The sequence below is a fragment of the Pseudomonas chlororaphis subsp. piscium genome, from assembly GCF_003850345.1.
In the GTDB taxonomy this organism is placed as follows: Bacteria; Pseudomonadota; Gammaproteobacteria; order Pseudomonadales; family Pseudomonadaceae; genus Aquipseudomonas; species Aquipseudomonas piscium.
Genome location: NZ_CP027707.1, coordinates 3884448 through 3998591, shown reverse-complemented (window position 1 = coordinate 3998591; position 114144 = coordinate 3884448). Strand labels below are relative to the sequence as shown.

Annotated in this window: 99 protein-coding genes and 5 pseudogenes (1 of these 104 cut by a window edge); 70 read left to right on the top strand and 34 right to left on the bottom strand. The window is 63.8% G+C overall.

Annotated elements, in window-relative coordinates; all coding sequences use genetic code 11:
• A protein-coding gene (locus C4K38_RS18410; protein WP_053279642.1) for a GlxA family transcriptional regulator crosses the window boundary here: on the top strand, window positions 1-862 show its 3' portion. It extends 155 nt beyond the left edge of the window; the window shows 862 of its 1017 coding nt (coding positions 156-1017); the start codon falls outside the window, past its left edge; the stop codon is at window positions 860-862.
• A gap of 19 nt (window positions 863-881) precedes the next feature.
• Here C4K38_RS18410 and C4K38_RS18405 read toward each other — a convergent pair whose 3' ends face one another.
• From C4K38_RS18405 to C4K38_RS18385, 5 genes are all read right to left on the bottom strand, one after another.
• A complete protein-coding gene (locus tag C4K38_RS18405; protein WP_053279641.1) occupies window positions 882-1364 on the bottom strand; it encodes a DUF4265 domain-containing protein in 483 nt (160 codons plus the stop codon).
• A 96-nt stretch (window positions 1365-1460) separates the two neighbouring features.
• Window positions 1461-1841, bottom strand: coding sequence for a c-type cytochrome (locus C4K38_RS18400; protein WP_172833174.1), 381 nt, complete (start codon window positions 1839-1841; stop codon window positions 1461-1463).
• A gap of 175 nt (window positions 1842-2016) precedes the next feature.
• Window positions 2017-2325: an immunity protein Imm33 domain-containing protein gene (locus C4K38_RS18395; protein WP_053279640.1), complete on the bottom strand. Its 309-nt coding sequence runs from the start codon at window positions 2323-2325 to the stop codon at window positions 2017-2019.
• A gap of 341 nt (window positions 2326-2666) precedes the next feature.
• Entirely contained in the window at window positions 2667-3878 is a 1212-nt protein-coding gene (locus C4K38_RS18390; RefSeq protein WP_053279639.1) for an MFS transporter, read from the bottom strand.
• 278 nt (window positions 3879-4156) lie between these two features.
• Window positions 4157-5206 carry an NAD(P)-dependent alcohol dehydrogenase gene (locus C4K38_RS18385; protein WP_053279638.1) on the bottom strand — a complete coding sequence of 350 codons (1050 nt, stop codon included), beginning with the start codon at window positions 5204-5206 and terminating at the stop codon, window positions 4157-4159.
• Window positions 5207-5373: 167 nt separating this feature from the next.
• On the opposite strand from C4K38_RS18385, the gene C4K38_RS18380 reads away from it, so the two are divergent.
• Window positions 5374-6297, top strand: a complete 924-nt coding sequence (locus tag C4K38_RS18380) for an AraC family transcriptional regulator (protein ID WP_053279637.1) — start codon at window positions 5374-5376, stop codon at window positions 6295-6297.
• Window positions 6298-6799: 502 nt separating this feature from the next.
• Here C4K38_RS18380 and C4K38_RS18375 read toward each other — a convergent pair.
• Window positions 6800-7420 carry a hypothetical protein gene (locus C4K38_RS18375; protein ID WP_124345298.1) on the bottom strand — a complete coding sequence of 207 codons (621 nt, stop codon included), beginning with the start codon at window positions 7418-7420 and terminating at the stop codon, window positions 6800-6802.
• A gap of 265 nt (window positions 7421-7685) precedes the next feature.
• Here C4K38_RS18375 and C4K38_RS18370 point away from each other — a divergent pair.
• Window positions 7686-8055: pseudogene (locus C4K38_RS18370) on the top strand (tyrosine-type recombinase/integrase); the annotation flags it as partial.
• 134 nt (window positions 8056-8189) lie between these two features.
• Here the strand turns inward: C4K38_RS18370 and C4K38_RS18365 are convergent.
• Together C4K38_RS18365 and C4K38_RS18355 are read right to left on the bottom strand one after the other, a co-directional pair.
• Entirely contained in the window at window positions 8190-10019 is a 1830-nt protein-coding gene (locus C4K38_RS18365; protein ID WP_081001535.1) for an AIPR family protein, read from the bottom strand.
• Window positions 10020-10796: 777 nt separating this feature from the next.
• Window positions 10797-10983, bottom strand: a pseudogene (locus C4K38_RS18355) (tRNA (adenine-N(1))-methyltransferase); the annotation flags it as partial.
• Window positions 10984-11094: 111 nt separating this feature from the next.
• On the opposite strand from C4K38_RS18355, the gene C4K38_RS18350 reads away from it, so the two are divergent.
• The gene (locus tag C4K38_RS18350) at window positions 11095-11382 is read left to right on the top strand and encodes a hypothetical protein (RefSeq protein WP_053279634.1); all 288 of its coding nucleotides are present in this window, start codon (window positions 11095-11097) and stop codon (window positions 11380-11382) included.
• An 86-nt stretch (window positions 11383-11468) separates the two neighbouring features.
• Here C4K38_RS18350 and C4K38_RS32600 read toward each other — a convergent pair.
• The 5 genes and pseudogenes from C4K38_RS32600 to C4K38_RS18325 all read right to left on the bottom strand — a co-directional run.
• Window positions 11469-11946: pseudogene (locus C4K38_RS32600) on the bottom strand (histidine phosphatase family protein); the annotation flags it as partial.
• A gap of 178 nt (window positions 11947-12124) precedes the next feature.
• Entirely contained in the window at window positions 12125-12475 is a 351-nt protein-coding gene (locus tag C4K38_RS18340) for a hypothetical protein (protein WP_124345297.1), read from the bottom strand.
• A gap of 566 nt (window positions 12476-13041) precedes the next feature.
• Window positions 13042-13128 (bottom strand): annotated as a pseudogene (locus tag C4K38_RS32775) (histidine phosphatase family protein); the annotation flags it as partial.
• A gap of 152 nt (window positions 13129-13280) precedes the next feature.
• Window positions 13281-14333 (bottom strand): SDR family oxidoreductase, encoded by a 1053-nt coding sequence (locus C4K38_RS18330; RefSeq protein ID WP_053279633.1) that lies wholly within the window; start codon window positions 14331-14333, stop codon window positions 13281-13283.
• Window positions 14334-14336: 3 nt separating this feature from the next.
• Window positions 14337-14756 carry an ester cyclase gene (locus tag C4K38_RS18325; RefSeq protein ID WP_053279632.1) on the bottom strand — a complete coding sequence of 140 codons (420 nt, stop codon included), beginning with the start codon at window positions 14754-14756 and terminating at the stop codon, window positions 14337-14339.
• Between the two features lie 116 nt (window positions 14757-14872).
• Here C4K38_RS18325 and C4K38_RS18320 point away from each other — a divergent pair, with 116 nt between their 5' ends.
• Window positions 14873-15775: a LysR family transcriptional regulator gene (locus C4K38_RS18320; RefSeq protein WP_053279631.1), complete on the top strand. Its 903-nt coding sequence runs from the start codon at window positions 14873-14875 to the stop codon at window positions 15773-15775.
• A gap of 74 nt (window positions 15776-15849) precedes the next feature.
• Here the strand turns inward: C4K38_RS18320 and C4K38_RS18315 are convergent, their stop codons facing one another.
• On the bottom strand, window positions 15850-16614 hold the full coding sequence (locus C4K38_RS18315) for a tetratricopeptide repeat protein (RefSeq protein ID WP_053279694.1): 765 nt from the start codon (window positions 16612-16614) through the stop codon (window positions 15850-15852).
• Between the two features lie 201 nt (window positions 16615-16815).
• On the opposite strand from C4K38_RS18315, the gene C4K38_RS18310 reads away from it, so the two are divergent.
• The 4 genes from C4K38_RS18310 to C4K38_RS18295 all read left to right on the top strand — a co-directional run bounded on the left by C4K38_RS18310 (window position 16816) and on the right by C4K38_RS18295 (window position 20561).
• A complete protein-coding gene (locus tag C4K38_RS18310) occupies window positions 16816-17316 on the top strand; it encodes a GNAT family N-acetyltransferase (RefSeq protein WP_053279630.1) in 501 nt (166 codons plus the stop codon).
• A 228-nt stretch (window positions 17317-17544) separates the two neighbouring features.
• Window positions 17545-18276 carry a GntR family transcriptional regulator gene (locus tag C4K38_RS18305; RefSeq protein WP_053279629.1) on the top strand — a complete coding sequence of 244 codons (732 nt, stop codon included), beginning with the start codon at window positions 17545-17547 and terminating at the stop codon, window positions 18274-18276.
• A 136-nt stretch (window positions 18277-18412) separates the two neighbouring features.
• The gene (locus C4K38_RS18300) at window positions 18413-19702 is read left to right on the top strand and encodes an MFS transporter (RefSeq protein WP_053279628.1); all 1290 of its coding nucleotides are present in this window, start codon (window positions 18413-18415) and stop codon (window positions 19700-19702) included.
• 28 nt (window positions 19703-19730) lie between these two features.
• Window positions 19731-20561: an amidohydrolase family protein gene (locus tag C4K38_RS18295; protein ID WP_053279627.1), complete on the top strand. Its 831-nt coding sequence runs from the start codon at window positions 19731-19733 to the stop codon at window positions 20559-20561.
• Between the two features lie 30 nt (window positions 20562-20591).
• On the opposite strand, the gene C4K38_RS18290 is transcribed toward C4K38_RS18295, so the two are convergent.
• Window positions 20592-21263: a class I SAM-dependent methyltransferase gene (locus C4K38_RS18290; protein WP_053279626.1), complete on the bottom strand. Its 672-nt coding sequence runs from the start codon at window positions 21261-21263 to the stop codon at window positions 20592-20594.
• A 499-nt stretch (window positions 21264-21762) separates the two neighbouring features.
• Between C4K38_RS18290 and estP the strand changes: the two genes are divergently transcribed.
• A complete protein-coding gene (gene estP, locus C4K38_RS18285) occupies window positions 21763-23667 on the top strand; it encodes an esterase EstP (RefSeq protein ID WP_081364281.1) in 1905 nt (634 codons plus the stop codon).
• Window positions 23668-23913: 246 nt separating this feature from the next.
• On the opposite strand, the gene C4K38_RS18280 is transcribed toward estP, so the two are convergent.
• Entirely contained in the window at window positions 23914-24897 is a 984-nt protein-coding gene (locus C4K38_RS18280) for a TerC family protein (protein WP_053279595.1), read from the bottom strand.
• A gap of 311 nt (window positions 24898-25208) precedes the next feature.
• Here C4K38_RS18280 and C4K38_RS18275 point away from each other — a divergent pair, with 311 nt between their 5' ends.
• The gene (locus C4K38_RS18275) at window positions 25209-27605 is read left to right on the top strand and encodes a TonB-dependent receptor plug domain-containing protein (protein WP_053279594.1); all 2397 of its coding nucleotides are present in this window, start codon (window positions 25209-25211) and stop codon (window positions 27603-27605) included.
• A 180-nt stretch (window positions 27606-27785) separates the two neighbouring features.
• Window positions 27786-29111 (top strand): LLM class flavin-dependent oxidoreductase, encoded by a 1326-nt coding sequence (locus tag C4K38_RS18270; protein WP_053279593.1) that lies wholly within the window; start codon window positions 27786-27788, stop codon window positions 29109-29111.
• Between the two features lie 14 nt (window positions 29112-29125).
• On the opposite strand, the gene C4K38_RS18265 is transcribed toward C4K38_RS18270, so the two are convergent.
• Complete coding sequence (locus tag C4K38_RS18265; protein ID WP_053279592.1) at window positions 29126-30025, bottom strand: LysR substrate-binding domain-containing protein; 900 nt, start codon at window positions 30023-30025, stop codon at window positions 29126-29128.
• Window positions 30026-30232: 207 nt separating this feature from the next.
• On the opposite strand from C4K38_RS18265, the gene C4K38_RS18260 reads away from it, so the two are divergent.
• The 11 genes from C4K38_RS18260 to C4K38_RS18210 all read left to right on the top strand — a co-directional run bounded on the left by C4K38_RS18260 (window position 30233) and on the right by C4K38_RS18210 (window position 41685).
• A complete protein-coding gene (locus C4K38_RS18260; RefSeq protein WP_053279591.1) occupies window positions 30233-31180 on the top strand; it encodes a branched-chain amino acid ABC transporter permease in 948 nt (315 codons plus the stop codon).
• Complete coding sequence (locus C4K38_RS18255) at window positions 31177-32280, top strand: ABC transporter permease subunit (RefSeq protein ID WP_053279590.1); 1104 nt, start codon at window positions 31177-31179, stop codon at window positions 32278-32280. Before C4K38_RS18260 ends, C4K38_RS18255 begins: the two co-directional genes overlap by 4 nt.
• Window positions 32277-33050, top strand: a complete 774-nt coding sequence (locus C4K38_RS18250) for an ABC transporter ATP-binding protein (RefSeq protein WP_053279589.1) — start codon at window positions 32277-32279, stop codon at window positions 33048-33050. The genes C4K38_RS18255 and C4K38_RS18250 overlap by 4 nt, the downstream gene beginning before the upstream one ends.
• On the top strand, window positions 33043-33759 hold the full coding sequence (locus C4K38_RS18245) for an ABC transporter ATP-binding protein (protein WP_053279588.1): 717 nt from the start codon (window positions 33043-33045) through the stop codon (window positions 33757-33759). Before C4K38_RS18250 ends, C4K38_RS18245 begins: the two co-directional genes overlap by 8 nt.
• Before the next feature lie 86 nt (window positions 33760-33845).
• The gene (locus C4K38_RS18240) at window positions 33846-35003 is read left to right on the top strand and encodes a branched-chain amino acid ABC transporter substrate-binding protein (RefSeq protein ID WP_053279587.1); all 1158 of its coding nucleotides are present in this window, start codon (window positions 33846-33848) and stop codon (window positions 35001-35003) included.
• A 67-nt stretch (window positions 35004-35070) separates the two neighbouring features.
• Window positions 35071-35562 (top strand): L-2-amino-thiazoline-4-carboxylic acid hydrolase, encoded by a 492-nt coding sequence (locus C4K38_RS18235; RefSeq protein WP_053279586.1) that lies wholly within the window; start codon window positions 35071-35073, stop codon window positions 35560-35562.
• Window positions 35559-36794 (top strand): M20 family metallo-hydrolase, encoded by a 1236-nt coding sequence (locus tag C4K38_RS18230; protein ID WP_053279585.1) that lies wholly within the window; start codon window positions 35559-35561, stop codon window positions 36792-36794. The genes C4K38_RS18235 and C4K38_RS18230 overlap by 4 nt, the downstream gene beginning before the upstream one ends.
• Window positions 36795-36953: 159 nt before the next feature.
• A complete protein-coding gene (locus C4K38_RS18225; RefSeq protein WP_053279584.1) occupies window positions 36954-37475 on the top strand; it encodes a sigma-70 family RNA polymerase sigma factor in 522 nt (173 codons plus the stop codon).
• The gene (locus C4K38_RS18220; RefSeq protein WP_053279583.1) at window positions 37472-38431 is read left to right on the top strand and encodes a FecR domain-containing protein; all 960 of its coding nucleotides are present in this window, start codon (window positions 37472-37474) and stop codon (window positions 38429-38431) included. Before C4K38_RS18225 ends, C4K38_RS18220 begins: the two co-directional genes overlap by 4 nt.
• A gap of 102 nt (window positions 38432-38533) precedes the next feature.
• Window positions 38534-41014, top strand: coding sequence for a TonB-dependent siderophore receptor (locus C4K38_RS18215; protein ID WP_053279582.1), 2481 nt, complete (start codon window positions 38534-38536; stop codon window positions 41012-41014).
• A 365-nt stretch (window positions 41015-41379) separates the two neighbouring features.
• Window positions 41380-41685, top strand: coding sequence for a hypothetical protein (locus C4K38_RS18210; protein WP_053279581.1), 306 nt, complete (start codon window positions 41380-41382; stop codon window positions 41683-41685).
• A gap of 165 nt (window positions 41686-41850) precedes the next feature.
• Here C4K38_RS18210 and C4K38_RS18205 read toward each other — a convergent pair whose 3' ends face one another.
• Entirely contained in the window at window positions 41851-43503 is a 1653-nt protein-coding gene (locus tag C4K38_RS18205) for a hypothetical protein (protein ID WP_053279580.1), read from the bottom strand.
• Window positions 43504-43559: 56 nt separating this feature from the next.
• Between C4K38_RS18205 and C4K38_RS18200 the strand changes: the two genes are divergently transcribed.
• From C4K38_RS18200 to C4K38_RS18150, 11 genes are all read left to right on the top strand, one after another.
• Window positions 43560-44912 (top strand): hypothetical protein, encoded by a 1353-nt coding sequence (locus tag C4K38_RS18200; RefSeq protein WP_053279579.1) that lies wholly within the window; start codon window positions 43560-43562, stop codon window positions 44910-44912.
• Window positions 44913-45153: 241 nt separating this feature from the next.
• A complete protein-coding gene (gene moaC, locus C4K38_RS18195) occupies window positions 45154-45639 on the top strand; it encodes a cyclic pyranopterin monophosphate synthase MoaC (RefSeq protein WP_053279578.1) in 486 nt (161 codons plus the stop codon).
• Complete coding sequence (locus C4K38_RS18190) at window positions 45636-45881, top strand: MoaD/ThiS family protein (RefSeq protein WP_016702481.1); 246 nt, start codon at window positions 45636-45638, stop codon at window positions 45879-45881. Before moaC ends, C4K38_RS18190 begins: the two co-directional genes overlap by 4 nt.
• A 4-nt stretch (window positions 45882-45885) precedes the next feature.
• Window positions 45886-46329, top strand: coding sequence for a CopD family copper resistance protein (locus tag C4K38_RS18185; RefSeq protein ID WP_053279577.1), 444 nt, complete (start codon window positions 45886-45888; stop codon window positions 46327-46329).
• 92 nt (window positions 46330-46421) lie between these two features.
• Entirely contained in the window at window positions 46422-47780 is a 1359-nt protein-coding gene (locus tag C4K38_RS18180; RefSeq protein WP_053279576.1) for an oxygen-independent coproporphyrinogen III oxidase, read from the top strand.
• Between the two features lie 156 nt (window positions 47781-47936).
• Window positions 47937-48728 (top strand): CbbQ/NirQ/NorQ/GpvN family protein, encoded by a 792-nt coding sequence (locus tag C4K38_RS18175; RefSeq protein WP_053279575.1) that lies wholly within the window; start codon window positions 47937-47939, stop codon window positions 48726-48728.
• Window positions 48712-49311 carry a cytochrome c oxidase subunit 3 gene (locus tag C4K38_RS18170; protein ID WP_053279574.1) on the top strand — a complete coding sequence of 200 codons (600 nt, stop codon included), beginning with the start codon at window positions 48712-48714 and terminating at the stop codon, window positions 49309-49311. Before C4K38_RS18175 ends, C4K38_RS18170 begins: the two co-directional genes overlap by 17 nt.
• 10 nt (window positions 49312-49321) lie before the next feature.
• On the top strand, window positions 49322-49582 hold the full coding sequence (locus C4K38_RS18165) for a cytochrome C oxidase subunit IV family protein (protein ID WP_053279573.1): 261 nt from the start codon (window positions 49322-49324) through the stop codon (window positions 49580-49582).
• Window positions 49583-49680: 98 nt separating this feature from the next.
• Window positions 49681-50121, top strand: coding sequence for a c-type cytochrome (locus C4K38_RS18160; protein WP_016702476.1), 441 nt, complete (start codon window positions 49681-49683; stop codon window positions 50119-50121).
• A 3-nt stretch (window positions 50122-50124) separates the two neighbouring features.
• Window positions 50125-51552, top strand: a complete 1428-nt coding sequence (locus C4K38_RS18155) for a cbb3-type cytochrome c oxidase subunit I (RefSeq protein ID WP_025810383.1) — start codon at window positions 50125-50127, stop codon at window positions 51550-51552.
• 258 nt (window positions 51553-51810) lie between these two features.
• Window positions 51811-53646: a nitric oxide reductase activation protein NorD gene (locus C4K38_RS18150; RefSeq protein WP_053279572.1), complete on the top strand. Its 1836-nt coding sequence runs from the start codon at window positions 51811-51813 to the stop codon at window positions 53644-53646.
• 379 nt (window positions 53647-54025) lie between these two features.
• Here the strand turns inward: C4K38_RS18150 and C4K38_RS32590 are convergent, their stop codons facing one another.
• On the bottom strand, window positions 54026-54220 hold the full coding sequence (locus tag C4K38_RS32590) for a hypothetical protein (RefSeq protein ID WP_053279571.1): 195 nt from the start codon (window positions 54218-54220) through the stop codon (window positions 54026-54028).
• The gene (locus C4K38_RS18140; RefSeq protein WP_053279570.1) at window positions 54217-54900 is read right to left on the bottom strand and encodes a Crp/Fnr family transcriptional regulator; all 684 of its coding nucleotides are present in this window, start codon (window positions 54898-54900) and stop codon (window positions 54217-54219) included. The genes C4K38_RS32590 and C4K38_RS18140 overlap by 4 nt, the downstream gene beginning before the upstream one ends.
• A gap of 568 nt (window positions 54901-55468) precedes the next feature.
• Here C4K38_RS18140 and C4K38_RS18135 point away from each other — a divergent pair.
• Window positions 55469-56659: an NnrS family protein gene (locus C4K38_RS18135; protein WP_053279568.1), complete on the top strand. Its 1191-nt coding sequence runs from the start codon at window positions 55469-55471 to the stop codon at window positions 56657-56659.
• A 29-nt stretch (window positions 56660-56688) separates the two neighbouring features.
• Window positions 56689-57129: a CopD family copper resistance protein gene (locus C4K38_RS18130; protein WP_053279567.1), complete on the top strand. Its 441-nt coding sequence runs from the start codon at window positions 56689-56691 to the stop codon at window positions 57127-57129.
• Window positions 57130-57170: 41 nt separating this feature from the next.
• On the opposite strand, the gene ytfE is transcribed toward C4K38_RS18130, so the two are convergent.
• Window positions 57171-57887 carry an iron-sulfur cluster repair protein YtfE gene (gene ytfE / locus C4K38_RS18125; RefSeq protein WP_053279566.1) on the bottom strand — a complete coding sequence of 239 codons (717 nt, stop codon included), beginning with the start codon at window positions 57885-57887 and terminating at the stop codon, window positions 57171-57173.
• Window positions 57888-58037: 150 nt separating this feature from the next.
• Here ytfE and norR point away from each other — a divergent pair, with 150 nt between their 5' ends.
• From norR to ubiT, 7 genes are all read left to right on the top strand, one after another.
• A complete protein-coding gene (gene norR / locus C4K38_RS18120; protein ID WP_053279624.1) occupies window positions 58038-59564 on the top strand; it encodes a nitric oxide reductase transcriptional regulator NorR in 1527 nt (508 codons plus the stop codon).
• 563 nt (window positions 59565-60127) lie between these two features.
• Window positions 60128-60775 (top strand): pyridoxamine 5'-phosphate oxidase, encoded by a 648-nt coding sequence (gene pdxH / locus C4K38_RS18110; protein ID WP_053279565.1) that lies wholly within the window; start codon window positions 60128-60130, stop codon window positions 60773-60775.
• 97 nt (window positions 60776-60872) lie between these two features.
• Window positions 60873-61439: a molybdenum cofactor biosynthesis protein B gene (gene moaB, locus C4K38_RS18105; RefSeq protein WP_053279564.1), complete on the top strand. Its 567-nt coding sequence runs from the start codon at window positions 60873-60875 to the stop codon at window positions 61437-61439.
• Complete coding sequence (locus tag C4K38_RS18100; RefSeq protein WP_053279563.1) at window positions 61436-62671, top strand: molybdopterin molybdotransferase MoeA; 1236 nt, start codon at window positions 61436-61438, stop codon at window positions 62669-62671. Before moaB ends, C4K38_RS18100 begins: the two co-directional genes overlap by 4 nt.
• 110 nt (window positions 62672-62781) lie before the next feature.
• Window positions 62782-63777, top strand: a complete 996-nt coding sequence (gene ubiU, locus C4K38_RS18095; RefSeq protein WP_053279562.1) for a ubiquinone anaerobic biosynthesis protein UbiU — start codon at window positions 62782-62784, stop codon at window positions 63775-63777.
• 10 nt (window positions 63778-63787) lie between these two features.
• On the top strand, window positions 63788-64678 hold the full coding sequence (locus C4K38_RS18090) for a U32 family peptidase (RefSeq protein WP_053279561.1): 891 nt from the start codon (window positions 63788-63790) through the stop codon (window positions 64676-64678).
• Entirely contained in the window at window positions 64672-65154 is a 483-nt protein-coding gene (gene ubiT / locus C4K38_RS18085; RefSeq protein WP_053279560.1) for a ubiquinone anaerobic biosynthesis accessory factor UbiT, read from the top strand. The genes C4K38_RS18090 and ubiT overlap by 7 nt, the downstream gene beginning before the upstream one ends.
• A gap of 301 nt (window positions 65155-65455) precedes the next feature.
• Here the strand turns inward: ubiT and C4K38_RS18080 are convergent, their stop codons facing one another.
• From C4K38_RS18080 to C4K38_RS18070, 3 genes are all read right to left on the bottom strand, one after another.
• Window positions 65456-66133 (bottom strand): Crp/Fnr family transcriptional regulator, encoded by a 678-nt coding sequence (locus C4K38_RS18080; protein WP_053279559.1) that lies wholly within the window; start codon window positions 66131-66133, stop codon window positions 65456-65458.
• Window positions 66134-66242: 109 nt separating this feature from the next.
• The gene (gene narL, locus C4K38_RS18075; protein ID WP_053279558.1) at window positions 66243-66890 is read right to left on the bottom strand and encodes a two-component system response regulator NarL; all 648 of its coding nucleotides are present in this window, start codon (window positions 66888-66890) and stop codon (window positions 66243-66245) included.
• Window positions 66887-68701, bottom strand: a complete 1815-nt coding sequence (locus tag C4K38_RS18070) for a HAMP domain-containing protein (RefSeq protein WP_053279557.1) — start codon at window positions 68699-68701, stop codon at window positions 66887-66889. Before C4K38_RS18070 ends, narL begins: the two co-directional genes overlap by 4 nt.
• Window positions 68702-69029: 328 nt before the next feature.
• Here C4K38_RS18070 and C4K38_RS18065 point away from each other — a divergent pair, with 328 nt between their 5' ends.
• The 16 genes from C4K38_RS18065 to C4K38_RS17985 all read left to right on the top strand — a co-directional run bounded on the left by C4K38_RS18065 (window position 69030) and on the right by C4K38_RS17985 (window position 91444).
• Window positions 69030-70325 (top strand): MFS transporter, encoded by a 1296-nt coding sequence (locus C4K38_RS18065; RefSeq protein ID WP_053279556.1) that lies wholly within the window; start codon window positions 69030-69032, stop codon window positions 70323-70325.
• Entirely contained in the window at window positions 70312-71709 is a 1398-nt protein-coding gene (locus tag C4K38_RS18060) for a NarK family nitrate/nitrite MFS transporter (protein ID WP_053279555.1), read from the top strand. The genes C4K38_RS18065 and C4K38_RS18060 overlap by 14 nt, the downstream gene beginning before the upstream one ends.
• 67 nt (window positions 71710-71776) lie before the next feature.
• Window positions 71777-75544 (top strand): nitrate reductase subunit alpha, encoded by a 3768-nt coding sequence (locus tag C4K38_RS18055; RefSeq protein ID WP_053279554.1) that lies wholly within the window; start codon window positions 71777-71779, stop codon window positions 75542-75544.
• 9 nt (window positions 75545-75553) lie between these two features.
• Window positions 75554-77092 (top strand): nitrate reductase subunit beta, encoded by a 1539-nt coding sequence (gene narH / locus C4K38_RS18050; RefSeq protein WP_053279553.1) that lies wholly within the window; start codon window positions 75554-75556, stop codon window positions 77090-77092.
• A 2-nt stretch (window positions 77093-77094) separates the two neighbouring features.
• Window positions 77095-77850, top strand: a complete 756-nt coding sequence (gene narJ, locus C4K38_RS18045; RefSeq protein WP_053279552.1) for a nitrate reductase molybdenum cofactor assembly chaperone — start codon at window positions 77095-77097, stop codon at window positions 77848-77850.
• Window positions 77843-78523 (top strand): respiratory nitrate reductase subunit gamma, encoded by a 681-nt coding sequence (gene narI, locus C4K38_RS18040; RefSeq protein ID WP_009049445.1) that lies wholly within the window; start codon window positions 77843-77845, stop codon window positions 78521-78523. The genes narJ and narI overlap by 8 nt, the downstream gene beginning before the upstream one ends.
• Window positions 78524-78533: 10 nt before the next feature.
• Complete coding sequence (locus C4K38_RS18035; protein ID WP_053279551.1) at window positions 78534-79496, top strand: peptidylprolyl isomerase; 963 nt, start codon at window positions 78534-78536, stop codon at window positions 79494-79496.
• Between the two features lie 10 nt (window positions 79497-79506).
• Window positions 79507-80499 (top strand): GTP 3',8-cyclase MoaA, encoded by a 993-nt coding sequence (gene moaA / locus C4K38_RS18030; protein ID WP_053279550.1) that lies wholly within the window; start codon window positions 79507-79509, stop codon window positions 80497-80499.
• A gap of 946 nt (window positions 80500-81445) precedes the next feature.
• Complete coding sequence (locus tag C4K38_RS18020) at window positions 81446-83458, top strand: ribonucleoside triphosphate reductase (protein ID WP_053279549.1); 2013 nt, start codon at window positions 81446-81448, stop codon at window positions 83456-83458.
• Window positions 83459-83490: 32 nt separating this feature from the next.
• The gene (gene nrdD / locus C4K38_RS18015) at window positions 83491-83658 is read left to right on the top strand and encodes an anaerobic ribonucleoside-triphosphate reductase (protein ID WP_025810414.1); all 168 of its coding nucleotides are present in this window, start codon (window positions 83491-83493) and stop codon (window positions 83656-83658) included.
• On the top strand, window positions 83655-84350 hold the full coding sequence (locus C4K38_RS18010) for an anaerobic ribonucleoside-triphosphate reductase activating protein (protein WP_172833175.1): 696 nt from the start codon (window positions 83655-83657) through the stop codon (window positions 84348-84350). The genes nrdD and C4K38_RS18010 overlap by 4 nt, the downstream gene beginning before the upstream one ends.
• Before the next feature lie 288 nt (window positions 84351-84638).
• A complete protein-coding gene (locus C4K38_RS18005) occupies window positions 84639-86714 on the top strand; it encodes a type VI secretion system Vgr family protein (RefSeq protein WP_053279547.1) in 2076 nt (691 codons plus the stop codon).
• Window positions 86711-87559, top strand: a complete 849-nt coding sequence (locus tag C4K38_RS18000) for a DUF4123 domain-containing protein (RefSeq protein WP_053279546.1) — start codon at window positions 86711-86713, stop codon at window positions 87557-87559. Before C4K38_RS18005 ends, C4K38_RS18000 begins: the two co-directional genes overlap by 4 nt.
• Window positions 87556-88350 (top strand): hypothetical protein, encoded by a 795-nt coding sequence (locus C4K38_RS17995; protein WP_053279545.1) that lies wholly within the window; start codon window positions 87556-87558, stop codon window positions 88348-88350. The genes C4K38_RS18000 and C4K38_RS17995 overlap by 4 nt, the downstream gene beginning before the upstream one ends.
• Before the next feature lie 95 nt (window positions 88351-88445).
• On the top strand, window positions 88446-89234 hold the full coding sequence (locus tag C4K38_RS17990; protein WP_025810419.1) for a hypothetical protein: 789 nt from the start codon (window positions 88446-88448) through the stop codon (window positions 89232-89234).
• Complete coding sequence (locus C4K38_RS17985; RefSeq protein ID WP_053279544.1) at window positions 89231-91444, top strand: lipase family protein; 2214 nt, start codon at window positions 89231-89233, stop codon at window positions 91442-91444. Before C4K38_RS17990 ends, C4K38_RS17985 begins: the two co-directional genes overlap by 4 nt.
• Window positions 91445-91480: 36 nt before the next feature.
• On the opposite strand, the gene soxR is transcribed toward C4K38_RS17985, so the two are convergent.
• Entirely contained in the window at window positions 91481-91966 is a 486-nt protein-coding gene (soxR, locus tag C4K38_RS17980) for a redox-sensitive transcriptional activator SoxR (RefSeq protein ID WP_053279543.1), read from the bottom strand.
• Between the two features lie 95 nt (window positions 91967-92061).
• Between soxR and C4K38_RS17975 the strand changes: the two genes are divergently transcribed.
• From C4K38_RS17975 to C4K38_RS17965, 3 genes are all read left to right on the top strand, one after another.
• Window positions 92062-93258 carry an efflux RND transporter periplasmic adaptor subunit gene (locus tag C4K38_RS17975; protein WP_053279542.1) on the top strand — a complete coding sequence of 399 codons (1197 nt, stop codon included), beginning with the start codon at window positions 92062-92064 and terminating at the stop codon, window positions 93256-93258.
• Window positions 93259-93270: 12 nt separating this feature from the next.
• On the top strand, window positions 93271-96414 hold the full coding sequence (locus C4K38_RS17970; protein ID WP_053279541.1) for an efflux RND transporter permease subunit: 3144 nt from the start codon (window positions 93271-93273) through the stop codon (window positions 96412-96414).
• A gap of 121 nt (window positions 96415-96535) precedes the next feature.
• Window positions 96536-96751 carry a DUF3079 domain-containing protein gene (locus C4K38_RS17965; protein WP_053279540.1) on the top strand — a complete coding sequence of 72 codons (216 nt, stop codon included), beginning with the start codon at window positions 96536-96538 and terminating at the stop codon, window positions 96749-96751.
• 20 nt (window positions 96752-96771) lie between these two features.
• Here the strand turns inward: C4K38_RS17965 and C4K38_RS17960 are convergent, their stop codons facing one another.
• Complete coding sequence (locus tag C4K38_RS17960; protein ID WP_053279539.1) at window positions 96772-97734, bottom strand: LysR substrate-binding domain-containing protein; 963 nt, start codon at window positions 97732-97734, stop codon at window positions 96772-96774.
• Between the two features lie 116 nt (window positions 97735-97850).
• On the opposite strand from C4K38_RS17960, the gene C4K38_RS17955 reads away from it, so the two are divergent.
• The 6 genes from C4K38_RS17955 to C4K38_RS17930 all read left to right on the top strand — a co-directional run bounded on the left by C4K38_RS17955 (window position 97851) and on the right by C4K38_RS17930 (window position 104411).
• Window positions 97851-99176, top strand: coding sequence for an OprD family porin (locus tag C4K38_RS17955; RefSeq protein WP_053279538.1), 1326 nt, complete (start codon window positions 97851-97853; stop codon window positions 99174-99176).
• Window positions 99177-99275: 99 nt separating this feature from the next.
• A complete protein-coding gene (gtdA, locus tag C4K38_RS17950) occupies window positions 99276-100325 on the top strand; it encodes a gentisate 1,2-dioxygenase (RefSeq protein WP_053279537.1) in 1050 nt (349 codons plus the stop codon).
• A gap of 28 nt (window positions 100326-100353) precedes the next feature.
• Window positions 100354-101052, top strand: coding sequence for a fumarylacetoacetate hydrolase family protein (locus C4K38_RS17945; protein WP_053279536.1), 699 nt, complete (start codon window positions 100354-100356; stop codon window positions 101050-101052).
• Window positions 101053-101111: 59 nt separating this feature from the next.
• The gene (locus C4K38_RS17940) at window positions 101112-102494 is read left to right on the top strand and encodes an MFS transporter (RefSeq protein WP_053279535.1); all 1383 of its coding nucleotides are present in this window, start codon (window positions 101112-101114) and stop codon (window positions 102492-102494) included.
• 30 nt (window positions 102495-102524) lie between these two features.
• The gene (gene maiA, locus C4K38_RS17935; RefSeq protein ID WP_053279534.1) at window positions 102525-103166 is read left to right on the top strand and encodes a maleylacetoacetate isomerase; all 642 of its coding nucleotides are present in this window, start codon (window positions 102525-102527) and stop codon (window positions 103164-103166) included.
• A gap of 27 nt (window positions 103167-103193) precedes the next feature.
• Window positions 103194-104411: a 3-hydroxybenzoate 6-monooxygenase gene (locus tag C4K38_RS17930; protein ID WP_053279533.1), complete on the top strand. Its 1218-nt coding sequence runs from the start codon at window positions 103194-103196 to the stop codon at window positions 104409-104411.
• Between the two features lie 51 nt (window positions 104412-104462).
• Here C4K38_RS17930 and C4K38_RS32465 read toward each other — a convergent pair.
• Window positions 104463-104606 (bottom strand): annotated as a pseudogene (locus C4K38_RS32465) (enoyl-CoA hydratase); the annotation flags it as partial.
• Window positions 104607-104950: 344 nt separating this feature from the next.
• Between C4K38_RS32465 and C4K38_RS17920 the strand changes: the two are divergent.
• Window positions 104951-106537, top strand: coding sequence for a serine/threonine-protein kinase (locus tag C4K38_RS17920; RefSeq protein WP_053279623.1), 1587 nt, complete (start codon window positions 104951-104953; stop codon window positions 106535-106537).
• A 313-nt stretch (window positions 106538-106850) separates the two neighbouring features.
• Here the strand turns inward: C4K38_RS17920 and C4K38_RS17915 are convergent, their stop codons facing one another.
• The 6 genes from C4K38_RS17915 to C4K38_RS17890 all read right to left on the bottom strand — a co-directional run bounded on the left by C4K38_RS17915 (window position 106851) and on the right by C4K38_RS17890 (window position 112326).
• Window positions 106851-107684, bottom strand: a complete 834-nt coding sequence (locus C4K38_RS17915) for an enoyl-CoA hydratase/isomerase family protein (protein ID WP_053279532.1) — start codon at window positions 107682-107684, stop codon at window positions 106851-106853.
• A gap of 124 nt (window positions 107685-107808) precedes the next feature.
• A complete protein-coding gene (locus C4K38_RS17910; RefSeq protein ID WP_053279531.1) occupies window positions 107809-109092 on the bottom strand; it encodes a cation:proton antiporter in 1284 nt (427 codons plus the stop codon).
• Between the two features lie 12 nt (window positions 109093-109104).
• The gene (locus C4K38_RS17905) at window positions 109105-109548 is read right to left on the bottom strand and encodes an acyl-CoA thioesterase (RefSeq protein ID WP_053279530.1); all 444 of its coding nucleotides are present in this window, start codon (window positions 109546-109548) and stop codon (window positions 109105-109107) included.
• Window positions 109538-110326 carry a glutathione S-transferase family protein gene (locus C4K38_RS17900; protein WP_053279529.1) on the bottom strand — a complete coding sequence of 263 codons (789 nt, stop codon included), beginning with the start codon at window positions 110324-110326 and terminating at the stop codon, window positions 109538-109540. The genes C4K38_RS17905 and C4K38_RS17900 overlap by 11 nt, the downstream gene beginning before the upstream one ends.
• A complete protein-coding gene (locus C4K38_RS17895) occupies window positions 110323-111267 on the bottom strand; it encodes a DMT family transporter (RefSeq protein ID WP_053279528.1) in 945 nt (314 codons plus the stop codon). The genes C4K38_RS17900 and C4K38_RS17895 overlap by 4 nt, the downstream gene beginning before the upstream one ends.
• A gap of 30 nt (window positions 111268-111297) precedes the next feature.
• Complete coding sequence (locus C4K38_RS17890; protein WP_053279527.1) at window positions 111298-112326, bottom strand: cupin domain-containing protein; 1029 nt, start codon at window positions 112324-112326, stop codon at window positions 111298-111300.
• Between the two features lie 276 nt (window positions 112327-112602).
• On the opposite strand from C4K38_RS17890, the gene C4K38_RS17885 reads away from it, so the two are divergent.
• A complete protein-coding gene (locus C4K38_RS17885) occupies window positions 112603-113163 on the top strand; it encodes a TetR/AcrR family transcriptional regulator (protein WP_231998528.1) in 561 nt (186 codons plus the stop codon).
• Window positions 113164-113176: 13 nt separating this feature from the next.
• Here C4K38_RS17885 and C4K38_RS17880 read toward each other — a convergent pair whose 3' ends face one another.
• A complete protein-coding gene (locus C4K38_RS17880; RefSeq protein WP_053279525.1) occupies window positions 113177-114100 on the bottom strand; it encodes a LysR family transcriptional regulator in 924 nt (307 codons plus the stop codon).
• Between the last annotated feature and the right edge of the window lie 44 nt (window positions 114101-114144).

Below are 114144 nucleotides of genomic sequence, written 5' to 3'. Positions count from 1 at the left end.
CATCATTACCGCCAACCTGCTGCGGCCCGCCTTGTTCTCCACCAAGACCTTTGGCTTGCAGGACGGCGAGGTCACCAGCGACCTGGGGCTGGTGATCCGCCCCGATGCGCGCCTGAGCGCTCCAGCGCTCAAGGAGCTGGACCTGCTGGTGATCTGCGGCGGCTACCGTACGGAACTCAAGGTCAATCACGAGCTGATCAGCCTGCTGAAGGCCGCCGCCGAGCTGGGCATCACCCTGGCCGGGCTATGGAATGGGGCCTGGTTCCTTGGCGTCTCGGGGTTGCTGGAGGGTTACCGCTGCGCCATCCACCCGGAACATCGACCCGCGCTGGCGGAGATTTCCAAGGTCACCCATGTCACCAGCGAGGCCTTTATGGTGGACCGCGACCGGCTCACCGCCTCCAGTCCCGCCGGGGCCTTCCATATGGCCCTGGAGTGGATCAAGGGGCTGCACGGCAAGGCGCTGGTCGAGGGCATCGAGGATATCCTGTCGTTCGAGGAATCCCGCTACCGGCGCATCAAACCGACCCTGCATGTCTCGCTGAGCGCGCCCTTGCGCGAGGTGGTCAAGCTGATGGACGCCAACCTGGAAGAGCCGCTGCAGATGGAGCAACTGGCGGAGTACGCCGGGCGTTCCCGGCGGCAGATCGAGCGCCTGTTCAAGGAGCAACTGGGCACCACCCCGCAGCGCTATTACCTGGAGTTGCGCATCACCGAAGCGCGCCGACTGCTGCAGCACACCGAGCTGTCCCAGGTCGAGGTGCTGGTGGCCTGCGGCTTCGTGTCGCCGAGCCATTTCAGCAAGTGCTACAGCTCGTACTTCGGCTACCGGCCTTCGAAGGAAAAGCGCCTGGTGAAATGACCGTGGACATCAGCATCTATCAGTGTTCGAGCCACCAATATAAAAGTGTCTCATCCTCGTCATCATCCAGGTTTTTATAGATATTGGAGTAGTACCACTGAATCGCTGTCCTATCTCGAAACCTGTTAAAGAGGTCGTTGATCTTCTCCAACCCATTGCGCGCCGGAACCGCCAATGACAGGTTTCCCTCAAATACACCGTCCAGGGTTCCACCCAGCTCACAGGCCACGGCGTTTTCCAGCCAGGCTATTTCTTCTTGAGGAATAGCGTCCGCATAGATCTGGATGCAGAAATTCCCGCCTCGTTTCAAGACGACGGCAGGTGCTTCTCTGTCTTTGATTGAAACAATATCTCCCCGTGCCAGATTCAGCGCGATACCAGGAGAGGAGAGCAGCTGGTAAGTGTCCTGATCGATCTTGCGAGCAGGCAGTTCTTCAAAAAACGGGCCGTCATCATCTGCTACATAAACTTGAATCAGAACGGCTGCTTCTTTGTCGTTCATGCACTGCTCCGTAGCTGTAGCTCTTCGCTGAATAACTTGCTTGTAACCAACTCTGAAATGGCTCTTGGATTTCTGTGCCCATATCTCGTCTCAAGATCATCGATTTTTTGAAATCACGCCACTCATGTATTGATGTAGATCGCGCAGATCCTTAATGCTCCAAGCGTGCGGTGGTATCTTTACACCATTCTCTCGCAAGGTTCTTGGAATCAAGTCTCCATTCGGGCGAAGTATGATCGATGAAACAATAACGCCCGGATAATCATTGAGTCGTTTCTTGAAGGCGGATGTCGTAAGGTCAGGTGTTGGAGGATTGCTTTTATTAGCCAATGGCCCGGTTCCTTTGATATCCGCTCCGTGGCACACGGCACACCTCTGTGAATAGAGGTTTTTTCCATTGTCGTCCGCGAAGGACAGTGATGTTTGAATGAGCGATAGAGTTCCTAGCGAAGCGATGAATAATGTTTTTATTTTCACTTTCCATGTGGCCTTGTTGTATGAATCAGATATGAAGCGAGGGCAAATCCTGAAGGTGCCACTGCAACATGAGGGTTATTAGAAGCCCGTTATTCTCCTTCGGGACGCCCTTGCTGGCAAGGATCGCCCAGAGGGGCTAATGAACAATCTCGGTTAAATGATTTTCACTCGTTTGTCAGCCTTCCATCCAGACATCTTCGTAGCCTTCGTTGTCGATGATGAACTTGGCGCCAGCGGGTAGGCAGAGGTAATTCATCACCTGTGGCAGCATTTCACTGAGATGCTCAGTGTGAACCGCTTGATAAAAATCATCAGCGCTCGAGTGTTCTCCACAGTGAATAAACCAACTGACAGTACCACCCTCCGGCAGCGAAATTCGTGTGCCATAAATAGGTGACTTGCCCAGAGTGGCAATCGCAATGGCGACCATTTCGTCTGGAGGAAGTATAGGTAGCCCGTATTTTTCACAGATATCTTTCTGCATATTAGGCAGTGCCTCGGAATACTTGGATCTTGTATGAGCAAGCGTTTAAGGGGTTCGTAACTTTCGAAAGTGCTCAAAAAACGCTTGTGTCGCATCCGGATCTAGGTTCTTCAAATAAAAATAAAATAGCGGAGTTTCTCCACCCGAACCATACGCGCATATCTCGTGCTTGAAGACGCGCTATCAGTGAAGAATTCTCGTATTGAGCATTCACAATCTGCCTCCAGCGTCAGTAACTCCTGGCAACATCGAGGTCGAATTGTGGGCCATGGCGAACGGTGCATCCATCCCGAAATCGCCTTTCAGCCAGCGCTGCATGATCCTGGCCCGTTGCAGCCAACTCACACCGCCATGTTCGATACCCTGAAAGGCGTGCGCGTGGTGGCGCGGGCCGCCAGTACCGCCAGCACGGCGGCAACCACCAGCACTGCCGCGCTCAGTTCGAAGGTCGCCTGATAACCGCTCTGGTCGAAGGCCAGGCCGCCTACCGTGGCGCCCGCGGTTATGGCCAGCTGGATGATCGCCACCATCAAGCCGCCGCCGGCTTCCGCATCGTCCGGCAGGGCGCGGGTTAGCCAGGTCCACCAGGCGACCGGCGCCGCGGTCGCCACCAGGCCCCAGAGGCCGAGCAGGACAGTGGTGATCGACACCGAAGCGCCAAACGCCACCAGGGCCATGGCGATCGCCGCCATCATCAGCGGAATGATGATCAGCGTGCGATACAGGGCGTTTTTCAGGAAGGCTTCGATCAGGAAGGTGCCGACCAGACCGGCCAGGCCTATCACCAACAGCATCAGCGACAGCGTCGACACCTGGACCTGGGTGACCGTTTCCAGGAAGGGCCGCAGGTAGGTGAACAGCATGAACTGGCCCATGAAAAACAGGCTGACCGCCAGCATGCCCAGGGCCACCGGGATTCTTTTCATCAGGCTGAAGACATTGCCGCTTCCGGCGGCAGGCTGCGCTTTCAGCGGCGGCAGGCTGACCAGCAGCCAGACGGCGGCGATGGCGGCCACCGGCACGACGCAGAAGAACGCCCCGCGCCAGCCGATGAGGGCGCCAAGGAAGCTGCCCAGGGGTGCGGCGATCACGGTCGCCAGGGCATTGCCGCCGTTGACGATGGCCAGGGCGCGCGGCACCTGGTTCTCGGGTACCAGGCGCAGGGTGGTGGCCGCCGACAGCGACCAGAAACCGCCGATCGCCACGCCGATCAGCGCGCGGCCGGCCATGAAACTCAGGTAGCCCGGAGCGAACGCCACCAGGGTTCCGGAGAGGATCATCAACAGAGTCAGGGACAACAGCAGCCGCTTGCGGTCGACCCGGGCCGCCACCGAGGCGATCAGCAGGCTGGTGAACAGGGCAAACAGCCCGGAGACGGAAATGCCCTGGCCAGCTTGCCCCTCGCTGACCTGGAGGTCCGCGGCGATAGGCGTCAGCAGGCTGACCGGCATGAACTCGGAGGCCACCAGGGCAAAGGCGGCGAGGGCCATGGCCAGCACGGCGCCCCAGGTGTGCCGGCCCTCGGGCGATTTGGCGTGGAAGGTAGCGGTCATGGAGACAGGTTTCCTGTGTGGCTGGAAACGCCTGCGCAGACCGATGAGTTTTGCGGGCCGGGTCTTGCGGGCGCTTCGGTTTATAAGTGGGTGCACGGCGCTGAGGGCCGCGCAGGCGCGTGAGTGACGACCGACAGTCTTGCCTGTCAGCCGCCCCGGTGCTGGAGAAGATCTGGAGAAAAACGTGGCACCGGACGCGGTGCCGCGAAGCAAAGGGTGCCCAACCTGGGCACCCACCGAACTACCTAAGGTGGCTCGGGATCAGGCGCTTGCCGCGCTCAGCCCGCCAGGGTGGCGTTGTCGATAACGAAGCGGTACTTGACGTCGCCCTTGAGCATGCGCTCGTAGGACTCGTTGATCTGGTCCGCGCGCACCAGTTCGATGTCGGCGACGATGCCGTGCTCGGCGCAGAAGTCGAGCATCTCCTGGGTCTCGGCAATGCCGCCGATCATCGAGCCGGCGAGGGTCCGGCGTTTCATGATCAGGTTGAACACATTGGGCGAGGCATGCGGAGTCGCCGGGGCACCCACCAGGGTCATGTTGCCGTCGCGCTTGAGCAGCACCAGGAAAGCATCGAGATCGTGGGGCGCGGCCACGGTGTTGAGGATCAGGTCGAAGCTCTTGGCATGGGCGGCCATCTCCTCGGCATTACGCGACACCACCACTTCGTCGGCGCCCAGTTGCAGGGCAGCTTCGCGCTTGGAGTCGGAGGTGGTGAAGGCCACCACATGCGCGCCCAGCGCGTGGGCCAGCTTGATGCCCATATGGCCCAGGCCACCGATGCCGACCACGCCGACTTTCTTGCCGGGGCCGACGTTCCAGTGGCGCAGCGGCGAATAGGTGGTGATGCCCGCGCACAGCAGCGGCGCGACGGCGGCCAGTTGCTCCTCGGGGTGGCGGATGCGCAGCACGTAGCGCTCGTGGACCACGATCTGTTGCGAGTAGCCACCCAGGGTCCAGCCCGGGGCATCCGGGGTCGGGAAGTTGTAGGTGCCGATCATGCCGTCGCAGTAGTTCTCCAGGCCGTCCTCGCAGTCGGCGCAGTGCTTGCAGCTGTCGACGATGCAGCCGATGCCGACCAGGTCGCCCGGGCGGAAACCGTCCACATGGGCGCCGACCGCCGCGACACGGCCGACGATCTCGTGGCCGGGCACGCAGGGAAATTGCGTGCCGTGCCACTCGGCGCGCACCTGGTGCAGGTCCGAGTGGCAGATGCCGCAGAAGGCGATATCGATTTGCACGTCATGGGCGCCAGGGGCGCGGCGGGTGATCTGCAGGGGTTCGAGAGGTTGGTCGCCCGCATGGGCGCCATAGGCGTTGACTAACATTGCACACTCCATCCAGCGTTACGTTGGACGGTCATTTTCCCGGGCCGGTCCAAGCAGCCTGTAGTGCATTACGCTGGAATTCTTGCCCGATTCTCTGGACTTTGCTTTTTACGGTAGGACGCCCGCAAGGGCCGGGTTAACGTTTGGCGAGGAGGGTACACACCGACATGACACACCAACACGACAGCCGCGCCCAGACACCCCAGGAAACCCTTGCGCGCATCATCGGCGCCTGGATCAAACACTCGGGGGACTACTCGACACCTATCCCCGGTCTTGGCTTCTTTCGCCGCGAAATCCCTGCGCCGCCCAGCGTGTGCATGGTCGAGCCGAGCATCATCCTCGTCGCCCAAGGGGCAAAACGGCTGTGGGTCGGCGGCGAAGCCTACCCCTACGACACCTCGCGCTTCCTCGTCACCTCACTGGACCTGCCGGCCAATTCCGAGGTGACGGCCGCCAGCCTGGAACAACCCTGCCTGGGGCTGGGCTTCAAGCTCGACCCACGGATGCTGGCGGAGCTGGCCGCCCAGGGCGGGCTGCTGCAACCTCGGGATCGAGGCACAGGCAAGGGCGTGGGAATCGGCACCACGACACCGGCCATGCTCACCTCGTTCGTGCGCCTGCTGGAATTGCTGGACGAGCCCGAAGCCATCCCGGTGCTGGCCCCGCTGATCCAGCGCGAGATCCACTACCGCCTGCTGATGAGCGACCAGTCGGCGCGGCTGCGGCAGATCGCCTCCGTCGACGGCCAGGGCCACCGCATCGCCAGGGCCATCGACTGGCTGAAACTGAATTACACCGCGCAACTGCGCGTCGACGAACTCGCGTCCCGGGTGCAGATGAGCACGCCGACCTTCCACCACCACTTCCGCCAACTCACCGCCATGAGCCCGTTGCAATACCAGAAATGGCTACGGCTGACCGAAGCCAAACGCCTGATGATGAACGAACATCTGGACGTATCGAGTGCCGCCTTCAAGGTCGGCTATGAAAGCCCGTCGCAGTTTAGTCGGGAGTACAGTCGGCTGTTTGGCTTGGCGCCCAAGCGGGATATTGCGCAGCTGCGGGCTTGTGGGGGAGGGGGTGAGTAGGAGGTGCTGGGGCTTACGGGCATTTGATTCGGGAAAGACGAGCGATCGCGACTAAGGCGCCCTCAATTGAATGTCCGCGGTTCTTAATGAGAGACCGCGAACACCCCAGAAGCAGTCATTCGCGAAGGGCAGTAATCGGCTGTGGATTCAACCGGCCGCTTTCAACCTATAGTCGATTTTTTGTAGGCGAAAATACCACGCTAAGGGGACTAATTGTCATCAGCAGCGCCATGCTTCCATTGATCATCAATCTGTACTCCAATGCAAATCCATATAATAGCTCCATTACTTACTCCAACCATATACAGCAACTATCAAGAGGAACGCCACAGCAGGCCAAGGCCGTCGTCCTCAGCCTTATAAACGACTCAACTCTCGCCAAAAGAGTTCTGAAGAATTTTCTTTTATCTCAGGCATGCCTCCTCCCATCGCCCCTCGCAGTACATTAAGTGAATCCTGAAAGTCAGTTGTTTTTTTACCATAACAAGAAGTTTGTCACACATTAATGCAAAGGTAATTCATCGATCTTAGCCTGGATGCTAACTTTATCGACTTTAAGTTTCTTTATTTTCGCGCTCGCCGCCTCCATGATGGCGAGTCCAATTTCTTTTTGCTCTGGTGGTGCATACATAAAGCCTGCGGCACCTTGACGATATTCCATCTCGGCCTCGAGGATTTTTTGGTCAAGATCCTGCAATCGCTGTTCAAACTCGAGGCGCTTTGATGTGAGTGCAGCTTGGCGAATATCTATCTCGTCTTGTTTAGCTTTCGCGAGCGCTTCAGCTTTGGCGCGCTCGACACCGGCGTTGATCGATACAGTTGCGATGGCTGCCAAAGTTCCTAGGAGCACGATTACGGCAAGCATAAAGTGCCGATGATTTCGAGCTCGAAGCCATTGCTCCGGTGAAATGCTTGACGGTAGAACCTCACCAAGCTCAAGTTGAATAACCTTTACACGCTCGTCAGCCGGAAGTTCGTGTAGCCGAGCCATTAGTATCTTGAGACGTACAGATCGATGCATCGCCCATGTCCAAGCAGCAACAGTAATCAAGTACCCGATTAGGGCATAAGGGCTTGTGGCAACTATAGGCAGAGCTTTTAGAATCTGAGCAATGAATTCCATGTCTACTCACCTTTTTTCGGGTTTTATAGTCTCAAGAGTAGTGCAGGGAGAAAAAAGAGCCGGCCTAACTGAAGAAAGGAAACAGATTTACTTTGCTAATTCGAGCAAGTCTTTATAGCTAAATTGCCGGTTGATTTGAATGTCCGCTCTTGGCCGGTTAGTGATCATTACTCTGCTGGTCCACCCTTGTCCTCCCTCACATAGAGGACAAGCCATGAACACCATTGCCACCTTCACTCATCAGTCTTGGAACAAGGGAAAACTAGAAGCTCAACGACCAGTGCAGTTCGAGATCACAGAGCAAACCCGGGTAGCTTTGGCGGTATGGATACATCAGGCCCAGCTCCGCAGCGACGATTGCCTGTTTCCGAGTCGGTTGCGAGGCTCAGAACGTCTCTCCACCAGGTAATACGCTCGAATTGTCAAAGCCTGGTGACAGCCATTGGCCTTGATCCGGCCATGTACGGTACCCACACGCTGCGGCGTACGAAGGTATCCCTGATTTACCGCAGGACGAGAGGAACCTGAGGGCAGTCCAACTCCCGCTCGGCCATACGAAGCTGGAAAGCACCGTTCGATACCTGGGAATTGGTGTCGATGACGCCTTGGAAATGGCGGAACAGATCGAGGCCTGACCATGCATAGCGACGGCCGAAGCCAGACCGTCGCTATCCGGCCAAGAGCTGTCACTTGTTGCCAGCAGAGTCAGCCCTAGGATTCCCCCAGCAGCATCAATATCGTGGTCTTTCCCCGATTGTTACGCGGCGTTTCATTGGGATGAAACAGGTCCGTTGGTAGACGGGTAGGTTCTGAGTTTAATTGTCAGATAATCAATTATCTCGTCAACCTTTTCGGTGTTTGCAAAGAACCTTGCGGGATACGCATTTGTATATCCATGCTCTATGTAATGCTCAATCTCTTCGCACAAGAAGTCGAGTTTTTCAAATAGTTGTGGTTCTTTTGGTTGCACAATTTCTGTTGCACTGTAAATTCCACATGCCTCTCTAAGTAGAAGAGAAGTCAATACTCTATTTGCGTGGGTGACGATTAAGTGTTGTTTCCTTTTTGCAGCCCTGTCAATTCCTTCAAGTTTTTCGGAGATCAGTCTTTCGATAATGCGTAAGTGTATGACGGAGTTTATAATCTTAATTCCGGATACTGTAGGATTGAATATGGTCTTGTAAAAGTTTCCGTCAAGGCTTTCGAAGAAGCGTCCTCGCTTCCCTTTAAGTGTGGTAAGTATGGATGAGGACTTGGTTAGGCAGGCAAGTCCGTCAAGGGCTTCATCAAGATCAATTACAGTTGGTTCATGCGATCCAGTTTGGGCTGATGTTCTAAGTAGTTGATATTGGTAACCTTCTACGGCAAGCTCTTTCGATAGCCTTATCTGCTCTGGATGCTGAGAGGCGAAGTCTCGACCTAATACTCTATTCTGGTGATTGTTAGCTTTTGTGATTGCTGTTGCAATTTCAGCATTTTCAGTGTCGTTGACTTTTATAAATCGCGCAGAGACTCTTATTTGGGATAAAGTGACGCTTCGCTCTTCGGCACTTCCCTTGAATATTTGTCCAATGGTACTTACCGTTTGAGCGCCATTGATAATACTGACATTTGAAAATTTAAAGGTTCCCCTGGCTGTGTCTCTGCCAGCATTCCTGCGATGAGGTTGTATGTCGGACACTAGCAGTGTTATGCCGTTGTTGTAGTACCAGAACATCTCTGGGGCGCTGTTGGCTGTTTCCTTAATTGAAGCATTGACTTCGGTATCACCTAATAGATTTCGTATGTTTTTTGAGAATAGTCGAGGGCCATGAGATTCCCACCACTCAAGAATTTGGTCGCCGCTAACTTGCCCGTAGAATGACAGGTATGGTTCTTTTTTTTGACCATAGTCCTCTATCTCAACGTCGTCTAGGTCGATACTCACATGTGTTCCTGCCTGCATCCATTCAGTTAGGTCTTCGGCAGATACTAAGTGGACTTGGAATGGTAGTTCATCTTGTGAGAGTGTATCGGATGCAAGTGCTGCAGAGTTAAGCTCATCCTGCCAGAGTTGCATGTCGCTAAGAATGGCTTCTGCAGCTCCTCTTTTTCCAGTGTGAGCCATAACGAAGAGGAATTTGTAATCCTGCGAGCTTAGGCCTATGTCAATGTCAGGTGACATTAGTTGAAGGACTTCATCGAATCTGTAGTACTCCTCAAGTTGCAGCTTCTCGCAAGCAAATTTAAAAGCAACAAAGTCGTCTTTTGTCCATGTCCCATTGCCCGCTTGGTTGAACTTAGATTGTACAATTACAACTACTTTTTCGTTATGGTTTACACATACCGCATCAATTCCGCCATCTTTGGAGCTATCGCAAACACTCTGGCCTGCAATAGCTTCATCGACGGATGCTAGACTGTAAATTGAAAAGGCTGCAATGGCTCTACTAGCCATTTTAACCTCGTAGTCGGACATTTCTGGGGTGCATTCACGTTTATGTATGTAGTCCTGAAAACGTTCGCGAAGTGTTTTACCTAGTCGCTGGGCGACAATTTTCGAAGTGGCAGCAGCAGGAGTTGCATTGTCTTCTATTCGAATGTCTTTAATGAAGGCCATAATCCAAGCTTCTCATCCTTGTATTTAATGGGCTGCTAGGTGTGCAATCAGGGGGGCTTTCTAAAAGCTTTCCCGTTAGTGATGCGTAGGGTGTTTAATGCAAGTTTTGTGTTTTTCTCCAACCTCAAAGAATTCTGCTTGCGCCTATGTTTAACTAGTTTACCAGCTACACACTACTAATACTCTCCACCTAATTCCCCCCCCCACACAACCCACCCATTCCAGATCATCTCGAAGTGCGCCGTCTGCACGATCGAGGTGATCTCGCGTGGTGTCAGCAGTGCCCAGCACAGATTGCCGGGGCGCGTATCGAATGGTAGCGCAGGCCGGGGCAGTCCTGTTGTCTGGCTTCGGCGCCGAGGGCGAGTAATTGGCTGTATTCGCCCAGCGTATAGATGACGACGGAACGGGGCAGGGTGGTGGCGTCGCGCAGGCCGGAATACCTAAGGGAGTCTGCTCGCGGACCACCAGTTCCAGGCGTCCCAAAGAAAAGGGGACAGATGGCTGTCCGTTTCTGGCCGATTCTGTTGAAAAAGTCGGTTCTTCCAGACTGCCCGCGTACTGCCCGCTGAAAACGCCTTTTTTGCGCGCTGCTACGCGAAATCTGACCCCAAATCCTCTGCTCAATGTAAAGATTTCAATCTCAAACGCGTACTTTTCTACCGTGGGAACCATGGCCGACTTTTTCAACAGAATCGGCCGATTCCAGCCTATCGCGACGGTTAGCAAACTCCCCCATCCCGCCTCGCATCCGCCAGCCACTTCATCAACCACGCTGTACAGTTCCTCGGCGCTGTAGATCATCGGCCCGGCGCATCGGCGACGTTGATTTCGTAATTGAAGCGGTTTTCCTGCGCCACTTTCTCGTCCAGGATGCGGTAGCCGTTTTCCATTAGCCATTGGCACAGCCGCTGTTGGGATGCTGGACCAGGCGCTCCTGGCCGCTGTCGAGGATGTCGCGAATCATCCGAGAGGAGATACACCTGACCACGCAATCTTGTGCTTATATCGCCGCTCTCGAAAAGTCCAGGAACATCAGGATGAAGCCCCAACAGCTACCAACAATGCCGCGCTCATGAAAACGCTGTTGATCACAATCGTCCTGACGCTACTGGCGGTGTTCTATGTCGGCTATTACCAGGCGCTTGAAGATGGCGATATCGAGACGATCGTCTTCATAAAGCAGCACCCGACGGTTCAGATGAAGTTCTACAACCTGCACGCCAACGATGGCGAGATCAGGAGAGTCGAGCGCCTCACCGAGCAGGAGCGAGGCTGGATCATCGATTACTGCCGCTACCGGCTGGGTATCGACACTGCCTTGACCCGTCAGGACGATGTGGAAACCTGCGGGAAAAAATAACCATTGAGTGGCCGCCCGGAATGCTGCGCGTCGCTGGCTGGCGGTGAACGCGGCACTAGACAGCTCTGCCGCTCAACGGCCACCCCCTAAACCCCGCCATATCGATACACCGTCGCACTCCAATAGCGGCTGCCGCCATTAGGTGCTTGGCGAATCCATCCCCTCTGCTTCCAGTTGCCTGGCGATCAGTCGATTCATGAAGCCATGGCCGAGCAGCAGAACCGGGCCATCGCTGGCGAGGGCTTGAAGGCGTCGCGCGGCGGTGTTGGCGCGGGTCTTTGCAGTGGCGGCGGATTCGACGCTGGGTGAGTAACCGCACAACCACAGGACCCGAAGGATAAATGCCCAGGTAAACGGCGACAGCCGTGGCCGTTTCCAGCGTCCGTAAGGCAGTTGTGCTTCACCGAAAAGCGCGTCGACCAGGGCGGGGTTCAGGCCAAGCGCCTGGACAGAGGTCAGGGCCCGCGGCGCGTTGCTTGAGACAATCACCCTGGCGGTTGCGGCGAGTCGCAGGCATCCCTCCGGGATGGGTTGTTGGGTGATTTCGGAGCGGTTGTATTGTTCGCCCAGTCCATCATGGCGTAAAGAAAGGCACAGCATCACTGATAGTCATTTTTGTAGTATTCAGCGCCTGATCCACAAGATTTAATACCACGTCGTGTCTTGGACTAATTGAGTTCTACACGTTCATTAAGAAACCCATCTCTCCTAAGATTGATGGGTTTCTTTGAGTTCTACTTGTTTATTTTACACTAAAGGTTGCTACGATTACATCGTTGAAACTCTTGGATCTGCCATCAACAATTGTGCCTGTAAAACTGATGTTGAATGTTTTTCCTGTCTGCGTCAGCGTAAAGAATGCGCCTCCGTTTATCGTGATGCCAGGACCAGTAATGCCGACGCCGGGGACTTCTGTTTTTGCATTTGATTTGCTTATTTCTCCAGTCCAGAATTCTACGCCTAGGTTACTAAAAGCGAGTGAGGTCTGAAGGGTGTTGCTGTCATTGCTGCTGTTATAGCTACATACTGAAGAACAGTTGTCCGTTAGTGCCGCTGTATTATCAATTGCGATGAGGTTTGTGATTGCGTTCATTATGAATTCCTTTTCAAACATAAGTTGATAATAGTTGGCCAGGATATGGCTCGGCTTTGAGTCTATCTACGGTAATGGTGGTTGATAGACTCAGTTTCAAAATAAAAGTGCGGTTCAGAAATCTAGGTGCTATTAGGTTTATAGTCGCCTTACGGTATGCAAAAGGCTCTAGATCAAGGGTTTGAAATAAATTGGTTACAAAAAGTAGAAGCAGAGCGGTGATCACCGTCTGTCGGGCAACTATGGCTATGTTCAGTGCTGGACACAGCCAGAAGAATACAGATGTGAATCTGTTAGCAAAGGCTTGCGCTGTGTATTTGTTGGATGCCAGTTTCAATAAAAGTATTTGTACTATTGAGTTGATGCGAGTAAGACTCGGTGTGATTCTTTTGGATCAATTGTAAGGTTTTATAGACCGCTGTGCGCTAAGGCCGGATCTAGGCCTGAGGGGGGGGAAGTAAGGTCCGGAGAAGCCGTCTTGAGGGGAGCTAGAAATGAAGGTGGTACATATGTGAAAACTGGCTGCCGTACAAACCGTTATTTACTGGGTCTTCAGAAAAGTTGCTCCAATCCTGCATATCGAGCGCGGACAGTTTGTCGGTGGCGGCCAGCTTTGGCTGGCCGTGGCGCATCAGGATGATTTCCCTGTTCACAGTCTTTTACGTCCTTGAGGAGATTGTGGAGAGGGTACGCGAAGTGTGGTTTCGGGCGCTCGAGACATCGCTCTGATGCCAGCACGAAACTGCAGCAATGCGAGGCGAGACCAGCGGCTTTGTGGACTCGACGGTCACGCCATCTGCAAAAGTCAGTCTTCGGCCATGACGCGGGTGGGTCTTGCGCGCTGGGTTTCAAACCAGTTGCGGTCGCGGTACCACGCCACGGTGTCGGTGATCGTCAGCTCAAGTGCCCGGAAGGTCAGGCCCAGTCCTTCTTCGCTCTTGCGGTGGTTGAAACGGGTACGGTCCTTTTCCCGTACCAGCAGGCGCAGGGTGGCCATGCTCAGCAGGATGGGCCTGCCGGTCAGGCGCGCGTAGATCTCCTGCACCGCCGCCAGGGTGTAGAGAAGGGGGAGCGGCACATAGCGTGCAGGTGTCTTGACTCCGGCGATACGCCCGAGTACAGGCACCAGCTCGGCCATGGTCATATGCCGGCCCGCCGCCAGATAGCGTTCGCCGCTGCGCCCGTACCTGGCCGCGGCAATCTGCGCCAGGGCCACATCGCGGGCATCGACGACGGAGAAACTGCCGGGGATCAGCCCGGGCAACTTGCCGCGCAGGACATCGTTGACCAACTGCCCCGAGGAGGTCGGGCCGAGGTCGCCGGGGCCCCACATCCAGCCCGGTAGGACCATGCAGGCCTGCATTTCGGGATGGGTCTCGAGGAACGCCAGGATGGCTCGGTCGGCGAGGATCTTGCTGCGGTAGTAGCCATCCGCGTTGGCGTCGTCGCGCAGGCAGGTTTCATCGATGGAGGCTCCCGGCGCGCCGTCTAGCACGGCAATCGAGGAGGTATGGATAAACCGGCGGATACCGGCGCGGTAGGCCTGGGCGATCAGCTCCTGGGTACCGATGACGTTGATCTTTTCGAGTTCCTGCCAGTGGCTGCCGCCCTGGTAGTTGTCGCGAAAGAACGCCGCGGTATGAAACAGCGTGTCGCAGTCTTGCAAGGCCGCGGCGAAGGCCTCGACATCGCCCATGTCGCCCACGACCAGCTCCACGCCCGCCAGGTTCTTGAACTGCTGTTCACCCTTGGCCCTCGAGCGCACCAGGGCCTTGACCGCGCAGCCTCGCGCGACCAACTCACGCACCAGGTTGTTGCCCAGCAGACCGGTGGCGCCGGTCACGAATGCACGACGCATGGCTCAACCCTCGCTCGGTTCGGCTGACGGCATCAATATCGCGCTGTCGAAGAACACCTCTTCATGGATGGCCCACCCATCCTTGAAGGTGAAGTGCGCGGCGTAGTGCACGGCAATAAAACGTCCATGGGGTGCAAGCACCCGGTCCGGCAGCACCAGGGGCGCGGCGAAAGTGCCACTGAGCATGGCCGTCAGCGCCAGGCGATCGACGCCGACGGCGAACGGACTGAGGATCACGTGGGCATCGGGGAAAGCTTCGAACAATGCGGTTTCCCGTTGGCGCATGGCTTCGCGACCCACTTGTATCCCCGCGCTATCGAGGTAGGTGAAGTCTTCGCTCACCAGCGCCAGCATCGCCTCCACATCACGGCGATTGAAGGCATTGGCGGCGTGTTGCGCATAGTCGTTGGGGCCAATCGGCATACAGTCCATTCCATTCGTTTCCAGGGCCTGTAGATATACCGTCGAGCCCCCTCTCGAAAAACAGCGACTCCTGCATAATGGCTTTGCATATCTGCAAATCAGGGAGGAGATAAAGCATGGTGTCGGAAGCGAATTGGGACGATCTTCGCCTGCTGTTGGCCGTCTCGCGGCGTGGCAGTTTTTTGCAAGCGGGCCAGATGCTGGGGATCGCGGCGTCTACCGTGTCCCGCCGGTTGACCCAGCTTGAGAGCACCCTGGGCGAGCCGCTCGTCGAGCGCGGCGTCGAAGGGTGCTGGTTGACCTCGCGGGGGCAGTCCCTGGTGGAAGTGGCCCTGGCGGCGGAAGCGGGCTTGAGGCGGCAAACCGTTGCCGGCCGGTCCGCGCTGGACACCGAGCTGTCGGGCAGTGTCCTGGTCAGTGCGGGGGAGGGTTTTGCGTCGTGTGTGCTGGAGGCGGCGAGTCGCTTCACCGCGCTTCACCCGCGTTGCACGGTGGAGTTGCTGGTGGCCGCCGACTTTCACAAGATCGTCCGTGGCGTGGCCGACATTGCGCTGCGTACCGCGCACCTTGGTGAGCCGTCGCTGATTTATCGACCCATAGGCCGGCTCGCCTACGGCGTCTTCGCCGCTGCGGATTATCTGCGGCGCTTTCCACAGGTGACGCCGGCCACGGCAGTCAATATCGGCCTGTTGCCGCCGCTGGACATGTTGCCGCAAGTGCGCGCAGCCAAGGCCGCCGGCCTGGAGCGCGCGCAGATCAGCGTGAACTCATTCGCCCTGCAGCTGGACGCGGTGAAGCGAGGCCTGGGGATCGCGGTACTGCCGCGTGTGCTGGCGCAGGACCTGATCGAGCTGTTCCCGCAGCTCCAGCTTCCCGATATGGAGGTCTATCTGGTGACCCGGCCACAGGCCTTGAAGCAGGCTCACATCAAATGTTTTTTTGCCATGCTGGAGCAGGTGCTGCTCGAAGCCCTGGCCCTGGAGAAGGTTGAAGCTGACGCCTTGGGAGGCGAGGGCTGAGGTGTGAAGCGCCCCCGGGTTTCCTGTGTGTTATGCATGATCGGCAGAGAGCGCTCAGAAGCGCGCTCGGACACTCAACCCTGCACCAGGTAGGCTCCGGGCGGAACCCGATCGCGCAGCTTCTTGCATTTGCCGGGTTTGGGCTGATGCCCCGGCGGGCGATCGGGAAACCAGATTCGACATTTACCCGGAGGCGGCCGATGGCCACGGGGAATCTCAATCTCGTCGTACGTGGAGGCTGGCTCGGCGGACGTCATTCGCAGTTGCCCTTCGGGGCGTGTCCGGCCATCCGACGGCCAGTCTGCCGCGTTCTCTTCCGCTTCGCGGGTGAAGGCTTCAGTGCGGCGTTCAGTGTCCGGCGTGGGCTGCTCGGCGGCGACAATTTCTGCTTCACGGCGCCTTTTAACCTCTTCTTCCAGGCCTTCCTGTACGGCAACAAGAGGCTTGTCGGCGTTGGGTGGGTTATTCGACGCCAGGGCCTTCTGCGCTGCCTGGATCAATTGGAGGTTGCGATTGCGTAACGCGACGTTGCGACCGACCCGCATGTTGGAGCGAGTCGCCAGCGCCTCAGCCTGCTGATACTGCCCCTGCTGAAGACGCAACACGCCGAGGTAATGCAATGTCGCAGGATTGTTCGGTTGGATATGCAGGGCACGCTCCAGCGTGGCAGCGGCCTGGTCCAACTGGCCATCTGCATACTGCTGCGAGGCGGACTCGATCAGGGTGGTTGATGCGGTGTTACTTTGCTGAGAGGCTTTGCGCTCGGCCGCAACCGAACAATGCGACGCGACTGCGCAGAGCGCCAGGATCAGACCCGGCAGAAAACGCTTGGTTGGCATCAGGGGGCAGACTCGGTTGATCATCGACGGTACGGGCGTAAAACAGGCCTTCAGCGTTGCTCGGCCGGGGTGTGTTCATTGTCCCGTCATGACCGATGAAGGGGCTGCTATCGACCTGGCCAGTCACCTGAAGTTCCCGCAGGAACGGCCGCCAGGAGGGCAAGTCCGGGCAATGACCCATGAGAACAAGGAGAGGTGTGCATGCAGTCGTTCAAAGTGCGCGAGCTGAGCCATACGGATACTGAAGCGCTGCTGGCGTTCGAAACCCGGAACCGTGAGTGGTTCGAATCCCATATCGAGGCGCGCGCCCCTGCTTTTTATTCGGTGCAGGGCGTCGCCGAGCATATCGAAGGCTACCTGGCCGGTTTCGCGGCTGGCACCTGGCATCCGCTGGTGATCGAGGATTGCAGCGGAACCATCATCGGCCGCGCCAACCTGAAAAACATCGATAGTGCGCAGGGTTCTGCCGAAGTCGGCTATCGGATTGCCCAAAGCGCTTGCGGCCAGGGGCTCGCGACACAGGCGCTGCGCCATCTGATCCAGCAAGCGCGGACGCGCTGGCACCTGACGCAACTGGTGGCTTATGTCTACAAGGAAAATCTCGGCTCGACCAAGGTGGTGGAGCGCTGCGGGTTCTTGCTTGAGCCATCCGCAGAAGACGGCAAGGCAGGGGGCGAATGCCGTTTTGTCCTCTCTGTCTAGAGAAGGGCTTTACCACGGTTCCGAGTGCTGTTGGGCGGTACGGCCAGGCTGGCTTCGACCTGTCGCACCGGTAAGAAGGCGCGATTGGAGCTGACACAGGGCTGACCATTCGGCGCCGTGCCATTGGTCAGCAAGCTGCCTCGCGTCTCCTTGACAGCCAAGTCGTCTAGGGAAATACTCGCCACCAATATTCATATAGATGACTAGATAACAAGGTGAATAAAGTCGATGAATTCTCTCTCCAGTGATGTTCGCCTGCCGCTGTACCAACGCCTGCGGGATCATTTGGCCGAACAGATCGCCAACAATCGCTGGCGTCCGGGGGAGGCGATTCCCACCGAGGCTGCGCTTTCGGCGGAGTACCAGCTGTCCACCGGTACCGTGCGCAAGGCGGTCGATGCGTTGGTCAGCGAGGGCATTCTGGAGCGTCAGCAGGGGCGAGGCACCTTCATTCGCCGGCCACAGTTTCAGTCTTCGCTGTTTCGTTTCTTCCGTTTTCAAACCCCCGCCGGCGAGCGCCAGGTGCCGGAGAGTCGCATCTTGTCGATCGAACCGGTAACCGCGCCCTCGGCGGTGGCCCAGGCATTGGGGCTGCCAGCCGACGCGCCGGTGATTCGCATTGTCCGTGTGCGTCTGCTGGATGTTCAGCCGGTGCTGGCCGAAGAAATCTGGTTGCCGCGCAGCCGCTTTCAACGGCTGTTGGAGATCGACCTGGCTGAAAAGGGGCCACTGCTTTACCCGATCTACGAAGAGGTGTGCGGCCAGGTCGTCGCCTATGCCGAAGAAACCCTTACCGCCGAATCGGTGAATGACGTGCATGCCCGGTTGCTGCAAGTGCCGGTCAACAGCCCGGTGGTGGTGATCGAGCGCCTGGCGCGCGACTACGCCGGTACGCCTCTGGAATGGCGGCGTTCCCGCGGGCATGCCGAGCATTTCCGCTACAGCGTGGAAATTCGCTGACCCAATGCCTGGGTAGCGGACCCTTTGGCGGCGAGTCGCTCGCCGCTGAGTTCATCGATGTATTTGCCCTGACTGGCCCGGTAGCGGCGCGGTTCGCGTTCGGCTGCTTCACGTTCCACTCATAAGGATAAAAATCATGTTCAGTTGGTATCGCCAAGTCACTCCTCGGGAGCGCAAGACGTTTTGGGCCTGCTTCGGCGGTTGGTCGCTCGATGCACTGGAAGTACAGATGTTCGGCCTGGCGATTCCGGCGTTGATCGCCGCGTTCGCCTTGACCAAGGGCGATGCGGGGCTGATCAGTGGTGTCACCCTGATCACCTCGGCCATCGGCGGCTGGGTCGGGGGGACCTTGTCCGACCGCTACGGTCGAGTGCGCACGCTGCAATGGATGATCCTGTGGTTTTCGTTTTTTACCTTTCTGTCCGCGTTCGTCACTGGCTTGCACCAGCTGTTGATCGTCAAGGCCCTGCAGGGTTTTGGCATCGGCGGGGAGTGGGCCGCCGGCGCGGTGTTGATGGCCGAAACGATCAACCCGAAGTATCGCGGCAAGGTGATGGGCACTGTGCAAAGTGCCTGGGCCGTGGGTTGGGGCCTGGCCGTTGGCGTGTTCGCGCTGATTTACTCCCTGGTGCCCCAGGACATGGCCTGGCGTGTGATGTTCCTGGTCGGCTTGCTGCCCTCGCTCCTGATCATCTGGGTGCGACGCAATGTCCAGGAGCCCGACAGCTTCCAGCGCCTGCAAAAAGCACAGGCCATTCCACAAAGCTTCTTCAAATCCCTGGCCGGAATCTTCCGTCCCGAGCTGTTGCGCGTGACGTTGTTTGGCGGTCTCCTGGGCCTCGGCGCCCATGGGGGGTACCACGCCGTGATGACGTGGTTGCCGACCTTTCTCAAGACTGAGCGCAACCTGTCCGTGCTGAACTCGGGTGGCTACCTGGCCGTGATCATCTTCGCCTTCTGGTGCGGTTGTGTGGTCAGCGGCTTTCTGATCGACCGCATTGGCCGGCGTAAAAACATTGTGCTGTTCGCCTTGTGCTGCGTCGTCACCGTGCAGTGCTATGTCTTCCTGCCGCTGACCAATACGCAGATGCTGTTCCTCGGCTTCCCCTTGGGTTTCTTTGCCGCGGGTATTCCGGCGAGCCTGGGGGCGTTGTTCAACGAGTTGTACCCGGCCGACGTGCGCGGTGCCGGTGTGGGGTTCTGCTACAACTTCGGCCGGGTGCTCTCGGCGGTGTTCCCGTTCCTGGTGGGCCACATGAGCGATTCCATGTCGCTGGGCTCTGCCATTGGTATCGACGCCGGCATCGCTTATGGCGTGGCGGTGGTTGCCGCACTTTGCTTGCCGGAAACCCGTGGCCGAAGCCTCGAAACTACCCAGGCGTCGGCACCCGCGACCAACACCGGCACCGAGCAGGCCCGAGCTTGATGATCATTACCTTCGATAGATGAAATCCATGCCTGATACCCGTTCTGAGTCGATCGTCGGCATCGACGCCCATGCCCATGTGTTCAACCGCACACTGAACCTGGTCGCAGCCCGGCGTTACACCCCTGGCTATGATGCCCCGCTTGGGGAATACCTGAAGCACTTGCAGGCGCATGGCTTGAGTCATGGCGTGCTGGTGCAGCCGAGCTTTCTGGGCACCGACAACAGCTACCTGCTGGCGGCGTTGCAACAGGCGCCGGCGCGTTTGCGCGGGGTGGTGGTGGTCGAGCCGCAGATCAGTCGCGCGGCCTTGCACGAGATGGCCCGGCTGGGCGTGGTCGGGGTGCGCTTGAACCTCATGGGCAAGGTATTGCCTGACTTTCGCGAAGAGGGTTGGAAAGACTTCTTCGGCCACCTCGCGGAACTGGGCTGGCATGTCGAGTTACACCGGCATGTGGAGGACTTGCCGCTGCTGCTCGGGCAACTGATTCCATTCGGCATCAAGCTGGTGGTCGATCACTTCGGTCGCCCGGATGCGCGCTTGAGCATCGATCAACCGGGGTTTGCCGAGATGCTCGAACTGGGGTTGAGCGAGCAGGTATGGATGAAGGTGTCCGGTATCTATCGATTGGGCGGGACGGATCGCCAGAACCTCGAATTTGCTCGGAATGCATTGCCGCTGATGGAGCAAAGCTTTGGTATTCAGCGTTTGGTATGGGGCAGCGACTGGCCCCATACCCAGCATGAAGACAGTGTCAGTTTCGGCAGGGTGATCGAGCAGCTGGATGCGCTGGGGTGTTCGACGCCGTTTGCGCGTGCACTGCTGGTGGACTCGCCCAGAGCGCTATTCGGCTTTTAGCGAAAGGGCAGGCGGGCTGGATTTTCCTCATCACCCACGCCGCTCGGCCACCAGCAGCAACGACTGCGGCACCGGGCTTTGCGGGTGTTGCGGTTCCTGCAGGCTGGCCAGCTGGAAGCCGGCCATGTCCAGGGCATTGAGCCAGCTGGACAGGGTGCGGAAGTACCACGGCATGGGCTGCCACTGGCCCTTGAACCCGGCGAAGGTCTCTTCGCGCCAGCCGTCCTGATAGTCGCCGGCCGCTGCGGTCCAGGGGTGCAGGGTCTGGATCGCCAGCGCGCCGCCGGGTGCGAGCAGGGCGTGCATGGCGGCCAGCAGCGGGATGATGTCCTGGTGCAGCAGGGCGAAGTTGGCGCAGATCAGGTTGTAGTCGCGGCCGATATCCACCTGTGCTTCCACCAGCGCGGCATAGTTGGCCACATGCACCGTTGCCGAACCCGCGGCGCGCGCGGCCTCGACCAGGGTCGCATCGCCATCCACCCCGACCGCCTCGATGCCCCGCTGAGCCAGGGCCCGTAACAGCCAGCCTTCGCCGCAGCCGAGGTCGAGCACACGCTCGGGCTGACGGCCTAGCACCGCCAGCAGGATCGCCTGGTCGGTGACTTCGACGCGACTTTCGATGGCGCCGTTGCGGATGGCCTCGATCCAGGCCTGGGCGTTGTGCTGCCAGCTGTGCAGCAGGGCAATCTCGGAGGTGGGCATCTCGGAGTCCTCAGTCGGGAGGGTGGATGCCAAGCATAGGGCAAAAGGGACCCTGCCAGTGCCCGTTCGCGCCCGCGACGCAGGCCGAGCGAGAGCCGGATGTCACCTTCGTCCTGGTTGTCCTCAAGGCCAAGGGCGAGCCGCAGCGCCTGTGGTGTGCGACAAGAAAATTCAGAGGGAGCGCTTATTCGTCGTCATTCGTCGGCGGGTTCGACTACTGTCTAGGGGCCCTTCAGAACAATCTGAATCTCCATCCCCGCATGTTTCGCGAGATCGGGATCGGGCATTGTGGCAGCTCGAGTCGGCAAGGTTTTCGAGGGGGAACCGAGCGGACGGTACAAGGCTCGCTATCGACGAGTCGTGCCCTTGAGTCGCTATCGTCATTCAACCGAAAAAAATGCTATGCAAAAGGCCCGGCAATGGGCTGTGACAACCCCTCGCGAAAGTCTTTGGTAATGCCGACTCGTTCTTTACAACAAAATATAGAATGGACTTGTTCATGATCAAAAAGACGTTGTTCGTACCACTCGCCAGTACGCTTTTATCCTTGGCCTGCGCTCAAGCGATCGCCTCTCCCTATTCCAACCTCATCGTCTTCGGCGACAGCCTCAGCGATGCCGGGCAATTCGCCGATCCAGGCGGCCCCTCGGGAGCCACCCTGCGTGCTACCAACCGCACAGGGCCTATCTACCTGGATGGCAGTGGTGAAATCTATTCCGCCAACGCAACGCAATTGCTCGGCGCCAAACTGGGGTTCTCCGAGGACCAGCTAGCCGCCTCGACCTCGGCCACCCGCGCCAGCGAAGGCCTGCCTGACGGCAACAACTGGGCGGTCGGCCGTTATCGCACCGACCAGATTCTCGATTCGATTACCACCACCTCGATCGCTGGCGATCGAAGTCGCCCGGGTTATCTGGTGGATAACCATTTGCGCGCCGACCCGAACGCCCTGTACTACCTGACGGGCGGCGGCAACGATTTCCTCCAGGGCCGCGTCACCAGCCTCGACCAGGCCAACGCAGCAGCTGGTCGCCTGGTCGACAGCGTGCAAGCGCTGCAACAGGCCGGCGCCCGCTACATCATGGTCTGGCTGCTGCCGGATATCGGCCTGACCCCAGCAATCAACGGCAGTCCGCTGCAAGCCTTCACTTCCCAGCTCAGCGCTCAGTTCAACAGCGAGCTGGTCCGGCAATTGCGGACAGTCGATGCGCAAGTCATTCCCCTCAATATTCCCGTGCTCTTGAAGGAAACCTTCGCCAACCAGGCACAGTTCGGCCTGGCCACCGACCAGAACCTTATCGCTACCTGCTTCAGCGGCAGAAGCTGCACGGAAAACGCCCGCTACGGCCTTCACAGCGCCACGCCGGACCCGAGCAAGCTGATCTACAACGACGCGGTCCACCCCACCGAAGCTGGCCAGCGGTTGATCGCTGATTACGCTTATTCCCTGCTGGCGGCGCCCTGGGAAATAACCCTGCTCCCGGAAATGGCCCAGGGCACCCTGCGTGCGCACCAGGATGAGCTGCGCAACCAATGGCAGGCCGATTGGGAAAACTGGCAGGGCGTGGGTCAATGGCGGGCGATTGTCGCCGCGGGCGGCCAGCACCAGGACTTCGACAGCCAGCGCAGCGGCGCCAGTGCCGACGGCAACGGCTTCAACCTGAACATCGGTGGCAGCTACCGGCTCGACGAGGCCTGGCGAGTAGGCGTGCTGGCCGGCGCCTATCGGCAGAAGCTCGAAGCTGGCGGCAACGACTCGGACTACAAACTCAACACCTACCTGGGCACCGCCTTCGTCCAGTACCAGCAAAACCGCTGGTGGGCCGACGCGGCCGCCACCGCTGGGCACCTGGACTACGACAACCTCAAGCGCAAATTCGACCTGGGCCCCAACGAGCGCGGGGAAAAAGGCGACACCAGCGGCGATATCCTGGCCTTCAGCGCTCGCCTGGGCTACGACATCGCGCAGCAGGCCAGCAGCCCGTGGCACCTGTCGCCGTTCATCAGCGCCGACTACGCGCGGGCCAAGGTCGACGGTTACTCCGAGGACGGCAGCGACTCCACCGCCCTGACCTTCGACGACCAGAAACGCACCTCGCGGCGCCTGGGCATCGGCCTGCAGGGCAAGTATCAGATCACCCAGCAAACCCAGGTGTTCGGCGAAATCGCCCACGAAAAGGAATACGAGGACGACACCCAGAAGCTGACCATGGCCCTCAACAGCCTGCCGGATAATCGCTACACCCTGGAAGGCTATACCCCGCAGACCAACCTGAACCGCCTGAACCTCGGGGTCAGCCACAAACTCACCCAGGACCTGGCCCTGCGCGCCAGCTACAACATCCGCAAGGACGATGACTTCACCCAGCAAGGCATCAATGTCGGGGTCAGCCTCGACTTCTAAAATCCCCCGCAGTCTCGGCAGCGGCTACGAGGATTCCACCTGTAGCCGCTGCCTCGCGTAATCAGGACCGACCGGACGCGAATCAGGTCATCAGCTGTCTCGGGTCCGGGTACGCAGCGCTTGTCGCAGATCCGCCTTATGCCTTGCCAGCGCTTCGCTGCCACCCATCGACAGGCCTGGGCTGCGTAGCAGGGTGGATTCGGCAGTGGGCATGTGGCTGGGCTGACATTCGCCGCGCAGGCGCTCCTACGGGGTTCGCATCCGGTCCTCGTCAGGCGCTTTGTTGCGACTCATGATCAGGCTCAACAGCACCGAAGCCAGAATGATCCCGCCGACCACGGCCAGCGACCATTCCACCGGCATGTGCAGCCACGGCATCAGCGTCATCTTGGTGCCGATGAACACCAGCACGATCGCCAGGCCGTACTTGAGCAGGTGGAAGCGGTCGGCCATGTCGGCCAGCAGGAAGTACAGGGCGCGCAGGCCCATGATCGCGAAGATGTTCGAGGTGAACACAATGAAGGGGTCGGTGGTGATGGCGAAGATCGCCGGGATGCTGTCGACCGCGAACATCAGGTCGCTGCCCTCGATCAGCACCAGCACCAGGAACATCGGGGTGGCCCAGCGCCGACCCTCTTGCTTGACGAAAAAACGCTCGCCATGAAAGCCGCCGGTGATCCGCAGATGGCCCTGTATCCAGCGCAATATGGGGTTGTTGTCGAGGTCGGGCTGCTGGTGGGCGAATAGCAGCATCTTGATCCCGGTGATGATCAGGAACACGCCGAACGCATACAGCAGCCACGCGAACTGCGACACCAGCCACACGCCGGCGAAAATCATCGCCCCGCGCATCACGATCGCCCCGAGCACCCCGTACAGCAACACCCGGCGCTGCAACTCCGGTGGCACGGCAAAGTAGCCGAAAATCATCACGAAGATGAACATGTTGTCGATCGACAACGATTGCTCGATCAGATAGCCGGTGAGGAATTCCAGGGTCTTGTGTTGGGCGATCTCAGGCCCGAACTCGCCCTCCAGGTGCCACCAGAGCAATCCCGCGAAGACCATCGCCAGCGTGGACCAGGCAATCACCCAGCACGACGCCTCGCGCACCGACACGCGGTGCGCCTTGCGCCCGCCGAGGACAAACAGGTCCACGGCCAGCATGGCAAGCACGAAGGCGATGAAGGCGAACCACATCCAGGGTTCGCCGATGTGCAAGGACTGCATGCCGTTCTCCCGGTCTGGGCTTTGTTCTGGAGCCGACAGGTCATGCTAGCGGGGAGATTGCCGTGAAGAAAAATCGATTATTCCTGAGCAGTGATTCGGTATTTACGAAGTGTCGCGGATGCGTTCGGCTTATGCCCTGACTTATTCGATAACGGTATTTAAAAAATTATCTGTTAGCGCTTTAGATTATATGGCCGGTCAACTGGATCCATTCTTAAAACAGAATCGATGATCGCCACCGTCCGCCGCACGGATCGCTCGTCTGCATGCCAGGCGTTGTTCGCCCTGGTTTTAGCGTCAAGGAGAGCGGTATGGGGAGCTACACACGACACCTTCTGTCCACGGCGATCGTCTCGGCCAATGTGCTGGGCGCCGTGCTCTGGAGTGGCGGCGCAGGGGCCGCGCAGGCCACGGAAGACAGCGACACAGCGGCCCGGCTGGATACGGTGATCGTCACCGGTACCCGGGCCCAGGAGCGCACCGCTAGCGCTTCGCTGTCACCCATCGATGTGATTTCCGGCGACAGCCTGCGCAGTTCCGGTTCCGGCGAACTGGCCACGGTGCTGGCCAAGCTGATCCCGTCGATCAATTTCCCGCGCCCGAGCCTGGTGGACGGCGCCGAGCTGACCCGCCCGGCGCAGTTGCGTGGGTTGTCGCCGGACCAGGTGCTGGTGCTGGTGAACGGCAAGCGCCGGCACACCTCGGCCTTCGTCAACCTCGGCGGCGCGGTGGGGCGCGGCTCGGCGCCGGCGGACCTGAACGCGATCCCGCTGTCGGCCATCGACCATATCGAGGTGCTGCGTGATGGCGCCTCGGCGCGTTATGGCTCGGACGCCATCGCCGGGGTGATCAACATCATCCTCAAGAGCGCCGACCACGGCGGCTCGATATCCACCAAATACGGGCAGTACAAGAAGGGCGACGGCATTCAGCGCCAGGTTGCCGGCAACAGCGGTTTTGCCCTGGGGGACAACGGCTTTGTCAGCCTGTCCGGCGAGGGCACGAACAACGACTACACCGACCGCGCCGGCAAGGACTTCCGGCCCGCCAGCGTCGGCTCCACCACCTACGGCCAGCATGTGTTCCGCCAGGGCGAACCGGAAACCGAGGAGGGCAAGTTCCAGTTCAACTCCGCCTACAGCTTCAACGATGCCGCCGAGTTGTACGGCTTCGGCGGCTACAGCAAGCGCCGGGGCGAAACCGCGGCCTTCTATCGCGCCAGCAATGCCTCGAACAACAACCGGGTGCTGCACCCCAACGGTTACCTGCCGCTGATCAACGGCACCCTGGAAGACACCAGCCTGGTGGTCGGCCTGCGTGGCGAGCTGCTGGATAACTGGCACTACGACCTGTCGGCCAACTACGGCAAGAACACCTATGAACTGCGGACCAAGACCATCAACACCTCGCTGGGCCTGAACACCCCGCACGCGTTCGACAACGGCACCCTGACCAACGACCAGCGGCAACTGAGCCTGGACCTGTCCCGGGAGTTCAGCCTGGGCTGGCTGCCTTACCCGGTGTCGGTGGCCTTCGGCACCGAGTACCTGCGCCAGGGTTATCAGATCGAGGCCGGGCAGCCTGAGTCCTACTACCAGACCGGCAGTTCCGGGCTGGGCGGTTTCCGTGATTCGGACGCCGGCAGTTCGTCGCGCCACAACTTCGCCCAGTACCTGGACCTGGAGACCAACTTCACCGACAAGCTGGCGGTGTCGGCGGCGGTGCGGCATGAGGACTACAGCGACTTCGGTTCCAACGTCAGCGGCTCGCTCTCGGCGCGCTACGACTTCACCCCGCGGGTGGCCTTGCGCGGCAGTGTGTCCACGGGCTTTCGCGCGCCGTCCCTGGCGCAGCAGAACTTCACCTTCACTTCGTCGCAGCTGATCGGCAATACCATCCAGGAATCTGGGACCTTCGCCGCCGACAGCCAAGTCGCCAGGCTGCTGGGGGCGGAAGATCTCAAGGCGGAAAAATCGCGCAACTACAGCCTTGGCCTGGTGCTCGAACCCCTGGACAACCTGACGGTCACCGCCGACCTGTACCACATCGATATCCGCGACCGGGTGTCGCTGTCGTCGAACCTGGTGCTCAACAACACCGCGATCGATTACCTCAAGGCCAACGGCGTCGGCAATATCAACTACACCAGCGCGCGCTACTTCACCAATGCCACCGACACCAGCACCGATGGCTTGGACCTGGTGGCCAACTATCGCTACCAGCTGGACAACGGCATCCGCTGGAACAGCACAGTCGGCTACAACTACAACCACACCAAGGTCACCGACGTGAAAGCCAACCCGGCGATCCTCGATCAACTGGGGGTCAACCTGGTGCGGGTCGACCGGCGCGAGCGCATCGGCCTGCTGGGCGACACCACGCCGCAGCACAAGCTGAGCCTGGCCAACGACTTCAACTACGGCAACTGGGCGCTGCACAGCAACCTGGTGCGTTATGGCGAGTTCACCAGCTACCAGGCGGACAAGGTCAACGACCAGACCTTCAGCGCCGCCTGGCTGCTGGACCTGGCGGTCGATTACAAGCTGCAGAACTGGCTGTTCACCCTGGGCGGCGACAACGTCACCGACAAATACCCGGAGAAGGTCAACGCCTACGCCTCCAGCGGCGGCAACCTGGCGTACAGCACCTTCTCGCCCTACGGCTACAGCGGCGCGTTCTACTACGCCAAGGTTGCCTACAACTGGTAGGGCCTGACGGGGAGGGTGCAGGCGCTGTCCAAAGGGCCCGGCCGATGTCGGGCCCCGTGGGGGATTTGCAGTGCCGCGTCATAACGGCATAAGCCAGCACCTTTGATTATTGGACAGGCCAAGTTTGCCCGGTCGATGCTGCGGGTCCTCTGACCCAGGAGCTGTCACAAGGAGCTTGCCATGCCTGCCCAACGCCAACTCAAGCTGGGCGCCTTCATGCGCCCGGTCAGCATCCATACCGGCGCCTGGCGCTACCCGGGCGCCTATCGCGACGCCAACTTCAACTTCGCCCACCTCAAGCGTTTCGCCCAGACCCTGGAGCGGGCGCGCTTCGATGCGTTTTTCATGGCCGACCACCTGGCCTTGCTCAACATGCCCATCGACGCCTTGAAGCGCAGCCATACCGCCACCTCGTTCGAACCCTTCACCCTGTTGTCCGCCCTCAGCCAGGCCACCGAACACATCGGCCTGGTGGCGACCGCCTCGACCACCTACGACGAGCCGTTTCATATCGCCCGGCGTTTCGCCTCCCTCGATCATTTGAGCAAGGGTCGCGCCGGCTGGAACATCGTCACCACCGCCAACCCCGATGCCGCGCTGAACTTCGGCCTGGAGCAGGCCTTCGCCCATGACGAGCGTTATGCCCGGGCGCGGGAGTTCTACGAGGTGGTCACTGGGCTCTGGGACAGCTGGGCGGACGATGCCTTCGTGCGTGATGCCGACAGTGGGGTGTATTTCGACCCGGACAAGCTGCACCGTCTCGACCATGCCGGCCGCCACCTGAACGTGCGCGGACCGCTGCACATTGCCCGTCCGGTGCAGGGCTGGCCGGTGATCGTGCAGGCCGGCGCGTCGGAGCCCGGGCGCCAGCTGGCCGCGGAAACCGCGGAGGTGATTTTTGTCGCCCCGGGCACGCTGGAGGAGGGCCGGGCGTTTTATGCCGATATCAAGCGGCGCATGCTTGCGGTCGGTCGCGATCCCGAACACCTGAAGATCCTTCCCGGGGCCTTTGTGGTGGTCGGCGACACCCAGGAGGAAGCACTGCGGATTCGCGCGCACCTCGACAGCCTGGTGCACTACGAGAGCGCGATTGCCTCGCTGTCCATCGCCCTGGGCACCGACGCGACGAAGTTCGATCCGGACGCTTTCCTGCCGCCGATCCCCCAAACCAACGCCAGCCAGAGCGCCCGCGAGCGGGTATTGGCCCTGGCCGATCGCGAACAGCTGACGGTCCGCCAACTGGCCCAGCGCCTCGGTGGATACGCCGGCCTGTCGTTCGTCGGCACCGCTAGGAGCATTGCCGACGACATGCAGCAATGGCTGGAGACCCACGGCAGCGACGGTTTCAACATCATGTTTTCCTGGCTGCCGGGCGGCCTCGACGACTTCGTCGCCAAGGTGATTCCCGAGTTGCAGGGGCGGGGGATTTTCCGCCGCGAATACGAGGGGGCCACCTTGCGTGAAAACCTTGGGCTGCCGCGTCCGGCGAACCGGTTTTTTACCTAGGCGCCTGGCGTCGTTTATCCCCGCACCAGGCTGCGCTTGATCCACTCATACAGCTTGACGCCCTCGGTGGAGAGCTCGCTGTTGGAGCGGCGGCACAGGTAGTACTGGCGCCCGTCGTCGACCTCCAGATCGAACAGTTTCACCAGCTCGCCACTGGCCACATGGGGCGCCACCAGCGGCTCGCGCAGCAATGAGCAGCCGAGGCCGGTGAGGGTGGCGGTCAGGGCCAGCTGGCCGTCTTCCAGCAGCAGGCCATTGAGCGCGGTGGCGTGGCGCACCTCGGCGGCCTGCAGCCACTGGCCCCAGGTGCCGCGTTCCTCGTCGTGCAGCAGCGGCAGTTCGCTCAGGGCCTGGGGGCTGTCGATGGGGCCGTGCCGTTCGAGAAAGGCACGGCTGCAATAGGGCGTGACCGCCCCGGAAATCAACGGCTCGCTGTGATACCCCGGCCAGTGCCCGGTGCCGAAGCGGATCGACAGGTCCGCGGCGTCGCTGGGGTAGCTGCGGTGGTTGGCATAGGTGACGTTGATGTCCAGCTCCGGATGGTCGCCCAGGAACTCCGCCAGGCGCGGAATGAACAGGTTGATGCCGAACAACGGAATCAGGCTGATGGTGACCTGGCGCGTGGCGCTTTTTTCTCGCACATGCTCGGTGGCGCTGCGCAGCACCGCGAAGGCCGAGCGGATCGCCCGGTAATACTCGCGGCCTTCCTCGGTGAGGATCAGGTTGCGGCCCTGGCGCAAGGTCAAAGGCTGCTGCAGGAAGCTTTCCAGCAGGTGCAATTGATGGCTGACCGCGGAGGGGGAAACGTCCAGCTCGCGGGCGGCGGCATTCACCCCGCCATGGCGGGCAAAGGCTTCGAAGGTGCGCACGGCACGCAGCGGAGGGTCATTGGCTAACTGTTCTAAATTATTCATGTGTTGAATTAAATACCAAGATATTTGAGAAATAAAGAGCCGTAACTGCCGTATTTATGGCGGTTATAGCGTTTTTGTTATTTCGCATAACCATATGAATTTCTGATATTTGATAAAAATAGAATAAATAACTAGTGTGCCGCGTTCTTGCTTTCCGGTCGGCGCGCGGTGCGGTCCGACCCTTGGTACATGGGGTTGATGGTTTTCATGGATGCCTTTATCCAGCAACTGCTCAATGGCTTGATGTCGGGCAGTCTCTACGCGCTTGTGGCCCTGGGCTACACCATGGTCTACGGCATCCTGCGGATCATCAACTTCGCCCATGGTGACGTGTTGATGATCGGCGCTTTGATCGGGTTGTCGGTGATTCGCCTGTTGCAGGCCACCTGGCCCGAATTGCCCGCGGTGCCGGTCCTGCTGCTGGCCACCCTGATCGCCATGGCCTGCTGCGCCTTGCTCGCGGTGCTGATCGAGCGGGTCGCCTACCGGCGCCTGCGCCATGCGCCGCGGCTGGCCCCGCTGATCAGCGGCATCGGCGTGTCGCTGCTGCTGCAAACCGTCGCCATGTTGGTGTGGACGCGCAACCCGCAGATGTTCCCGCAACTGCTGCCGCTGGAGCCGATCGAGGTGCTGCCAGGCGCTTCCGGGCATGGCGCGGTGACCAACGCCACCGCCCTGACCACCATCGGCATCGCCCTGGCGGTAATGCTGGCGCTGCTGGTGCTGGTGGAGCGCAGCCGCTTTGGCCGGGCCATGCGCGCCGTCGCCGAGAACCCCCAGGTCGCCAGCCTGATGGGCATCAACCCCAACCGCATCATCGTGCTGACCTTCGCCATCGGCGGCGCCCTGGCCGCGCTCGCCGGCATCATGATGGCCAGCAACTACGGCAGCGCGCATTTCTACATGGGCTTCCTGCCGGGGATCAAAGCCTTTACCGCCGCGGTGCTGGGGGGCATCGGCAACCTCAAGGGGGCGATGCTCGGCGGCCTGTTGCTGGGGCTGATCGAGGCCCTGGGCACCGGCTACCTGGGAACGGCCACCGGCGGCCTGTTCGGCAGCAACTATCAGGATGTGTTCGCCTTTATCGTGCTGATCGCGGTGCTGGTGTTCCGTCCTTCGGGGATTCTTGGCGAACGACTGGCGAGCCGCGCATGACACTCACGACCGCACTGGCAACACCTTCCAGCTCTCGCGCCCACTTTGGCCTGCTGCTGTTCACCCTGGCCCTGATCCTGGCGCCCTGGGTGGTCGGCCACGCGGGCGGCAACACCTGGGTCCGGACCCTGGATTTCGCGCTGCTCTACATCATGCTGGCCCTGGGGCTGAACATAGTGGTCGGTTACGCCGGGCTGCTGGACATGGGCTTTATCGCCTTCTACGCGGTGGGCGCCTACCTCGCGGCGCTGCTGTCCTCGCCACACCTGCTGGCGCAGTTCCCGGCCCTGGCGGCGGCGCTGCCGGAAGGCCTGCACACCTCGATCTGGCTGATCCTGCCCCTGGCCGCGCTGCTGGCGGCCGGCTGCGGCCTGGTGCTGGGGGCGCCGACCCTACGCCTGCGCGGCGACTACCTGGCCATCGTTACCCTGGGCTTCGGCGAGATCATCCGCATCCTGCTGCGCAACCTCGACCGGCCGGTGAACCTCACCAACGGCCCCAAGGGCATCGCCCAGGTCGACCCGGTGCACCTGCTGGGGATCAACCTCGGCCGCAGCCAGGAGTTGTTCGGCCTGCGCCTGCCGTCGGTCTACCTGTACTACTACCTGTTCGCCGCGCTGGTGCTGCTGATCCTGTTCGCCTGTATCCGCCTCCAGCGTTCGCGCATCGGCCGCGCCTGGATGGCAATTCGCGAGGACGAGGACGCGGCGCAAGCCATGGGCCTGGATACCCGGCGCCTGAAGCTGCTGGCGTTTGCCATAGGCGCCGCTTTCGGCGGTGTCAGCGGCGCGCTGTTCGCCTCCTTCCAGGGCTTCGTGTCGCCGGAGTCCTTCACCCTCAACGAGTCGATTGCCGTGCTGGCCATGGTGGTGCTGGGCGGCATGGGGCATATCCCCGGGGTGATCCTCGGCTGCGTGCTGCTGGCGGCCTTGCCGGAAGCCTTGCGCGCAAGCATGGGCCCGTTGCAGCAGGCGCTGTTCGGCCAGGTGCTGCTGGACCCGGAAATCATCCGCCAGCTGTTCTACGGGCTGGCGCTGATCCTGGCCATGCTCTATCGGCCCGCGGGCCTGTGGCCGGCGCCGGCGGGAGGTGCGCGATGAACCGGCCGTTGTTGCGGATCGAAGGGGTGAACAAGCACTTCGGTGGCGTCGCCGCGCTGAGCGATGTCAGCCTGAGCATCCAGCCCGGGGAAATCTACGGCTTGATCGGGCCCAATGGCGCGGGCAAGACCACCTTCTTTAATGTCATGACCGGTCTCTACAGCGCCGACTCCGGAAGCTTCCAGCTCGACGGCCAGGCCTATCGGCCGACGGCGGTGCACCGGGTGGCCCGGGCCGGCATCGCCCGGACCTTCCAGAACATCCGCCTGTTCAACGCCATGAGCGCGCTGGAGAACGTCATGGTCGGGCGCCATGTGCGCACCCGCAACGGCCTTTGGGCCGCCTTGAGCCGCCATCGCCGGGCCCGCGAGGAAGAGGCCCGGACCCGCGAGCAGGCCTATCGCCTGCTGGAGTACGTGGGCCTGGCCGGCTTCGCCGACTACCGCGCCGACAGCCTGTCCTACGGCCATCAGCGGCGCCTGGAAATCGCCCGCGCCCTGGCCACCGAACCGCTGCTGCTGGCCCTCGACGAGCCGGCGGCGGGGATGAACGCCAGCGAGAAAGTGCAGCTGCGCGGCCTGCTGGAAAAAATCCGCGGCGACGGCCACAGCCTGTTGCTGATCGAGCACGACGTGAAGCTGGTGATGGGGGTGTGCGACCGCATCAGCGTGCTGGACTACGGCCGGGTGATCGCCGAGGGCGCGTCGCAGCAGGTGCGTCGCCACCCAGCAGTGATTCAAGCCTACCTGGGAGCCAGCGCCGATGTCTGAGCCACTGTTGAAAATCGATAGTTTGCAGGTGCGCTACGGCGCCATCGAAGCGGTCAAGTCCCTGGACCTGCGGATCGCCGAGGGCGAGCGGGTGACCCTGATCGGCGCCAACGGCGCGGGCAAGACTTCCAGCCTCAAGGCGCTCACCGGGTTGCTACCGGCAGCCCAGGGGCAGATCCATTTCGCCGGGCGTCCGGTGCTCGGCCTGGCGCCCCATGAACTGCTGCGCCAGGGCATCGCCATGGTCCCGGAAGGGCGCGGCATCTTCGCCCGCATGACAGTGCTGGAGAACCTCCAGGCCGGGGCCTTCCTGCGCCGTGACCGGGCCCAGGTCAACCGCGAGATCCGCCAGCTGTTCGAGCACTTTCCACGCCTGGAAGAACGCTTGCAGCAGTCCGCTGGGCTGCTCTCCGGCGGCGAGCAGCAGATGCTCGCCCTGGCCCGGGCGCTGCTGTCCCGGCCGCGCCTGCTGGTGCTGGACGAACCTTCCATGGGGCTGGCGCCGATCATGGTGGAGAAGCTGTTCCAGGTCATCGACGACGTCTGCCGCCAGGGCATGACCCTGTTGCTGGTGGAGCAGAACGCCCGGCTGGCCTTGCAGGTCACCGACCGCGCCTACGTGATGGACACCGGCCGCATCAGCCTGAGCGGCGCCTCGCGCGAGCTGCTCGACGACCCCGAGGTGCGCGCGGTGTACCTCGGGGAATGAATCAACCACTGACGCTACCGGACGCCCGGCGTGTTCCGACAAGCCCGTACAGGCCAGACATGGCCTGCCTGAAACAGGAAATACCGATGAAGACTTCCGCTCCATTCAAACGCGCCGTACTCCTGGGCCTGGCGCTGAGCAGCCTGGGCAGCGCCGTGGCCCAAGCCGAGCAACAAGTGCTGATCGGCCTGGCCGGGCCGCTGACCGGGCCCTCGGCGCGGATCGGCAAGGACCTGGAAAACGGCGCGCAGCTGGCCATCGACCAGGCCAACGCCCGGCATCCGCAGATCAATGGCGAGGCGGTGACCTACAAGCTGGTCTCCGAAGACGACCAGTCCGATCCCCGCACGGCGGTCTCGGTGGCCCAGCGCCTGGTCGACGCCGAGGTGGTGGGGGTGGTCGGCCACTGGAACACCGGCACCAGCATTCCTGCGGCGCGGGTCTACCACGACGCCGGGATCGCCCAGGTGGCGCCGGTCGCCACTGGCCATGCCTACACCCAGCAGGGTTTCGACAGCAGTTTCCGGATCATGGGCCATGACGACGATGGCGGCCGGGTCGCCGGCGACTATGCCTTGAATAGCCTCAAGGCCCGGCGCATCGCCGTGATCGATGATCGCACCGCCTTCGGCCAGGGCCTGGCGGACCAGTTCGCCAAGGCCGTCGAGGCCAGTGGCGCCAGCGTGGTGGCGCGCGAGTACGTGGACGACAAGACCATCGATTTCAGCGCAGTGCTGACCAACATCCGCAGCCAGAACCCCGACCTGATTTTCTTCGGCGGGGTCGACTCCCAGGCCGCGCCGCTGGCCCGGCGCATCAAGCAACTGGGGATCAAGGCCCCGCTGATGGGCGCCGGAGGTTTTGTCAGCCAGACCTTCCTGCAACTGGCGCAGAACGAAGGCGAGGGCGTGATTGCCCTGGAACCGGGCCTGGCGGTGGCGCAGATGCCCGGCGGCAAGGCCTTCGAGCAGGCGTACCAGCAACGCTTCAAACATGGCATCGAACTGCATGCGCCATTCGCCTATGACGGCGTCGGCGTGCTGATCGCGGCGATCGAGAAAGCCGGCTCGACCGATCCCCGGCAATACCTGCCGGTGCTGCGCGCCAGCCAATACTCGGGGGTGACCGGCACCATCGCCTTCGATGCCCAGGGCAACCTGAAGAACCCGTCGTTCACCGTCTACCAGGTCAAGGCCGGCCAGTGGCAGCCGGTGAGCGTGGCGGGTGGCGAGCCGGCGCAATAAGGCTAAGGCCAATCATCGGGCGGGCCCTGTGGCCCGCCCGGTTCCGTGGAGCTGATGGAGGCACACAATGAGCAAACTGCAAGGTGAACTGGGCATCCTCGCCCGGCGGCGGATCGAAGCCGAAATCATCAAGCCGATCTACGACATCCTGGTGCGCGAGCATGGCCAGGCCCATGCCGCGGCGGTGATCGGCGAAGCCGTGGGCAACGCGGCGATCCAGGCCGGCCGGCATTTCGCCGCCCTGGAGGAGCACGGCGCCGACCTCAAGAGCTTCGTCGAGCTGCAGGTGCTCTGGGAGCAGGACGACGCGCTGAAGGTCGAGATCATCGCCAGCGACGCCGAGCACTACGACTACGACGTCAAGCGCTGCCGCTACGCCGAGATGTACCACGAGATGGGCCTGGGCGAGATCGGTCACCTGCTGTCGTGCAACCGCGACGAGCTGTTTATCGTCGGTTACAACCCGGACATCCAGCTGACCCGCACCCAGACCATCATGGGCGGCGCGCCGCGCTGCGATTTCCGCTACCGGGCTAAGCCCCAGGAGCCTCGCTCATGAGTCTCAAGGCACGGGTCAATGGCGAGCGCCTGTGGGCCTCGCTGATGGAGATGGCGCAGATCGGCGCGACTGCCAAGGGCGGGGTCACGCGCCTGGCGCTGAGCGATGAGGACCGGCGCGGTCGCGATCTGTTTGTGGGATGGGCTGAAGCAGCCGGGTGCACGATCCGCGTCGATGCCATGGGCAATATCTTTGCCCGGCGCGCCGGGCGCAACGATGAGCTGGCGCCGGTGCTGACCGGCTCCCACGGCGACTCCCAGCCGGCGGGCGGCAAGTTCGACGGCATCTACGGCGTGCTGGCCGGGCTGGAGGTGTTGCGTATCCTCAACGACCTCGGGATCGAGACCGAGCGGCCGATCGAGGTGGTCAACTGGACCAACGAAGAAGGCTCGCGCTTCGCCCCGGCGATGATTGCCTCGGGGGTGTATGCCGGGGTGTTCGATCTGGAGTACGGCCTGTCGCGAGTCGATGCCGAGGGCATCAGCATCGGCGAGGCGCTGCAACGCATCGGTTACGCCGGCACCCACGCGGTGGGCGGCCAGGCGGTGCACGCGGCGTTCGAGCTGCACATCGAGCAGGGCCCGATCCTCGAAGCCCAGGGCCTGACCATAGGCGTGGTCAGCGGGGCCCAGGGCCAGCGCTGGTATGAGGTCGAACTGCTGGGCCGCAGCGCCCACGCCGGCACCACGCCCATGGATCATCGGCTGGATGCCGTGCTCGGGTTCGCCCGGGTGGTGGAGGCGGTCAATCAGCTGGGCCTGGAGCAGGGCGCCGAGGGCCGGGCCACGGTAGGCATGGCCAATCTCTTTCCCAACTCGCGCAACGTGGTGCCCGGCCGGGTGTTTTTCAGCGTCGAGTTCCGCCATCCGGACGAGGCGGTGCTGGCCCGCCAGGACCAGCAGCTGCGCGAGGCGGTGGCCCGGATTGCCGAGGGCATCGGCCTGCAGCACAGCGTCAAGCAGATCTTCCAGTACGCGCCCATCGCCTTCGACCGTGACTGCGTCGAGGTGGTCCGCGCCGCCAGCGAAGCCCTGGGCCACAGCCACCGGCCGATGATCTCCGGGGCCGGGCACGACGCCTGCTACCTGAACCGCGTGGCGCCCACGGCGATGATCTTCGTGCCCTGCGTGGACGGCCTCAGCCATAACGAAGCGGAAGAGATCCACCCCCATTGGTCCACGGCTGGCGCCGATGTGCTGTTGCAGTCGATCCTGGCCAAGGCGGGGGGCTGAACCCACGGCATGCTGCGCAGCACTCCGGCAAGCCTGGGGAGAAATACCGCCTGCGGCGCAGCCATTGCGGCTGCGCCAGGCTTCTGCGGAATGTGTTGCAAGCCGCGATGACACGGATGACAATGCGAGTCATTATCAGTCGCGAATTATTCCATCGTCATGCCCGCCAACGACTTGTCCTTACGCAGTGCTGTCAACGATCTGTATTGTGACCATCAGGGTTGGCTCCAGGGCTGGCTGCGCAAGCGCCTGGGCAACGCCTTCGATGCCGCGGACCTGACCCAGGACACCTTCGTCCGGGTGATCAAGGCCCGCTCCGCGCTGGACATCCGCGAGCCGCGCTCGTACCTGTCGATGATTGCCAAGGGGCTGCTGATCGACCTGTTTCGTCGGCGCTCGCTGGAGCAGGCCTACTTCGACGTGCTGGCCGCCATGCCCGAAGCCCTGCAGCCATCGCCGGAGGAACAGGCGATCCTGTTCCAGGCGCTGATGGAAATCGACCGCCTGCTGCAAGGGCTGGGGCCGCGGGTCAAGCAGACCTTCATCCTGTCGCAGTTCAATGGCCTGACCTATCCGCAAATCGCCGAGCAGTTGGGCGTCAGCGTGCGCACAGTGAACAACCACATGGCCAAGGCCATGGAGCATTGCTGCCTGATGCAGATCCAGTTGCAACTCGCATGAGCCTGCCTGCCGAGGAAGTGAAGGCCATTGGCGTCGCGGCGCGCTGGTATGCCCGCTTGCATTCCGGCACGGCGACCGACGCCGATCGGGTCGCCTGGGACAGCTGGCTGGCGGCCGATCCGCTGAATCGCCAGGCCTGGCAACGCATGGCCGCGGTGGCCGAACAGATGGCCAGCGTGCCGGGCGCCCTGGCGGCGCCGACCTTGAGCAAGGCCGGCAACAGTTCCCGGCGCCAGGTGCTGCGCAGCGCCTTGCTGCTGACCTCCGCCGGCACCCTGGGCTGGCTGGGCTGGCGCAGCCAGGCCGCGCAGAACCTGATGTGCGACTACCGCACCCGGGTGGGCGAGCGCCGCGAATTCCGCCTGGCGGACGGCAGCAGCCTGCTGCTCAACACCGACACCTCGGTCAACCTGCGCTTCGATGGGCGCCAGCGGGTGCTGGAGTTGCTGTGGGGCGAGATCCTGGTGAGCACCGCGCCTGACCCATTGCAGCGACCGTTCAAGGTGGTCACCCGCCATGCCCAGGTGCTGGCGCTGGGTACGCGTTTTATCGTGCGCAGCCAGCCCGGGGGCGGCGAGGTGGCGGTGCTGGAAAAAGCGGTGGAGGTCAGCGTGCCGGGCAGCGGTTCGGCGATGCGGGTCGAGGCCGGCCAGCGGGTGGCGTTCAACGACCGCAGCCTGGGCATGCAACGCGGCAACGATGTCTCGGTGGGCGCCTGGCAGCAGGGCAGCATCATTGCCATCGACCGTCCCTTGGCCGCACTGCTCAACGACCTGTCGCGTTATCGTCCCGGCGTGCTGCGTTGGGACCCGGCCATCGGCGACCTGAAGGTTTCCGGAGTCTTTCCCATCGATGACACCGACCTCGCGCTGGCGGCGCTGGAGAGCGGGTTTGCCTTGCGCGTGACCCGCTACAGCCGTTTCTGGGTCCAGGTCGCCCGGGCCGATTCGCGTTGACGTCAGGTCTTGGATAAAAAATTCTCCGGCGCCTGCACTTTTCGGCCGCACCGTTCGGCTCATCCCTCAGTGAGTTGTCATTGACCGTTTGGGGGAGGGAGCATGTCTCGGGTGAACGCGCCAGGTCGTCTGGCGAACGCAGTGAAAGTCGCTTTGTTGGCAACCACCATGGCCAGCGCCTGCTCGGCGAATGCCGACCAGGCCACAGGGGCCGCGGCGCAGCAAAGCCAGGTCCGCGCCTATGACATCGGCGCCGGCAGCCTGGTGGATGTGCTGACCCGTTTTTCCAGCGCCGCCGGGGCGGCGATTTCCTTTGATGCGCGCCAGACCCAGGGCCGGCAATCGCCCGGGCTCAAGGGCCAGTTCGGGGTCGACGAAGGTTTCGCGCGGATTCTGCGCGGCAGCGGCCTGCGGGCCGAGCCCCAGGCCAACGGCAGCTATGTGCTGCGCGCGGTGCCGGTGCTCGGCTCGGCGCTGGAACTGGGCGCCACCAACATCAACGGCCAACTGCTGGGGGCGACCACCGAGGGCAGCGGCTCCTACACCACCGGGGCGGTGACCATCGGCAAGGGCGAGCACTCGCTGCGGGAAACCCCGCAATCGGTGACGGTGATGACCCGCAAGATGCTCGACGACCAGAACCTGAACAGCATCGACCAGGTCATGGAAAAGACCCCGGGCATCACCGTCTACGACTCGACCATGGGCGGCAAGTACTTCTACTCCCGCGGCTTTCGCATGTCGGGCCAGTATCAGTACGACGGCGTGCCGCTGGACATGGGCAACCTCTATGTCCAGGCCGACAGCTTCAGCGGCGACATGGCCTATTACGACCGGGTGGAAATCCTCCGTGGCGCGGCGGGGATGATGAAGGGCGCGGGCGGCACCGCCGGCGGGGTGAACTTCGTGCGCAAGCGTGGCCAGAGCACCCCGCAGACCGAGGTCACGCTGTCCGGCGGCAGCTGGGACAACTACCGCGGGCAGGTCGACACCGGCGGCCCGCTCAACGAGTCCGGCACCTTGCGTGGCCGCGCGGTGGTGGCCGAGCAGAGCCGGCATTACTTCATCGACGACGCCAGTCGCAAGGACCAGGTGTATTACGGCGCGCTCGACTTCGACCTGAGCCCCGACACCACCCTCGGCCTGGGCATCGCCTATGAAGACGTCGACGCCAACCCGTGCTGGGGCGGCCTGCCGCGCTACAAGGATGGCAGCGACCTGAAGCTCGGCCGCTCGACCTGCCTCGACCCGTCCTGGAACACCTGGCGCAGCAAGCGCACCACGGTGTTCAGCGACCTCAGGCACCAGCTCAACGACGACTGGACGCTGAAGGTCGCCGGCGTCTATACCAAGAACACCCAGGACATCAAATACGCCTTCGCCTCCGGCTCGGTGACACCCGGCATCGACACCACCGGCATGCTCGGCAGCCTGTATGAGTACGACCAGGTCGATTACGGCCTCGATGCCTACCTGGACGGCAAGTTCAGCGCGTTCGGCCTGCAGCATGAGCTGGTGGTGGGGTTCAACGGCAGCCGCGCGGACAAGGACGATTTCTTCTCGGTGGCCTTCCTGCCGCAGCGGCAGAACGTGTTCAACCCGGACCGGCATATCCCGGAACCGGACGACAGCTACTTCATCGAGAAATCGACCCGCGGTGGCCCGGTGAAGACCGTCACCGAACAGCGCGGCCTGTACTCGACCCTGCGGCTCAAGCTGGCGGAGCCCCTGACCTTTGTCGTCGGCAGCCGGGTGAGCTGGTACCGCTCGAAAAGCGATTCGGTGTTCCTCAGCTCGGGCACCTCGGAGCACGCCAGGAGCACCGAGACCGGCCAGGTCACGCCCTTTGCCGGCCTGTTGCTGGACCTCAACGATAACCTGACCGCCTATGCCAGCTACGCGGAGATCTTCACGCCCCAGGGCAACTACCGCTCGCAAAGCGGCTCGGCGCTCAAGCCGCTGGTGGGGGAAAGTTATGAGCTGGGGATCAAGGGCGAATGGTTCGAGGGGCGCCTGAACAGCTCCTTCAACCTGTTCCAGACCGTGCAGAAGGACCTGGCGCAGACCGACTACAACTCCAGCTGCGCGTCATCGGACGGCTACTGCTACCTGAACTCCGGCAAGGTCCGCGCCCAGGGCTTCGAAGCCGAGATCAGCGGCGAGCTCATCGAGCGCCTGCAACTGCTGGCCGGCTACACCTACACCCAGACCAAGACCCTCGACGACATCGACAGCGGCCTCAACGGCGCCGCGTTCAACAGCTATGTGCCGCGCCATGTGCTGCGCCTGTGGGGTGACTACGCCCTCGACGGCGCATTCGAGCGCTTCAGCATCGGCGCCGGGGTCAACGCGCAAAGCGACAACTTCCGGGTATCGCCGGCCACCGGCGAAAAAATCACCCAGGCCGGCTACGCGGTGTGGAACGGCCGCATCGGCTACCGCATCGACGACACCTGGTCGCTGGCGCTCAACGGCAACAACCTGTTCGACAAGCGCTACTACGCCACCATCGGCACCGAAAACTTCGGCAACTACTACGGTGATCCACGCAACTTCACCATGACCCTCAAGGCGCGGTTCTGAGTCGGTCAGTCAGCAAAACAACGCCACTCCCATGAGTGGCGTTTTTGTTTGTGGCGGATTTATCCGATTTCTACCCATTCTCGGGCATTGCCAGCGCCCAGCAGCACATCGCCGATGGGCGACTTGGGGGACTGCACAAATTTCGGAAATTCCCTACAACACGCCTGTAACTTCCTTCAATAGGATGGCCAGCTGACTAAAAGGAGGGTCACGCATGGCTAATCGCGATTACATGCCTGGCGCCTGTTTAGATACATCAGAGCAGACTATGTACGATCCTATAAAAGCATGGGGGCGGGCGCGATGGGTTTTGAAATATATACCGACTTCCAGACAGGAATGCAGGTATACAGAGAGTCAGGAAAATGATTGTGTGGGTTTTCCCTGTTTTTGCCGCTTTCGGCATTAGTGTTGCCTATTTTTTGAAGGTACGTCTCTCTGGCAGCGATTTGAATTACGCCAGGTTTTATTTCTGTCTGGCGTTCAATGGTGTTTTTGTCGTGCCTTACATGGATATTCTTCAGAATAATGACTTTCTGTTCTTGGGGCATCGGCCCGAGATAATTTCAGAGCATCCATTTATTGGGTGGATTGCTTTTTCTTGCATATTTATTCATCTGTTTGCTCTCCCGGTTAAACGAAAAATCAAAGGCTGGTTTTCACGAAAGTAAGCACATACGAATAAATGCTTTCTGGATTACGCAGTGGCCGCAATTCACCTCGGGTGAGCTCTTTCGGTGTTACGAAGAAGTACTGTCCTGATCTGAGAACCTCGGCCTGCCGCGCCCAGCGAACCGGTTTTCACCTGGGCGTGGAGGCCTGGAGAGTGGCGTAACTCAGCCGATTTCCACCCATCCCCGGGCGCCGTCGGCACCCAGCAGATCAGCGACCGGCTGCACGGCAATCCGGCCATCCACCGTGCCCAGCGCCAGCTGCCCGTCGCGGGCGTCCATGGCGTGGATGATGGTCGGCAAGCCATCGATCCGCGCCTTGGCGTTCAGCCGCAGCTGGCCGGTCCGGGCCTCGATCAGCATCAGCGTCCCGTCCAGGAAAGCCGCCGCCACCAGGCCGGCTTCGGGCAGGTGGACGATCGCGCTGGGCGATGCCGGGGTGGGATGGCGCCATAGCTCCTGGCCGCGCTCCAGGTGCCGACGGTAGATGAAGCCCTGGTACGGCTCGCAGACCGAAGGGTTGTAGTGCTGGCCGGCGATCACCACGCCCGTGCCCAGGGCATCCGCCACATAAGCGCCCCGGCATTCCATGGCGTGGCTGGCCCGGGTGCCGTCCTGCTTGAGCAGCGGCCAGAGTCTTTGCAGGGTGCCGTCGGGCTGGACGATGCACAGGTACTTGTGTTCGTGGGAGCTGGCCGGCGTGCCCTGCAGCGCGAACAGATGGGGCGCGCCGCTGATGCCGATGTAGTGGTTGAAGCAGTCGTAGTGGCCGACATCGACGGGCTGGGTGCTGTCGCGGGTGGTGTCCAGCAGCAGGTCGACGGCCTTCGAACCGGGGTCTCTCAGGCGGTTGCGCCGTCCCAGTAGGCGGCCATTTCTGGATGCGCAGAAGGTGTATTCATCGTCGTAGGCCTGCACCAGGACCAGGCCGTTGTCCTTCAGGACATACAAACGGGAATCGCGGCGATAGGCCTCGGGACCGTCCTGCACCTGCACCCCGTGCACATGCACGCCGGCCCCGCGCAGGATCTCGGCGCCGTAGCCCGTACCTGTGTGGTGGGCGAACCGGGTGCCGTCCGTGCTGTAGATGTCCAGCAGGCAATCGTCATGGGTGACGCCTATCCGGTCCGGGCCGAGCCAGGCGATATCGCGGATCGCGCTTCGGCATTCCAGCTCGGGCACGCCCAGCCAATGGGCCAGGCGCACGGCCGCTGGGCTCTGGTCATCTGCGGCAAGGCCGGAGGCCTCGACGGTGGCGGCTGGGTCCAGTTCCAGTACCACGGGCGTTTGCCCAGCCCACGCCGCTGCACTGTCGTCGGCCCGCACCAGAAACAGCGTGTCGAGGATCACCGACCAGTCGCTGTCGTCCAGCCCATCCCATTCTTCGTTCCATGGCCGCACCCAGGCTTCGATCCGCTCGCCGCTGGCGTCGTAGCGGCAGCGCACGACTTCGGGAATATCGGCAAAAGGGCGCCGGCTCTGGCCGGTCTGCCAGTCCCACACGGCCAACTCGCCTTCGAACAAGTAGCCGCCGTCATAGCGGCCGGCACCGATAACGATGCGGGGCAGGGTGGGGTGGAAGCCCAGGTCATTGATCGGCAGGCACAGTTCATCGAAGATGGCGAACGGCACCGGCTCGCCACGCCGGTACAGGCCGAGCCGATAACGCAACCCGGTGCCGCCATAAGCCGCCCGTGCGGGCGGATTGACCAGCAACGAAAACTCCGAGACCACGGCGGCGATATCCCCCGCCGGGTGGAAGAACGCGCCGGTGATCCTGCCGGTTCCGCGCAAGGTGGGGTCCATGAGGCTGGTCATTGCTGCTCCCTGAGTGGTGCTGTATCGATGTGTCGTTTCATTTCCATGGAGGGAGAATGCTCATTCAAACAATCCTGTTTTTCGCCAATCCGGCTGGCAGAACGAACCTGCGGTGCGCCATCGCGACCGCTGCATTACTGGTGGCCTCGTCTGTTGCGCCCCTGCAGGCGGCGTCGCTGTCATTGGAGGTCGAACTGGCCGACAGCTCCATTGCCTACCTCGATGAATCGACCCAGGCGCGATTGTGGCCGCAAGTATGGACGGGGGCCGAGCTCGTTGCCTATTACTTCCCCTCTATCGGTAGCAAGGGCAAGACGCATAAGACGCGGCCCAGCTTGCAGCTGCTCACCTGCATGGTCGGTACCGTCTGTGTCCCGGCGCCTCGTTTCGAGATGGAAAGCTTGCCGGTGCGGCGCCAAGTGACGGTTCGCGCGCAGGTGTTGCAGGGCAGCGCGGGGCAGCCGCTGAAGCTGCGCTTCGAGTTGCCCGAAACACCTGCCGAGTATTACAGCTTCAGCCATGCCGAATTGCGCGCACCGGCGGACGCGCTGTGGCGCGAGCCCTTGTTTACAAGCTGGGCCCGCGATTTGTCGTGGGAGGCACGGCGGGGGTTCTCCAAGCGACGCAAGCAACCCCTGAGTATTGCGCTGGTCTTCCCGAAGCAGGATGTGCCCGGTTATCAGATGGTGGATCTGGCCGTCAGAACGCCAGGGGGAGATAGCCACCCTGGCGATCCTATGGCGGTGACGACCCTGCGTGCCAACCTGAAGGCGCCGGATGGCAGCGTGCGACAGCTGGCATGGCCGGGGCACTTGAGCCTGGACCTGCAGGAGCGGCTTGAGGTATCGCCGGACTGGACCAGGACCGGCCGCGTGCCGGCGACTGTCAAGCTCAACCAGTTTCCCTGGCGACTCTCTTCGTATAGTGCGAAGGAACGCATCAGCACCGTCGTGATGCCGGACAGCACACCGCGCTGGTACGGCTTGAAGCACTACAACGCGCCCAAGGGCGTGTGGTTGAAACTGACCCAAAGCGGCCCCCTCGCGCAGGTGGAGCTGGAGGCCGAAGCGGGCGCCGAGCGGACGATCGAGGGGGACGTAGCGGTCAAGCGCGAAACCTGGCTGTTCTTCGCAGGCAAGCTGATGCGCTACCGCGGGCAATTGCATTACGGCAACGGTGCCGAGCACTTGCCCGACACCGAGTGGCGGATGGACTGGAGCGATGGCGAGCGACTGGAGGCGAGCGCCGCGAATGTGTCGCCCAGCTCACTGATCAAACAGGTGCCGGATTGCCGCTGGGATGGCTGCCGGAAAAACCTGGCCGAAGCTCGGGCCCAGCTGGCGGCGAGCGATGCGCAGCTGCAATCGGAAGGCGAACGCTACCTGCGGCTTGCGCGTGAGCCCGACTGAAACGGCGGATCGTGGACAGGGTGGCTCTGCAGGCCTGTGGTGCGGGGCGATAGGCTGCTTACGCAGCGCATAGGGCGGTTACGACCCTCCTTGGGACTTGTGGGTTTCTTGATTGACGTCAACCGCGCCAGCGGGCCGGCGCAGTAGTCTCGTTGCCACCCAACGGCGTGCGAAGCCGGGGCGATCCCGTCGCGCTTTTCGCCGCCATTACCAAGTCATCCTTGCCATGAATGAAGCGCCCATGACCGACGCCGTACTGACCCACCTCGATTCCCTCGGCCGTGCGCGCATGGTCGATGTCACCGATAAACACGTGACCTTTCGCGAGGCGGTGGCCGAGGCCTGGGTGCATATGCGCGCCGAGACCGCGCGGCTGATCGTCGGTGGCGGCCATCCCAAGGGCGATGTGTTCGCGGTGGCGCGCATTGCCGGTATCCAGGCGGCCAAGCGCACCAGTGAGTTGATCCCGCTCTGTCATCCGTTGCTGCTGAGCAGTGTGGTGGTCGAGTTGAGCCTCGAGGATGAACACCGCGTGCGCATCGTTTCGCGCTGCAAGCTGGCCGGGCAGACCGGGGTCGAGATGGAGGCGCTGACCGCCGCCAGCATCGCCGCCCTGACGCTGTACGACATGTGCAAGGCGGTAGACCGCAGCATGCATATCGAGTCGGTACGGCTGCTGCGCAAGTCCGGGGGCAAGAGTGGCGATTATCAGGCGCCCTCGGCATGAGGCTGCAGGTGCAGTATTTCTCCCGCTACCGGGAAACCCTGGGCTGCGCCAGCGAGGTGGTCGAAGGCGATTTCGCCTGCCTCGAGCATTTGCGTCGGCACCTGGCGAGCCGCTGCGGCATCTGGCGGGTGCTGGACGAGCCGAGCCTGATGTGTGCCCGCAACCAGGATATGTGCGGGCTCGACGAGGCGCTGGACGACGGCGACGAGGTGGCGTTTTTTCCCACGGTGACCGGAGGCTGAAGCGATGATCTATCCGCTGTTGCTCAGCCTGCATCTGCTCGCCGCGCTGGTGTTTATCGGCACGGTGTTCTTCGAGGTGCTGTTCCTGGAAAACATCCGCAAGCAACTGCCCGCCAAGCTTATGGTGCTGCTCGAACAGGGCATCGCCGACCGTGCCCGCCAGTTGATGCCCTGGGTGCTGCTGGTGCTGTTCGGCGCCGGGCTGGGCATGGTCTGGGTGCGTTATCTGCCGGTGCTGGCGGCGCCCTTGGCGTCGTCGTTCGGCACCTTGTTGATGCTGAAGATCCTGCTGGCCGCCAGCGTGCTCGGGCATTTCCTGGTGGCCATGCTGCTGTTCAGGAGTGGGCGCATGAACGCCCGCTACTCGCGCTTCATCCATCACAGCCTGTTCGGCCATATGCTGCTGATCGTGCTGCTGGCCAAGGCCATGTTCTACCTGAACTGGTAGGCCGGCGCCGAACCCACGCTTGATGCAAGTCAAGGAGCCCCGGGCGTTAACGCCGGACACTGGCCCTCCACCGCCAGTCCTGGAGCCCAGTCATGCCTGATCTACTGCCGCACCGCAGCGAGCCGATCGTTCGACGCGATCAAGGCGTGCTCGATCCCAACTGCCATGCCGACACCCGCCGCTTTCACGGCGGCATCGGTTCCCTGGACCTGCTGCGGGCGTTGCGCGGCAGCCGGCAGAAGCGCCGGCCGCTGTCTCTGAACGTGCAGTTTCCGCCGCGTCTGGCGGGTACGCCGGTGGACGCTGGCGAAAGCTACCTGCGGCGACTGGAGCGCGAGATCGACCTGGTGGGTTGCCACCTGGGGCCGGAGCAGCGGATCGAGCAGTTCCACCTCGGTGGCGGCACCCCGGAGGCGGCGCAGTTGCAACGCTTGATGCAGCACCTGCGCCAGCGCTTCCATTTTCTCGAACACGATTGCGGCGACTACAGCATCGACGTCGACCTGCACCACACCGACTGGGCGACCATGGGCCTGCTGCGCGACCAGGGTTTTAACCAGGTCAGCATCGGCGTGCCGGATATAGGTATCGACAGCCAGCTGTCGGTGGCCTGCTACCAGAACCCGGCGCCCATCCATTCGCTGATCGATGCGGCGCGGACCTTCGGTTATCGCTCGGTGAATGTCGACCTGGGTTATGGCCATGCCTGGCAGACCCCGGAGAGTTTTGCCTTGAAGCTGAGCACCCTGATCGAGCTGGAGCCCGACCGCCTGCAGGTGTTCGACTACGCCCAGCCGCCGCTGCGCTACCGGCGCCAGAGCCAGGACCGCCCCGCAGCAGCCTGCGGCCAGGACGCCAAGGAGGCGATGCGGCGGATCTGCTTCGAGCGCCTGCTGGCGGCGGGTTACCAGTACATCGGCCTGGGCCAGTTCGTGCGCCCCGACGACGACCTGATGATGGCCCAGGAGCGCGGCCGGTTGCGCCGCAACTGCCAGGGGTTTACCTGCCATGGCTATTGCGACCATGTGGGCTTCGGCCTGGGCGCCATCAGCCAGTTCGACGAGCTGTATACGCAGAACAGCGAGCGGCTCGATGACTATCTGCAACAGCTGGACCTGGGCCAGCTGGCGACCTGTCGCGGCTGGCGCTGCGAGGCCGGCGACCAGGTCCGGCAGCTGGTCATGGAGCGCCTGGCGTGTGACCTGGAGCTGGACATCCTGGCCATCGAAAGCCGCTACGGGCTGATCTTTCGCCAGTACTTCGCGTCCGCCTGGCTGCGCCTGCAACAGCTGAGCTGGAACGGCCTGGTGGAAGTCTCGGAGCGCTTTATCAGCATCCTGCCCGCCGGCCGGCTGGAGGTGGACAGCATCTGCCAGCTGTTCCAGGAGGACCGGAGCAGCCCGGGGCAGGCTGCCGGTTGCGCGTGCGTCGAGCCTGATTCCGGGCGCTGATTTCAGCCCTTGATTACAGCCCCTGATTCCAGCCCCTGATTCCAGCCCGGCGCGGCGCGCTTGACGGCGATCAAGTTTGCCCGCCGGTTCGCTTGCCGCTCCCTTGCGTGGCGCCTTAGCGTGGTCCCCGAACCCCGCTGTTGAATCAGGTAGCCCATGGATCTCGGAACGGCTTGCGAACCCTTCTATCAACCCTTGAACAATGAACAGGCGCTGTTCGAACAGGCCTGGCGGCACGGCATGCCGGTGCTGATCAAAGGCCCCACGGGCTGCGGCAAGACCCGCTTTGTCCAGCACATGGCGCACCGCCTTAACCTGCCGCTGCACAGCGTGGCCTGCCACGACGACCTCAGCGCCGCCGACCTGATCGGCCGCCATCTGATCGGCGCCCAGGGCACCTGGTGGCAGGACGGGCCGCTGACCCGGGCGGTGCGCGAAGGCGGCATCTGCTACCTCGACGAGGTGGTGGAGGCGCGGCAGGACACTGTGGTGGTCCTGCATCCCCTGGCCGACGGCCGTCGCGAGCTGTTCCTGGAACGCACCGGCGAAGTGCTGCGGGCGCCGCCGTCCTTCATGCTGGTGGTGTCCTATAACCCCGGCTACCAGAACCTGCTCAAGGGCATGAAGCCCAGCACCCGCCAGCGTTTCGTGGCGATGCGCTTCGACTATCCGCCGCCGGCCGAGGAGGAGCGCATCGTGCAGCGCGAGGCGCAGGTGGATGCCGCCCTGGCGCGGCAGATCGTCGGGCTGGGCCAGGCCCTGCGCCGCCTGGAACAGCATGACCTGGAGGAGGTGGCGTCCACCCGGCTGCTGATTTTCACCGCGCGCATGATCGGCGCCGGCATGCCGCCGCGCGAAGCCTGCCTGGCGTGCCTGGCCGAGCCCCTGAGCGACGACCCGGTGACGGTGGCGGCGCTGATGGACGTGGTCGATGTGCACTTCGGCTGAAGCCGCTGCTGTAACTAATAAGACCCCTCGGCGCCATCTGCCGGGGGACCTGGCGATGTGGTTTTTCATCCTCGCCGAGCTGTCGGTGTTCGCCATCCTGATCCTCGCGTTCGCCGTGACCCAGCAGCTCAAGCCGCAGCTGTTCGCCGAAAGCCGCCAACTGCTCGATAGTTCCACCGGCCTGGCCATGACCCTGAGCCTGCTCAGCGCCGGGCTGCTGGCGGCGCTGGCCCAGGAACGGGTGCGCCGGGCGCGACCACGCCAGGGCGCGGCGCTGTTGCTGGCGGCCTTGCTGGTGGCCACGGTCTACCTGCTGCTCAAGCTCGGCGAGTACCGGCATCTGCTGGGCCTGGGATTGGGGTTGGAGCACAACACCTTCTTCACCCTGTACTGGATCCTTACCGGTTTCCATTTCCTCCATGTGCTGCTGGGCATGCTGATTTTCGCCTGGCTGGCGCAGCGCTGCCTGCGTGGCCGCTATGGCGTCGACAACCCTTCGGGCTTCGAATCCGGGGTGCTCTATTGGCACATGGTCGATCTGGTCTGGGTGCTGCTGTTTCCGCTGGTCTACGTCCTGGATTGACGAGGTGCGCATGTCCGTTGGCAGGTTCTTGCTGAGCTGTTGGGCCGCCCTGGCCGGCCTCAGCGTCGGCACGGTATGGCTGGGCAGTTGGCTGGGGCAGGGCGCGCCGCGCGGGGTGGCGCTGCTGATCCTGCTGCTGGCGGTGGCCAAGGCCTGGCTGATCGCCGACGGCTTCATGGAGCTGCGCCACGGGCCGCGCCTGTGGCGCTGGCTGCTGCTCGGCTGGCCGCTGGCCCTGGCCTTGCTGCTGGGCCTGATCCTCAGCCTGTGAATACCCGAGTAAAACCATCGGCGTTTCTTGATTGCCATCAAGCGGGTTTGCCCCCCGCGCTTCCTAGAATGGCCGGGCCAAGCCAAGAGGAAGCGAGCATGTCGGAGACCTTCACCAAAGGCATGGCCAGGAACATCTATTTCGGGGGAAGTGTGTTCTTCTTCCTGATCTTCCTGGCCTTGACCTATCACACGGAGCAGACCTTTCCCGTGCGCAGCAACGACGCGCTGTTGAGCGCGGCGGTGGTGCGCGGCAAGACGGTCTGGGAGCAGAACAACTGCATCGGTTGCCACACCCTGCTGGGCGAGGGCGCGTACTTCGCGCCGGAGCTGGGCAACGTGTTCCAGCGCCGCGGCGGCGAGGAGGGCTTCAAGCCCTTCCTGCAGGCCTGGATGAAGATGCAACCCCTGGGTGTGCCCGGACGCCGGGCCATGCCGCAATTCAACCTGAGCCAGCAGGAGGTCGACGACATCGCCGAGTTCCTCAAGTGGAGCTCGAAGATCAATACCAATGGCTGGCCGCCAAACAAGGAGGGCTGAACGATGCGTCTTGCCAATCCACACCTGAAATTCGCCTCGCAAGCCGTGGCCAAACCCTACTTCGTGTTTGCCCTGATGCTGTTTCTCGGCCAGGTGCTGTTCGGTTTGATCATGGGCCTGCAATACGTGATCGGGGATTTCCTGTTCCCGATCATTCCCTTCAACGTGGCGCGCATGGTCCACACCAACCTGCTGATCGTCTGGCTGCTGTTCGGCTTCATGGGGGCGGCCTACTACCTGATCCCGGAAGAGGCCGACCGTGAACTGCACAGCCCGAAACTGGCGCTGCTGCTGTTCTGGGTGTTCGCCGCCGCCGGCGTGCTGACCATCCTCGGCTACCTGCTGGTGCCTTACGCGGGCCTGGCCCGGCTGACCCACAACGAGCTGCTGCCGACCATGGGGCGCGAGTTCCTCGAGCAGCCGACCATCACCAAGATGGGCATAGTGGTGGTGTGTCTGGGCTTTCTCTACAACATCGGCATGACCCTGCTCAAGGGCCGCAAGACCACCGTCAGCATGGTGATGATGACCGGGCTGATCGGCCTCGCGGTGTTCTTCCTGTTCTCCTTCTACAACCCGGCCAACCTGGCCCGCGACAAGTTCTACTGGTGGTGGGTGGTGCACCTGTGGGTGGAAGGCGTGTGGGAGCTGATCATGGGCGCGATGCTGGCCTTCGTGCTGATCAAAATCACCGGCGTGGACCGCGAAGTGGTGGAGAAGTGGCTCTACGTGATCATCGCCATGGCGCTGATCAGCGGGATCATCGGCACCGGTCACCACTTTTTCTGGATCGGTGCGCCCGAGGTCTGGCTGTGGGTCGGCTCGATCTTCTCGGCCCTGGAGCCGCTGCCGTTCCTGGCCATGGTGGTCTTCGCCTTCAGCATGGTGAAGAACCGCCGCCGGCAGCACCCCAACCGCGCCGCCACGCTGTGGGCCAAGGGCACCACGGTGACCGCGTTCTTCGGCGCCGGGGTCTGGGGTTTCCTGCATACCCTGGCGCCGGTCAACTACTACACCCACGGCACGCAACTGACCGCGGCCCACGGCCACCTGGCGTTCTACGGCGCCTACGCGATGATCGTCATGACCCTGATCAGCTACGCCATGCCGCGCCTGCGCGGGCTCGGCGAGGCGGCGGACGAACGTTCGCAGACCCTGGAAGTCTGGGGCTTCTGGCTGATGACCCTGTCGATGGTGATGATCACCCTGTTGCTCACCGCCGCCGGCGTGGTCCAGGTGCTGCTGCAACGCTGGGCCGAGGACGGCACCGCGATGCCGTTCATGGCCACGGTGGAGCACCTGAGCGGGCTGTTCTGGGCGCGCCTGATCAGCGGGCTGGGGTTCTTCGCCGGGCTGCTGTGCTACCTGCTGAGCTTCCGCCAGCGCGGCCGCGCCGCCTTGCGCGCGCCGGCTCCGGTGGTGTCTTCGTGAACGACCGCTAGCCGGCTGGGGACACGTATCCCATGTAGCCGCTGCCGAGCCTGCGAGGCTGCGATCGGCAGCACAGCGGCCGCAAACCGGGCCATGCGGTTTTTCAAGTAAACCGCGTGCGCAGGCTTTGCGAGGACTACGTCGGAGTGCCGCCCACCTCGATCGCAGCCTCGCAGGCTCGGCAGCGGCTACAGGGCAACGCACGACAGCGGTGTGTAGCCGCGGACCGTTTTTTTGCACTGGAAATAAGGAGGTTTTATGGCCTTCACCCTGGAACTGGAAGAGTGGGTCGGCAGTGTCTGGCATCGCTTTATCACCCGCCGCGCCAGCGTGGACTTTCCCGAGGCGCGGGTCGAACTGGCGCCGCGCCAACGCTCCCTGGCCCTGCTGTTGCGGGCCATGGGCGGGGACGGTCGCGGCGTCGAGGCGGCCAGCGAGCGTGACCTGCTGTTGCGCCGCAGCCTGTTGCAGCAGATCGCCGGCACCTGCCGGCAACTGCCCCTGGCCTGGTGCGACGCCGACAATTTGCGCCTGCCGGCCAGTCTCGCGGTGTTCCCCGAGGCGGCGTTGAACGAGGAACTGTATCGCTGGCTGGCCCTGCTGGCGGCGCAGTCCGGGCCGATGCGCCATTGGGGCCGGGACAATCAGCGCTGGACCCGGCGCCTGTTGCAGCGTTACCCGGCGTTGCGGGATCGCTACCAGAGGCTGGTGGAGGCGCACCTGCAACTGCGCCCCGATCCGGCTTCGCTGAGCCGCCCCGAGGCCGCGCTGGAGCGGGCCTTGTGCCAGGCCCTGCGCGAGCCCGGCAGCGTCGCCGAGTTTCCCCGCAGCGAACGCGCGGCCTGGCCGGTGCCGTTGTGGCTGTACCCGCCGCTGCACCTGGCCAGCCCGTTGGCCGCCGATCTTGAGGATTCGCCGGAAGACCTGGCCACCACTGCCGGCGAGCAGCCGGGCGGGCGCAAGCGCGCCAGCCGGGTCGAGGACCAGAGTCGCGACGGCGGCCTGCTGATCGTGCGCCTGGAGAACCTGTTCAGCTGGACCGAGCATGTGGACCTGGACCGCTGGGCCGACGACAGCGAAGACCCGGACGCGGCCCGGGTCGCCGCCGACCTGGACGAGCTGACCCTGTCGCGCACCCGCCTGCGCAAGGGTGGCGGCCTCAAGCTGCACCTGGATTTGCCGCCGGCGGAGGTCGACGACATCCCCCTGGGCGAGGGCATTCACCTGCCGGAATGGGACTACCGCAAAGGGCGGCTGCAGGAGGACTTGGTCAACCTGCAAATGCTGGTGCCACGCGACTGCCAGGCACAGCCGCTGCCGTCGCGCCTGAAGCCCTCGGCGCAGCTGCTGCGGCGGCAGTTCCAGCAGCTGCGCAACGACCGCCAGTGGTTGCGCCAGCAGCCCCAGGGCGCGGAACTGGATATGCAGGCCTGGCTGGATTTTCACGTCGAACGCGCCCATGGCGCCTGTGCCGAGCGCGGCCTGTTCATGGAGCAGCGCCAGACCCGGCGCGACCTGGCGTGCCTGCTGCTGGCCGATGTCTCGATGTCCACCGACGCCCACCTCAACGATGAGCACCGGGTGATTGAGGTGATCCGCGACAGCCTGCTGCTGTTCGGCGAAACCCTGGCTGGGCTGGGCGATGACTTTGCCCTGTACGGGTTTTCCTCGCTGCGCCGCCAGCAGGTGCGCATGCAGGAACTCAAGGCTTTCCACCAGCGTTACGACGACCACACCCGTGGACGGATCCAGGGGCTCAAGCCGGGTTTCTATACGCGCATGGGCGCGGCGATTCGCCAGGCCACCCGACTGCTCGCTGGCTGCAAGCGCCAGCGCAAGCTGTTGCTGTTATTGACCGACGGCAAGCCCAACGACCTGGACCTGTACGAAGGCCGTTATGGCGTCGAGGACACCCGTGAGGCGGTACTGGAAGCACGGCGCCAGGGGCTGACGCCGTTCTGCATCACCATCGACCGCGAGGCCGCGGCTTACCTGCCGTACATGTTCGGCGCCAATGGCTACACCCTGATCCGCCAGCCCGAGCAACTGCCCCTGCGTTTGCCGCAGTTGTATCGGCAGCTGACCCAGCCTTGAGGCGCAACCCTCCTTGACGGAAGGAGCCTGGCTCGCCAGCGAAGAGACCATCGGCTGTTGCCCGCCGCCTGGGACACCTTCGCTGGCTAGGGCAGGCGAGGGGGAAGGGTTCAATGTTCCAGGCAAACCTGGTGTGCAGGCCTTGCGAGGACTGCGTCGGAATGCCGCCCACCAGACGATGCGTTGTTTCAGGTAGATCCAGTGCACAGGCCTTGCGAGGACTGCGTCCTCGATCGCAGCCTCGCTGCGCTCGACAGCGGCTACACGTAGAGACCAGAACCATGCGCGGTCTTGTAGCCGCTGCCGAGCCTGCGAGGCTGCGATCGGGCGCGTAGCGGCCGCAAAACGGGCAACGCGTTGTTCCAGGCAAAAGCGTCCGCTAGGAGCGTGGCAACCAGAAAAACATCGCCACACAGAAAACTGTCAGGCCGATGCAGAACCACCCGAAGCGCCGCAACCGACGTTGTTCGGCGTGCGCCGCGGTGGCCGGCAGGGGCATGCCGCAGTGGCGGCAGGAGCTTTGCCGGGGCGGGTTGGACTGTTGGCAATACAGGCAGACCGGCCCGGCGCTCATTCGAATTGCTCCAGGCGCGGACGGTCGAGAATGACGATCTGGCGGCCGTCCTGGCTGATGATCTTTTCATCGATCAGGCGGCGGATGATCCGCGAGAAAGTCTCCGGCTGGATCGCCAGGTGGCCGGCGATCAGCTGCTTGGCCATCGGCAGTTCGAACCGGCGCTCCACCGGTTGCAACTGCATCAACTGCGTCAGCAGATACCGCACCACCCTGTGGGTGGCGTTCTTCAGCGACAGGGTTTCGATCTCGTTGACCCGCTGGTGCAAGCGCATGCAGAGCTTGCCGAGCAGGGCGAAGGTCAGGCGGCTGTTGCTTTGCAGCAGGCGCAGGTAGGTGTCGTTGGACAGCCGATAGAGCTGGGTCGGGCCTATGGCTTCGGCCGAGGCCACATAGTCCGGCGTGTCCATCAGCATCATGGCCTCGGCGAAGGTCTGCCGTGGGCCTATGACTTCGAACACTTTCTCCTGCCCGTCCGGTGTCAGGCGGTAGACCTTCACCGCGCCGGCGATCACGAAATAGAAGGCCTCGGCCGGCTCGCCCTGGCGGAACAGCGGGTCGCCCTTGTCGATGCTGAGCAACTGGCTGGCCGCCATCAGCTCGTCCAGCTGTTCCTCGTTCAGGGGCTCGAACAGGTGATGGCTGCGCAGGATCTGGTGATGCACGCGATGAAGCACCATGAATATTCATCCTTATGGTTTGGGGAGGAGGGCGGCTGTCAGACAAGGTCCAGGGCGACACGGCTGGCGAGGGCGAGAATCGCGCCCAGGACGACAAACCACGTCAGTGGCTGGATGGCTTTTTTCAGGGCAGCTCCGGCGGTATTCATGATGGCTCCGGTAATTCGGGAGGGATGGGGATGATCCGTGTTCAGCAAGACCCGGGCCAGGCGCCAGGCCCCCTGTATTCGGGGGATTTCCAACGGCGTGGTCAAAAAGACCTGGCGATTTAGGGTGTAAATGACTAGCGAATAGTCAATTTGACCCTCTCGCTGGAAGGCGAACCCCAACGCCGTCCTGGCCGAACCCCCGGCCCGCCGGCTTGTGGCCGCTCCAGGCTGCGATCGGGCACCGGGGCACGGCCCTTGCACTGCCAGAAAGGACGGCGGGCACAACAGCCTGCCGCATCCCGGGCAAGCTTGATTTGCGACAACGGCAAGGGCGCGCCAATGGCCGATGATGGCCGGGGATTTCATTCGCCGCGTGTCGACCGTCGCCGGGTCGGGCGCTGGGTAAAGGAGTGGGCTTGATGCAAGTACTTGACCGTCGTGCAGCGATGGCGATCGTGCCGCTGTTACGCCTGGCCTTCCGGCCGTTTTTTCTCGCCGGATGTGTCCTGGCGCTGTTGGTGGTGCCGCTGTGGCTGACGGCGCTACAGGGTGCCCTGGGCGACTGGCAACCGGCGGGGGGCTGGCTGGGCTGGCACCGCCACGAACTGCTGTTCGGCTTTGGCCTGGCGATCATCGCCGGCTTCCTGCTGACCGCGGCGCAGACCTGGACCGGCCAGCCGGGCCTGAGCGGCAAGCCGCTGGCGGCCCTGGCCTTGCTCTGGCTGGCCGCGCGCCTGGCCTGGCTGGGCAGCGTGCCCTGGCCGCTGCTGGCCGTGCTGGAGCTGGGGTTTCCCCTGGCGCTGGCCGGGTTGATGGGGCGCATGTTGTGGAAGGTGAGGCAGCAGCGTAATTACCCGATTGTCCTGGTGCTGCTGTTGCTGGCCGCGGCCGACGGCCTGTCGGTGGCTGGCCTGCTGCAAGGCCATGAAGGCTGGCAGCGCCAGGGCGTGTTGAGCGGCCTGTGGCTGGTGGCGGCGATGATGAGCCTGATCGGCGGGCGGGTGATTCCGTTTTTCACCCAGCGCGGCCTCGGTCGGGTCGCGGCCGTGGCGCCTTGGCCGTGGCTCGATTATCTGGTGTTGGTGGGGGCGGCGCTGGTGGCGCTGCTGTATGCCGCCGGGCCGGCGCTGGTGGCCAATACCTGGGTCGGCGCGCTGTTCCTGCTGCTGGCGGCCGCGCATCTGCTGCGGTTGTGGCGCTGGCAGGATCGCGGGCTGTGGCGGGTGCCGCTGCTGTGGTCGCTGCACCTGGCCTACGGCTGGCTGGCGCTGGCGTGCCTGGGCATGGCGCTGTGGCATTTCGGCGCGCCGCTGAACCCCAGCCTGGCCCTGCATGGCCTGACCATCGGCGCCATGGCCGGGCTGATCCTGGCGATGATCGCCCGGGTCAGCCTGGGCCACACCGGGCGGCCGCTGGAGCCGCCGGCCGGCATGACCCTGGCGTTCATCCTGCTCAATCTGGCCTGCCTCAGCCGGGTGCTGCTGGTGCTCTGGCTGCCGGTGGCGGCGTTGTGGCTGGCGGGCCTGTGCTGGGCCCTGGCCTTTGCCCTGTACGTCTGGCGCTACGGGCCGATGCTGCTGCGGGCACGGGTCGACGGGCATCCGGGCTGAGCCCTGAATGCGGAGCAAGGAGAAGGGCAATGCTTTATCCCTGGTTAGTGGTCACGCATTTGCTGGCGGCCATCGCTTTTATCGGCACGCTGTTCTTCGAGGTGTGCATCTGGCACAGCGCGCGCCGGCAACTGGCGAGCGACGCCCAGGTGGCGGCGGACCAGGCCATCGCGGTGCGTTCGCGCAAGGTCCTGCATGGCGTGGTGCTGCTGTTGTACGGCGCCGGTATCGGCCTGGCCTGGCAGCATCGCGGCGTCTTGAGCCAGCCCCTGGGCAGCAGTTTCGCCAGCCTGTTGAGCCTGAAGATCATGCTGGCCCTGAGCATCATCGGCCATTACCTGTTGCTGGCGTACTGGCTCAAGACCGCGCGGTTGAGCGCCGGCCGCGCCTGCTGGATCCGCCGCAGCGTGCTGGGGCACATGCTGCTGATCGTGGTCCTGGCCAAGGCGATGTTCTATTGGCACGGCTGAATGAGCGTGCCAGCCACAGGGCCGGCACGGGAGGGCAGGGATCAAGCATTCAGGGCGTTGACGAACAGCACGTTGTTTTCCAGGTGGATGTGCTGCATCAGGTCGTCGCGAAATTCACTCAGCCCGCGGTACAGCGCGCGCCAGGTGTTGCAGGCGTCGGCGGGTGGGGTGATGTGGTCGGTCAGCACCAGCAGCTTCTCCAGGGCCTCGCCATGCTGATCGTGCTCCAGGCGCAGCACATGGATCGGCGGCGCCGCCCGGCGGCCCAGGCCCTGTTGCAGCATCGGGAACAGCACCTGTTCTTCCTTGAGCATGTGGCCTTCGAGTTCCTGCTGCATGTCCCGCAGGTGGTCGGCCAGGCCGTTGGGGCAGGTGTTGCGGGCGCTATGCACCTGCTCCACGCGGCAGGCCAGGCGGATCAGTTCCGGCAGCTGTTCGCGGTGGCGGGCGTGGTAGCGGGTGAGGATATGGGCGATCAGTTGCTCGCTCGGTTCGTCGCGCCAGTCGTGCTGCCGGGCGGCGCTGTCTTGCAGCAGGTGCAGGGCCTCGGCGATCTGCACCGGGTCGAGGCCTTTGCCGAGGGCGGCGTCGCGCAGGGTTTTCTGTCCGCCGCAGCAGAAGTCCAGGTTGAACTCATGAAACACCCGGCTGGCGCCGGGGATGTCGCAGGCCAGTTGGCCGAGGCTTTGCTCCAGGAGGTTGTGCTTCGAAGCGTCTGGTTGGGAAAGACCGGGTCGTTCCAGCAGTGTCGGGTTCATCAGGGTTTTCCTTATTGGAGTGGTTCCCCTGAGTCGTTGCATCCGCCATGCCAGCTGTAACTTTTTGAAAATAATGGATTAATTTTTTGTCGTGGTGCGGATGACCCCGAAGCTTCGGGGTTGAAACCACCAGAAAGGGTGATGACTACCATGTTGCGTGAAAGTCTGGCGGCCGACCTGATTGTCGAGTTGCCCAATGCCGTGCGTTTGCAGCGTCTGGTGCAGACCCTGCGGGAATACTTCAAGGCCGGGGCCGTGGGCCTGCTGCGCCTGGACGACGACAGCCTGCGGCCGCTGGCCACCGTCGGCCTGGTGCATGAAGCCCTCGGGCGACGTTTCGTGATCGCCCAGCACCCGCGCCTGGCGGCGATCATGGCGTCCCGCGAGCCCACCTGGTTCGAGCCCGACAGCCGCCTGCCGGACCCCTATGACGGGCTGCTCGACCACCCGGACAACGGGCCGCTGGCGGTGCACGACTGCATGGGTGTGAGCCTGTATGTGGAAGGGCGGGTCTGGGGCGCCATTACCCTCGACGCGCTGCGCCCCGGGACTTTCGACCGCCAGGCCCGGGACGAGCTCAAGCGCTGCAGCCTGCAGATCGAGGCGGCGCTGCGGGTCACCCGCCTGGAGCAGGAAAACCGCAGCCTGCGCCTGTCCCGCAGCGAGCCGCAGGATGCGCGCGGGCCGGTGGAGGAGGGCGAGATCCTCGGCCAGAGCGAAGTCCTGCACCAGTTGCTCAACGAACTGGATGTGCTCGCCGACTCCGAATTGCCGGTGTTGCTGCTGGGGGAGACCGGGGTTGGCAAGGAGCTGTTCGCCCGCCGCCTGCATCGCCTGTCCCGGCGTGCCCACAAGCCGCTGGTGCAGGTCAACTGCGCGGCGCTGCCGGAGTCCCTGGCCGAGAGCGAGCTGTTCGGTCACGTCAAGGGCGCCTTTTCCGGCGCCACCAGCGACCGCGCCGGACGCTTCGACGCGGCCAACGGCGGCACGCTGTTTCTCGACGAGGTCGGCGAGCTGCCGTTGAGCGTGCAGGCCAAGTTGCTGCGCACCCTGCAGAACGGCGAGATCCAGCGCCTGGGGGCGGACAAGCCGCTGCATGTGGATGTGCGCATCATCGCCGCGACCAACCGCCACCTGCCGGACAGCATCAGCGAGGGGCTGTTCCGCGCCGACCTGTACCACCGGCTTTCGGTGTACCCGGTGCCGATCCCGCCGCTGCGCGAACGCGGCCCGGATGTGTTGATGCTGGCCGGGCATTTCCTCGAACTCAACCGCAGCCGTCTCGGCCTGCGTGGCCTGCGCCTGTCGCCGGCGGCCGAACGGGCGCTGCTGGCTTACCCCTGGCCGGGCAATGTGCGGGAGCTGGAACACGTGATCAGCCGCGCCGGCCTCAAGCAGCTCAGCCGTGGCGGCAGCCGCAGCCTGATCCTGACCCTGGAGCCGGACGTGCTCGATCTCGACAGCTCGGTGAAGGGCGCGGAGCCGCTCGAACAGTCGCCGCAGGCGGCCGACGACGGGCCGTTCCAGCCCCTGAGCGAAGCCGTCGACGATTGCCAGCGGCAGAAGATCCACCAGGCCCTGAGCCGCTGCCGCAACAACTGGGTCCGCGCCGCCCGGCTGCTGGAGGTCGACCCGAGCAACCTGCACAAACTGGCCCGGCGCCTGCGGCTCAAATAGTGCATCGATACCTGCTTCTGTAGGAGCGAAGCTTGCTCGCGATGGTCGTCAACGATGGCGCGTATAACCTGACACCCTGCATCGTTCTCAGGTTCATCGCGAGCAAGCTTCGCTCCTACAGAGGCTCTAGACACCCCATGTTCCGTAGCCGCTGCCGAGCGCAGCGAGGCTGCGACCGGCTTGGGCGGCACTCCGACGCAGCAGCCGCCAATCGGGCGACGCGGTGTTTCAGGTAGATCCGTGCACTGGCCCGGCGAGGACTGCGTCCTCGATCGCAGCCTCGCTGCGCTCGGCAGCGGCTACAGATGTGTTGCGCTAGAGCAGCTGCTTCTGTAGGAGCGAAGCTTGCTCGCGATGGTCGTCAACGATAACGCGCATAACCTGGCACTCCGCGGCGTTCTCAGGTTTATCGCGAGCAAGCTTCGCTCCTACAGAAGAATGGCGGTGATCAATGGAGAACGGTGGTCAGGGGGAAGGCAATCGATGCTCGCCGTTGATGGCGATCAAGGTCATGCCAGGCGCCGCCTCGCAGACTGCGCAAAACCCCAACGGAGATCACCCTCATGCCCCTTTCCCTGGCCCAGATGCGCCGAAACTACTGCCGCGATGGCCTGTCCGACGAGGCCGCGCCGGACGATCCGCTGCCGCTGTTCCAGCAGTGGCTGCAACAGGCCCGCGACACCGAGCAGGCGCCGGTGGAGGCCAACAGCATGTGCCTGGCCACGGTCGACGAACAGGGCCAGCCCCATTGCCGGGTGCTGTTGCTCAAGGGCTTGAGCGCTGAGGGTTTTACCTTCTTCGGCAACTACCAGAGCGCCAAGGGCCTGGAGCTGGCGGCCAATCCCCGGGCCGCCATGACCTTCTTCTGGCCGGCCCTGGAGCGTCAGGTGCGGATCGAAGGGCAGGTCTCGCGGTTAGCGCCGCGGCTGTCGGATGTGTATTTCGATTCGCGCTCCCTGGCCAGTCGCCTTGGCGCCTGGGCGTCGCCGCAAAGCCAGCCCTTGGCCAACCGGCTGCAACTGGAATCCTTGCTGGCCACTACCACCAGCCGCTTCGACGGCCAGCCGCTGCCGCGCCCGGAACACTGGGGCGGCTACTGCCTGCGCCCGCAGCGCATGGAGTTCTGGCAGGGCCGTAGCGACCGCCTGCATGACCGCCTGGACTACCGCCTGCACGAAGGCATTTGGCGCCACGGCCGGCTGGCGCCCTGAGCGTTGTCGTCCCGTCGAGGTACCTCCTTGGAGGAATAGGTTCGTCGGCGGATTCGGTTCAGGCTGGGGCTAATCTCATTCACGGGAAGGCTTGGATATGGCCCATCTGGCGCAACGCACGTTTCACCCCCTGAACATCGCCGTGCTGACCATCAGCGACACGCGCACCCTGGACACCGACACCTCGGGCCAGACCCTCAGCGACCTGTTGCAGAGCGCCGGCCATGTGCTGATCGATCGCGGCCTGGTGCCGGACGACATCTACCAGATCCGCGCCCGCGTCTCGCAGTGGATCGCCGACCCCGAGGTGCAGGTGGTGCTGATGACCGGCGGCACCGGTTTCACCGCGCGGGACAACACGCCCCAGGCGGTGCTGCCGCTGCTGGACAAGCATGTGGAAGGTTTCGGCGAGCTGTTCCGTCAGGTGTCGGTGGAAGAAATCGGCATGTCCAGCCTGCAGTCGCGGGCCCTGGCCGGGGTCAGCAACGGCGTGCTGGTGGTGTGCGTGCCAGGCTCGCCGGGGGCCTGTCGCACCGCCTGGAACATGATCCTGCGCCCGCAGCTGGACAGCCGCACCGGCCCATGCAATTTCGCTCCCCATCTCAAGCCGCAGCCCCATCAGGAGCCGCAACAGCAGATCGAGGCCTGTGGGGTGCGGCCGTGACCGGCTGTGGCTGCGACAGCGGCCAACTGATCCCGGTGGACCAGGCCATCGCCCATCTGCTGGACCAGGTGCCGCCACCGCCCACGACCCAGAGCATCGCCCTGGAGCAAGCCCTGGGCCGGGTGCTGGCGGCGGACATCCATTCGCCGCTGAACCTGCCGGGCTGGGACAACAGCGCCATGGACGGCTACGCCTTGCGTGCCGCCGACCTGCCATCTACCGGTGGCCGCCTGACCCTGGGCGGGCGGATCGCCGCCGGGCAGGCGGCGGACACACCCCTGGCGGCGGGGCAGGCGGTGCGCATCTTCACCGGCGCGCCCTTGCCGCCGGGGGCCGATACGGTGGTGCCCCAGGAGAGTTGCCGGGTCGAGGACGGGCAGCTCTGCTTGCCGCCAGTGACTGTGGGCGATCACGTGCGCCAGCAGGGCGAGGAGGTGGGTCGCGGCGATCTGTTGCTCAAGGCCGGCAAGCGCCTGCGCGCCCAGGAACTGGGGTTGCTGGCCGCTGCCGGGATCGCCCGGGTCGAGGTCTATCGGCCGCTGCGCGTGTGCCTGCTGAGCAGCGGCGACGAGTTGCGCGAGCCCGGCCAGCCCCTGGCGCCGGGGCAGATCTATAACAGCAATCGTTACTGCCTGTCGGCGCTGCTGCGCGGCTGGGGCGTGGAGGTGCACGACTACGGGGTGATGGCCGATGAGCTGGCGGCCAGCCGGCATGCCTTGAGTTTGGCCTCGTCGGAGTGCGACCTGCTGCTGACTTCGGGCGGGGTTTCGGTCGGCGAGGAAGACCATCTCAAACAGGCCATCGAGGAGCTGGGCAACGTGGATTTCTGGCGCCTGGCGATCCAGCCGGGCAAGCCCCTGGCCTTTGGCGAAGTGGCCGGCAAGCCGTGGATCGGCATGCCGGGCAACCCCTCGGCGGCGCTGGTGACCGCGCTGGTAGTAGTGCGCCCATTCCTGCTGCGGGCCCAGGGCGTGACGGATGTGTTGCCGCGGCCCATGGCGTTGCCCGCGGGTTTCGAGTGGTTGCAGCGCAACCGGCGCCGCCAGTATCTGCGGGCCCGTCTGGTGCCCGGCGAGGATGCCCAGGCCAGGGTGCAACTGCATCCCCAGCAAAGCTCGGCGATGCTCAGCGCCGCCTGTTGGGCCGATGGTCTGGCGCTGGTGGAGTGCGAGCGTCAGGTGCGCCTGGGCGACCCTGTGCCCTTCCTGTCGTTCGCCGAGCTGATGCAGTGACGGCAATTGATTGCGGTCAAGGCCGTGGCTGCCGGTCTGGCTAGACTGGCAGCGCATTTCCGATCGCAGCATACGCGTCGCCCCGGCGCGTTCTTTGATGAGGAACCCCCATGCAACTGGTCTGCCCCGCAGGCAACCTGCCTGCGCTCAAAGCGGCGGTGCGCCAAGGCGCCGATGCCGTCTACGTCGGCTTTCGCGACGACACCAACGCCCGGCATTTCGCCGGCCTGAACATGGACGACAAGCAGTTCGACGCGGCGGTCGCGCATATTCGCCAGCACCAACGCAAACTCTATGTGGCGGTCAACACCTACCCTCAGCCCCAGGGCTGGGCGCGCTGGCAACGGGCGGTGGACCGCGCCGCCGATCATGGGGTCGACGCGCTGATCGCCGCCGACCCCGGGGTCCTGGCCTATGCCAGCCAGCGTCATCCGCAATTGAACCTGCACCTGTCGGTGCAGGGCTCGGCGACCAATGCCAGCGCCCTGGCGTTCTACGCCCAGCACTACAACATCCGCCGCGCCGTGCTGCCGCGGGTGCTGTCCCTGGCCCAGGTGCGCCAGGTGGCGGCCAGCAGCAGGGTGCCGATCGAGGTGTTCGCCTTTGGCAGCCTGTGCATCATGGCCGAGGGGCGTTGCCACCTGTCTTCCTACATCACCGGCGAGTCGCCGAACCTGTGCGGCGTCTGCTCGCCGGCCAAGGCGGTGCGCTGGAGCGAGGACGCCGAAGGCTTGAGCGCGCGCCTCAGCGAAGTGCTGATCGACCGCTACACCGATAATGAAGCGGCCGGCTACCCGACCCTGTGCAAGGGGCGCTTCCTGGTCGAAGGCAGGCGCTTCCATGCCCTGGAGGAACCCACCAGTCTCGACACCCTGGACCTGCTGCCGGAGCTGGCGGCCATTGGCGTCGAGGCGGTGAAGATCGAGGGTCGCCAGCGCAGCCCGGCCTATGTCGAGCAGGTCACCCGGGTCTGGCGCGCGGCGCTGGATGCCCATCGCGCCGCGCCCGCCAGCTTCGCGGTCAAGGACCAGTGGCGTCTGGTGCTGGCCGCTCTGTCCGAGGGCAGCCAGACCACCCTGGGTGCCTACCATCGATCATGGCAATGAGGAATTCGCGATGAAGCTCAGCCTGGGCCCCGTCCTGTTCTACTGGGACAAGGAACAATTGGGGCGTTTCTATGCCGAGATGTCGGCCTTGCCCCTGGATGTGATTTACCTGGGGGAAACCGTGTGTTCGAAACGCCGGGCGCTGTCCCTGGACCAGTGGCTGGGCTTGGGGCGCGAGCTGCAGGGCTGTAGCCAGGCGCAGATCGTGCTGTCCAGCCTGACCCTGATCGAAGCCGCCTCGGAGCTGTCCAGCTTGAGGCGCCTGTGCGACAACGGCGAGCTGCTGGTGGAGGCCAACGACATGGGCGCGGTGCAGTTCCTCGCCGAGCGCAAGCTGCCGTTCGTGGGCGGTCCGGCCCTCAACCTGTACAACGGCCACGCCCTGGCCCAGTTGCAGGGGTGCGGGATGATCCGCTGGGTGCCGCCGGTGGAGTGTTCGGCGGCGTTGATCCGCGCGGTGCTGGATCAGCTGCGCGAGCTGGGCCAGGCGGTGCCCGAGGTCGAAGTCTTCGCCTATGGGCATCTGCCTCTGGCCTATTCCGCGCGCTGTTTCACCGCCCGGGCTCAGGACCGGCCCAAGGACGACTGCCAGTTCTGCTGCATCCAGTACCCCGACGGCCTGGCGCTGAGCAGCCAGGAAGGCCAGGCGCTGTTCACCCTCAATGGCATCCAGACCATGTCCGCCGAGGTCACCAATCTGTTGGCGGACTACGCCGGGCTGGTGGCCTGCGGCGCCGACCTGCTGCGCCTGAGCCCGCGGGCCCAGGGCATGGGCGAGGTGATCGAGGCCTATCAGCGGGTGCGCCAGGGCGCGACGCCACCGCTGTTCGTCGAGGGCTGCAACGGTTACTGGCATGGCCAGGCCGGCATGTTGCGCGTCGAGGAGGTGGGCCTGTGCTGAGTGGGAAATTCAAACACAAGGAATGGCTGCTGCGCGGCGCCGACCGGGTGCTGCCGCTGTTGCGGCGGGTGCCCTTCGGCGTGCAGCGCCTGGCCTTGCAGCAGGGGCTCAACCGCTGTCTGGCCGAGCCGTTGCGCGCCGGCGAATTCGACCTGCTGCGTCGGCGCTGGCTGTGCCTGCGCATTCCCGACCTGGGCCTGGCCTGGTACGTGACCCGCGACCGCGACGGCCTGCGCATCGCCGCGCGGGCCCGGGCCGACGTGACCATCAGCGGCAACTGGCGCGAGTTCCTGCTGCTGGCCAGCCGCCAGGAAGACCCTGACACCCTGTTCTTCCGCCGGCGCCTGGTGATCGAGGGCGATACCGAACTGGGCCTGACCCTGAAGAACCTGATCGACAGCCTCGACCCCGAGGTGTTGCCGGCCTGGCTGTGGCGCAATCTGGAGCGGGCGGGCAGGGGGCTGGCGATGGGTTGAGTCACGGGGCGCCGGGCAATGTCTTTTGCAGGCGCCGGCGATCGGGGTAACGCGGCGTGCCTGAGACGACGCCTCGCGAGCAAGCTTCGCTCCTACAGGTGTCCGGCCAGTCCTCGTTCGCAGCCTCGCTGCGCTGGGTAGCGACTACAAGACCGTGTGCGGCTCCGACTACCCCCTGTAGGAGCGAAGCTTGCTCGCGATGGTCGTCAACGATGACGCGCGCAGCCTGACACCCCGCATTGCCCTCAGGTTCATCGCGCGCAAGCTGCACTCCTACAGGGGCGGTGTTCACCGATTGGGGTCAGCCCTGGTAGGCGGCCAGTTGCTCGGCGCCGAGGATCAGGATAGTGCGCCGTTCCATGGCGATCAGGCCGCTGTCCACCAGGCGATGGAGGATGCGCGAGAAGGTCTCGGGCTGGATCCCCAGCTTTGAGGCCACCAAGCGTTTGGATACCTGCAACACCACTTCGCCGCTGAGCGGGTCGCGTTCCTGCAACAGAAAGTTGACCACCCGCCGGCTGGCGCTGCCCAGGGTCAGGGTGTCGATGTCCTTGAGGCGCTGGTGCAGGTGCACGCTCATGCTCGCCAGAATCGCCAGGCACACCTGGGGCTGGTCCTCCAGGGCGTGGCGGTAATGGTTGCCGTCGATGCTGATCAACACGCTGTCTTTCAACGCGGTGGCATTCACCGGGTAGAAGCGCGCCTGGCTGAACAGCAGGGCCTCGGCGAAGGTCTGCCCGGGCTGGATGATTTCCACCAGGTTCTCCTGGCCTTCGCCGCTGATGCGATACAGCTTGACCTGGCCGCTGACCAGCAGGAAAAAGCGCTTGGCCGGGTCGCCCTGGTGCATCAGGGTGCCGTGGCTGGCCAGGCGCCTGAGCATCGCCTGGGCACAGACTTCTTCGAAGACCGGCTCCGGCAATTGGCTGAACAGATGATGGCGTCGCAGGAACAGCACGATGGAAGGGTGGGTCAGCATGGGTACCTCCGCTGCCGGCCATGGTAGAGCGCGGGGCTGCCATGGCCTATGCCTCCGCCGGCCTACCTCGAAAGGGGGGGAAGAGGCAGGAACAGCGGCGGAGTGTTGCTCAGCCGGCGTTGCGCAGGTGCTCCATGGCCCACACCGCGGCCTCGACCCGCGAGCGCAGGCCGAGCTTGTGCAGCAGGTTCTTCACATGGACCTTGACCGTGCCTTCGGTGATGCCCAGCTTGTGGCCGATGACCTTGTTGCTGTAGCCGCTGGCGATGGTCTTGAGCACCTGGCGCTCGCGTTCGGTCAGCTCGACCTCCGGCTGGCGCGGCGGTGAACGCAGGGCCTGGGCCATGACCCGGGTCAGCCCCGGGCTGATCACCAGGGCGCCGTTCAGGGCATCGCGCAGGTACTGGATCAGCAGCTCGGGCTCCATGTCCTTGAGCAGGTAGCCGTCGGCGTCCAGGCGCAGGGCGTCGCGAATGTCGTCCTCGGCGTCGGACACGGTGAACAGCAACACCTTGCCGCGGTAGTCCATGGTCCGCAGGCGGCGCAGGGTCTCGATGCCGTTGAGTTGCGGCATGTTGTTGTCGAGCAGCACCAGGTCGGGCTGCAAGGGCTCGATCAGGCTCAGGGCTTCTTCGCCGTGGCTGGCCTCGCCGACGATCTGCAGGTCGTCTTCCAGTTCGAGCATCTGGCGGATGCCGCGACGCATCATCGGATGGTCGTCGACCAGCAGGATCCGGTAGGTGGGGGATGGGTTCATGCGGCGCTACCTTCTGTGGGGACTCCGAGAAACTCCGGACGGAATTCCATCTGCACCAGGGTGCCCTGGGGCGTCCTGGAAAAAATCTGCAACTGGCCATGCAGGCTGCGCGCCCGCTCATCCATGATGTTCAGGCCGTGGTGTTCGCGTTGATTGCCGCTGTTGTCGTGGTCACTGCTGAAGCCACGACCATCGTCCTCGATCGACAGGCGCAGGGTTTCGCCGTGCTGGCGCAGCTGCAGCCAGACATTCTCCGCGTGGGCGTGGCGCAGGCAGTTGGAGAGCGCCTCACGGGTGATCTGCAACAGGTGGATCTGCTCGCTGGCCGACAGCTCGAAGGCCAGGCTGTCGAGCTGCAGGTGCACCTGGAAGTCGCCGCGACGGGAGAACTCCTCGGTGGTCGCTTCCAGCTCGCGCACCAGCCCGGCATCGTGGATCTGCAGGCGAAAGGTGGTCAGCAGTTCGCGCAGTTGGCGGTAGGCATTGTTCACCCCTTCGCGCAGTTCGGCGGTGACGTTCTCCAGGGTGCTCACCGGTTCGCCACGGCGCATCAGGGTTTGCATGCGGCTGACCTGCAGCTTCATGTAGGACAGGGCCTGGGCCAGGGAGTCGTGGAGCTCGCGGGCGATGATCGCGCGCTCTTCGAACAGCAGCAGGCGATGGTCCTGTTCGCGCTGGCGCTTGAGCGACAGCGAGGTGCCGATCAGGTTGGCCAGGGCCTGGATCAGTTCGGTTTCCCAGGCTTGCGGGGCATGGCCATCGAGGAAGTGCGCCTTGAGTTCGCCCAGTTCGCTGCCCTGGTTGCTGATGCTGAAACGCTGCCGGCTGATCTGCTGGTGGCGCTGGCAGGTGGCGCAATCGCTGACCGCGCAGACGTCCCGGCTGCTGGCGCCATGCAGGGCGATCAGTTGCTGCGCCGGGGCCTGCAACTGGCCTTGCAGGCACAGCGACAGGCGCAGCCCTGGCAGGCGCTGCTGGAAGCGCCGGATCAGTTCGTCCAGGCCTTCGGCGTTGGCCAGCCGCGTGGCCAGGCTGCGGCTGCTCTGGTACAGCAGCTCGAGGGCGGCATTGGCCTGTTGCAGGTTGTGGGTCTTTTGCCGCACCAGGGTTTCCAGGGTGCGGTGGGATTGCTCGATGGTCTCGGCCATGGCGTTGAAGCTGGTGGCCAGTTGGCCCAGCTCGTCCCGGGACTGGTGGTTGACCCGCACCTGGAACTCGCCGCGACGAAAACCCTGGGTGGCTTCCACCAGTTCCTGCAAGGGCGTGACCACGCTGTATTGCAGCTCGTACAGGCCCAGCAGCAGGACGAACAGGGTGGTGAACAACGCCGCGCCCTGGATCAGCTGTTGCCAGGTCTGCTTATGTTCGCTCTGGCGTTGCAGCAGGCTGACGAACTGGTTCAGCTGTTCGACGAAGGGCAGGGCCAGGGCCTGGAACGCCGCGGCGTCGTGCCGTTCCAGGGCCGGCTGCAATTGGTCGTTCCAGCGTTGCTGGATCTGCCGGTAGCTGCCCAGCAGGTCGGGGTCGGCGCCGTCTTCCAGCACCGCCCTGAGCGACTGGCTGTCGAGGCGCTGTTGCAGGCTCTGGCGGATGCGCTCGATGTCTTCGGCGCTGGCGCCCGCGGCCAGCTTCCAGCTCAGGTGGTAGGTCTCCATGCGCACCGAGCCCGCGGTATTGATGGCCGCCGCGTCGCCCTGGCTGAACCAGGCGATCAACCCGGCGCTCAGGGAGCTGGCCAGCGCCAGCACGGCGATCAGGATCACCGCCAGGCCGGCGCGGGCGGGCAGGGAACTGCGTAGCCAGCGGATCATGGGCGCGGGCCACAGCTGAGCATGCTGAGGATGAAAGAGAGGAGGGCAGGCATGGACGGCTCCAGGGGCGGCTGGCGATGGTTTTGCCGCCGGTCCCTGGCGCTCTACCTCTAAAGAGTTGTTGTCCATCGGATCCGTGCAGCCGCCTCGTGGAGCCAAGGCAAGAGCCTGATAAACAAAGGGTTCAGAGGTTTTTCGGCACTACCTCGTTGGAGGTAGGCGCCGCAAGCATAGGCCCACCAGGCCCCGGGCTTCCTTGATCCGGGTCAAGTTTTTACCGGGTTCGCCTCTCTAGTCTGCGGCCATGAATGACTGACGGGAGAGCGAGATGACCCAACCGCGTGTGCGACAAGGCCTGGTGCTGGGTATGAGTACGCTGGCCTTCACGGTGTGCTTCATGGTCTGGATGATGTTCGCGGTGCTCGGGGTGCCGATCAAGGAGCTGCTCCAGCTCAACGAAACCCAGTTCGGCCTGCTGGCCGCCACCCCGGTGCTCACCGGTTCGCTGGCGCGCCTGCCGCTGGGCCTGCTGACCGACCGCTTTGGCGGGCGCAGCGTGTTCTTCCTGCTGATGCTGTGCTGCGTGTTGCCGCTGTACCTGATCAGCCACGCCACGGCCTACTGGCAGTTCCTGGTCCTGGGCTTGTTCGTCGGCCTGGCCGGCGGTTCGTTTTCCGTGGGCATCGCCTACGTCGCCAAGTGGTTCGACCAGGACAACCAGGGTTTCGCCATGGGCGTCTTCGGCGCCGGTAACGCCGGCGCCGCGCTGACCAAGTTTCTTGCCCCGGCGCTGATCGCCGCTGGCAGCTGGCAGTTGGTGCCGAAAGCCTTCAGCGCCATCCTGTTCATCACCGCCTTGCTGTTCTGGTTTCTCAGCGCCGACAACAAGGCCCATCGCAGCGCTTCCGGCGCCACCCTGCGCGAGCAGTTGGGCGCGCTGAAGGACCCGGCGGTGTGGCGCTACTGCCAGTACTACTCGATCGTCTTCGGCGGCTACGTGGCCCTGGCGCTGTGGATGACCCAGTACTACGTGCAGGAATACGGTTTCAGCCTGCAGAGCGCGGCGCTGCTGGCGGCCTGTTTCTCCCTGCCGGGCGGCGTGCTGCGCGCCGTCGGCGGCTGGATGTCGGACCGCTGGGGCGCCCAGAGCGTGACCTGGTGGGTGCTCTGGGTCAGCTGGATCTGCCTGTTCCTGCTGTCCTACCCGCAGACCCAGCTGCAAGTGCACACCGTCGACGGCTCCCTGGATTTCCACATCGGCCTGAGCCCGGCGCTGTTCACCGTGCTGCTGTTCGTCATGGGCATCGCCTTCGCCTTCGGCAAGGCCTCGGTGTTCAAGTACATCGCCAACGACTACCCGCAAAACATGGGCGCGGTGTCCGGCATCGTCGGCTTGGCCGGCGGTCTGGGGGGCTTCGTCCTGCCCATCCTGTTCGGCGCCCTGGTGGACCTCACCGGCGTGCGCTCTTCCTGCTTCATGTTGATGTACGGCGTGGTCTGGGTGTCGCTCACCTGGATGTACCTCAGCGAAATCCGCAAGCGCCCGCTGCTGGGCAAACAGCCGCCGGCCACCTCGTCCCCGTTTTCCAGCATTGCCCAAGGAGAAGAACATGTCGGTTCTTAACAAGCCCGATTCAGGCCCGGTGATTCATGACTGGCGCCCGGAAGACCCCGCTTTCTGGGGGCGCAGCGGCAAGCAGACAGCGACCCGCAACCTGTGGATCTCGATTCCCGCGCTGCTGCTGGCCTTTGCCGTGTGGATGGTCTGGAGCACGGTGATCGTGCGCCTGAACGCCATCGGTTTCAGCTTCAGCACCGACCAGCTGTTCTGGCTGGCGGCGCTGCCGGGGCTGTCCGGCGCCACCTTGCGGGTGTTCTATTCGTTCATGGTGCCGATCTTCGGCGGCCGCCGCTGGACCGCCCTGAGCACCGCCTCGCTGTTGCTGCCGTCGCTGTGGATGGGCTTTGCCGTGCAGGACCCGAACACCCCCTACAGCGTGTTCGTGCTGATCGCGCTGCTCTGCGGTTTCGGCGGCGGCAACTTCGCCTCGAGCATGTCCAACATCAGCTTCTTCTACCCCAAGTCGCAGCAGGGCACGGCCCTGGGCCTGAATGCCGGGCTGGGCAACCTCGGGGTGTCGGTGATGCAGTTCTGCGTGCCGCTGGTGATCACCTTCGGCTTGTTCGGCTGGCTCGGCGGGCAACCCCAGGTGCTGGCCGACGGTAGCCAGCTGTGGCTGCAGAACGCCGGGTTCCTCTGGGTGCCGTTCATTATCGCGGTGACCCTGCTGGCCTGGTTCGGCATGAACGACCTGTCCAGCGCCAAGGCCTCGTTCAGCGAGCAGGCGGTGATCTTCAAGCGCAAGCACAACTGGCTGATGTGCTGGTTGTACCTGGCGACCTTCGGCTCGTTCATCGGTTTCTCGGCGGCCTTTCCGCTGCTGATCAAGACCGCGTTCCCGGAGGTGGTGGCGCTGAAATTCGCCTTCCTCGGCCCGCTGGTGGGCGCCCTGGTGCGGCCGCTGGGCGGCTGGCTGGCGGACAAGCTGGGCGGTGCCCGGGTCACCTTGTGGAACTTCGTGCTGATGATCCTGATGGTCTTCGGGGTCCTGCATTTTCTTCCCCACAACGGTACTGGCGGCAACTTCTACGGCTTCCTCGGCCTGTTCATGCTGCTGTTCATCACCACCGGCATCGGCAACGGCTCCACCTTCCGCATGATCCCGGTGATCTTCCGCACCCTGCACGAAAAGGCCGCCGCCGGGCAAAGCTCGGCGGTGCGCGAGCAGGCGCTGAAAAACGCCGGCAAGGAGTCGGCCGCGGTCCTCGGCTTCAGCTCGGCCATGGGCGCCTTCGGCGCGTTCTTCATCCCCAAATCCTTCGGCACTTCCATGGCCCAGACCGGCGGCCCGGAGATGGCCTTCTACATGTTCGTCGGCTTTTACCTGAGCTGCATTGTGGTGACCTGGTGGTGGTACGCGCGCAAAGGCGCGGCGACTCCCTGCTGACACGACCGAATCCAAACCTTGCCCGGCGGGGCGCAGAACCCCGCGGCAAGCCTGAGAGGAAAGCACCATGAGTCATTTGTTGGATCAACTGCGGTTCTTCAACCGCAAGCAAAGCGAGTTCGCCGACGGCCACGGGGAAACCCGCAAGGAGTCCCGCGACTGGGAGAACGTCTACCGCTCGCGCTGGCAGTACGACAAGATCGTGCGCTCCACCCACGGGGTGAACTGCACCGGTTCCTGCTCGTGGAAGATCTACGTGAAGAACGGCTTGATCACCTGGGAAACCCAGCAGACCGACTACCCGCGCACCCGCAACGACCTGCCCAACCACGAGCCGCGCGGCTGCCCGCGGGGCGCCAGCTACAGCTGGTACATCTACAGCGCCAACCGCCTGAAGTACCCGAAGATCCGCAAGCCGCTGCTCAAGCTGTGGCGCCAGGCGCGCCAGAGCCTGGCGCCGGTGGAAGCCTGGGCGAGCATTGTCGAGGACCCGGCCAAGGCCGAGTCGTACAAGAGCAAGCGCGGCATGGGCGGCTTCATTCGTTCCAGCTGGGAGGAAGTCAACGAAATCATCGCCGCGGCCAACGTCTACACCATCAAGCAATACGGCCCCGACCGGGTCGTCGGCTTCTCGCCGATCCCGGCCATGTCGATGGTCAGCTACGCCGCCGGCGCCCGCTACCTGTCGCTGATCGGCGGCGCCTGCCTGAGCTTCTACGACTGGTATTGCGACCTGCCACCGGCCTCGCCGATGGTCTGGGGCGAGCAGACCGACGTGCCGGAATCCGCCGACTGGTACAACTCCAACTACATCATCGCCTGGGGTTCCAACGTTCCGCAGACCCGTACCCCCGACGCGCACTTCTTCACCGAGGTGCGCTACAAGGGCACCAAGACCGTGGCCATCACCCCGGACTATTCGGAGGTGGCCAAGCTCACCGACCTCTGGCTCAACCCCAAGCAGGGCACCGACGCGGCGCTGGCCCAGGCCTTCAATCATGTGATCTTCAAGGAGTTCCACCTCGACCGGCCGAGCGCCTATTTCACCGAATACGCCAAGCGCTACACCGACCTGCCGGTGCTGGTGCTGCTCAAACCCATGCTCGGCACCGCGCCGGGGGCCGGCTACCAGCCGGACCGCTTCCTGCGCGCCTCGGACCTGGCCGGCAACCTCGGCCAGGACAACAACCCGGAATGGAAAACCATCGCCATCGACGCCAGTGGCGAGCTGGTGTCGCCCCAGGGCTCCATCGGCTATCGCTGGGGCGAGCAGGGCAAGTGGAACATCCTCGCCCGCGAAGGCGGCGAGGGCCGCGAGATCGACCTGAACCTGAGCCTGATCGGCGGCGATGTCGCCGAGGTGGCCTTTCCCTACTTCGCCGGCGAAACCCAGGAGCACTTCCAGCACGTGGCCGGCGATGCCGTGCAATACCGCCGCGTGCCGGTGCGCAGCCTGACCCTGGCCGACGGCAGCCAGGTCAAGGTCGCCACGGTGTTCGATCTGTCGGCGGCCAACCTGGCCATCGACCGTGGCCTGGGCGGCGCCAACCTGGCCAAGGACTACGACGACGCCAGCGTGCCCGGCACCCCGGCCTGGCAGGAGCAGATCACCGGCGTCAGCCGCGAGAAGGCGATCCAGATCGCCCGCGAGTTCGCCGACAACGCCGACAAGACCCGTGGCCGCTCGATGATCATCGTCGGCGCGGCGATGAACCACTGGTACCACATGGACATGAACTACCGCGGGCTGATCAACATGCTCATGCTCTGCGGTTGCGTCGGCCAGACCGGTGGCGGCTGGGCCCACTATGTCGGCCAGGAAAAACTCCGTCCGCAGTGCGGCTGGCTGCCCCTGGCCTTCGGCCTGGACTGGAGCCGTCCGCCACGGCAGATGAATGGCACCAGCTTCTTCTACGCCCACAGCTCGCAATGGCGCCACGAGAAGATGAGCATGCACGACGTGCTCTCGCCGCTGGCCGACAAGAGCCAGTTCCCCGAGCATGCCCTGGACTACAACATCCGCGCCGAACGCGCCGGCTGGCTGCCCAGCGCGCCGCAGCTCAACAGCAACCCGCTGCACATCTGCCGCGACGCCGCCGCGGCCGGCATGGCGCCCAAGGACTACGTGGTCAAGAGCATGCACGAAGGCAGTCTGCGTTTTGCCTGCGAACAGCCGGACAGCCCGCAGAACTTCCCGCGCAACATGTTCATCTGGCGTTCCAACCTGCTGGGTTCCTCGGGCAAGGGCCACGAGTACATGCTCAAGTACCTGCTCGGCACCCGTAACGGGGTGATGAACGAGGACATCGGCCAGGTCGGCGACTGCAAGCCGCAAGAGGCCGAATGGGTGGACCAGGGCGCCATCGGCAAGCTCGACCTGGTCACCACCCTGGACTTCCGCATGTCCTCGACCTGCGTCTACTCCGACATCGTCCTGCCGACCGCCACCTGGTACGAGAAGGACGACATGAACACCTCGGACATGCACCCCTTCATCCACCCGCTGTCGGCGGCCATCGATCCGGCCTGGGAATCCCGTTCCGACTGGGAGATCTACAAGGGCATTGCCAAGGCGTTCTCCAGCATGGCGGTGGGGCACCTCGGCGTGGAGCAGGACCTGGTCACCGTGCCGCTGCTGCATGACAGCGTCGGCGAGCTGGCCCAGCCGTTCGGCGGCACCGACTGGAAAACCGCGGGCGTGGCCCCGCAGCCGGGCAAGAACGCGCCGAACCTGCAAGTGGTGGAGCGCGACTACCCGAACATCTACAAGCAGTTCACCTCCCTCGGGCCGCTGCTGGAAAAACTCGGCAACGGCGGCAAGGGCATCAACTGGAACACCGACGAGGAGGTGAAATTCCTCGGCGAGCTGAATTACCGCGAGGGCGCGGCGGGCCTCAGCCAGGGCCGGCCGAAGATCGACACGGCGATCGACGCCGCCGAGGTGATCCTGTCCCTGGCCCCGGAAACCAACGGCCATGTGGCGGTCAAGGCCTGGGCCGCGCTGTCCGAGTTCACCGGCATCGACCACAGCCACCTGGCGCTGTCCAAGGCCCACGAGGCGATCCGCTTCCGCGATATCCAGGCGCAGCCGCGCAAGATCATTTCCAGCCCCACCTGGTCGGGCCTGGAGGACGATCACGTCAGCTACAACGCCGGCTACACCAACGTCCACGAGAACATCCCGTGGCGCACCATCACCGGCCGCCAGCAGTTCTACCAGGACCACCCGTGGATGCAGGCGTTCGGCGAACAGCTGATGAGCTACCGGCCGCCGGTCAACACCCGGACCATCGAGGCGGTGAAGGGCAAGCGCACCAACGGCCACCCGGAAATCGTCCTGAACTGGATCACCCCGCACCAGAAATGGGGCATCCACAGCACCTACAGCGACAACCTGCTGATGCTCACCCTGAGCCGCGGCGGGCCGATTGTCTGGCTCTCGGAAATCGACGCGCAACGCGCCGGCATCGAGGACAACGACTGGATCGAATGCTTCAACGCCAACGGCGCGGCGACTGCCCGGGCGGTGGTCAGCCAGCGGGTCAAGGAGGGCATGGTGATGATGTACCACGCCCAGGAACGGATCGTGAACGTGCCCGGTTCCGAGACCACCAAGACTCGCGGCGGCCACCACAACTCGGTGACCCGGGTGGTGCTCAAGCCGACCCACATGATCGGCGGCTATGCCCAGCAGGCCTACGGTTTCAACTATTACGGCACGGTCGGTTGCAACCGCGACGAATTCGTCGTGGTGCGCAAGATGGCCCGCGTCGACTGGCTCGATGGCTCGGACGGCGATGAGCTGCCACGCCCCCTGCCGACCGAGATGGATTGAGGAGTTGTCATGAAGATTCGTTCACAAATCGGCATGGTCCTGAACCTGGACAAATGCATCGGCTGCCATACCTGCTCGATCACCTGCAAGAACGTCTGGACCAGCCGCGAAGGCATGGAATACGCCTGGTTCAACAACGTCGAGACCAAGCCCGGGATCGGCTACCCGAAAGAATGGGAAAACCAGGACAAGTGGAAGGGCGGCTGGGTGCGCAACGCCAACGGCTCGATCAACCCACGCATCGGCGGCAAGTTCCGGGTGCTGGCGAACATCTTCGCCAACCCCGACCTGCCGAGCCTCGACGACTACTACGAGCCGTTCGACTTCGACTACCAGCACCTGCACACCGCGCCCCTGGGCGACCACCAGCCGACCGCGCGGCCGCGCTCGGTGGTGTCCGGCAAGCGCATGGAAAAGATCGAGTGGGGGCCGAACTGGGAGGAGATCCTCGGCAGCGAGTTCGCCAAGCGGCGCAAGGACAAGAACTTCGACCAGATCCAGGCGGACATCTACGGCGAATACGAAAACACTTTCATGATGTACCTGCCGCGCCTGTGCGAGCACTGCCTGAACCCGGCGTGCGCGGCGTCCTGCCCGAGCGGGGCGATCTACAAGCGCGAAGAGGACGGCATCGTCCTGATCGACCAGGAGAAGTGCCGCGGCTGGCGCATGTGCATCAGCGGCTGCCCGTACAAGAAGATCTATTTCAACTGGAAGAGCGGCAAGTCGGAGAAGTGCATCTTCTGCTACCCACGGATCGAGGCAGGCATGCCCACCGTGTGCGCCGAGACCTGTGTCGGGCGCATCCGCTACCTCGGCGTGCTGCTGTATGACGCCGACCGCATCGCCGAGGTGGCGAGCACCGCCAGCGAGCAGGACCTGTACGAGAAGCAGCTGGAAATCTTCCTCGACCCGCATGACCCGGCGGTGATCCGCCAGGCCCTGGAAGACGGGGTTCCGCAGTCGGTGATCGACGCTGCGCAGCGTTCGCCGGTGTACAAGATGGCGGTGGACTGGAAGCTCGCGCTGCCGCTGCACCCGGAATACCGCACCTTGCCGATGGTCTGGTACGTGCCGCCGCTGTCGCCGATCCAGAACGCCGCGGCCGCCGGCACTGTGGGCATGAACGGGGTGATCCCGGATGTCGACAGCCTGCGCATTCCCCTGCGTTACCTGGCCAACCTGCTGACCGCGGGCGACGAGAAACCGGTCAAGCGCGCCCTCAAGCGCCTGTTGGCGATGCGTGCCTACAAGCGTGCCGAGCAGGTCGAAGGCGTGCAGGACCTGCAGGTGCTCGAAGAGGTCGGCCTGAGTGTGAGCCAGGTCGAGGAGATGTACCGCTACCTGGCCATCGCCAACTACGAAGACCGCTACGTGGTGCCCAGCGCGCACCGCGAGGAAGCCATGAGCGATGCCTTCGCCGAGCGTTCCGGTTGCGGCTTCAGTTTCGGCAGCGGCTGCAGCGGCAGCTCCGACACCAACATGTTCGGGGCGAAGAAGGCCAACCGCCGCGACGTCCTGAAAACCGTGCAGCTGTGGGAGGAATGAGCATGCGCATCCTTAAAGTGATTTCGCTGCTGCTCGACTACCCGAGCGAAACCCTGGTCGAGGGCCGCGACGAGCTGGAGCAGGCGATCATCCAGGCCCGGGAAATCAGCCCGAAGCAGCGCGGTGCGCTGTTCGAGTTGCTGGAGCTGATCTGCACCAACGACCTGATGGATGGCCAGGAGCATTACGGCGCGCTGTTCGGCCGTGGTCGCTCGCTGTCGCTGCTGCTGTTCGAGCATGTGCACGGCGAATCCCGCGACCGCGGCCAGGCCATGGTCGACATGCTTGCCCAGTACGAAGCCGCCGGCTTTGCCATCGGCATCAAGGAGCTGCCGGACTATATCCCGCTGTACCTGGAGTTCCTCTCCACCCGCGACGACCTCGAGGCCCGCGAGGGCCTGGCCGATGTCGCGCACCTGCTGGCCTTGCTCGCGGCACGCCTGGAGGAACGCGAGAGCGCCTACGCCAGTTGCTTCCGCGCCTTGCTGCAAATCGCTGGCGAGGAGCCGCACCAGGCGGTGGCCGACCTGCGCGAACAGGTGGCGGCCGAGCAACGCGACGACTCCCTCGAAGCCCTGGACAAGATCTGGGAAGAGGAGGCGGTGGACTTTCTCAAGGCCGAGCAGCAGGAACGTTGCAGCGCCATGCCAAGCGCGCCGGGCAAGCCCCGGGAGGAAAGCGCGGTACCGCTGCACTGGGTGGATTTTCAGCATCAGGGGCTGGCCGCCGCGCCAGCCGGGGAGGTGGGCAATGTCTAAGTGGAATCTGTTGGTGTTCGGGATCTATCCCTATGTCGCCCTGGCGATCTGCCTGCTGGGCAGCTGGGCGCGCTTCGACCTGTCGCAGTACAGCTGGAAGGCCGGCTCCAGCCAGATGCTCGACAACCGCGGCATGCGGGTGGCCAGCAACCTGTTCCATGTCGGCGTGCTGTTTGTGCTGGCCGGGCACTTCGTCGGCCTGCTGACCCCGGCCTCGGTCTATCACCATGTGATCAGCACCGAGCACAAGCAGTTGCTGGCGATGGTCTCCGGCGGTTTCTTCGGCCTGCTGTGCCTGATCGGTTTGCTGATGCTGATCAAGCGCCGCCTCACCGATCCACGGGTGCGCGCTACCTCGAGCCCCTCGGACATCCTGATCCTGCTGGTGCTGCTGGCGCAGTTGCTGCTCGGCCTGCTGACCATAGTCGCCTCCACCGCCCATATGGACGGCTCGGTGATGGTGATGCTCGCCGACTGGGCGCAGAACACTGTGATGTTGCGGCCCATGGATGCGGCGGCGGCCATCGCGCCGGTCGGCCTGACCTACAAGCTGCACGTGTTCCTCGGCCTGACCCTGTTCGTACTCTTCCCCTTTACCCGCCTGGTGCACATGGTCAGCGCGCCGGTCTGGTACCTGGGACGGCGTTATCAAATCGTTCGGCAGAAAATTTGAGGAGGTTGTCATGTCTGGATGTGGATGTGGCGGCGGTAAAGGCGGCAGCGGCGGTTGCGGGTCTTCGGCCCGCGAAGAACCGCTGCTGCCAGAGAGTGAAGTGGAAGTGGGCGTGCAGGCTTTCACGCCGCCGGGCCATGAGCCCGTGGCCACTGACGAGGCGCCCGTGCAACTGATCGCCAGCAGTGAGCAGGAGTGGCCGATCATCAGCGTCAACCAGGTGCCGATCACCCCGCAGGCGCTGGCCCAGGAGCTGCAATACCATCCGGCGGCCAGCCGCGAGGAGGCGGTGTATCAGGCGGCCAGGGCGCTGGTGATCCGCGAGCTGTTGCAGCAGCGCATCGCCGAACTCGGCCTGACCCTGCAGATCGGCGCCGGCGAGAACGAGGAGGAGGCCGCCACCCGCTTGCTGCTCGAACGCGAGGTGCAGGTGCCGGAGTGCGACGAGGCCACGTGCTGGCGTTACTACGACAACAACCGCGGGCGCTTTCACAGCGCTCCGTTGTTGGCGGTGCGGCACATCCTCCTCGAATGCGCGCCAGACGATGCCGGCGCGCGCAGCACGGCCCAGGTCCAGGCGGAAATCCTGCTGCAACGCCTGGACGAGTTGCCCGACAGTTTCGCTGCACTGGCGCTGAAGTATTCGGCCTGCCCGTCGAAGGCCCAGGGCGGCTCCCTGGGGCAGATCAGCAAGGGCCAGACCGTGCCGGAACTGGAGCGCCAGCTGTTCAGCCTGGCGCCGGGGCTGGCGGCCAAGCCGCTGGAAAGCCGTTATGGCTGGCATGTGGTCAGCGTCGACCAGCGGGTCGAGGGCCAGGCGCTGCCTTATGAGGCGGTGGCGACGGCGATCCGCAACCAGCTGCAACAGGGCGTCTGGCAGAAGGCGGTGGTGCAGTACCTGCAAACTCTGATCGGCGCCGCGGACATCCGTGGCATTCATCTGCAAGGCGCCGACTCGCCGCTGGTGCAGTAAGGGGAAGGCCATGAGCAATCTGATGCAGGACGGCTTCGGGCGGCAGATCGACTACCTGCGGATGTCGGTGACCGACCGTTGCGATTTTCGCTGCGTGTATTGCATGGCGAAGAACATGACCTTCCTGCCGCGCCAGCAGGTGCTGACCCTGGAGGAGTTGCAGCGCCTGGCGGCGCTGTTCGTCGGCCAGGGTGTGCGCAAGATCCGCCTCACTGGCGGCGAGCCGCTGATTCGCCCGGGCATAGTCGGCCTGTGCCGCAACATCGCGGCCTTGCCGGGCCTGCGCGAACTGGTGATGACCAGCAACGGCTCGCAGCTCGAGCGCCTGGCCCGGCCGCTGGCGGAGGCCGGGGTCAAGCGCATGAACATCAGCCTCGATAGCCTGGACGGGCAGAAGTTTCGCGCCATCACCCGCAACGGCGATCTCGACCAGGTGCTGCGCGGCATCGAGGTGGCGCGCGGGGCGGGGTTCGAGCGGGTCAAGCTCAACTGCGTGGTGATGAAGGGCCGCAACTTCGAGGAGGTGCCACAGCTGGTGCAGTACGCCATCGAGCAGGGCATCGACATCAGCTTCATCGAGGAAATGCCCCTGGGCGACGTCGGTCGTTCCTGGGGCGAGTCTTTCTGTTCCAGCGATGAGGTGCGGGCGCTGATCGCCAGCCGCCATGCCTTGCTCGACAGCACCGAGAACAGCGGCGGGCCGGCGCGTTACGTGCGGCTGGAGCGCCATCCGCGGACGCGCATTGGTTTTATCTCGCCCAACAGCCATAACTTCTGTGGCAGCTGCAATCGGGTACGGATGACTGTCGAAGGCAAGCTGTTGCTGTGCCTGGGGCAGGACGATGCCCTGGACCTGCGCGGTTTGCTGCGGCGTTATCCGTTGGACGACCAGCCATTGATCGATGCCTTGCAGCAGGGGTTGCGGCGTAAGCCGTTGCGGCATGATTTCAATCCTGGAGGTACGGTGCAGGTGGTGAGGTTTATGAATATGAGTGGGGGGTGAGATTGGGGGTATATCCGTTGCTGCGGTAACGGCTACTTAGGGTTCCGCCCTTACGGCGGGTCACTTTGGAAGAGCGCCAAAGTAACCAAAGCGCTTTGCCCCACCACTCGGCACCTCGCCTAGGCTCGGTGTGCCCGAACGGAGGCATTACGGAACGGGCCGCCGCCACGGGCCATCCATGGCCCGGGGCGGCTAAACCGGCATCCCTGCCGGTTTACCCGCTCCGTAATACCTCCGTTCGGCCAGCGTGGTTAACGGGGCGGGTAGATCAAGATCAAAAGCCAAAGCCAAAGCCAAAGCCAAAGCCAAGGCTAAGGTCGGGCGAAGCTTGCTGCTTTTGCCACGCTACGGCTCTTCTGCCGGACAGGCTTTGTGTAGCCGCTGCCGAGCGCAGCGAGGCTGCGATCTGCCCGCAGGGCCGCTAAACCTGACACCTCGTAGGATCTGGGGATACGTGGTGCCTGCCTGGCGAGTCCTTCGGCCTCGATCGCAGCCTCGCTGCGCTCGGCAGCGGCTACAGAGGCTGCGTTTTCAGCCAGGCCAGCCGGTAGGCTGCCGTCTTGCTTTTGATCTGAGCGCCCCGTTAACCACGATGGCCGAACGCAGGCATTGAGCCGTGGGTAACCCGGCAGGGATGCCGGGTTAGCCGCCCCAGGCCATGGATGGCCTGTGGCGGCGGCCCACGGATCAATGCCGGAGTGAGGGCATGCCGAGCCTAGGCGAGGCACCGAGTGGGGGGCGAAGCGTTTTGGTTACTTTGGCGCTCTTCCAAAGTGACCCGCCGTAAGGGCGGAACCTTAGGTAGCCGTTACCGCAGAAATGGATATGTACACAAACCAAAAAATACTTGATCGCGATCAATGGCAATCCAACGCGCTCTCCGTAATCTCACTGCATCTTGTGCCTTAAGAATTAAAAACATCTATATGTAGTATGTGGAGGTCAAATGCACAGCACGCTGATCAGGGTGGGCAACAACCGCCTGCACAAACGCGATGGCAGCCTGGTTGCCTTCGATGCGGACAAGATCCGCCAGGCGTTGATCGCCGCCGGCAAGGCCAGCGGCGAGTACGCCGAAGTCGAGGCCGAGGGCTTGCTCAAGGCGGTGCTGGCCCACCTTGAAGGGCATGCGCGGTTGCATGTGGAGCAGATCCAGGACCGGGTCGAGCGGGTGCTGATGGACGCCGGGTTCTTCCTCGCCATGCGCGCCTACATCGTCTACCGCGAACAGCACGGGCGCCTGCGCCGCGACCGCAAGACCCTGGTCGAGGTGGCGGCCTCGATGAACGAATACCTCGACCGCGAGGACTGGCGAGTGCAGGCCAACGCCAACCAGGGCTATTCCCTGGGCGGGCTGGTGCTCAACGTGTCCGGCAAGGTCACCGCCAACTACTGGCTGGACGAGGTCTACAGCCAAGCTATCGGTCGCGCCCATCGCGAGGCGGACCTGCATATCCACGACCTCGACATGCTCGCCGGCTACTGTGCCGGCTGGTCCCTGCGCAGCCTGTTGCATGAAGGCCTCAATGGCGTGCCGGGGCGGGTCGAGGCCGGGCCGCCCCGGCACCTGAGCAGCGCCCTGGGGCAGATGGTGAATTTCCTCGGCACCTTGCAGAACGAATGGGCCGGGGCCCAGGCCTTCAGTTCCTTCGACACCTATCTGGCGCCCTATGTGCGCAAGGACCGCCTGAGCTACCCCCAGGTGCGCCAGGCGATCCAGGAGTTCATCTACAACCTCAATGTGCCGTCGCGCTGGGGCACCCAGACGCCCTTTACCAACCTGACCTTCGACTGGGTCTGCCCGGAGGATCTGCGCGAGCAGGTCCCGGTGATCGGCGGCGAGGAAATGCCCTTTGCCTATGGCGAGCTGCAAGCGGAAATGGACCTGCTCAACCGCGCCTATATCGAAGTGATGCAGGCCGGCGACGCCAAGGGCCGGGTGTTCACCTTTCCGATCCCGACCTACAACATCACCCATGACTTTCCCTGGGACAGCGAGAACGCCGACCGCCTGTTCGAGATGACCGCCCGCTATGGGCTGCCGTATTTCCAGAACTTCCTCAATTCGGACATGCAGCCCAACCAGGTGCGCTCCATGTGCTGCCGCCTGCAACTGGACGTGCGCGAGCTGCTCAAGCGCGGCGGCGGCCTGTTCGGCTCGGCGGAGCAGACCGGCTCCCTGGGCGTGGTGACGATCAACTGCGCGCGCCTGGGCCATGTGTTCAAGGGTAATACCAGCGGCCTGCTGCAACGCCTGGACGCGCTGATGGAGCTGGCGATGGAGAGCCTGGAGGTCAAGCGCAAGGTGATCCAGCACCATATGGACGCCGGCCTGTACCCCTACACCCAGCGTTACCTGGGCACGCTGCGCAATCACTTCTCGACCATCGGCCTCAATGGCCTGCACGAAATGCTGCGCAACTTCAGCGGCGACGAGCAGGGCATGCACACCGAGCAGGGCCGCCAGTTCGCCCTCAGGCTGCTGGACCATGCGCGCGCGACCCTGGTGCGCTTCCAGGAGGAAACCGGCCACCTCTACAACCTCGAGGCGACCCCGGCCGAAGGCACCACCTACCGCTTTGCCAAGGAAGACCTCAAGCGCTACCCCGGCATTCTCCAAGCAGGGAGTCGCGAGGCGCCGTACTACACCAACTCCTCGCAGTTGCCCGTCGGCTATACCGACGATCCGTTCGAGGCCCTGGAACTGCAGGACGAACTGCAATGCAAATACACCGGCGGCACCGTGCTGCACCTGTACATGGCCGAGCGGATTTCCTCGGCCCAGGCCTGCAAGCAACTGGTGCGCAAGGCCCTGGGGCGCTTCCGCCTGCCGTACCTGACGGTGACCCCGACCTTTTCCATCTGCCCGGTGCATGGCTACCTCGACGGCGAACACGAGTTCTGCCCCAAGTGTGACCAAGCCCTGCTGCATGCCCAGGCTACGGACACCGTGCACTGACCTGCCTTCCCCCAACCGCAAGGAGTTTGACCATGAGCGCACAACACACATTGCCCCAGGCGCAACGCCAGCGCTGCGAAGTCTGGACCCGGGTGATGGGGTATCACCGCCCGGTCTCGGCGTTCAACCCGGGTAAACAGTCCGAGCACCGCGAGCGCGTGCACTTCACCGAACAGGCGACCGCGGCAGGGCGCCAATGAGCCGAAAGATGCGGGTCGGGGGCATGGTGCCCCTGACCACCCTCGACTACCCGGGGCTGCTCGCCTGCGTGCTGTTCTGCCAGGGCTGCGCCTGGCGTTGCCGTTACTGCCACAACCCGCAACTGATCCCGCCGCGGGGCAACGAGGAGCTGGACTGGTGCCGGGTCCTGAGTTTCCTGCAACGCCGCCAGGACCTGCTGGACGCGGTGGTGTTCAGTGGCGGCGAGCCGACCCTGCAGGACGGTTTGCCGGGGGCGATGGACGAAGTGCGCGCCATGGGCTTTCGCATTGGCCTGCACAGTGCCGGTATCAAGCCGGCGGCCTTTGCCCGGGCGGTGGCCGGCGCCGACTGGGTCGGCTTCGACGTCAAGGCCCTGGCCGAAGACGCCTCGATGCTCACCGGCGTCCCGGGCAGCGGCAAGGCCAACTGGCGCAGCCTGGAGCTGTTACTGGCCAGCGGCGTCGACTACGAATGCCGCACCACCGTGCATTGGCACCTGTTGCAGCCGGCGCGCCTGCTGCTCCTCGGCCAGCGCCTGCAAGCCCTGGGGGTCAAGCGCTTCGCCGTGCAGATGGTGCGCACCGCGCGCATGCTCGACCCGCAATTGCCCAGCACACCGCAACAGGTGCTGGTGCCCGACCTGTGGCAGCACCTGCGCGAGATGTTCCCGGTGTTTGTGTTGCGCGGTTAGGGTAGGGTGTGGGTAGCCGTTCAGTACCGATGTCGATTCGACCCTTGCATTAACCTTGGCGCCCTCCGGGCATCAAGGTTGTTCAATATCGTGGCCGGTGTTCGATGCTCCGTCTCTCCTCATTTGCTCCCTCCGTGTGGTAGGAGCAAATCTGCTTTGCTCGACCGAATTTCAGAAACCTCCCACATACACCCCCAGCGCAAATTGCTAGCTTCGCTGCAACAAAACCTCAGCAGGATTTCCAAAGACCTGCCAGGGGCACTGCTGTTCAGCTTGAGGAAAAGCAACATGTTTGCGCCTGCCCATACTGCGCATTTCACGCTCTCGATCCCCTCTGTTCGCCATGACTTCAGGGTGTTGGCTTTCGACGGCACCGAAGCCCTCAGCACCCTTTATGGGATCCGCGTCGAACTGGTCAGCGAGAACCCTGACTTCGACCTGGAGAGCCTGCTCAATCAGCCGGCCTTTCTCCGGTTCGGCCTCAACGGCGAAGGCCTGCATGGGCAGATCGAAGACCTGTACGTGGGGGAGACGGGCAAGCGCCTGACGCGTTATCACCTGACCCTGGTGCCGGTATTGCACTACCTGCAGTTCAGCTTCAACCAGCGGATCTTCCAGCACTTGACGGTGCCGCAAATTGTCGCCCAGGTGCTGGGCGGCCATGGCATCCAGCCCGACGCCTATACCTTCAATGTCAGTACCAGTCCGGAGCGTGAATACTGCACCCAGTACGAGGAAAGCGATTTCGAGTTCGTCCAGCGCTTGTGCGCCGAGGACGGCATCGCCTGGCACCATCAGCATTCGGCCGAGGGCCATCTACTGGTGTTCAGCGATGACCAGACTTTTTTCCCCATGCTGGGGGATACGCCGTACCAACAGGATACGGGCACGGTAGCGGACCATCCGGTGGTCAATCGGTTCTCCCAGCGTTTCAGTACCCGTACCAGCACCGTAACGCGTCGCGACTACGATCTGAAACGTCCCAACCTGGTGCTCGAAAGCCAGTTCACCGCGGAGTTTCAGCCGGCGCTCGAGGACTATCGCTACCCCGCACCTATCACCACGCTGGAGCGCGGCAAGGTGTTGGCCAGGCAGGCCCTGGAGCGGCACCGCGTCGACTATCAGTTGGCCGAAGGCCAAAGCAATCAGCCGACGCTGCGCAGCGGGCACTTCTTCAACCTGACCGAACATCCGCGCAAGAGCTGCAATGACTTGTGGTTGCTGTTGAGCGTCACCCACTCCGGCCGACAACCGCAATCGCTGGAAGAGTCCGTCACCCGTGAGATTCGCTCCGAAGACGGGTTCACCCAGGGCTACCGCAACAGCTTCACCGCAATTCCGTGGGACGTATTTTTCCGTCCACCATTGCTGACGCGCCGGTCGCTGTCTGGCAGCCAGACCGCCCGGGTCACCGGCCCGGCCGGAGAGGAAATCTTTTGCGATGAGTTTGGCCGGGTGAAGGTCGAACTCCATTGGGACCGCCTGGAGCTGGGTAGCGACAAGAGCAGTTGCTGGCTACGAGTAGCGTCAAGCTGGGCCGGAGAAAACTTCGGCGCGGTGACCATTCCCCGCATTGGCATGGAAGTGGTGGTGAGCTTTCTGGAAGGCAACCCGGACCACCCGTTGATTACCGGCGTGGTGCCAAACAAGACCACGCCCGTACCGTACCCGCTGCCGGCGAACAAGAGCAAAACCGTATTGCGCAGCCACAGCACACCGCACAGCGGCGGCTACAACGAACTGTCGATCGAGGATCGGTCCGGGCAGGAAAAAGTCTACCTGCGCGCGCAACGTGATCTCGAGCAACTGATCCTCAACGACAGCGACACCGCGATCGGCAACGACCGGCGCGAACAGATCACCCGGAACAGCCACAGCCTGATCGGCAACGACCGTTTTGATCAGGTGGACAGCAACAGCTCCAGTCTGGTCAAGGGTGATGAACTGCACACTACCCAAGGCGTACGGAACACCCAGATCGGTGGCAATGAGCTGCTCTCCATCTCGGGCAATGGCAGCATCACCGTAGGCGGAACCTGGGTCGTGCAGGCGGGGCCACAGGCCCGGGTCACTGCCACCAATGTGGTGGTCGATGCGAGCACAAGCCTGACACTCAAAGCGGGTGGGCAGCACATTGTCATTACCCCTGGGGGGATCTTCAGCAGCGTGCCTATCGTCCTGGGCGGAGCACCTGTAGCAGGCATTGCGCCACAGCAGGCCCTACAGGCACTGGCCGAGGAGCCGCAGACCATCGTTGCCAATTCGTTGGCGCTCGTTGCTGCCGCCAAGCAGCGTGCTGCGGAATTCTGCCCACTCTGCGAAGCCTGTCGCGACGGGCAGTGCGCTATTGGAGAGGTTGCATGAGTACGCCCGAACAATGGATGCGCGTCCAGGGTGAGCTCGGCCAGCGCCTCTACCTGATCCTGGACTCCGTTGGTCAACTGGATGAGCGCAATGCGCTGCTCAACGAGTGGGACAACGACCAGTACCGCAATCTGTATAGCGGTACACCCGCCAGTTCGCTGGCGGCGGTGGCGCCGTACCTGTTTCAACTCGATACCCTTGATCATCCGATTATCCAGGCACTGCTCAAGTCGCCTGAACGGCATTGGGGGTGGCTGGCCAGCAGTGCAAGCGGCGATCTGGATCTGTTGACCCAGCATTGGCGCGCTCGCCTGGTGACAGGCGAGCGGCCGAATCAGGCCCTCTATCGTTTTCATGACAATCGCGTCCTGGGGCGAGCCTTGGCACATCTGCGCCCTGAACAACGCAGCGAATTCCTCGGGCCGATAGCCAGCGTGTGTTACTGGCAGGATGGACAATGGGCGGCCGCCTACAATCCCGCACCGGGCGAGTACGCAGTACCGCTCGACCCGGCCTGGCTCGCTGTCCCCTCGGCCCCGGACACGGCGGCAGGCATTCAGATCGACAACGCCCGGCGTTACCTGATGGTTGAGCAGATGGAGCAGTTGGCCGAGCTTGCCAGACAACAGGATGCGGACACCTGGATACAGGCTCAGTTAGAGTTGGCCCGCACATGGGGCTGGCTGGCACCTGAACAAGTTCGGTTCCTGCTCGTTCAACGCTTGCAAGCACCAGGCGATGCACTGCCTAAGTCCTGGTCACCTCAACTCGACGAAACACCCCAGGCGCATTTTCAGCGCGTGTATCAGGAAGTGCAGTTTTGGCAAGGAGACGCCACCGTATGAACCGAACCCTTCAAAGCCTGATCCTCATCAGCAGCCTGGCGCTGGTACAGGGCTGCGCGGCCCTGGGCAAGTCCAACAGCTTCACCCTCACGGCTGACTTGCCACCGGACTTCGCCTATGTCGCGTCGGTGTATTACGTGCCCGCCAAAGGGCAAACCTGCACCGTGCCGAGGGCAGACAATCTGGTGCCGCAGTTCAACCGGGAGTGGCGCACCGAATACAAGCCGGATGCGCAAATCGAGATACGTCGGACTCGCAAGGATTGCGAGTTGGTGGTTGATCACGTCGAGCTGGAAATCAACGCGACCTATGGTAAGGACTGGGGCGATTTGGGGCGCGAATATGCCCGGGTTTCGGTGCGCACAGAACTGCCGGAAGCGGTCAAGGGTACGTTCGACGCAGCCGGGAAAAGTGAGTTTTCCGGCCAGTGCCAGTGGCTGTTCCGTACGTCCGGAGGCCTGCGCCGTCTTGTGAAAATCCTCGATTGCAAGAAGATCGATGCGGACGGTGAGGTGCTGAAGAGTCGTCCCTTTGCGGCCTATACCCTCGACGAGCTGCCGGGTAAAACCGTGAAGATGAAGATCAAGCTGGCCGATGAGGAAAGGCCATACATGAAGGACACCTGGGTCAAGGTGCCCGGCGGTTGGAAACGCTGCATGGGCAAAGGATTCGAAGACCAATATGCATTCTGCTACGGCAACTACAAGGATTTCAGTACCTTCAGAATGCCCGGCGGCCGTATCTGCACCATTTATCCAGGCTGCACCGAAGACAAGGAGGTGACCCCATGAGCCTTGAGCCGATGGAAGAATGGGAGCGGCCTTTCTTCGATACGCGCATGCATGCTTGTCCGATGCAGACACATTCGACCAGTTTTCAGGAGGTTGTGAAACGAACCCTGCAAAGCCTGATGCTTGGCAGTTGTCTGGCACTGACACAGGGCTGCGTCGCCAAGTCCAACAGCTTTACCTTTACTGCCGACTTACCTCCGAACTTCTCATATGTTGCGTCGGTGTATTACGTACCTGCCAAAGGGCAAACCTGCACCGTGCCGAGAGCCGACAACCTGGCGCCGCAGTTCAACCGTGAGTGGCGAACTGAATACAAGCCGGATGCGCAAATCGAGATACGCCGAACCCGCAAAGGCTGCGAGTTGGTGGTTGATCACGTCGAACTGGAAATCAACGCGATCTATGGACCGGACTGGAGTGACTTTGGGCGTGAATATGCCCGGGTTTCGGTACGCGCAGAACTGCCGGAAGCGGTTAAAGGTACGTTCAACCCCGCTGGGGAAAGTGAATTTTCCGGCCAGTGCCAGTGGCTGTTTCGTACGATTGGACCCAACCGCTATATCACCAAGATCCTCGACTGCAAAAAGACGGATGCGTCCGGTGAGCTATTGAGGAACCGTCCCTTTGCAGCCTACACCCTCGAAGAGCTACCGGGTAAAACCGTGAGGATGAAGATCAAGCTGGCCGAAGAGGAAAGGCCGTACATGAAGGACACCTGGGTCAAGGTGCCTGGTGGTTGGAAGCGCTGCATGGGCAAAGGATTCGAAGATCAATATGCATTCTGCTACGGCAACTATAAGGATTTCAGTACCTTCAGAATGCCCGGCGGTCGTAGCTGCACCATCTACCCGGGCTGCACCGAAGACAAGGAGGAGACCCCATGAGCCTTAAGCCTATAGAAGAGTGGGAGCTGCCTTTCTTCGATACACGCATGCATGCTTGCCCAGAGCGTACTCACTTGACCAGTTTTCAGTTGGTGGATGAGCGGGGAGATGGCAAGCCCTATGCCGGCTTGGCCTATGAGGTTACCGACTACGAGGGGGCCATCTACCTCGGTATTTTGGATGAAACCGGATCCGGAAAGGTCAATCGACACTATTGTGGGCCGGTAGTGCTCAAGCTTGATCAAGCCTATCAAGGGCTTGAGGATATCTATACAGCTTTAAGTGGGAGAGACCATTACCCGCTCCCTATCACCGAACTGCAAGTCCGTGCCGAAAAGACCCGCTTCTTGAACCCAAGCGGCGCCCGTACTCAGTCCAACCCCGCGCAAGACCAGGCTGACTTTTTCTGTCAAGTCGAGGTGAGCGAGTTGGTAGGGCATTGCGCCCACCTACCGCCCCTGGCGCCCCGTAACTTTCCGCCACAGCACCATGTGCACTCGCTGATGCGCCAGCCGGAATCGGGCGTTTCTAAACCTCCCCGGATTCGAGGTATTGCGCTATTGCCGAACAAACACCATGTGCTGGAGGTGCGTCCGCTGCGGGCTCTGAGCCCCTTATTCTCCATGGACAAAGAGTTCTGCTCGCTCAATCTGTACCAACTGGCACTGATGGCGACCCTGAGCTACAGCCCGTTTGGCCAGGTCCCTGATACACAGCCGGTGGTGAGCGATTGTGTGAGTTTCCCGACTCAGCCCAGCGTCGGTAACTGGTTTGGCGATGGGCTGGCCAGGTTCGATGAGCTTTGGCGGGTCGAAGCGAGCCAGGCGCCCAAGGAAACCTACTACCCCCTATATGCAGACGTGGCGTATTCCAAGCGCCTGGAAGTGATCCCTTTCGACCCTGAGCTATACCCAGAGGTGAACAGCCCTGAATTGGGCACGGACCAGGAACATCCCGCCAAGCTTCACTATCTGGACGATACGGACAAAACGAGGAGCACCGATTCTCAGGCGTTTATCACCCATAACGATGAGCTGGTTTTGCTGGCGATACGGGGGACGGCCGGCGGGGCTGATGTGCTGCGCGATATAGACGCTGCACAGGTGCCCTTCGAGGAGGGCGCGGGCAAGGTGCATAGTGGCTTCTATGGTTCCGCAAAAGTCGTTCGGGAATTTGTCACAACCTATCTGGATAAATTCTACAGCGGGCAGAAGCTGGTGATTACTGGCCATAGCTTGGGTGGGGCAGTGGCACTCTTGGTCGCCGAGATGCTACGACGCAACAAAAAATATGCAGCCGATATTTTGCTCTACACCTACGGCAGCCCCCGAGCAGGCGACAAGACCTTTGTCGAAAGCGCCCACGCGTTGAGGCACTACCGCATGGTCAACCAGAACGATCCGGTGCCGAGTGTCCCGGCTCCCTGGATGAAGACTTCCTGGGGCATGACTGGCCTGGGTGCCATTCTTACATTCGTCAACGTCCCCGCAGGATTGGCTGTGTTGGCCCTGAGCCCGGTGAACATGACCGGCGAACCTTATACGCACCAGGGTAGGCTGAGACATTTCATGCCGCTCTCGCTAAAGGGCGGTGACCGGTCTGCGATCCTCTGGACGCCGGGTTGTGAAACCGTCACCGAGCACGCAGGTGCGGTATGTGCCAAAGCGCTGAAGGCGGAAGGCGGTTTACCCGATCGTGGTGGACTGATACGTCAAATACTGGACAACGCCGATCACAAAATGGTGGCCAGCTACATCCCCCACTGCTGGGCTTCCTTACGTCGCTGGCAAGAGGCGCTGAAGCAGAAACGCGCCTCGGTGACGGGTACAGAGCTTTTCGAGGTAGACAAGGCCCTGGAGGAAATCACCAGGCAAATGATGAAGGAGATCTCCAATTCCACCCCAGCGGGAACGTTCAAGGCATCCCAGCTACAAGACGAAATCGCCAAGGTACGGGAGACCCGGCTTCGTCTGCTGGAATTAAGCAAAGACCCTGTCACTGAGGCGAAGGTCTACGGCTTGATCGCCAACCAGCCCGAGGTACTGGCAATGAGCTTGGAACGCTGGTTAGCGCACCCCTTCAATAGCACGCCTGAACAATTCGCGATGGCGCCACCAGATGCCGACAGCAACGATCGTGCGATTGCCGCCTTGGTGGGCGGCCACGTCCCGGGTGCCGCGTTCGATCTGAATATTGATACGATTGGCTGACGCTGATCACAAGACAGGGGTCAGCCATCGTCCGGATCAATCCGGCTCCTGCCCAGGGGCAACGACGATCTTCTGGTCCCCCAGCCAGCGCCGGGCGCCGCAGCCGTTGCGCGAGTAGATGTCCTCGGGGTTGTTGAGCCCGCAGTGTTCCAGCGACATGCAGCCGCAGCCTATGCATTCCTCCAGGTTCATGTTCAGCCGTTCGAGTTCGGCGATGCGTTGCTGCACCCGGGTTTTCCAGGTGGCGGTCAGGCGTCGCCAGTCCGCGCCCGCTGGTGCGGTGTTGATGGGCAGGCCGGTCAGTTGCTGGATGATTTCATCCAGCGAGAAACCGATGCGCTGGGCGAACACTATGTAGGCGATCCGCCTGAGGACCGAGCGCGGGTAGCGGCGGTGGCCGCTGCCCACGCGGATCGAGTGGAGCAGCCCGCGGGACTCGTAGAAACGCAGTGCCGAGGCCATGACGCCACTGCGCTGGGCGACTTCGGTGATGGTCAGCAGCGGCTCGCTTGATTTGTTCATGGGCCCTCCGAAGGGGCTTTACTTAAAGTTCACTTTAACTTTTATATTCCGCCTGCCTATAAATCAACAGTGCAGTGACAGCGGAGTCCACTTTCATGAATCGAATTCGCCGAGTGCTCGGTCGAAGCAGTTCTTCAACCCATCGACTGGGAGCGCTGTGCCTCCTGTTGGCGCTGGGCGGCTGTAACGAAAAGGGCGAGCCGGTCGCCGCCGCGGCGCCGGTGGTCGAGGTGACGACCGTGAGCGTGCAGGCGGTGCGTGAGTGGGACCTGTTCAATGGCCGCATCAGTGCGATCGATGCCGTCGACCTGCGGCCGCGGGTCAGCGGTTATGTCGACCGGGTGGCGTTCCGCGAGGGCGACGAGGTGGAAAAGGGCCAGACCCTGTTCGTCATCGACCCGCGTCCGTACCGCGAGGCGCTGGCCAGTGCCCAGGCCCGGCTGGCCCGGGCTCGCGCCACGGTGCGCCTGGCCACCGAGCAGGACCGCCGCGGCCAGGCGCTGGTCAAGCAGTCTGCGCTGTCGCGGGAGGAGGGCGACATTCGCAGCGCCTCCCTGGCCCAGGGCGTGGCGGATGTGAACGCGGCCGTCGCCGAGGTGGCCACGGCCCAGCTCAACCTCGACTTCACCCAGGTCCGCGCGCCGTTTTCCGGGCGCGTCGGGCGGGCCATGCTGACTCTCGGCAACCTGGCTCAGGCCGACCAGAGCATATTGACCAGCATCGTTTCCCAGGACCCGATGTACGTCTATTTCGACGCCGACGAGCAGAGCCTGCTGCGCTACACCGAACTGATGGGCAAGGGCCAGCGCCCGGGGGTGAGCAATACCGTGCGGGTCGGCCTGGCCAACGATGTCGGGACCTTCCCCCTGACCGGCACCGTGGACTTCCTGGATAACCAGGTCGACCCGGCCACCGGCACCATCCGTGTGCGCGCGGTGCTGCCCAACCCCGAGCGCCGGCTGACCGCGGGCCTGTTCGCCCGGGTGCGGCTTGAAGGCGGCAGCGAGACCCGCGCCGTGCTGATCGACGACCGCGCGGTGCAAACCGATCAGGACCGCAAATACGTGTACGTCATCGGCCCGCAAAACCAGGCCCTGCGCAAGGACGTGACCCTAGGTCGCCAGCTGGATGGCCTGCGGGTGATCAGCGCCGGGCTGGCGGCCGGCGATCGGGTGGTGCTGAACGGGGCGCAGAAGATCTTCTACCCGGGCATGGCAGTGGAGCCCAAGGAAATCGCCGCCCCCACGCAGCAGGCCTCGGCCGCCGCGCCCCAGACGCCATTGGCGAAATAAGGGAGAGCGGCCATGGATTTTTCCAAGTTCTTCATCGACCGACCGATCTTCGCCATTGTGCTGTCGATCATCATTTTCGCCCTCGGCCTGATCGCCATCCCGGTGCTGCCGTCGGGGGAATACCCCGAGGTGGTGCCGACCAGCGTGGTGGTGCGCGCCACCTACCCGGGGGCGAACCCCAAGGAGATCGCCGAGTCGGTCGCCGTGCCCCTGGAAGAGGCGATCAACGGCGTCGAAGGGATCATGTACATGAAGTCGGTCGCCGGCTCCAACGGCAGCCTGGCGGTGAGCATCACCTTCGTCCCCGGCGTCGATCCGGACACCGCCGCGGTGCGCGTGCAGAACCGCGTGAGCCAGGCGCTGTCGCGGCTGCCGGAGGAGGTGCGGCAGTATGGCGTGACCACCCAGAAGCAATCGCCGACGCCGCTGATGTACGTCAGCCTGCTGTCCCCGGACAACAGCTACGACTCGCTGTACCTGCGCAATTACCTGACCCTGCACGTCAAGGACGAGCTGTCGCGGCTGTCCGGCATCGGCGATGTAGGGGTCTACGGTTCGGGCGACTATGCGATGCGCATCTGGATGGACCCCAACAGCCTGTCCGCCCGCGGCCTCACCGCGGCTGACGTGGTGAACGCGATCCGCGAGCAGAACGTGCAGGTCTCGGCCGGCCAGCTGGGCGCCGAGCCTTCGCCCCAGGGCGCTGATTTCCTGGTATCGATCAGCGTGCGCGGGCGCCTGCGCAGCGAGCAGGAGTTTGCCGATATCGTCCTCAAGAGCGGGGCGGACGGGCAATTGGTGAAGCTGTCGGACGTGGCGCGGGTCGAGCTAGGCGCGGGCGACTACACCCTGCGCGCGCGCCTGGATGACCGCAACCAGGCAACGGTGGGGATATTCCTCTCGCCGGGGGCCAACGCCTTGCAGGTCGCCGAGGCGGTCTACGGCAAGCTTGACGAGCTGTCCGAGCATTTCCCCGAAGGCGTGGCCTACAAGGCGGTGTGGGACCCGACGGTGTTCGTCCGGGAATCCATCAGCGCGGTGCAGCACACCCTGATGGAGGCGGTGGTGCTGGTGGTGCTGGTGGTGATCCTGTTCCTGCAGACCTGGCGCGCCTCGATCATCCCGCTGATCGCGGTGCCGGTGTCGGTGATCGGCACCTTTGCCTGGCTGTATCTGCTGGGGTATTCGATCAACACCCTGACCCTGTTCGGCCTGGTGCTGGCCATCGGCATCGTGGTCGACGACGCGATCGTGGTGGTGGAGAACGTCGAGCGTTTCATCGAAAAGGGCTACGACCCACGGGAGGCCGCGCACCGGGCGATGAAGGAGGTGTCCGGGCCGATCATCGCCATTGCCCTGGTGCTGTGCGCGGTGTTCATTCCCATGGCCTTTCTCTCCGGCGTCACCGGCCAGTTCTACAAGCAGTTCGCGGTGACCATCGCGATTTCCACGGTGATCTCGGCGATCAACTCCCTGACCCTGTCGCCGGCCCTGGCGGCCAAGCTGTTCAGGCCCCACGGCGCGCCGCAGGACTGGCTGGAGCGGGGCATCCAGAAGGTGTTCGGGGGCTTTTTCCGCGCCTTCAACCGGATGTTCAAACGCCGCTCCGACGGTTATCACGGCCTGGTGTCCTACTCCCTGGGGCGGCGCGGCTCGGTGTTCTTCCTCTACGCCTTGCTGCTGATCGGCACGGCCTGGCTGTTCAACCTGGTGCCGGGCGGCTTTATCCCGACCCAGGACAAACTCTACCTGTTCGCCGGCGCCAAGCTGCCGGAAGGCGCGTCGCTGGCCCGCACCGACGCGGTGACCAGCGAGCTGATCGAGACGGCGCTCTCGGTGGAGGGCGTGGATACCGTGCCGGCCTTCAGCGGCCTGAATGCCTTGCAGTCGGTCAACACGCCGAATGTCATGGCCGCCTACGTCATCCTCAAGCCGTTCGACCAGCGTCAGCGCAGCGCAGCGCAGATCAACGCCGAACTCAACGCCAAGCTGTCCCAGGTCCACGAAGGTTTTGCCTATGCGCTGTTGCCGCCGCCGATCCAGGGGCTGGGCAACGGTTCGGGGTATTCGCTGTACCTCGAAGACCGCGCCGGCCTCGGTTACGGCGCCTTGCAGAATGCCTTGAGCGCCTTCCAGGCGGCGGTGGCGCAGACCCCGGGCATGACTTACCCGGTCAGCTCCTACCAGGCCAATATCCCGCAGCTCGAGGTGCAGGTGGACCGGGTCAAGGTCAAGGCCCAAGGGGTGTCCTTGAGCGATGTGTTCAATACCTTGCAGACCTACCTGGGCTCGGTCTACGTCAATGACTTCAACCTGTTCGGCCGGGTCTACCGGGTCATGGCCCAGGCCGACAGCTCCTACCGGCAGACCGCTGAGGACATCACTAACCTGCGGGTGCGCAACGACCGGGGCGAGATGGTGCCCCTCGGCGCGATGATCACCGTGACGCCCAGCTACGGCCCCGACCCGGTGGTGCGCTACAACGGCTACCCGGCCGCCGACCTGATCGGCGACTCCGATCCCAAGCAGCTATCGTCGGGCCAGGTGATCGCCAAGTTGGAAGAGATCGCCGCCCAGGTATTGCCCCGCGGCATCACCCTGGAATGGACTGACCTGAGCTACCAGCAGGTCACCCAAAGCCATGCCGCGGCGGTGGTGTTCCCGCTGGCGGTGATGCTGGTGTTCCTGGTCCTCGCGGCCCTGTACGAGAGCTGGACCCTGCCCCTGGCGGTGATCCTGATCGTACCGGTGTGCATGCTCGCGGCCTTGTCGGGGGTGTGGCTCAGCGGCGGCGACAACAACGTCTTCGTCCAGGTGGGGCTGGTGGTGCTGATGGGGTTGGCCTGCAAGAACGCGATCCTGATCGTCGAGTTCGCCCGGGAACTGGAGCTCCAGGGCAAGGGCATCATCGAGGCGGCGCTGGAGGCTTGCCGCTTGCGTCTGCGGCCGATCGTCATGACCTCGGTGGCGTTTATCGCCGGTTCCGTGCCGCTGCTGATCGGCAGCGGCGCCGGCAGCGAGATTCGCCGCGCCACCGGGGTCGCGGTGTTCTCCGGCATGCTCGGGGTGACCCTGTTCGGCCTGTTCCTGACCCCGGTGTTCTACGTCGCCTTGCGCAAGTTGGCGGTGCGCTACGCGCCGGCGGTTACGGCGTAGCAGGCAGCCCGGGGTGTGGAGGTGGGCGCCCCGGGCCTGTCATTCTTGACCAGGATCAAGGGCGTTTCCCCGCGGGCGTCGTAGCCTGGGAGCCACTCCCACCCGCGATCAGGGGAACGCCATGGCCAAGAATTTTCCCATCAGCCCCAAGCACCCCGAACGCATCTGCTGGGGCTGCGATCGCTACTGCGCGGCCAATGCCCTGGCCTGCGGCAATGGCTCGGACCGCACCATGCACCCTGCCGAGATGCTCGGCGACGACTGGTACCTGCACGGTGATTGGGGCATCGAGCCGCCCATCGTGTCGGACAAGGTCGTAGACGAGGGGCGTTCCTGAGTCGGTGCTGCTGCCGGCTGCTACTGGAATCCCAGGGTGCCTGGCGGCACCGCGTAGTCCGATGACTGGCGCTCGGCGGCAAAGCGCAGGCTCGCCAGCAGCCCCGGCAGGCTCGGGTCCGGGTGCGGTTCGTCGCGCCAGCACATGCCCAGGGAACCCACGGCGTTGAGCTCGAAATCCAGTGGCACCACCAGCTTGCGTCGGGTGAAGTGCTCGGCCACCCGGTCGGAGGCGATGGAGAGCATGTCGCTGTATTGCAGCAGCCACAGGTTGCCGATCAGCGACGAGGATTCGATGCGGTAGGGCAGCGGGCCCTGGCCGACGCTGGTCAGGGCCATGTCCAGCTTGCTGCGGATCGGCGTGCCGTGGGGCCAGACGATCCAGTCGTAGGCGTACAGGTCCGGCCAGCTCAGGCTCTCGCGCTCGGTCAGCGGATGGCCGGGGCGGCAGATCACCCGCATGGCTTCGTCATACAGCAGCTCGCTGTGCAGGTTGCTGCGCGGTGCGTAGTTGTCCAGGCGACCCACCACCAGGTCCAGCTGCCCCAGCTCCAGGCGGTCGAGCAGGTGGTTCATGGTGCCTTCATGCAGTTCGACCTGGGCCCGGGGATGGCCTTCGAGAAATTTCATGATCGCCGCCGGCACCAGGTTCGGCGCCGAGGCCGGCGAGGTGCCGATGGCCACGCGGTAGGAACTGCCGTCCTGCAGCGCGGCGAGGTTCTGCTGGGCGCGGTCCATTTCGCTCAGCACCCGTCGCGCATGCCCCAGCAGCATCAGGCCCTGGACCGTGGGTTTGAGCCCGCGGGCATGGCGCTCGAACAGCGGCGCGCCGACATCGTCTTCCAGCTCCTTGAGCCATTTCGACAGCGCCGGTTGGGTACTGAAGGTGGCGCGCGCGGCCTCGCTGACGCTGCCGGTTTCTTCCAGGCTGACCAGCAATTGCAGGTGTTGCATGCGCAGGCGGCGGGTCCAGTCGGCGGCCATGGGTATACCTCTACACGTATGGGTTGATCAGAAAATAGCATTATTCGGATATGCGTGAGCCCTGAATAATCGCCCCCGCACCACCTGAACAATTCCAACAAACAGGGTGTACCGCCATGCCTTTGCCTTACCCAAGTACCGTCCTGGGCTTGTCGCTGCTGGGCGCCAGCGCGCTCGTGCAGGCCCAGAGCCAGACCCAGGCCGAGTCGGCCGGTCTGATCGAAGACAGCAGCCTCAAGCTGACCAGCCGCAATTTCTATTTCAATCGCGATTTTCGCAGTGACCTGGGGCCCACCAGCCTGCGCGAGGAATGGGCCCAGGGCTTTATCCTCGACCTGCGCTCCGGCTACACCCAGGGGATGGTGGGCGTTGGGGTGGACGCCTTCGGCATGCTCGGCCTGCGGCTCGACGGCAGCCGGCGGCGCTCGCCGGTGATGCTGATACCCACCGACAGCCACGGCAACCCGGAGCAGCAGTGGGCCGAGGCGGGCGGCGCGCTGAAGCTGCGCTGGTCCGCCACCGAGCTCAAGTACGGCGACCTGATGCCCAACAACCCGGTGTTCGCCATGGCCACGGCGCGGCTGTTGCCGTCATCCGCCCAGGGCCTGCAACTGCTCAGCGGCGAGTTGCCCGGATTGAACCTGGACGCCGGGCATTTCACCTCCGGCAACGGCGTCAACTCGACCAACCGCGACGGGCCGCTGAGCGCCTTCTACGCGCGGCTGGATGTGCGCCAGGTGGATTACCTCGGCGGTTTCTACCAGGCCACGCCGCGGCTCAAGCTCGGCGCCTTCAGCGCGGATTACCAGGATGTGTGGAAGCAGCACTTCGCCAGCGCCGAATACCGCTGGCCGATCGATGCTGCGCACGCGCTGAGCCTGGCATTGGCCGGTTATCACACCCGGGACAGCGGCAAGGCCCTGGCAGGGCCGATCGACAACAACGCCTGGTCGGCCAGCCTTGCCTATGCCTTCGGCCCGCACAAGCTGACCCTGGCCCGGCAGGTGATCGACGGCGACGAGCCGTTAGACTACCTGGGCTTCGGCGCCATGCCCGGCGACGCCATCGGCTTTCTCGCCAACAAGTCGCAGAACGCCGATTTCAACCTGCCCCACGAACGCTCCTGGCAACTGCGCTACGACCTGAACCTGGCGGCGTTCGGCATTCCCGGGCTGAGCCTGATGGGGCGTTACCTGAGCAGTTCCGGCATCGACGGTTCGGGCTACGGGGGCGGCGCCTACGACCGTTTCAAGGCCATCGACGACGGCGGGCGCTGGGAGCGCAACCTGGAGGCGCGCTACGTGGTGCAGAGCGGGCCGGTGCGCGATCTGTCGCTGCGGGTGCGCCAGGCGACCCTGCGTTCCGACGCCGCGGTGCAGCGCGCCGACCTGCCGGACCTGGACGAATGGCGGGTCATCGTCGAGTACCCGCTGTCCTTCTGATGGTATGTGTTTTTGGGTATGGAGTGATCCATAAATACCATTATTCGTGCATAGGTATCGGTTCGATAATCGCTGCCACACAACTCGCAAAGGTGTCCCATGAATAACAAGAGCGACGGGTTGCGCCAGGATTTCTATCAGCGCATTGATCGACACAACCTGTTCCCGCTGTGGGAGCAACTGCACAACCTGGTGCCCCAGCAGCCGGCCGGCGCCTGTGTCGCCGCCCTGTGGCGCTACAAGGAACTGCGTCCCTATCTGAGTGAGGCCGGAAGGCTGATTTCCGCGCAGGAAGCGGTGCGCCGCGTGCTGGTGCTGGAGAACCCGGTGCTGCGCGGCCAGGCCTCGATCACCTCGAGCCTGTACGCCGGCCTGCAGTTGATCCTGCCCGGCGAGATCGCCCCCAGCCATCGCCACAGCCAGTCGGCCCTGCGTTTCGTGGTCGAGGGCCGCGGCGCGTTCACCGCGGTGGAAGGCGAGCGCGCCACCATGGAACCGGGGGACTTCATCATCACCCCGTCCTGGGCCTGGCACGACCACGGCAACCCCAGCGAGGCCGAAGGTGGCGAGCCGGTGATCTGGCTCGACGGCCTGGACATCCCGCTGGTGCGTTTCTTCGACGCCGGTTTCGCGGAAAACCACGAGGTCGCGGAGCAGCCGATCCTGCGTCCGGAAGGCAACAGCCTGGCGCGGTTCGGCATGAACATGCTGCCGGTGCGGCATCAGGTCGACTCGCACACCTCACCGATCTTCAGCTACCCCTACAGCCGCACCCGCGAAGCCCTGGATACCCTGCTGCGCCAGGAGCAGATCGACCCCTGGGACGGGGTCAAGCTGCGCTACGTGAACCCGGCCACCGGCGGCTGGCCGATGCCGACCATCGCCACCTTCATGCAGATCCTTCCGCGCGGCTTTCGCGGCCAGACCTACCGCAGCACCGATGCCAGCGTGTTCAGCGTGGTGGAGGGGCAGGGCAGCGTGTTCATCGGCGCCGAGCGCTTCGATTTCGAACCCCGCGACCTGTTTGTCGTGCCCAGCTGGGCGCCGGTGCGTTTCCAGTGCGAGCAGGAGTGCGTGCTGTTCAGCTTCTCCGACCGTCCGGTGCAGCAAGCGCTGGGCATCCTGCGTGAATCTCGCGAGACCCCTTGAACCTTCCGCCCAGACTTTGGAGCCGACCATGACTTATGTCGTTATCCCGCCTGCCATCACCGCGTTGCCGATCAATGGCAGCCGCGACACCTTTCCCGTGCGCCGCGTCTACTGCGTCGGCCGCAACTATGCGGCCCATGCCCGGGAGATGGGTTTCGATCCGGATCGCGAGCCGCCGTTCTTCTTCTGCAAGCCGGCCGACGCCGTGGTGCCGGTACAGAACGGGCAGACCCTGGAGCTTGCGTACCCCGCCGAGACCAGCAATTACCACTATGAAATCGAGCTGGTGGTGGCCATCGGCAAGGGCGGTCGCAACATCTCCCGGGAGCAGGCCAATGAGCACGTCTGGGGCTACGCCGTGGGCCTGGACATGACCCGCCGCGACCTGCAGATGCAGGCCAGGGAAATGGGCCGGCCCTGGGAGCTGGGCAAGGCCTTCGACCAGTCGGCGCCGATCGGCGCCCTGACCCCGGCCGCGCAGCTGGCTGGCCTGGAACACGCGGCGATCTGGTTGCAGGTCGACGGCCAGGACAAGCAGCGCAGCGATATCGACAAGCTGATCTGGTCGGTGCCGGAAACCATTGCCTACCTGTCGCGCTTCTTCGAGCTGCAGCCGGGCGACCTGATCATGACCGGCACCCCCGAAGGCGTCGGCCCGGTGGTGGCCGGCGAGCTGATGCTGGGCGGCGTCGAGTCACTGGGCGAGCTGCGCGTGCGGGTTATCTGAGCCTTTTCCTTCCTTGCTGATGCGGTCCGGGCGCAGGTCCGGGCCGCTGGAGTTCGATCATGTCTTCCACTGATAACAACAACAGTGTGGATGTACAGGATTTCATTGACCGGCAGCCGGTGGCGCCGTTCCAGTGGCTGATTCTGCTGTTGTGTTTCCTGGTCACCGCGCTGGACGGGCTGGACACCGCCGCGGTCGGTTTTATCGCCCCGGCCTTGCGTGAAGAGTGGGGGCTGAGCCCGGCCCAGCTCAACCCGGTACTGGGCGCGGCGCTGCTCGGGCTGATGCTCGGCGCCTTCGCCGCGGGACCGCTGGCCGACCGCCTGGGGCGCAAGACGGTGCTGCTGTGGTCGGTGCTGTTCTTCGGCGGCTGGAGTGTCGCCGCAGCCTTCGCCAGCAACCTGGAAACCCTCACCGTGCTGCGCTTTCTCACCGGCCTGGGGCTGGGCGGGGCGATGCCCAACGCCATCACCCTGACCTCGGAATACTGCCCGCAACGCCGTCGGTCGCTGATGGTCACCAGCATGTTCTGCGGCTTCACCCTGGGCTCGGCCCTGGGCGGCGTGGTCGCGGCGCACCTGGTGCCGCTGCACGGCTGGCGCAGCGTGTTGCTGCTGGGCGGAGTGCTGCCGTTGCTGCTGGTGCCGGTGCTGATTTGGTTGTTACCGGAGTCGGTGCGCTTCCTGGTGCTGCGCAAGGCCCGGCAACGCGAGCGGGTCAGCGCCATCCTGCGGCGCATCGGGCCCTTGCCCGAGGGCTGGAACGGCCGCTTCGACCTGGGCGACGCGGGGGTGGTCGGGGCCAAGCCGGTGTCGCCGGTGCGCTTGATCCTGCGCGGGCACCTGAGCCGCGGCACCTTGCTGCTGTGGTCGGCGTTTTTCATGAGCCTGCTGATCATCTACATGATGACCAACTGGCTGCCGCTGCTGATCAAGGACACCGGCCTGAGCCTGAGCCAGGCGGCGCTGATCAGCGCGATGTTCCAGATCGGCGGCACCCTCGGCGCGGTGAGCCTGGGCGCCAGCATGGACCGCCTCGACCCCTGGCGCGTGCTGACCCTGGCCTATCTGTGCGGCGCGGGTTTCCTCTGGGCCATCGGCCAGTACTACCAGTCGTTCTACCCGCTGGTGCTCTGCGTGGCCGGCATGGGCTTCTGCATCAGCGGCACCCAGGTCGGCGCCAATGCCCTGGCCTCGGGCTTCTATCCCACCGCCAGCCGCGCCACCGGGGTGGCCTGGGCCCATGGGGTTGGGCGCATCGGTTCGATCACCGGCACCCTGGGCGGCGGGATGATGCTCAGCCTGGGCCTGGGTTTCAACGACATCTTCAGCCTGCTGATGGCCCCGGCCCTGATCGCCGCCGGCGCGATGTTCCTTATGGGCCGCCGCTACCGCGCGGCCCCGGCTGCGCCAGCCTTTGCCGAGGCCCCGGCGCAGCCCTGATTTCTTGTTCGATGTGCCAGGAGCGCAGCTATGCAGCTTTACAGTTTCTTCAACAGTTCGACGTCGTACCGGGTGCGCATTGCCCTGGCGCTCAAGGGGCTGGCGTTCGATTGCCTGCCGGTCAACCTGCGCCAGGGCGAGCAGCGCGCGGCGCAGTACCTGGAGCTCAACCCGAGCGCCAGCGTGCCGCTGCTGGTGGATGACGATGGGACCGGCCTCAGCCAGTCGCTGGCGATCATCGATTACCTGGACAACCTTCACCCTGACGTACGCCTGATTCCCCAGGAGCCCCTGGCACGGGCGCGGGTGCTGGAGGTGGCCAACCTGATCGGCTGCGACATCCACCCGATCAACAACCTGCGGGTGCTGGCCTACCTGCAGGACCGGCTCGGGGTGAGCGCGCAGCAGAAAAACGACTGGTACCGGCACTGGGCGGAGCAGGGCATCGAGGCCCTGGAAAGCCTGCTGCAACGCCATGGCCAGGGTTCGTTCTGCTTCGGCGAGCAGCCGACCCTGGCCGACTGCTGCCTGGTGCCCCAGGTGGCCAATGCGCTGCGCATGGGCTGCGACCTGGAGCGCTGCGAACTGACCCTGGCGATCCATCGGCACTGCCTGGGCCAGCCGGCGTTCCAGCAGGCGGCGCCGGATCGGCAGCCGGACTACATCCCCTGATTCAACCGCATCACAGAGGTAGCGTTAATGAACCATGAAAAACAACAACAAAAAGTCATCATCGTCGGTGGCGGCATCGGCGGCCTGGCCGCGGCCCTGGCCCTGACTCGCCAGGGCATCCGTGTACAACTGCTGGAACAGGCCGAGCAGATCGGCGAGATTGGCGCCGGCATCCAGCTCGGGCCCAATGCCTACGCGGCCCTGGATGCCCTGGGCGCCGGCGAGGCGGCGCGACGCCGTTCAGTGTTCACCGACCACATCATCATGATGGACGCGGTGGACGCCGGCGAAGTGCTGCGCATCGATGTCGGCGCGGCGTTCCAGCAGCGTTTCGGCAACCCCTACGGGGTGATCCACCGCGCCGATATCCACCTGTCGATCCTCGAGGCGGTGGAGCAGGACCCGTTGATCAGCTTCCAGACCTCGACCCGGATCAGCGCCATGGACCTGCAAGGACCGCGGGTGACCCTGATCGACCAGCATGGCCAGCGCTACGAGGCGGACGCGGTACTGGGCTGCGACGGGGTCAAGTCGGTGGTGCGCGAGCACCTGCTGGGCGACACGCCCCGGGTGACCGGGCATGTGGTCTATCGGGCGGTGGTCGACGAGCAGGAGATGCCCGAGGAACTGCGGGTCAACGCCCCCGTGTTGTGGGCCGGGCCCCGTTGCCACCTGGTGCACTACCCATTGCGTGGCGGCCAGCAGTACAACCTGGTGGTGACCTTCCATAGCCGCGAGCAGGAAGAGTGGGGCGTGCGCGACGGCAGCAAGGCCGAGGTGCTGTCGTACTTCCAGGGCATCCACCCGAGCCCGGCCCGGCTGCTGGACACCCCCAGCTCCTGGCGCCGCTGGGCCACCGCCGACCGCGAGCCGGTAGAGCGCTGGGGCCAGGGCAACGCGACCCTGCTCGGCGACGCCGCCCACCCCATGAGCCAGTACCTGGCCCAGGGCGCCTGCATGGCGCTGGAAGACGCGGTGACCCTGGGCGAAGCGGTCAGGGCCTGCGGCCATGACCTGCAGGCGGCGTTCCGCTTCTACGAATCGGTGCGCATCCCCCGCACCGCCCGCGTGGTTTGGTCCACCCGGGAAATGGGCCGCCTCTACCATGCCCAGGGCGTCGAACGCAGCGTGCGCAACAGCCTGTGGGAGGGGCGCAGCCAGGCGCAGTTCTATGACGCGGTGCAGTGGTTGTATGGGTGGAATGTTGATAATTGCCTGGGGGGCGGAGATAAACGGAGGGCGTAGACCTCCGCTGTTTAAGCCGCTGCGTGAGCCCCGCAGGTAACGCCGTAGCCCTCAATCCCTGGTCAACCCTGGCGTCTGGGCCGGCACATCGCCGCGCAGGTCCGGGTGGTCGCGTTCGCTGAAGCGGCGCAGTCCTTCCAGGGTTTCTGGCTGATGGATGGAGCGGTTGAAATACTCGGCTTCGATGCGCAGGCCGATCTGGAACATCAGCAGGACCAGGCCGATATTGCCCAGGGTCTCGATGCCCAGGCGGATGGCCGTCGGAAAGACCGCCGTATGCCACTGCGCGCCGAGGACCAGCAGCAGGCAGGGGCCCAGCAGGATGCCACGCAGATTTCGCCGATCACCCGCGACTGCCCCTTGGGGAGGGTCGCGGGGCCTGTGTCGCTATCGCTGCCGTGCTTACCGACGGACGGCGGCAGACGGCGAGCCGGGAACTATCGGAAAAGTTCTAAAATCAGAGACTCGATCCGATGGGTGACATTCGGCCCGACAGTATCGGCGATACCCCCAATCAGCGGCTGCGCACGGATTCTTTCATGGACGAACGATTACCCGAAATACCCGGCTATAGCCTGCATAGCCGGCTTGGCCAAGGCGGGATGGCCGAAGTCTACCTGGCAACCCAGGAGTCGCTGCACCGCAAGGTGGCGGTGAAGGTACTGCTCAACGCCAATGACGAGGCGTTCAGCAAGCGCTTCATCCGCGAGGGACATATCGTCGCCTCGTTGCATCACCCCGCCATCATCACCATCCACGACATCAACAGACTGGCCGATGGCCGCTATTACCTGGCCATGGAGTTCGTCGGCGGCGGCGATCTGGCCCGGCACAAGGGCGAGGTGTTCGAGCCGAGGCGCGCCCTGGATATCGTCCGGCAGATTGCCACCGGCCTCGCCGTGGTGCATGAGCAGGGTCTGATCCACCGCGATATCAAGCCGGCGAACATCCTCTTCCGCAGCGACGGCACGCTGGTGATCACCGATTTCGGCATCGCCAAGGCGCTGGAGATGGACAGCGAGCTCACCGGGCTCGGCATCGCGGTCGGCAGCCCGGCCTACAGCAGCCCGGAACAGGCGCAGTGCCAGCCGCTGGATATCCGCACCGACATCTACAGTCTGGGCGTCATCCTCCTGGAGATGCTCATCGGCACCAATCCGTTCCGCGGCGCCAGCTATACCCAGACCGTGATGAACCAGGTGCAGATGCCACCGCCGAGCTTGCCGGCGCACATCAGCCCGTACAAGGCGGTGCTCGAGCGGATGCTGGCGAAGGACCCCAACCAGCGCTTCGCCGACTGCCAGGCGCTGCTGCAGGCACTCGATGAGCTGGACCAGCCAGAGCAACCGGACGAGCCCAGCGAGGTGGAGCTGGAATCTACCCGCTTCGCGCCGGCCCTGATCGATCCTGCGCCGCCCCAGGCCGAGCCCGAGGCCGAGCCCGCCCGCCGGCGCAGCCCGAACAGGCGCCTGGCGCTGTGGGCACTCGGCAGCCTGCTGCTGCTCGGCGCTGCCAGCGGTACCGGCCTGTACCTGCAGCCGCGGATCGAGATCGCCGAGCTGCTGACACGTGGCGAACAGCGCCTGGCGGCGGGCCAGCTGGTCGAGCCGGCGCAGGACAATGCCGAGTATTTCTTCAACCAGGCCTTGCAGCTCGACGAAGCCAGCGCGCAGGCCCGGCAAGGACTGCAACGGGTAGCCGCGGCGCGGATCGACGGCTACCGGCAACTGGCCGAGCAGCGCATCGCCGAAGAACACCTGCTGGAGCCCGAGGATGACAGTGCGGTGTTCTATTACCGGCAGATACTCGGCCTGGCGCCGGGGCACGCCCAGGCGCTGGCCGGGTTGGACCAGGTGGCGCTGCTCTACGCCGAGATGAGCAAAAGCGCGTATGCCAAGGGCGATCGGGACCTGGCGCGGGCCTATATCAAGCATGGCCTGGAAGCCCGTCCGGACAGCCCCGAACTACTCGCAATCCGGGACCAGTATGAGAAGCGCACACGCAGTGGCCAAGCGCCGCGCCCGTCCGCTGCGCCGCCTTCTCCGACGCCCTCGGCGCCTCAATCGACCGACAAGCAGGCGGAACAGCCGAATGGGTTCAAGCGCCTGTGGAACAGGCTCTTTTGATGTGGCCAGGGCACGCGGAGCCGATGCCGAGACATAAAAAAGGCTATGTCCCGAATTACCTGGGCTGGCGCCGCATGCTGGAACCTTATCAGCAGGGCATTCGATCGGTTCACTGCATCCGGGAGGCAGTCGGGCACACCCTGCAACAGGCTATTGGGACATAGCCTTATAGATAGCGGTTTTTTCCCAGAACTCTTGGTCAAAGGTTTGACCCTACAGCGTCATGGAGCTGCCCTTGGTTGAACCTGTGAAGCCGTATTGGTTTGCGCTGTTTGCAGCCGGTGCGTGAGCCGCACCGGTGACGCTATGGCCCTCAATCCCTGGTCAACCCCGGCGTCTGGGCCGGCACATCGCCGCGCAGGTCCGGGTGGTCGCGTTCGCTGAAGCGGCGCAGTCCTTCCAGGGTTTCCGGCTGATGGATGGAGCGGTTGAAGCACTCGGCTTCGATGCGCAGTCCCTCGGCCAGGGGCTGGCCGTAGCCGCGGATGAGCGCTTCCTTGTCCGAGCGCATGGCGGGCTGGGGCAGGGTGCAGAGCAGGCGCGCCAGCTCCAGCGCGCGCTCCAGGGAGCGGCCCTTGGCGACGACCTCGTTGACCAGGCCGATAGCCAGCGCCTCGCTGGCGCAGATGACCTTGCCGGTGAGGATCAACTCCAGCGCCCGGCCCATGCCGACGATGCGTGGCAGGCGCTGGGTGCCGCCATCGCCCAGGCCGATGTTCCAGCGGCGGCAGGTCACGCCGAACGAGGCGTGTTCCTCGGCGATGCGCATATCGGCAAAGCAGGCCCACTCCAGGCCGCCGGCGTAGGCCACGCCGTTCACCGCGGCGATCACCGGTTTGTAGATATCCGTCCAGCGGCTCGGGCCGATGATCCCGGGGCGCTCGCCGCGATTGTGCGCGGCGATCTCGTCCGGGGTGGTGGGCACCAGATCCAGCGCCGCCTTGAGGTCGCCGCCGGCGCAGAAGGCCTGGTCGCCGGCGCCGGTGATGATGGCCACGAGGGCGTCCGGATCGTCGCGAAAACGGCTCCAGGCCTCGATCAGTTCCTGGTGGGTGGTGGGGCCGATGCAATTGCGTTTCTGCGGCCGGTTGAAGCGGATGATCCTGATCGGTCCCTGGGTTTCGTAGTCGATTTCGCTAAAGGCCATGGCCGCCGCACCTCCTGTGGTTGGCGAGGGATATCCATTGCGAGGCCAGGCTTTCGGGCGCAGGCAAGGCACAAGCTGCGAGTGTAGCTTGTGGGGTTTCCTTGCCTCCCCGGTCGGTCGATGCTTAGCGATCGGAAGTCTGCAGCTCGCCTTTCGCCAGGGCGGACGGGACGGGCCCGGTCCTGGCCAGGCGCCTGAGCAACGGGGTGGTCATCAGGGTGGTGGCGATGGCCACCATCAGCAACAGGAAGAACGCGCTCTGGGAGATCAGCCCCATGTCCAGGCCCACGGAGAGCACGATGATTTCGATCAGGCCACGGGTGTTCATCAACACCGCGACGCTGCGCGAGACCTCCACGGACAGGCCGGCCAGGCGTCCGGCGAGGTAGCAGCCGAGGGTTTTACCCAGCACCGCGGCGGCGAAGAAGGCCAGCAGCCACAGCCAGCTGTCGAGGGGCGCCAGGGCGCCGAGGTCCATCTTCAGCCCGGTGGCGGCGAAGTAGAAGGGCACCAGCCCGATGTTGACGAAGCCTTCCATGTGGCGGTGCCAGTGCTGGCGCTGCTCGCGCAGCAGCCAGCCGGCGATCAGCCCGCCCAGGGCGCTGTGCAGGCCGATCAGGGTGGTGATCCAGCCGCACAGCAGGGCGGTCGCCAGCATCAGGGCCATGCTCATATCGGCGGCGGGGGCCGCGCTGCGTGTCGCGAGCAGCCGCGTCAGGGCGTGCAGCAACGGGCGCAAGCCCCAGCGGGCGAGGACGAGGAACAGGGCGATAAAGGTCAGCTGGCGCAACACCCCGAACAGCGAGCTGTCGCTGCTGGACAGGGCAACGATGAGGGTCAGCAGCACCCAGCCAATGATGTCGGTGATGGCGGCGGCCGCGATGCCGACAGTCCCGGCCAGCGAATGCTCCAGCCCCAGGTCGCTGATGATTCGCACCAGCACCGGCAGGGCGGTGATCGACAGCGCGATGCCGCAGAACAGCACGTAGCCGAGCCGGGGTTGGGCGGGAGCCAGGGCGCTGTGGGAGAGCAGACCGACCATGGCCCCGAGGGCGAAGGCCAGGATCACCCCGCCGCCGGCCACCGAGAGGGCGGAAAAACCGATCTTCTGGTTGCCCAGGTGGTTGCTGTCGAAGCGCAGGCCGATCTGGAACATCAGCAGGACCAGGCCGATATTGCCCAGAGTCTCGATGCCCAGGCGGATGGCCGCCGGGAAGACCGCCGCATGCCACTGCGCGCCGAGGGCCAGCAGCAGGCAGGGGCCGAGCAGGATGCCCACGCAGATTTCGCCGATCACCCGCGACTGCCCCCAGCGGGCCAGCAGCGCGCCGCACAGTTGGCTGGCGATGATGATCACCGCCAGCTGGAAAAACGGCAGGGCCGAGAACAGTTGCTGTAGCGTCGACATGGCGTCCTCCGCCTATTTCACCGCGAACGAGTCCGCGGTCGTGGTCAGGGCGCCCAAGCGGCGCCGCGCCTCTTCGCCAAAGGGTTTCGAGCGCCGGCTCTGGGCATCGATCTGCACGATCACGGTGGTGGCCAGGGCTGCGCAGCGACCGTCCTGGAACAGCGCCTGCTCCAGGGTCATGGAGCTTTTGCCGAGGGTGGCGACCCGGGTGCCGATCTGCACCGTGCCGGGCCAGCGCAGTTCGGCGCGCAGGTCGAGCTCCAGGCGCGCGATGACAAATTCGCTGCCGGGTTCGGCGAGCGGCGCGTGCGGGTCGTAGATGATCTCCACCCGCCCGGTTTCCAGGAAGGTGGCGAACACCGCGTTGTTCACATGGCCCTGGCGGTCGGTATCGGCATAGCGGATCTTGTCCGAGGAACGGACGGCGAAGTCGTGCAGGGCGGGATCATTGGACATGTCGTGCTCCAGTCTCGAGGGGGGTGGCCAGGGTCGCCGCGCGCGCCAGCCCGGCAAAGGCGTCCAGCAAGCGTTCGCGCCAGGCATGCAATACGTCGTTGGGGGCCAGCAGTTCTTCGCCGCTGGTGCAGCGCGCCCACATGAACATGCCGAACACACAATAGTCGGCATAGGCCGGGGCCTCGCCGGCCAGGAAGGGCTGGCCCTTGAGGGTCTGGCGAAGCGGGGCCAGGACCTGGCGCAACTGCTCCAGGTGCTTGGCTTGCGGGGCCACCAGCTGTTCCAGCGAGGTGCCGAAGTGCGCTTCACGGGAGCTGCGGAAATATTCCCGGTCCTCGTCGGCCAGTTGTTCGTAGACATCCAGCAGGATCACCCGGGCCACGGCGGGCAGCAGCATGCTGTCGGCCCAGCGGTTGACGAAGCCCGCCAGCGCGATGGCGTCGCGACTGCCGAACAGGGACGGGCGCTCGGGGTAATGCTGCTCCAGGTGCAGGGCAATGCGCCAGGAGTCGCTGATGCTCTGGTCGCCATCCACCAGCACCGGAACCGCGCCCTGCCGGGAAAAGGCGATGCGCGCCTTGTCGCTGAAGCGCCAGGCGATGTTCTGGCTTTCCAGCCCCTTGTGGGCCAGGGCCATGCGGGTTTTCCAGCAGTGCGGGCTGAAGCGCAGGTCCGGGTCGGCGCCGGCCAGTTCGTAGAGGGTCAGGGGTGCGCTGCTCATGCTTGCTTTTCCTTCGCTATGGACTGTGGTTGCGCTCCGCTCATGCAGGTCGCTCATGGCGTGGGTCCTGGTGGCCTGGGTGTCGGCTGGCCGATGGCGCCCGGCAGCGGGCGCGGGCGTTGCGGCAGCAGGGTCAGGAGCATGCCGGCGGTCACCACCAGCAAGCCGGCGATGGCAGTGCTGTTCGCGCGCTCACCCAGCAGCAGGGCGGCCAGCACCATGGCCGTGCCCGGCACCAGCGCGGCGAATGTGGAGCCGAGCGAAGCGCCCAGCAGCTGTACCGAGCGGCTGTAGAAGAACAACGCCACCGTCGACACCAGCAGGCCCTGGTAGACCACCTGGATGCCAATATCCCAGAGCGGCGCCTGGAGAATCCGCAGCCCGCGGTCGGCCAGGTAGACCGGCAGGTACAGAACCATCGAGCACACCGAGACAATCGCCGTGGCATGCAATGCATCGCTGCCGGACCATTTCGACACCAGGGTATAGATCGCCCACAGCAGGCCGCCGAGCAGGAACATCAGGTAGGCGTAGGGCGAGGCCTGGGCCCCGGCGAAACTGTGCCAGCCGGCCAGCAGCACGCCGCCGATGATCAGCGCGGTGCCGGCGTTCGCCCGGGCGCCGAGACGAGTGCCGAACAGCCGCGCGCTGATCAGGATCGACAAGAGGATCATGCTGCCGGGGGTCACCACGGCGAACAGCTCCACCGGGGCCAGGGCCAGCCCCTGGGCCACCACCAGCATGTACGGCGCCCCGATGCCGATGACCATCAGGCCGATGCTTGTCCAGCTCAAGCCCCGGCGGCCATGGCGGACCAGGTACGGCAGCAGGATCAACCCGGAGACGCTGTAGCGGATGCAGGTGATGTCGTAGGCATCCAGCGGCGTGCGGGTCAGCCCCAGCCGGGTGACCACCGGGAATGCGCCCCAGATCAAGGCCGCGGCGAGGCCGCACAGAATGCCGGTCCAACGCTGTTCGGGACTGACGGAGAGCGTCATGAGCGGGTCCTCGCTGCGGCGTCCTTGGGGCTAGCGGTGGCCGATTTTCACCGAGCCGGCGTTGCCGCGCTTGCGCAGGTAGGCGTACTCGATGTCGTTGAGCAGCATCTGGGCCCGGTTGATGTGGCGCGAGGCGTAGTTGACGCTGGTAAGGAAGTGCGCCAGCTCCTCGGTCTCGGCGAAGTTGCCGTTGTCATGGGCGACCTTGGAGAGGTCCAGGTTGTGGCGGTTCTCCAGCTTGCTCAGGTAGTCGAGGTCGATCACCCGGAACGCCGCGCCGATGCTCAGGCCGCGGGCATTGAGCACCTTGTGCCATTCGAAGGGCGGGTTGATCAGCACGTCGCCCGGTTCGACGTAGACGGTGTCGGCCTCGTAATCGCCGCCTGGCGCTTCGCGGCCGCTGCTGGTCTCGAACATCAGGTCGTAGTCGCGGAACTGGTCGCCCAGCTGCGGCGGGCGGGTGCTCCACTTCTTGGTGCCGGCGATCATCACGAAGATATTGAGGGTGGGGAAAATGTGCCAGTCGCTGCCCACCGCGCCGCGGGCCGGCTCGCCATATTCCTGGGTGCTGTAGCCGAGGAACATGTGGCCGGTGACTTTCCAGGCGTCGATACTGAACCAGGGTTTGCTGAAGACGTGCTGCTTGACCAGGTTGAAGGCGTCCTTGCCCCACTCGTAGGGGTCGTTGTAGCTCGATGAAATCGTGCCCAGGTGCGAGTAGACGTCGAGGTTGTGGGTGAAGATGTCGTCGAGGAATTCCTGCCCGGTGCCGACGCGGCCGGTGACGTAGTTGTAGTCCGAGGCACCGTTCTCGTCGCGCATCGACACCGGCTGGTCGCCGGACTTGACCCGCCATTGCAGGTTTTTCCCCGAGCCGACCTGATCGAAGAACGCCCGTTGCGAAAACTCCTCGCCGATGGGCGCGAGTTTGCGCAGCAGGGCGGGCTTGGTGAACCCCTCGGTGAAGCGCTCGACCTTGTCGCGGGTGAGCTCGCCCTTGTGCTCGGCGGGCTCGATGACATTGATGTAGCCATACTGGATACGACTGTTCGAAACCATTTCGAAGACTCCTTTTTCCTGACGTAAAAAGAGAAAACCGCTCGCGCCCACGACCGCTGTTAACGGGCGTGACTGCGCAGTTGAAGCCGACTTCCTTCCGTTGCGCGAAACGAAAGTCGTGGACCAGTACATCAAGCATGCTTACCGCATCGCACCTATCGGCTATGATTGACAGGTGTGTCAAAGATCGCAGTGTTGGTATCTTTGACAGCGTTGTCAACAATTATGTGAGCAGTGATTTTTATGGCGGGTGTCAGGCAGTTTGACGAAGAAAAAGTGTTGTCGACGGTCCTTGATGTGTTCTGGCGCAAGGGCTGGCAGTCCACCTCCATGGCCGACCTGGCCGAGGCGGCCGAGGTCCAGCGCGGCTCGCTGTACCACGCCTACGGCGGCAAGGAGGCGTTGTTCCTGCTGGCGTTCGAAGCCTACGCCACGCGCTTTTTGGGCAACGCCGCCAAGGCCCTCGAGGCTCCGGACGCCGAGACCGCGCTGCGGCGGTTTTTCGACGTGGCGATCAGCAACATGACCAGCGGCACGCCGGCCAAAGGCTGCCTGACCACCAAGACGGCCACCGAAGCCGACACCATCGGCCCGCGCATCCAGCAACGCTTGCGCGACCTGCTGGATGCCCTGCAACTGACCATCAGCACTGCATTGTCGGCCGAGCGGATCCAGGGCGACCTGATCCTGGCACCGGCAGAAGCCGCGCAAGTGCTGGTCACCTTCACCCGCGGACTGGCGGTGATGGAACGCATCTATCAGGAACCGGAACGCTTGCGCAGCACGGCCGATTGCCTGGTGCGGATGCTGGTGCCGAGCGTCCGGGCGCGGGTCTAGGCCTTAGGGTGGTTTACCGGACGTCACGTCCGAGCGACTGCTTCCAGTCCCGCAGCACCTCGATCAGGGCGCGCAGCTTGGGCGGGACGTGCCGGCGGTTGGCGTAGTACAGCCACATGGCCGGCAGTGGCTGGCAGGTGCCGGGCAGGACTTCCACCAGCTGGCCGCTGTCGAGGTCGGCGGCGATCCGTTCGCGAATGAACACATGGGCAATGCCCACACCGGCACGGGCGGCCTCAATCACCGCCTGGGTGTCGGTGCTGATAAAGCGCCCGGGCACATCCAGCTTCACCTCGTGCTGGCCGTCGTGCAGGTGCCATTTGTGCATCTGCCCGCTGCTGGGAAAACGAAAGCGTACACAGGAATGCTGGCGCAGCTCGTCGATGCCGCGCGGTGCCGGGTGGCGCGCCAGGTACTGCGGGCTGGCCACCAGGGCGCATTGCAGCGGCGGAGTGATCTGCACCGCGTGCATGCCCGGGTGCAGGGCGTCGGCCAGGCGGATGCCGGCGTCGAGCTGTTCCTTGACGATGTTCACCAACTGATCTTCGTAGCGTATTTCCAGGGTGACCCTGGGGTAGCGCTGGAAGAAATCCTCGAGTAGTGGGGCGACGATCAGGTGCTTGGCCATGTGCAGGGCACTGATGCGCAGATGCCCCGAAGGCTCGCCCTGGGTTTCCCCCAACTCGTCCCGGGCCTGCAGCAGGCTGCGGTAGCCGGCTTCGCTGCCTTCGTGAAAACGCTGGCCGCTTTCCGTCAGGCTGACGCCGCGGGTGGTGCGATGGAACAGCTTGGTCTGCAGTTCGCTTTCCAGCTGGTTGATGGCCAGGCTCACGGCCGCTGGGGTTACGCCCAGCACGGCGGCGGCGTGGGTGAAGTTGCCGGTCTCGACCACCGCCATGAAGAGGTGCAGCCCGGCCAGTGGATCGCGTCGGCTCATTGTTAGAAATACTTAATAGTCTTGTAGGGAGAATGCGGATTCTC

Bases quoted from the DNA above. Each gene is read 5' to 3' on its own strand.
- C4K38_RS18405 (WP_053279641.1), bottom strand. From the start codon at position 1,364: ATGAACGACAAAGAAGCAGCCGTTCTGATTCAAGTTTATGTAGCAGAT.
- C4K38_RS18395 (WP_053279640.1), bottom strand. From the start codon at position 2,325: ATGCAGAAAGATATCTGTGAAAAATACGGGCTACCTATACTTCCTCCA.
- C4K38_RS18390 (WP_053279639.1), bottom strand. From the start codon at position 3,878: ATGACCGCTACCTTCCACGCCAAATCGCCCGAGGGCCGGCACACCTGG.
- C4K38_RS18385 (WP_053279638.1), bottom strand. From the start codon at position 5,206: ATGTTAGTCAACGCCTATGGCGCCCATGCGGGCGACCAACCTCTCGAA.
- C4K38_RS18380 (WP_053279637.1), top strand. From the start codon at position 5,374: ATGACACACCAACACGACAGCCGCGCCCAGACACCCCAGGAAACCCTT.
- C4K38_RS18375 (WP_124345298.1), bottom strand. From the start codon at position 7,420: ATGGAATTCATTGCTCAGATTCTAAAAGCTCTGCCTATAGTTGCCACA.
- C4K38_RS18365 (WP_081001535.1), bottom strand. From the start codon at position 10,019: ATGGCCTTCATTAAAGACATTCGAATAGAAGACAATGCAACTCCTGCT.
- C4K38_RS18350 (WP_053279634.1), top strand. From the start codon at position 11,095: ATGAAAACGCTGTTGATCACAATCGTCCTGACGCTACTGGCGGTGTTC.
- C4K38_RS18340 (WP_124345297.1), bottom strand. From the start codon at position 12,475: ATGAACGCAATCACAAACCTCATCGCAATTGATAATACAGCGGCACTA.
- C4K38_RS18330 (WP_053279633.1), bottom strand. From the start codon at position 14,333: ATGCGTCGTGCATTCGTGACCGGCGCCACCGGTCTGCTGGGCAACAAC.
- C4K38_RS18325 (WP_053279632.1), bottom strand. From the start codon at position 14,756: ATGCCGATTGGCCCCAACGACTATGCGCAACACGCCGCCAATGCCTTC.
- C4K38_RS18320 (WP_053279631.1), top strand. From the start codon at position 14,873: ATGGTGTCGGAAGCGAATTGGGACGATCTTCGCCTGCTGTTGGCCGTC.
- C4K38_RS18315 (WP_053279694.1), bottom strand. From the start codon at position 16,614: ATGCCAACCAAGCGTTTTCTGCCGGGTCTGATCCTGGCGCTCTGCGCA.
- C4K38_RS18310 (WP_053279630.1), top strand. From the start codon at position 16,816: ATGCAGTCGTTCAAAGTGCGCGAGCTGAGCCATACGGATACTGAAGCG.
- C4K38_RS18305 (WP_053279629.1), top strand. From the start codon at position 17,545: ATGAATTCTCTCTCCAGTGATGTTCGCCTGCCGCTGTACCAACGCCTG.
- C4K38_RS18300 (WP_053279628.1), top strand. From the start codon at position 18,413: ATGTTCAGTTGGTATCGCCAAGTCACTCCTCGGGAGCGCAAGACGTTT.
- C4K38_RS18295 (WP_053279627.1), top strand. From the start codon at position 19,731: ATGCCTGATACCCGTTCTGAGTCGATCGTCGGCATCGACGCCCATGCC.
- C4K38_RS18290 (WP_053279626.1), bottom strand. From the start codon at position 21,263: ATGCCCACCTCCGAGATTGCCCTGCTGCACAGCTGGCAGCACAACGCC.
- estP (WP_081364281.1), top strand. From the start codon at position 21,763: ATGATCAAAAAGACGTTGTTCGTACCACTCGCCAGTACGCTTTTATCC.
- C4K38_RS18280 (WP_053279595.1), bottom strand. From the start codon at position 24,897: ATGCAGTCCTTGCACATCGGCGAACCCTGGATGTGGTTCGCCTTCATC.
- C4K38_RS18275 (WP_053279594.1), top strand. From the start codon at position 25,209: ATGGGGAGCTACACACGACACCTTCTGTCCACGGCGATCGTCTCGGCC.
- C4K38_RS18270 (WP_053279593.1), top strand. From the start codon at position 27,786: ATGCCTGCCCAACGCCAACTCAAGCTGGGCGCCTTCATGCGCCCGGTC.
- C4K38_RS18265 (WP_053279592.1), bottom strand. From the start codon at position 30,025: ATGAATAATTTAGAACAGTTAGCCAATGACCCTCCGCTGCGTGCCGTG.
- C4K38_RS18260 (WP_053279591.1), top strand. From the start codon at position 30,233: ATGGATGCCTTTATCCAGCAACTGCTCAATGGCTTGATGTCGGGCAGT.
- C4K38_RS18255 (WP_053279590.1), top strand. From the start codon at position 31,177: ATGACACTCACGACCGCACTGGCAACACCTTCCAGCTCTCGCGCCCAC.
- C4K38_RS18250 (WP_053279589.1), top strand. From the start codon at position 32,277: ATGAACCGGCCGTTGTTGCGGATCGAAGGGGTGAACAAGCACTTCGGT.
- C4K38_RS18245 (WP_053279588.1), top strand. From the start codon at position 33,043: ATGTCTGAGCCACTGTTGAAAATCGATAGTTTGCAGGTGCGCTACGGC.
- C4K38_RS18240 (WP_053279587.1), top strand. From the start codon at position 33,846: ATGAAGACTTCCGCTCCATTCAAACGCGCCGTACTCCTGGGCCTGGCG.
- C4K38_RS18235 (WP_053279586.1), top strand. From the start codon at position 35,071: ATGAGCAAACTGCAAGGTGAACTGGGCATCCTCGCCCGGCGGCGGATC.
- C4K38_RS18230 (WP_053279585.1), top strand. From the start codon at position 35,559: ATGAGTCTCAAGGCACGGGTCAATGGCGAGCGCCTGTGGGCCTCGCTG.
- C4K38_RS18225 (WP_053279584.1), top strand. From the start codon at position 36,954: ATGCCCGCCAACGACTTGTCCTTACGCAGTGCTGTCAACGATCTGTAT.
- C4K38_RS18220 (WP_053279583.1), top strand. From the start codon at position 37,472: ATGAGCCTGCCTGCCGAGGAAGTGAAGGCCATTGGCGTCGCGGCGCGC.
- C4K38_RS18215 (WP_053279582.1), top strand. From the start codon at position 38,534: ATGTCTCGGGTGAACGCGCCAGGTCGTCTGGCGAACGCAGTGAAAGTC.
- C4K38_RS18210 (WP_053279581.1), top strand. From the start codon at position 41,380: ATGATTGTGTGGGTTTTCCCTGTTTTTGCCGCTTTCGGCATTAGTGTT.
- C4K38_RS18205 (WP_053279580.1), bottom strand. From the start codon at position 43,503: ATGACCAGCCTCATGGACCCCACCTTGCGCGGAACCGGCAGGATCACC.
- C4K38_RS18200 (WP_053279579.1), top strand. From the start codon at position 43,560: ATGCTCATTCAAACAATCCTGTTTTTCGCCAATCCGGCTGGCAGAACG.
- moaC (WP_053279578.1), top strand. From the start codon at position 45,154: ATGACCGACGCCGTACTGACCCACCTCGATTCCCTCGGCCGTGCGCGC.
- C4K38_RS18190 (WP_016702481.1), top strand. From the start codon at position 45,636: ATGAGGCTGCAGGTGCAGTATTTCTCCCGCTACCGGGAAACCCTGGGC.
- C4K38_RS18185 (WP_053279577.1), top strand. From the start codon at position 45,886: ATGATCTATCCGCTGTTGCTCAGCCTGCATCTGCTCGCCGCGCTGGTG.
- C4K38_RS18180 (WP_053279576.1), top strand. From the start codon at position 46,422: ATGCCTGATCTACTGCCGCACCGCAGCGAGCCGATCGTTCGACGCGAT.
- C4K38_RS18175 (WP_053279575.1), top strand. From the start codon at position 47,937: ATGGATCTCGGAACGGCTTGCGAACCCTTCTATCAACCCTTGAACAAT.
- C4K38_RS18170 (WP_053279574.1), top strand. From the start codon at position 48,712: ATGTGCACTTCGGCTGAAGCCGCTGCTGTAACTAATAAGACCCCTCGG.
- C4K38_RS18165 (WP_053279573.1), top strand. From the start codon at position 49,322: ATGTCCGTTGGCAGGTTCTTGCTGAGCTGTTGGGCCGCCCTGGCCGGC.
- C4K38_RS18160 (WP_016702476.1), top strand. From the start codon at position 49,681: ATGTCGGAGACCTTCACCAAAGGCATGGCCAGGAACATCTATTTCGGG.
- C4K38_RS18155 (WP_025810383.1), top strand. From the start codon at position 50,125: ATGCGTCTTGCCAATCCACACCTGAAATTCGCCTCGCAAGCCGTGGCC.
- C4K38_RS18150 (WP_053279572.1), top strand. From the start codon at position 51,811: ATGGCCTTCACCCTGGAACTGGAAGAGTGGGTCGGCAGTGTCTGGCAT.
- C4K38_RS32590 (WP_053279571.1), bottom strand. From the start codon at position 54,220: ATGAGCGCCGGGCCGGTCTGCCTGTATTGCCAACAGTCCAACCCGCCC.
- C4K38_RS18140 (WP_053279570.1), bottom strand. From the start codon at position 54,900: ATGGTGCTTCATCGCGTGCATCACCAGATCCTGCGCAGCCATCACCTG.
- C4K38_RS18135 (WP_053279568.1), top strand. From the start codon at position 55,469: ATGCAAGTACTTGACCGTCGTGCAGCGATGGCGATCGTGCCGCTGTTA.
- C4K38_RS18130 (WP_053279567.1), top strand. From the start codon at position 56,689: ATGCTTTATCCCTGGTTAGTGGTCACGCATTTGCTGGCGGCCATCGCT.
- ytfE (WP_053279566.1), bottom strand. From the start codon at position 57,887: ATGAACCCGACACTGCTGGAACGACCCGGTCTTTCCCAACCAGACGCT.
- norR (WP_053279624.1), top strand. From the start codon at position 58,038: ATGTTGCGTGAAAGTCTGGCGGCCGACCTGATTGTCGAGTTGCCCAAT.
- pdxH (WP_053279565.1), top strand. From the start codon at position 60,128: ATGCCCCTTTCCCTGGCCCAGATGCGCCGAAACTACTGCCGCGATGGC.
- moaB (WP_053279564.1), top strand. From the start codon at position 60,873: ATGGCCCATCTGGCGCAACGCACGTTTCACCCCCTGAACATCGCCGTG.
- ubiU (WP_053279562.1), top strand. From the start codon at position 62,782: ATGCAACTGGTCTGCCCCGCAGGCAACCTGCCTGCGCTCAAAGCGGCG.
- C4K38_RS18090 (WP_053279561.1), top strand. From the start codon at position 63,788: ATGAAGCTCAGCCTGGGCCCCGTCCTGTTCTACTGGGACAAGGAACAA.
- C4K38_RS18080 (WP_053279559.1), bottom strand. From the start codon at position 66,133: ATGCTGACCCACCCTTCCATCGTGCTGTTCCTGCGACGCCATCATCTG.
- narL (WP_053279558.1), bottom strand. From the start codon at position 66,890: ATGAACCCATCCCCCACCTACCGGATCCTGCTGGTCGACGACCATCCG.
- C4K38_RS18070 (WP_053279557.1), bottom strand. From the start codon at position 68,701: ATGATCCGCTGGCTACGCAGTTCCCTGCCCGCCCGCGCCGGCCTGGCG.
- C4K38_RS18065 (WP_053279556.1), top strand. From the start codon at position 69,030: ATGACCCAACCGCGTGTGCGACAAGGCCTGGTGCTGGGTATGAGTACG.
- C4K38_RS18060 (WP_053279555.1), top strand. From the start codon at position 70,312: ATGTCGGTTCTTAACAAGCCCGATTCAGGCCCGGTGATTCATGACTGG.
- C4K38_RS18055 (WP_053279554.1), top strand. From the start codon at position 71,777: ATGAGTCATTTGTTGGATCAACTGCGGTTCTTCAACCGCAAGCAAAGC.
- narH (WP_053279553.1), top strand. From the start codon at position 75,554: ATGAAGATTCGTTCACAAATCGGCATGGTCCTGAACCTGGACAAATGC.
- narJ (WP_053279552.1), top strand. From the start codon at position 77,095: ATGCGCATCCTTAAAGTGATTTCGCTGCTGCTCGACTACCCGAGCGAA.
- narI (WP_009049445.1), top strand. From the start codon at position 77,843: ATGTCTAAGTGGAATCTGTTGGTGTTCGGGATCTATCCCTATGTCGCC.
- C4K38_RS18035 (WP_053279551.1), top strand. From the start codon at position 78,534: ATGTCTGGATGTGGATGTGGCGGCGGTAAAGGCGGCAGCGGCGGTTGC.
- moaA (WP_053279550.1), top strand. From the start codon at position 79,507: ATGAGCAATCTGATGCAGGACGGCTTCGGGCGGCAGATCGACTACCTG.
- C4K38_RS18020 (WP_053279549.1), top strand. From the start codon at position 81,446: ATGCACAGCACGCTGATCAGGGTGGGCAACAACCGCCTGCACAAACGC.
- nrdD (WP_025810414.1), top strand. From the start codon at position 83,491: ATGAGCGCACAACACACATTGCCCCAGGCGCAACGCCAGCGCTGCGAA.
- C4K38_RS18010 (WP_172833175.1), top strand. From the start codon at position 83,655: ATGAGCCGAAAGATGCGGGTCGGGGGCATGGTGCCCCTGACCACCCTC.
- C4K38_RS18005 (WP_053279547.1), top strand. From the start codon at position 84,639: ATGTTTGCGCCTGCCCATACTGCGCATTTCACGCTCTCGATCCCCTCT.
- C4K38_RS18000 (WP_053279546.1), top strand. From the start codon at position 86,711: ATGAGTACGCCCGAACAATGGATGCGCGTCCAGGGTGAGCTCGGCCAG.
- C4K38_RS17995 (WP_053279545.1), top strand. From the start codon at position 87,556: ATGAACCGAACCCTTCAAAGCCTGATCCTCATCAGCAGCCTGGCGCTG.
- C4K38_RS17985 (WP_053279544.1), top strand. From the start codon at position 89,231: ATGAGCCTTAAGCCTATAGAAGAGTGGGAGCTGCCTTTCTTCGATACA.
- soxR (WP_053279543.1), bottom strand. From the start codon at position 91,966: ATGAACAAATCAAGCGAGCCGCTGCTGACCATCACCGAAGTCGCCCAG.
- C4K38_RS17975 (WP_053279542.1), top strand. From the start codon at position 92,062: ATGAATCGAATTCGCCGAGTGCTCGGTCGAAGCAGTTCTTCAACCCAT.
- C4K38_RS17970 (WP_053279541.1), top strand. From the start codon at position 93,271: ATGGATTTTTCCAAGTTCTTCATCGACCGACCGATCTTCGCCATTGTG.
- C4K38_RS17965 (WP_053279540.1), top strand. From the start codon at position 96,536: ATGGCCAAGAATTTTCCCATCAGCCCCAAGCACCCCGAACGCATCTGC.
- C4K38_RS17960 (WP_053279539.1), bottom strand. From the start codon at position 97,734: ATGGCCGCCGACTGGACCCGCCGCCTGCGCATGCAACACCTGCAATTG.
- C4K38_RS17955 (WP_053279538.1), top strand. From the start codon at position 97,851: ATGCCTTTGCCTTACCCAAGTACCGTCCTGGGCTTGTCGCTGCTGGGC.
- gtdA (WP_053279537.1), top strand. From the start codon at position 99,276: ATGAATAACAAGAGCGACGGGTTGCGCCAGGATTTCTATCAGCGCATT.
- C4K38_RS17945 (WP_053279536.1), top strand. From the start codon at position 100,354: ATGACTTATGTCGTTATCCCGCCTGCCATCACCGCGTTGCCGATCAAT.
- C4K38_RS17940 (WP_053279535.1), top strand. From the start codon at position 101,112: ATGTCTTCCACTGATAACAACAACAGTGTGGATGTACAGGATTTCATT.
- maiA (WP_053279534.1), top strand. From the start codon at position 102,525: ATGCAGCTTTACAGTTTCTTCAACAGTTCGACGTCGTACCGGGTGCGC.
- C4K38_RS17930 (WP_053279533.1), top strand. From the start codon at position 103,194: ATGAACCATGAAAAACAACAACAAAAAGTCATCATCGTCGGTGGCGGC.
- C4K38_RS17920 (WP_053279623.1), top strand. From the start codon at position 104,951: ATGGACGAACGATTACCCGAAATACCCGGCTATAGCCTGCATAGCCGG.
- C4K38_RS17915 (WP_053279532.1), bottom strand. From the start codon at position 107,684: ATGGCCTTTAGCGAAATCGACTACGAAACCCAGGGACCGATCAGGATC.
- C4K38_RS17910 (WP_053279531.1), bottom strand. From the start codon at position 109,092: ATGTCGACGCTACAGCAACTGTTCTCGGCCCTGCCGTTTTTCCAGCTG.
- C4K38_RS17905 (WP_053279530.1), bottom strand. From the start codon at position 109,548: ATGTCCAATGATCCCGCCCTGCACGACTTCGCCGTCCGTTCCTCGGAC.
- C4K38_RS17900 (WP_053279529.1), bottom strand. From the start codon at position 110,326: ATGAGCGACCTGCATGAGCGGAGCGCAACCACAGTCCATAGCGAAGGA.
- C4K38_RS17895 (WP_053279528.1), bottom strand. From the start codon at position 111,267: ATGACGCTCTCCGTCAGTCCCGAACAGCGTTGGACCGGCATTCTGTGC.
- C4K38_RS17890 (WP_053279527.1), bottom strand. From the start codon at position 112,326: ATGGTTTCGAACAGTCGTATCCAGTATGGCTACATCAATGTCATCGAG.
- C4K38_RS17880 (WP_053279525.1), bottom strand. From the start codon at position 114,100: ATGAGCCGACGCGATCCACTGGCCGGGCTGCACCTCTTCATGGCGGTG.